This is a genomic window from Gemella sanguinis ATCC 700632, assembly GCF_000701685.1.
In the GTDB taxonomy this organism is placed as follows: domain Bacteria; phylum Bacillota; class Bacilli; order Staphylococcales; family Gemellaceae; genus Gemella; species Gemella sanguinis.
The window spans coordinates 1-92060 of sequence record NZ_KL370813.1 but is presented as its reverse complement, the minus strand read 5'-3'; the positions used below and the strand labels follow the sequence as shown (position 1 = coordinate 92060).

At 29.6% G+C, this 92060-nt stretch carries 93 protein-coding genes and 3 pseudogenes; 76 read left to right on the top strand and 20 right to left on the bottom strand.

Annotation, left to right across the window (positions count from 1 at the left end; all coding sequences use genetic code 11):
• The 3 genes from T369_RS0108255 to guaA form a co-directional block, all read right to left on the bottom strand.
• A partial coding sequence (locus tag T369_RS0108255) for a hypothetical protein (RefSeq protein WP_211247188.1) occupies positions 1-422 on the bottom strand: 422 nt, incomplete at its 3' end.
• Positions 423-622: 200 nt separating this feature from the next.
• Positions 623-1210: a recombinase family protein gene (locus T369_RS0108250; protein WP_031554156.1), complete on the bottom strand. Its 588-nt coding sequence runs from the start codon at positions 1208-1210 to the stop codon at positions 623-625.
• Between the two features lie 625 nt (positions 1211-1835).
• A complete protein-coding gene (guaA, locus tag T369_RS0108245; RefSeq protein ID WP_031554152.1) occupies positions 1836-3380 on the bottom strand; it encodes a glutamine-hydrolyzing GMP synthase in 1545 nt (514 codons plus the stop codon).
• Between the two features lie 222 nt (positions 3381-3602).
• Here guaA and T369_RS0108240 point away from each other — a divergent pair, with 222 nt between their 5' ends.
• The 5 genes and pseudogenes from T369_RS0108240 to T369_RS09525 form a co-directional block, all read left to right on the top strand.
• Positions 3603-4622 carry a lactonase family protein gene (locus tag T369_RS0108240; RefSeq protein WP_031554148.1) on the top strand — a complete coding sequence of 340 codons (1020 nt, stop codon included), beginning with the start codon at positions 3603-3605 and terminating at the stop codon, positions 4620-4622.
• Positions 4623-4746: 124 nt separating this feature from the next.
• Positions 4747-5235, top strand: coding sequence for a Cys-tRNA(Pro) deacylase (gene ybaK, locus T369_RS0108235; protein ID WP_006364034.1), 489 nt, complete (start codon positions 4747-4749; stop codon positions 5233-5235).
• 229 nt (positions 5236-5464) lie between these two features.
• Complete coding sequence (locus T369_RS0108230) at positions 5465-6250, top strand: TatD family hydrolase (protein WP_031554143.1); 786 nt, start codon at positions 5465-5467, stop codon at positions 6248-6250.
• Positions 6251-6255: 5 nt separating this feature from the next.
• Positions 6256-6906 (top strand): annotated as a pseudogene (locus T369_RS09530) (ubiquitin-like domain-containing protein); the annotation flags it as partial.
• A 153-nt stretch (positions 6907-7059) separates the two neighbouring features.
• Positions 7060-7365: pseudogene (locus T369_RS09525) on the top strand (transglycosylase SLT domain-containing protein); the annotation flags it as partial.
• Positions 7366-7470: 105 nt separating this feature from the next.
• On the opposite strand, the gene T369_RS0108220 reads toward T369_RS09525, so the two are convergent.
• On the bottom strand, positions 7471-8634 hold the full coding sequence (locus tag T369_RS0108220) for a multidrug effflux MFS transporter (protein WP_031554137.1): 1164 nt from the start codon (positions 8632-8634) through the stop codon (positions 7471-7473).
• Positions 8635-8972: 338 nt separating this feature from the next.
• Between T369_RS0108220 and T369_RS0108215 the strand changes: the two genes are divergently transcribed.
• Positions 8973-10403: a peptide MFS transporter gene (locus T369_RS0108215; RefSeq protein WP_031554133.1), complete on the top strand. Its 1431-nt coding sequence runs from the start codon at positions 8973-8975 to the stop codon at positions 10401-10403.
• 299 nt (positions 10404-10702) lie between these two features.
• Positions 10703-11095 (top strand): helix-turn-helix domain-containing protein, encoded by a 393-nt coding sequence (locus tag T369_RS0108210; protein WP_031554129.1) that lies wholly within the window; start codon positions 10703-10705, stop codon positions 11093-11095.
• An 87-nt stretch (positions 11096-11182) separates the two neighbouring features.
• On the opposite strand, the gene T369_RS0108205 is transcribed toward T369_RS0108210, so the two are convergent.
• The gene (locus T369_RS0108205; RefSeq protein ID WP_031554126.1) at positions 11183-11443 is read right to left on the bottom strand and encodes a hypothetical protein; all 261 of its coding nucleotides are present in this window, start codon (positions 11441-11443) and stop codon (positions 11183-11185) included.
• Positions 11444-11617: 174 nt separating this feature from the next.
• Between T369_RS0108205 and T369_RS0108200 the strand changes: the two genes are divergently transcribed.
• Genes T369_RS0108200 through T369_RS0108190 form a run of 3 tightly spaced genes read left to right on the top strand, consistent with a single transcriptional unit; the run spans position 11618 to position 15558 of the window.
• Positions 11618-12418 carry a DUF1444 family protein gene (locus T369_RS0108200; RefSeq protein ID WP_031554121.1) on the top strand — a complete coding sequence of 267 codons (801 nt, stop codon included), beginning with the start codon at positions 11618-11620 and terminating at the stop codon, positions 12416-12418.
• A gap of 30 nt (positions 12419-12448) precedes the next feature.
• A complete protein-coding gene (gene ytpR, locus T369_RS0108195; RefSeq protein ID WP_031554117.1) occupies positions 12449-13054 on the top strand; it encodes a YtpR family tRNA-binding protein in 606 nt (201 codons plus the stop codon).
• 26 nt (positions 13055-13080) lie between these two features.
• Positions 13081-15558: a hypothetical protein gene (locus T369_RS0108190; protein WP_031554114.1), complete on the top strand. Its 2478-nt coding sequence runs from the start codon at positions 13081-13083 to the stop codon at positions 15556-15558.
• A 57-nt stretch (positions 15559-15615) separates the two neighbouring features.
• On the opposite strand, the gene T369_RS0108185 is transcribed toward T369_RS0108190, so the two are convergent.
• Positions 15616-16371 carry a MurR/RpiR family transcriptional regulator gene (locus tag T369_RS0108185; RefSeq protein ID WP_031554111.1) on the bottom strand — a complete coding sequence of 252 codons (756 nt, stop codon included), beginning with the start codon at positions 16369-16371 and terminating at the stop codon, positions 15616-15618.
• A gap of 235 nt (positions 16372-16606) precedes the next feature.
• Between T369_RS0108185 and T369_RS0108180 the strand changes: the two genes are divergently transcribed.
• From T369_RS0108180 to T369_RS09035, 18 genes are all read left to right on the top strand, one after another.
• A complete protein-coding gene (locus tag T369_RS0108180) occupies positions 16607-18310 on the top strand; it encodes a PTS transporter subunit EIIC (protein WP_031554106.1) in 1704 nt (567 codons plus the stop codon).
• Between the two features lie 5 nt (positions 18311-18315).
• A complete protein-coding gene (locus tag T369_RS0108175; RefSeq protein WP_031554102.1) occupies positions 18316-19074 on the top strand; it encodes a Cof-type HAD-IIB family hydrolase in 759 nt (252 codons plus the stop codon).
• 127 nt (positions 19075-19201) lie between these two features.
• Positions 19202-19582: a hypothetical protein gene (locus T369_RS0108170; protein WP_031554099.1), complete on the top strand. Its 381-nt coding sequence runs from the start codon at positions 19202-19204 to the stop codon at positions 19580-19582.
• A 15-nt stretch (positions 19583-19597) separates the two neighbouring features.
• Positions 19598-19987, top strand: a complete 390-nt coding sequence (locus tag T369_RS0108165; protein ID WP_051619000.1) for a hypothetical protein — start codon at positions 19598-19600, stop codon at positions 19985-19987.
• 146 nt (positions 19988-20133) lie between these two features.
• Positions 20134-20523 carry a hypothetical protein gene (locus T369_RS0108160; RefSeq protein ID WP_051618999.1) on the top strand — a complete coding sequence of 130 codons (390 nt, stop codon included), beginning with the start codon at positions 20134-20136 and terminating at the stop codon, positions 20521-20523.
• A 20-nt stretch (positions 20524-20543) separates the two neighbouring features.
• A complete protein-coding gene (locus tag T369_RS0108155; protein WP_051618998.1) occupies positions 20544-20939 on the top strand; it encodes a hypothetical protein in 396 nt (131 codons plus the stop codon).
• 14 nt (positions 20940-20953) lie between these two features.
• The gene (locus T369_RS0108150; protein ID WP_031554082.1) at positions 20954-21349 is read left to right on the top strand and encodes a hypothetical protein; all 396 of its coding nucleotides are present in this window, start codon (positions 20954-20956) and stop codon (positions 21347-21349) included.
• 112 nt (positions 21350-21461) lie between these two features.
• Positions 21462-21860 (top strand): hypothetical protein, encoded by a 399-nt coding sequence (locus T369_RS0108145; RefSeq protein ID WP_051618997.1) that lies wholly within the window; start codon positions 21462-21464, stop codon positions 21858-21860.
• A gap of 20 nt (positions 21861-21880) precedes the next feature.
• Positions 21881-22270 (top strand): hypothetical protein, encoded by a 390-nt coding sequence (locus tag T369_RS0108140; protein WP_031554078.1) that lies wholly within the window; start codon positions 21881-21883, stop codon positions 22268-22270.
• Positions 22271-22287: 17 nt separating this feature from the next.
• The gene (locus T369_RS0108135) at positions 22288-22683 is read left to right on the top strand and encodes a hypothetical protein (RefSeq protein WP_031554076.1); all 396 of its coding nucleotides are present in this window, start codon (positions 22288-22290) and stop codon (positions 22681-22683) included.
• 146 nt (positions 22684-22829) lie between these two features.
• Positions 22830-23204: a hypothetical protein gene (locus T369_RS0108130; RefSeq protein WP_031554074.1), complete on the top strand. Its 375-nt coding sequence runs from the start codon at positions 22830-22832 to the stop codon at positions 23202-23204.
• A gap of 124 nt (positions 23205-23328) precedes the next feature.
• Positions 23329-23457: a hypothetical protein gene (locus T369_RS09565; protein WP_267878962.1), complete on the top strand. Its 129-nt coding sequence runs from the start codon at positions 23329-23331 to the stop codon at positions 23455-23457.
• Positions 23458-23529: 72 nt separating this feature from the next.
• Positions 23530-23754, top strand: a complete 225-nt coding sequence (locus T369_RS0108120; protein ID WP_031554071.1) for a hypothetical protein — start codon at positions 23530-23532, stop codon at positions 23752-23754.
• 32 nt (positions 23755-23786) lie between these two features.
• The gene (locus T369_RS09560; protein WP_267878961.1) at positions 23787-23909 is read left to right on the top strand and encodes a hypothetical protein; all 123 of its coding nucleotides are present in this window, start codon (positions 23787-23789) and stop codon (positions 23907-23909) included.
• A gap of 9 nt (positions 23910-23918) precedes the next feature.
• Positions 23919-24113: a hypothetical protein gene (locus T369_RS0108115; protein WP_031554068.1), complete on the top strand. Its 195-nt coding sequence runs from the start codon at positions 23919-23921 to the stop codon at positions 24111-24113.
• A gap of 101 nt (positions 24114-24214) precedes the next feature.
• On the top strand, positions 24215-24610 hold the full coding sequence (locus T369_RS0108110) for a hypothetical protein (RefSeq protein ID WP_031554065.1): 396 nt from the start codon (positions 24215-24217) through the stop codon (positions 24608-24610).
• A complete protein-coding gene (locus tag T369_RS08925) occupies positions 24600-24977 on the top strand; it encodes a hypothetical protein (protein ID WP_051618996.1) in 378 nt (125 codons plus the stop codon). Before T369_RS0108110 ends, T369_RS08925 begins: the two co-directional genes overlap by 11 nt.
• On the top strand, positions 24935-26860 hold the full coding sequence (locus T369_RS09035; protein ID WP_411431476.1) for an SA1320 family protein: 1926 nt from the start codon (positions 24935-24937) through the stop codon (positions 26858-26860). Before T369_RS08925 ends, T369_RS09035 begins: the two co-directional genes overlap by 43 nt.
• Before the next feature lie 117 nt (positions 26861-26977).
• On the opposite strand, the gene T369_RS0108100 is transcribed toward T369_RS09035, so the two are convergent.
• The gene (locus T369_RS0108100; protein ID WP_031554062.1) at positions 26978-28405 is read right to left on the bottom strand and encodes a bifunctional folylpolyglutamate synthase/dihydrofolate synthase; all 1428 of its coding nucleotides are present in this window, start codon (positions 28403-28405) and stop codon (positions 26978-26980) included.
• 293 nt (positions 28406-28698) lie between these two features.
• On the opposite strand from T369_RS0108100, the gene T369_RS0108090 reads away from it, so the two are divergent.
• Positions 28699-29160 carry a GNAT family N-acetyltransferase gene (locus T369_RS0108090; RefSeq protein WP_031554060.1) on the top strand — a complete coding sequence of 154 codons (462 nt, stop codon included), beginning with the start codon at positions 28699-28701 and terminating at the stop codon, positions 29158-29160.
• Between the two features lie 249 nt (positions 29161-29409).
• Positions 29410-30696, top strand: coding sequence for a hypothetical protein (locus T369_RS0108085; RefSeq protein ID WP_031554058.1), 1287 nt, complete (start codon positions 29410-29412; stop codon positions 30694-30696).
• A gap of 60 nt (positions 30697-30756) precedes the next feature.
• Here the strand turns inward: T369_RS0108085 and T369_RS0108080 are convergent, their stop codons facing one another.
• Positions 30757-31302, bottom strand: a complete 546-nt coding sequence (locus tag T369_RS0108080; protein WP_031554055.1) for a TVP38/TMEM64 family protein — start codon at positions 31300-31302, stop codon at positions 30757-30759.
• 176 nt (positions 31303-31478) lie between these two features.
• Here T369_RS0108080 and folP point away from each other — a divergent pair, with 176 nt between their 5' ends.
• Together folP and T369_RS0108070 are read left to right on the top strand one after the other, a co-directional pair.
• Positions 31479-32282, top strand: coding sequence for a dihydropteroate synthase (gene folP, locus T369_RS0108075; RefSeq protein WP_031554053.1), 804 nt, complete (start codon positions 31479-31481; stop codon positions 32280-32282).
• 21 nt (positions 32283-32303) lie between these two features.
• Entirely contained in the window at positions 32304-35120 is a 2817-nt protein-coding gene (locus tag T369_RS0108070) for a DEAD/DEAH box helicase (protein WP_031554050.1), read from the top strand.
• A gap of 75 nt (positions 35121-35195) precedes the next feature.
• On the opposite strand, the gene adhE is transcribed toward T369_RS0108070, so the two are convergent.
• Positions 35196-37841 (bottom strand): bifunctional acetaldehyde-CoA/alcohol dehydrogenase, encoded by a 2646-nt coding sequence (gene adhE / locus T369_RS0108065; RefSeq protein ID WP_371505685.1) that lies wholly within the window; start codon positions 37839-37841, stop codon positions 35196-35198.
• A 1052-nt stretch (positions 37842-38893) separates the two neighbouring features.
• Between adhE and rpsF the strand changes: the two genes are divergently transcribed.
• The 5 genes from rpsF (at position 38894) to T369_RS0108040 (ending at position 42607) form a co-directional block, all read left to right on the top strand.
• The gene (rpsF, locus tag T369_RS0108060; RefSeq protein WP_006364055.1) at positions 38894-39181 is read left to right on the top strand and encodes a 30S ribosomal protein S6; all 288 of its coding nucleotides are present in this window, start codon (positions 38894-38896) and stop codon (positions 39179-39181) included.
• A gap of 13 nt (positions 39182-39194) precedes the next feature.
• A complete protein-coding gene (locus T369_RS0108055) occupies positions 39195-39758 on the top strand; it encodes a single-stranded DNA-binding protein (protein WP_006364056.1) in 564 nt (187 codons plus the stop codon).
• Positions 39759-39781: 23 nt separating this feature from the next.
• The gene (gene rpsR, locus T369_RS0108050; RefSeq protein ID WP_006364057.1) at positions 39782-40030 is read left to right on the top strand and encodes a 30S ribosomal protein S18; all 249 of its coding nucleotides are present in this window, start codon (positions 39782-39784) and stop codon (positions 40028-40030) included.
• 105 nt (positions 40031-40135) lie between these two features.
• Positions 40136-41353, top strand: coding sequence for an HD domain-containing protein (locus T369_RS0108045; RefSeq protein WP_031554041.1), 1218 nt, complete (start codon positions 40136-40138; stop codon positions 41351-41353).
• Positions 41354-41530: 177 nt separating this feature from the next.
• Complete coding sequence (locus T369_RS0108040; protein WP_031554038.1) at positions 41531-42607, top strand: iron-containing alcohol dehydrogenase family protein; 1077 nt, start codon at positions 41531-41533, stop codon at positions 42605-42607.
• Between the two features lie 62 nt (positions 42608-42669).
• On the opposite strand, the gene T369_RS0108035 is transcribed toward T369_RS0108040, so the two are convergent.
• Positions 42670-43245 (bottom strand): DJ-1 family glyoxalase III, encoded by a 576-nt coding sequence (locus T369_RS0108035; RefSeq protein ID WP_031554037.1) that lies wholly within the window; start codon positions 43243-43245, stop codon positions 42670-42672.
• 120 nt (positions 43246-43365) lie between these two features.
• On the bottom strand, positions 43366-43911 hold the full coding sequence (hpf, locus tag T369_RS0108030) for a ribosome hibernation-promoting factor, HPF/YfiA family (protein WP_006364061.1): 546 nt from the start codon (positions 43909-43911) through the stop codon (positions 43366-43368).
• A 392-nt stretch (positions 43912-44303) separates the two neighbouring features.
• On the opposite strand from hpf, the gene T369_RS0108025 reads away from it, so the two are divergent.
• The 3 genes from T369_RS0108025 (at position 44304) to T369_RS0108015 (ending at position 47789) form a co-directional block, all read left to right on the top strand.
• Positions 44304-45842, top strand: a complete 1539-nt coding sequence (locus T369_RS0108025) for a DEAD/DEAH box helicase (protein ID WP_031554034.1) — start codon at positions 44304-44306, stop codon at positions 45840-45842.
• Between the two features lie 2 nt (positions 45843-45844).
• Entirely contained in the window at positions 45845-46438 is a 594-nt protein-coding gene (locus T369_RS0108020; protein WP_031554031.1) for a ComF family protein, read from the top strand.
• 76 nt (positions 46439-46514) lie between these two features.
• Complete coding sequence (locus T369_RS0108015; RefSeq protein WP_031554028.1) at positions 46515-47789, top strand: MFS transporter; 1275 nt, start codon at positions 46515-46517, stop codon at positions 47787-47789.
• A gap of 40 nt (positions 47790-47829) precedes the next feature.
• Here T369_RS0108015 and T369_RS0108010 read toward each other — a convergent pair whose 3' ends face one another.
• Together T369_RS0108010 and T369_RS0108005 are read right to left on the bottom strand one after the other, a co-directional pair.
• The gene (locus T369_RS0108010) at positions 47830-48876 is read right to left on the bottom strand and encodes an SH3 domain-containing protein (RefSeq protein ID WP_031554025.1); all 1047 of its coding nucleotides are present in this window, start codon (positions 48874-48876) and stop codon (positions 47830-47832) included.
• Between the two features lie 18 nt (positions 48877-48894).
• Positions 48895-49692, bottom strand: a complete 798-nt coding sequence (locus T369_RS0108005; RefSeq protein WP_031554023.1) for a M15 family metallopeptidase — start codon at positions 49690-49692, stop codon at positions 48895-48897.
• A 332-nt stretch (positions 49693-50024) separates the two neighbouring features.
• Here T369_RS0108005 and T369_RS0108000 point away from each other — a divergent pair, with 332 nt between their 5' ends.
• Genes T369_RS0108000 through T369_RS08920 form a run of 6 tightly spaced genes read left to right on the top strand, consistent with a single transcriptional unit; the run spans position 50025 to position 56669 of the window.
• Positions 50025-51020: a DUF2232 domain-containing protein gene (locus tag T369_RS0108000; RefSeq protein WP_031554021.1), complete on the top strand. Its 996-nt coding sequence runs from the start codon at positions 50025-50027 to the stop codon at positions 51018-51020.
• Positions 51021-51022: 2 nt separating this feature from the next.
• On the top strand, positions 51023-52972 hold the full coding sequence (locus T369_RS0107995; RefSeq protein WP_031554019.1) for a DHH family phosphoesterase: 1950 nt from the start codon (positions 51023-51025) through the stop codon (positions 52970-52972).
• A gap of 44 nt (positions 52973-53016) precedes the next feature.
• The gene (rplI, locus tag T369_RS0107990) at positions 53017-53460 is read left to right on the top strand and encodes a 50S ribosomal protein L9 (RefSeq protein ID WP_031554017.1); all 444 of its coding nucleotides are present in this window, start codon (positions 53017-53019) and stop codon (positions 53458-53460) included.
• 19 nt (positions 53461-53479) lie between these two features.
• Positions 53480-54841, top strand: a complete 1362-nt coding sequence (gene dnaB / locus T369_RS0107985; protein WP_031554015.1) for a replicative DNA helicase — start codon at positions 53480-53482, stop codon at positions 54839-54841.
• A 46-nt stretch (positions 54842-54887) separates the two neighbouring features.
• The gene (sppA, locus tag T369_RS0107980; protein ID WP_031554012.1) at positions 54888-55856 is read left to right on the top strand and encodes a signal peptide peptidase SppA; all 969 of its coding nucleotides are present in this window, start codon (positions 54888-54890) and stop codon (positions 55854-55856) included.
• Positions 55857-55868: 12 nt separating this feature from the next.
• Complete coding sequence (locus T369_RS08920; protein WP_035496553.1) at positions 55869-56669, top strand: RDD family protein; 801 nt, start codon at positions 55869-55871, stop codon at positions 56667-56669.
• A 42-nt stretch (positions 56670-56711) separates the two neighbouring features.
• Here the strand turns inward: T369_RS08920 and T369_RS0107970 are convergent, their stop codons facing one another.
• On the bottom strand, positions 56712-57551 hold the full coding sequence (locus T369_RS0107970; protein WP_031554006.1) for a DegV family protein: 840 nt from the start codon (positions 57549-57551) through the stop codon (positions 56712-56714).
• A 380-nt stretch (positions 57552-57931) separates the two neighbouring features.
• On the opposite strand from T369_RS0107970, the gene T369_RS0107965 reads away from it, so the two are divergent.
• The 15 genes from T369_RS0107965 (at position 57932) to T369_RS0107895 (ending at position 72424) form a co-directional block, all read left to right on the top strand.
• The gene (locus tag T369_RS0107965) at positions 57932-59689 is read left to right on the top strand and encodes a 1-deoxy-D-xylulose-5-phosphate synthase (RefSeq protein WP_031554003.1); all 1758 of its coding nucleotides are present in this window, start codon (positions 57932-57934) and stop codon (positions 59687-59689) included.
• A 206-nt stretch (positions 59690-59895) separates the two neighbouring features.
• Positions 59896-61806: a BglG family transcription antiterminator gene (locus T369_RS0107960; protein WP_031554000.1), complete on the top strand. Its 1911-nt coding sequence runs from the start codon at positions 59896-59898 to the stop codon at positions 61804-61806.
• Between the two features lie 15 nt (positions 61807-61821).
• Positions 61822-62262, top strand: coding sequence for a transcriptional regulator GutM (locus T369_RS0107955; protein ID WP_031553997.1), 441 nt, complete (start codon positions 61822-61824; stop codon positions 62260-62262).
• A 19-nt stretch (positions 62263-62281) separates the two neighbouring features.
• Positions 62282-62827 (top strand): PTS glucitol/sorbitol transporter subunit IIC, encoded by a 546-nt coding sequence (gene srlA / locus T369_RS0107950; protein ID WP_031553993.1) that lies wholly within the window; start codon positions 62282-62284, stop codon positions 62825-62827.
• A gap of 17 nt (positions 62828-62844) precedes the next feature.
• Positions 62845-63852 (top strand): PTS glucitol/sorbitol transporter subunit IIB, encoded by a 1008-nt coding sequence (gene srlE / locus T369_RS0107945; RefSeq protein ID WP_006364083.1) that lies wholly within the window; start codon positions 62845-62847, stop codon positions 63850-63852.
• A gap of 91 nt (positions 63853-63943) precedes the next feature.
• Complete coding sequence (locus tag T369_RS0107940) at positions 63944-64300, top strand: PTS glucitol/sorbitol transporter subunit IIA (RefSeq protein ID WP_031553990.1); 357 nt, start codon at positions 63944-63946, stop codon at positions 64298-64300.
• A 15-nt stretch (positions 64301-64315) separates the two neighbouring features.
• Complete coding sequence (locus tag T369_RS0107935; RefSeq protein ID WP_031553987.1) at positions 64316-65113, top strand: SDR family oxidoreductase; 798 nt, start codon at positions 64316-64318, stop codon at positions 65111-65113.
• A gap of 123 nt (positions 65114-65236) precedes the next feature.
• Positions 65237-65899 carry an HAD family hydrolase gene (locus T369_RS0107930; RefSeq protein ID WP_031553984.1) on the top strand — a complete coding sequence of 221 codons (663 nt, stop codon included), beginning with the start codon at positions 65237-65239 and terminating at the stop codon, positions 65897-65899.
• Positions 65892-66569: a transaldolase family protein gene (locus T369_RS0107925; protein WP_031553981.1), complete on the top strand. Its 678-nt coding sequence runs from the start codon at positions 65892-65894 to the stop codon at positions 66567-66569. Before T369_RS0107930 ends, T369_RS0107925 begins: the two co-directional genes overlap by 8 nt.
• Before the next feature lie 196 nt (positions 66570-66765).
• Positions 66766-67470: an HAD family hydrolase gene (locus T369_RS0107920; RefSeq protein ID WP_031553978.1), complete on the top strand. Its 705-nt coding sequence runs from the start codon at positions 66766-66768 to the stop codon at positions 67468-67470.
• 89 nt (positions 67471-67559) lie between these two features.
• A complete protein-coding gene (locus T369_RS0107915; RefSeq protein WP_031553975.1) occupies positions 67560-68555 on the top strand; it encodes a D-2-hydroxyacid dehydrogenase in 996 nt (331 codons plus the stop codon).
• Positions 68556-68708: 153 nt separating this feature from the next.
• On the top strand, positions 68709-71162 hold the full coding sequence (locus T369_RS0107910) for a heavy metal translocating P-type ATPase (protein WP_031553971.1): 2454 nt from the start codon (positions 68709-68711) through the stop codon (positions 71160-71162).
• A 19-nt stretch (positions 71163-71181) separates the two neighbouring features.
• Positions 71182-71376, top strand: a complete 195-nt coding sequence (locus T369_RS0107905) for a heavy-metal-associated domain-containing protein (RefSeq protein ID WP_031553968.1) — start codon at positions 71182-71184, stop codon at positions 71374-71376.
• Positions 71377-71533: 157 nt separating this feature from the next.
• Positions 71534-71968 (top strand): LytTR family DNA-binding domain-containing protein, encoded by a 435-nt coding sequence (locus tag T369_RS0107900; protein WP_031553966.1) that lies wholly within the window; start codon positions 71534-71536, stop codon positions 71966-71968.
• Between the two features lie 12 nt (positions 71969-71980).
• Entirely contained in the window at positions 71981-72424 is a 444-nt protein-coding gene (locus T369_RS0107895; protein WP_031553963.1) for a DUF3021 domain-containing protein, read from the top strand.
• A 48-nt stretch (positions 72425-72472) separates the two neighbouring features.
• On the opposite strand, the gene mscL is transcribed toward T369_RS0107895, so the two are convergent.
• The 3 genes from mscL to murC form a co-directional block, all read right to left on the bottom strand.
• On the bottom strand, positions 72473-72850 hold the full coding sequence (mscL, locus tag T369_RS0107890) for a large conductance mechanosensitive channel protein MscL (RefSeq protein ID WP_031553960.1): 378 nt from the start codon (positions 72848-72850) through the stop codon (positions 72473-72475).
• 254 nt (positions 72851-73104) lie between these two features.
• The gene (locus T369_RS0107885; RefSeq protein WP_006364095.1) at positions 73105-73626 is read right to left on the bottom strand and encodes a DUF948 domain-containing protein; all 522 of its coding nucleotides are present in this window, start codon (positions 73624-73626) and stop codon (positions 73105-73107) included.
• 57 nt (positions 73627-73683) lie between these two features.
• Positions 73684-74991, bottom strand: coding sequence for a UDP-N-acetylmuramate--L-alanine ligase (gene murC / locus T369_RS0107880; protein WP_031553956.1), 1308 nt, complete (start codon positions 74989-74991; stop codon positions 73684-73686).
• Positions 74992-75230: 239 nt separating this feature from the next.
• On the opposite strand from murC, the gene T369_RS0107875 reads away from it, so the two are divergent.
• The 3 genes from T369_RS0107875 to T369_RS0107865 all read left to right on the top strand — a co-directional run bounded on the left by T369_RS0107875 (position 75231) and on the right by T369_RS0107865 (position 79401).
• Positions 75231-75854, top strand: coding sequence for a ribonuclease H1 domain-containing protein (locus tag T369_RS0107875; protein WP_031553953.1), 624 nt, complete (start codon positions 75231-75233; stop codon positions 75852-75854).
• A gap of 66 nt (positions 75855-75920) precedes the next feature.
• Positions 75921-77669 (top strand): ABC transporter ATP-binding protein, encoded by a 1749-nt coding sequence (locus T369_RS0107870; protein WP_031553950.1) that lies wholly within the window; start codon positions 75921-75923, stop codon positions 77667-77669.
• 1 nt (position 77670) lies between these two features.
• Positions 77671-79401 carry an ABC transporter ATP-binding protein gene (locus T369_RS0107865; RefSeq protein WP_031553947.1) on the top strand — a complete coding sequence of 577 codons (1731 nt, stop codon included), beginning with the start codon at positions 77671-77673 and terminating at the stop codon, positions 79399-79401.
• 40 nt (positions 79402-79441) lie between these two features.
• Here T369_RS0107865 and T369_RS0107860 read toward each other — a convergent pair whose 3' ends face one another.
• Entirely contained in the window at positions 79442-79759 is a 318-nt protein-coding gene (locus T369_RS0107860) for a DUF1904 family protein (protein ID WP_006364100.1), read from the bottom strand.
• Positions 79760-80016: 257 nt separating this feature from the next.
• On the opposite strand from T369_RS0107860, the gene T369_RS09140 reads away from it, so the two are divergent.
• From T369_RS09140 to T369_RS0107845, 3 genes are all read left to right on the top strand, one after another.
• Positions 80017-80478 (top strand): VanZ family protein, encoded by a 462-nt coding sequence (locus T369_RS09140; RefSeq protein ID WP_324603274.1) that lies wholly within the window; start codon positions 80017-80019, stop codon positions 80476-80478.
• Positions 80479-80545: 67 nt separating this feature from the next.
• On the top strand, positions 80546-81220 hold the full coding sequence (locus tag T369_RS0107850) for a response regulator transcription factor (protein WP_031553944.1): 675 nt from the start codon (positions 80546-80548) through the stop codon (positions 81218-81220).
• 8 nt (positions 81221-81228) lie between these two features.
• Entirely contained in the window at positions 81229-81495 is a 267-nt protein-coding gene (locus tag T369_RS0107845; RefSeq protein ID WP_031553941.1) for a UPF0223 family protein, read from the top strand.
• A 38-nt stretch (positions 81496-81533) separates the two neighbouring features.
• Here T369_RS0107845 and T369_RS0107840 read toward each other — a convergent pair whose 3' ends face one another.
• Entirely contained in the window at positions 81534-82295 is a 762-nt protein-coding gene (locus tag T369_RS0107840) for a class I SAM-dependent methyltransferase (RefSeq protein WP_031553938.1), read from the bottom strand.
• A complete protein-coding gene (locus tag T369_RS0107835; RefSeq protein ID WP_031553934.1) occupies positions 82289-82831 on the bottom strand; it encodes a 5-formyltetrahydrofolate cyclo-ligase in 543 nt (180 codons plus the stop codon). The genes T369_RS0107840 and T369_RS0107835 overlap by 7 nt, the downstream gene beginning before the upstream one ends.
• A 610-nt stretch (positions 82832-83441) precedes the next feature.
• Here T369_RS0107835 and T369_RS0107830 point away from each other — a divergent pair.
• The 9 genes and pseudogenes from T369_RS0107830 to T369_RS08915 form a co-directional block, all read left to right on the top strand.
• The gene (locus T369_RS0107830; RefSeq protein WP_051618994.1) at positions 83442-84803 is read left to right on the top strand and encodes an ABC transporter ATP-binding protein; all 1362 of its coding nucleotides are present in this window, start codon (positions 83442-83444) and stop codon (positions 84801-84803) included.
• Positions 84803-85627, top strand: a complete 825-nt coding sequence (locus T369_RS0107825; RefSeq protein ID WP_031553928.1) for an ABC transporter permease — start codon at positions 84803-84805, stop codon at positions 85625-85627. The genes T369_RS0107830 and T369_RS0107825 overlap by 1 nt, the downstream gene beginning before the upstream one ends.
• 29 nt (positions 85628-85656) lie before the next feature.
• Positions 85657-86841, top strand: a complete 1185-nt coding sequence (locus T369_RS0107820; protein ID WP_031553925.1) for a helix-turn-helix transcriptional regulator — start codon at positions 85657-85659, stop codon at positions 86839-86841.
• 121 nt (positions 86842-86962) lie between these two features.
• On the top strand, positions 86963-87736 hold the full coding sequence (locus T369_RS0107815) for a type III pantothenate kinase (RefSeq protein ID WP_031553922.1): 774 nt from the start codon (positions 86963-86965) through the stop codon (positions 87734-87736).
• Positions 87737-87934: 198 nt separating this feature from the next.
• Positions 87935-88810, top strand: a complete 876-nt coding sequence (gene hslO, locus T369_RS0107810; RefSeq protein ID WP_031553920.1) for an Hsp33 family molecular chaperone HslO — start codon at positions 87935-87937, stop codon at positions 88808-88810.
• 108 nt (positions 88811-88918) lie between these two features.
• Entirely contained in the window at positions 88919-89509 is a 591-nt protein-coding gene (locus T369_RS0107805) for a xanthine phosphoribosyltransferase (protein WP_031553917.1), read from the top strand.
• Positions 89510-89525: 16 nt separating this feature from the next.
• Positions 89526-90989 carry an IMP dehydrogenase gene (guaB, locus tag T369_RS0107800; protein ID WP_031553914.1) on the top strand — a complete coding sequence of 488 codons (1464 nt, stop codon included), beginning with the start codon at positions 89526-89528 and terminating at the stop codon, positions 90987-90989.
• Between the two features lie 72 nt (positions 90990-91061).
• Positions 91062-91727, top strand: coding sequence for a hypothetical protein (locus T369_RS0107795; protein WP_031553911.1), 666 nt, complete (start codon positions 91062-91064; stop codon positions 91725-91727).
• Positions 91728-91867: 140 nt separating this feature from the next.
• A pseudogene (locus T369_RS08915) lies at positions 91868-92060 on the top strand (IS5/IS1182 family transposase); the annotation flags it as partial.

The following is a 92060-nucleotide window of genomic DNA, read 5'->3' as shown; positions in this document are numbered from 1 at the left end:
TCAGTTGGTTTAGCAGTGTCTTCAGCTGGTTTATCAGTATCTGCTTTAGCCTCTGCTGCGATTGCAGCGTCTGAAGCTTGAACCACTTTGTTAGCAGCGTTTTGAGCTTCAGCTTTAGAAGTTATCCCGCCGTAATCAATTGTAGCTAATACTCTGTATCCATTTGTCGGAGCTGGCGCAACGTGTGTTTTATAAGAGTAATTGTCTAAGATCTTAGGTATTTCACCAAATGCGAAGTTTTCTGCTGATTCAAATGTTTTGAATGGATTTGTTACTGCTTCGTATTTTCCAACTGATTCGTTTCCAGATGTTTGAGTTACTGATGCAGCTTCAACGTTTGAAGTAGGTAATGCTGACGCAGTTCCAAAAGCAGATAATGCTAAAGTTGTTACTGCTAAAACTTTAATTGATTTTTTAGTCATAATATAGACCCTCCAAAGATTTAATTTTATTGAAATAATGATCTTGTCCCAAAAATTAGACTTTATTGGACGAAGCTGGTATAATGTTTATTGAGAAAATAAATAGGGAAATCTTAGGTTTTTTTATTTATTTTCTTTAAAATTAATAATCTATTATTAACTTTAATTTTGTCCTAATAAGTCTACAATTCTTGACAAAATTAAAATTTTTTTGACCAATTATGAAATGTACTTTTTGAAACGCCCAAAATTTTAGCTCCTTCACGAATAGTTAACTCTTTTTTTCTATATTTCTCTAAAATTAAATGAAGATTTTTAGGCTTCTGTAGCTCAGGTCTTCCAAATTTTATACCTTTCTTTCTTGCAACACGAATTCCTTCCATTTGACGCTGCTTAGTTTGCTCTCTTTCGACTTGTGATACATAAGATAAAATTTGCAAAACTAAATCTGAAATTAATTTAGCTGTAATAGTATCCCTACTATTTTTAGTATTCAATAAAGGAAAATCTAACACTGTTATATTAACATTTTTCTTTTTTGTTAATATCCTCCATTGCTCTAATATCTCATCATAATTTCTACCCAACCTATCAATAGATTTAATTACCAACTCATCCCCTGACTTCAACACGTTCAAAAGATTTCGATATTCAACTCTATTAAAATCTTTTCCCGAAACTCTGTCGATAAAAATTCTCTCTGCAGTTATATTTTCCATAAAGAGAACTATCAACTGCCTTTCAATACTTTGCTCTTTTGTTGATACCCGTACATAACCATAACGCATAAAATTATTACCTACCTTTTATTTTTTTCTATAAAATAGAGGAATAAGTTTCCTTTTATATATAGTGTATTCTATTTTTTTGTATCAATCAATTCTGTTTGTATTGGCTAAAATATTAGTAATTTTACTATTTTTGAATTTTGGATATAATAATTAAAAATGTATTAAATATTATTTTTTGTATAAAATTTTTGATTATAATTTGTATTACTATTTTATTATGTCGCATAAATGATATTTATATAAATTAATGAACTATATTTTATATAAAGAAAACCTACAAGAAAAAAATTAAATTCTTACTTGTAGGTTTAACTCTTAATTTATTTTGGAGACACTTTGGAGACAATCCAAAGTGTTTTATGTTGTTTTAAGTCTATATATAACTTTAAAGATACTGTTAAATAAGGTTTCTTGGTTTAAGTCGCTTTTTTGGTTGCAAAATGGTTGCAACTATAAGAAAAACCCTTAAAAAAATAAGGGTTTTATATATCTTACTATGTTAGCAGTTAGAACTAATAATCTTTTTCTCGCGTTGCTCGTTAAGATTAAAGTTCTTGTTGCATACGCTGTATCTAAGAATTATGTCGTCGTTATACTCCTAATAATTCTAAGTTACACCGCATTATTCCCACTCAATCGTTGCTGGTGGTTTACTTGTAATGTCATACACTACGCGGTTAACGTGAGCTACTTCGTTTACGATACGTGCAGAGATTTCTTCTAACGCTTCGAAAGGAAGGTGAGCCCAGCTCGCAGTCATACCGTCGATACTTGTTACGGCACGAACAGCTACAGTGTAGTCGTATGTTCTAACATCTCCCATAACTCCAACTGAACGGATATCTGGAAGACATGTGAAGTATTGCCATACTTCTCCTTCTAGTCCACGTTTAGCGATAACATCACGTAAGATGAAGTCACTATCACGAACGATTTGTAATTTTTCTTCTGTTACTTCTCCAAGAACACGGATACCTAATCCTGGTCCTGGGAATGGTTGGCGCCAAACAATCTCACGAGGTAATCCAAGTGCTTCTCCTAATGCGCGTACTTCATCTTTGAATAAAGTGTTAAGTGGCTCGATTAGAGAGAAACGCATATCTTCTGGTAATCCACCTACATTGTGGTGAGATTTGATTGTTTGAGCATTTTTAGTTCCAGATTCGATAACGTCAGTATAAAGTGTACCTTGAGCTAAGAATGGTACATCGTGTAATTTAGCACATTCTTCATCAAACACATATACGAACTCATTTCCGATAATTTTACGTTTTTGTTCAGGATCGCTAACTCCTTTTAGTTTACCAAGGAATCTATCTTTAGCGTCGATTTTGATAAGATTCATATTGAATCCACCTTCGATTTCTTTACTGAATGTTTTCATAACACCTTCAGCTTCACCTTTACGAAGTAAACCGTGATCTATAAACATACAGATTAGTTGATCTCCGATAGCTTTGTCTAATAATGCAGCTACTACAGAAGAATCAACTCCTCCTGATAGGGCACATAGAACTTTTTGATCTCCAACTTCTGCACGAATTTCTTCAATTTTTTCATCAATAAAGTTTTGGATAGTCCAGTTATCAGTACATTTACATACGTTTCTAATAAAGTTTTTAAGTAAGTCGTATCCAAATTCTGAGTGACGAACTTCTGGGTGGAATTGGAAGCAGTAGAAGTCTTTTTCTACATTTTCTGCAGCAGCGATAGGACAGTTATCACTAGTTGCTACTACTTTGAATCCTTCAGCAAGTTCAACAACTTTGTCAGAGTGACTCATTAATACTTGTTGAGTAGCAGGAGTACCTTCAAATAATCTAGCTCCTGGAGTTACATCAATATTATGAGCACCGTATTCTCTACTTGTCGCAGATTCAACTTTTCCTCCTAATTTATGTTGCATAAGTTGCATTCCGTAACAGATACCTAGTACTGGAATACCTAAGTTAAAGATTTCATCATCGATTGTAAGTGAATTTTCTTCATAAACAGAGTTTGGTCCTCCTGAAAGAATAATCCCTTTTGGATTCATTTTTTTAATCTCATCAATAGAAATCTCGTTATCATGTAGTTCAGAGTAAACACCAAGCTCACGCACACGACGTGTAATAAGTTGGTTGTACTGACTACCAAAATCAAGAACTAGTATAAATTCGTGTTTCACAGTTATCCTCCTAAAATTTACTTATAAATATACTCTATTATATCAAGGAATATCCTATAAGTAAAACTATATTTTCCATGTGATAGAATATTTTCTTAATACTCTATTTTTTTCTTAAAAATTATAAATGAAAATGTATAAACTATAAAGAAAAGTATATTTTATCTAATTAATCGAAATAGATGATATAATAAAGTAGTAATTAGTTAAGGAGGTATAGTAATGAGCAGAGCTTATATAGGTACATATACAAAAAAAGATAGCCAAGGAATATACAAAGTAGAATTATCAGAAGAAGGGAAAGTTAGTAGTGTTGAGGCGGTTGCTAAAGTTGATAATCCAACATATCTAGCATTCTCAAATAATAATAAGTCTTTATATAGTGTTTCGAAAATAGAAGATAAAGGTGCGGTGTCAAGTTTTAAAGTAAAAGAAGATGGTAACTTAGAACTATTAACATCGGTCGGTAAAGAGGGTAATCCACCATGTTGTGTAGAAGTAAGTAAAGATAACAAATATCTTTTATCAGCAAATTATCACACAGGAACTGTAGATAGTTATTCTATATTACAAAATGGTGAGTTAGGTGAATTATTATCTACAGATACCCATGAAGGTAGCGGAGTTCATCCTCGTCAAGAAAAACCACATGTTCATTTTTCAGGTTTTACACCAGACGGAGAATACGTGTTTACATGTGATTTAGGTACGGACGATATTACAACTTATAAACTAAATGAGGGTATACTGACAAAAGTCGAAAACTTTAAAGCAAAAGCAGGTAGTGGGGTTCGTCATATAGTGTTTGCTAGCGATAGTAAAAAAGCTTTTGTAATGACTGAATTAACTAGTGAAGTAATTTCTTTTGATTATGATGGTAAAGGTAAATTATCTAATCCAAAATATCATCCAACATTACCAAGTGATTTTAATGGTGAAAATAAAGGTAGTGCAATAAAAATTTCTAATGACAATAAATTTATTTATGTGTCTAATAGAGGTCAAGATGCTATAGTTGTTTTTGAAGATAAGGGTGATTATTTAGAACAAATTCAAACAATAAGTACATTTGGAAAAGATCCACGCGATTTCAATCTAAATAAAGATAATACTTTAGCTATAGCTACTAATGAAACAAGTGGTACTATAACTGTTTATAAAGTAGATAAAACTACTGGGAAACTAGACTGTGTAGAAAAAGATGTTGTAGTTCCTGAAGCGGTTTGTGTACAGTTTGTTTAGAAATTGGTGATTTATGAAATTTTCAGAAAACACAAAAGAATATTTTCAAAAAGTTTTGACAGAGCAAAAAGTTTGGAGTAAAATATAGTTATATTACTGATAAGGGTAAAGAAAGAGGTATTTTATGTCTAAGAAAAAAGAAATAAAAACAAATGCTATGAGATTTCTAGATGATCATAATGTTGAGTATAATCACTTTGAGTTTGATGCTAGTAGTGATGCAGCAAAAACAGGGGTAGGAGTAGCAGACATTATAGGTAAAGATCATAATCAAGTGTTTAAAACAATTATGACTACTGATGGTAAAGGTACTTATGTAGTTGGTGTTTTAATGAGTGAAGATAGTATTAATTTCAAGAAATTAGCAAAAGCTGCGGGTGTAAAATCACTGTCTATGTTACCATTAAAAGATTTAACAAAAATCACTGGTTATGTTAAGGGTGGATGTTCTCCATTTGCAATGAAAAAATTATTCCCTACTTTTGTAGATGAGAAATGTAAAGATGTAGAAACAATTGTTGTATCAGCTGGGAAAGTTGGTCATCAAGTAGAAGTGAAACCAGAAGTATTAGAAGAACTTATTGGTGCACAAATAGTAGACATTACAGCATAATATATATGAATATAAATGAAAGGATCTAGAGAAATCTAGGTTCTTTTTATTGTTTTAAAATACTAAAAATTTTATGTAAACAGATACAATGCGATGGCTATCGCTATCGGCTTTAAAAGAGTATTTCTTTGTAAAGAAATGACAAAGGGATTGTAACGTAATTGAAATAGTTTAGATATTTTAATGAAATTTTTTTTTGTTATAATAGGAAATGTGAAGGAGGCGTACTATGTTATTTGATACACATGCGCATTTAAATGATGATGCTTATTTAGAAGATTTAGAAGATACTATAGCTCGCGCTAAAGAAGCGGGAGTAAAATTAATAAATATAGTAGGCTTTGATGATAAAAGTATAGAAAAAGCATTAGAAATTACATCTAAATATGACTTTTTATATTTAACAATTGGCTGGCATCCAGTAGAAGCGATTGATTTTACAGATGAAAAATACGAAATGATAAAACGAATTGCTCTTACTAATGATAAAGTGGTAGCTATTGGTGAAATTGGATTAGATTATCACTGGGATAAAAGTCCAAAAGATATTCAAAAAGAAGTATTTAGAAAACAGATTGCAATAGCTAAAGAAGTAGGAAAACCAGTTGTAATTCATACAAGAGATGCAATGGCAGACACTATTGAAATACTTAAAGAAGAAAAAGCTAGTGAAGTAGGTGGAATAATGCATAGTTTTTCTGGTTCGGTAGAAAGTATGAATATCATGCTTAAAGAGAACTTTCATATTTCATTAGGAGGTCCGGTAACATTTAAAAATGCTAAGACACCTAAAGAAGTAGCGAAAGCTTGTCCATTAGATAGACTTTTAATCGAAACAGATTGTCCATATTTAACGCCAACACCATATAGAGGAAAGCGAAATGAACCTGCTTATGTGCACTATGTAGCACAAGAAATAGCAGACTTAAAAGAAATGAGCTATGAACAGCTAACAGAGCAAACATTTAATAATGCTTGTAAATTGTTCAAAATAAAACAAAAGGAGAATGATTAATTTATATGAAATTCGGAAAAGTAATTACAGCAGCAGCGGCATCAGGAGTTTTATTATCAGGGGCATTTATGATAGCAGAAGAGTACACAGGTCATTCAGCATTCGCGGTAACTCTTTCTGATAATACAAAAGTAGACGTAAAAGCTAAAAAAGGAACAGTAAGAGAAATTCTTGCAGCTAACAATATCAGCTATAATGCTGATGATCGTGTTGAACCAGGATTAGACACAAAAGTAAATGGTGGAGAAGACATCCGTATTTACAAAGCTCGTGAAATCACAATCCAAGATGGTGAAACAACAACAGTTAGAAAAACAACTTACAAAAAAGTTGAAGACATTCTTAAAGAATTAAACATTACTGTAGGAGCAGAAGATAAAGTAACTCCTGGTCTTAAAACAGAAGTAGCAGAAGTTGACACTATTAAAATTGCTCGTGTTGGAAAAACAACTCAAACAGTAAAAGAAGCAATTAAATTTGAAACTAAAGAAGAAAAAGATGACACTAAATATGTAGATGAAGTAGTTACTAAAACTGAAGGTCAAGACGGTGAAAAAGAAGTTACTTACAGTGTAGTACACGAAGATGGAAAAGAAGTTTCTAAAGAAGTAGTTTCTGAAAAAGTTATTACTGAGCCAACAGCTAAAGTAGTAGTAGTTGGAACAAAACAACGTGAAGGAGCTCAACAAGCTGTTGCTTCAACATCTACTGAAACAGCAACTACAGGAGCAGGAACAATCTCTACTCCAGCAACTTCATATTCTAAAGCAGCATCAACAAATAGTTATGCAGCACAAAGTTCATACACACCGCAATATTCATACAGCCAATCTTCAGGTGGAGTAGTATTATCAAATGGTAACACTGCAGGAGCGGCAGGTACAGCGGCAGCTCAAGAAATGGCTCGTCGTACAGGTGTATCAGCTTCTACTTGGGAAAGAATCATCGCTCGTGAATCAAATGGTCAAGTATACGCAAGAAACGCATCAGGTGCAAGTGGATTATTCCAAACAATGCCTGGATGGGGATCAACTGCAACAGTTAAAGACCAAATCAACGCAGCAGTTAAAGCTTATAATGCACAAGGATTATCAGCTTGGGGTGTAAGAAGATAAGATAAATAATTAAGGTTTAAGAGTTATTCTTAAACCTTTTTTTCTATAATAATAGTGTATAAAAAGAGTTTTGTAGCAAATTAAAACTACAAAACTCTTTTATTGTTATAATTTTTTCTCTATTGCTTTATATATTACAAATGGTATAACGCAACAAATAACGATAGCTATTGAACTAGAGTAGAAGATATTTCCAATTCCTACTAATGGTGATACAATTCCACCTAAAAAGAATGGTAGAAAACCAAATAGTGCTGAGGCGCTACCTGCACGTTTACGCTCTAATCCCATGGCAAGTGCTGATCCTGCAGGAAGTATTAGTCCAAGTCCTAATAATAGTAGGAAAAATCCAACTTCAACAAGTAGAAATGGTAATGTTAAAGAAAGAACTATTGCAAGATAGATACTAACAACAAGCATTCCAGTTAGCCCAATTTTCATACTTTTCTTCTCATTAAATCTACCAGAAATTTTACTACCTAATACTATTGCGAATCCATTTAATCCAAAACATATACTATAACTAATAGCTGATAAATTATAGTATGTTTGTAAAATAAACGGAGATGCTGCTATATAGGCAAACATTGCAGCTAAAGCAAATCCTTGAATAAACACTAGAGCTGTAAAAAGTTTATTTTTTGAAACTAAAACTATAGAATGATATGTTTTAGTAATAGGTACATTTAGTCTCTTTTCTTCAGCTAGAGATTCGTGGAATTTTAGAGAGGCAATTATTATAATAATACCGATAAACGCAAGAGCTATAAATATTCCTCGCCAATCAGTAAATTCAAGAAGTAGACTACCTAGTACTGGTGAAAGAATTGGTGCAAGTCCATTTACTGCCATTAATAAGGCGAAAAATTGTGCCATTTCTTTACCTTTGTATAGGTCGGTTGACACAGCTCTTGATATTACTACAGCACCCGCAGATGAAATTCCTTGAATAAAACGTAGGATAATCATTGCGTATATATTAGGTAAAATAATTATAGCTACTGTACTAATTAAATAAACGATAAGACTGATTAATAATGGCTTTTTACGACCAAGTTTATCGCTAATAGGTCCAATAAGTAATTGTCCCAAAGCAAGTCCTACCATACTACCTGTAAGTGTAAGTTGAATAGTTGATGTACTCGCACTAAAGTAATTGCTCATTAGTGGTAGTGCGGGTAAATATAAATCTGTAACAAATGGCCCAAATGCTGATAAAGTTCCTAAAAACAGAACTAAAAATAATTTCGAGTTTCTTTTTATTGTCATGTAGTCTCCTTTCTCATTTTTATTGTATTAGTGATTATAACACAAATAAAAATTTCGTGTAAGAAAAAACGTTGTAAAATAATGAAAACTTAATTTAAAGAGAATAATAAGATGTAAAACTATTAATTAAAATATTTAGGTATGAAATTTTTAAATTAAAAAATTTATTTTTTTATTATTGATAGTCATAGAGCTGATACTGTTGCGGTTTATCTTTAAATATTTTTTTATATATTAATATTTAAAAATATAATGAATTATTTTAAATATTTATTGTTTTGGAAGCATATTCATGTTATAATATAGCTGTAAAATAAAATGAAAGGAAATATTTCAATATGAGCAAACAAAAAGACAAAACTCTTAAACACCCTGTCGGGCTGTGGCTTATCAATACAATGATGGCTATCCAAAGTTATGCATCTTATGCTACATCAGGATTTTTAATTTTATTCTATACTTATTCAGTAGAAAAAGGTGGATTAGGTTTAGATAAAACATTCGCAGGGGATGTTATGGCGTACCTAGGAACTATTGGATCGCTATTACCATTACTAGGAGCTTACCTAACAGATAAATACATCGGTATGCAACGTGCAATCCAATTTGGTATTTTATTCAACTCTATTGGTACTTTATTTACTGCATTTGCAAATGGTCGTTTTTATGTATTCTTAACAGGGGTTATTATTAACTCTATCGCAGGTGCTTTCTTCCGTGGTAACTTATCAGCAATGGTAGGTGAACTTTACGATGATAAACAAGTAACTATGAAAGACGCAGCATATAGTTTATTCTACATGTTCGTTAACATCGGTAGCTTACTTGGACCAATCATTGGTGGACTTATCTTCCAAGAATGGGGAGCTACAAAAAATGCAAATGGAGAGATTACTAGATATGGATTTACTCCAGCATTCTTAATGGTTGCTATCTGTTTATTCATCACATTCTTAATGTTTACATTTGGTAAAGATAAATTATTAGGTGATGCAGGAAGATACCCAGTAGGTAAAAACAAACACGAAACTGCTGAAGAAAATAAAGCAGACTTAAAACCATCTAAATACGATAAAGGTCGTACTTACGCTGCGGTTGTAATCTTCGCATTCTCTTGTATTTTCTGGTCAGCTTACTTCCAAACACAAACAACAGTTACTCTTATGACAGACGAACTAGTTGACTTAAACGTTTTAGGATTCCAAATGCCAATTACATGGTTAGTATCATTTAACGGATTCTTATGTATCGTTCTTGCACCATTGTTCGGATGGTACTGGATGAAACTTGCTGAGAAAAACAATGACTGGCGTGTTGCTACTAAGATGGGATGGGGTATGATTCTTACAGGTCTTGGATTCGTATGTTTCGTACTTGGTCTACGTTCATTAGGTGGAGTACTTGATGGTTCAATAAGAATGAGCATCTGGTACGTATTAGCTGGATACTTCGTATTAACTGTTGGGGAATTACTTGTTTCTCCAATCGGTATGGCATTATTCAGTAAATTACTACCTAAAAAATATGCAGCTATGTCTATGGCGATTTGGTACTTCACATATGTAGTTTCAGCTTGGATCAGTGGTAAAACTGTTGGATGGACTGAAACTTGGGGTTATGAAAAAGTATTAGGTGTAATCGCGATTATCATGGGTGTTCTTGGGGTATTAATGTTAGCAATTGGTAAACCACTTGAAAACTTAATGGCTCTAGATAAACTAGGAAAAGAGCACGAAGAAGAGGAAACTCTAGAAGCAAAAGAAGCTTAATTTTAAAAAAGAGAAAAAAAGCGCTAAACATTAGGTTTAGTGCTTTTTTAATTTTTAAATTGATAGTATCATCTGTGGTTATGATGTTATTTTAAAAATAGATTAATATCAAGATAACTCTGTTTTTTAAAACAGGTCTATGTTGGATTTATTCTATTTTGCATGATAAAATATAATAAATAATAATGTTTTGTGAAGATAAACCTCCGGTTTAGTAAACTCTACCATACTTCGGTTTACTCCTTTGGAGAATATAGCTACAATAAGTATAACAATAAAATTGTAAAGGAGAATGCCTTATGACAAACAAATCTATAGGCGATATCATTAGTACGCTTAGAAAAGAAAAAGGAATGACTCAAAAAGATTTGGCTGATATGCTTAACATAACCGATAAAGCTGTTTCAAAGTGGGAAAGAAATATTGCTTTTCCTGATACAGCAACATTACCAAAAATTGCAGAGATCTTTGGCGTATCCGTGGAAGAACTTATGAACGCTAAGTCAATTCCCGGAAATAGGCACAAAGGAGCTCCTTACTTATTTAACATTATCTTAAAGGCCATACCTACTGCAATGGGAATTGCTGTTGTTGTAAGTTCCCTATTAGGAGAACTTGACATGAAATCTGGTTTTACAATGCTTGGTATAGGACTCGCTTGTGTAGGTATTTACCAGCTTAGATCTAAGTAGTAAGTATTAAAACTGAATATAGAAAAATAGACCACTGGGAATTTTAAAAAATATCCCGTGGTCTTTGTTTAATAACAGTTATATTGCTTAATTTTTAAAATCAATACTATCGACTTTTGTGATTAGTTTATTATTTATAAACCAAATCAGAGTTTGTGTATAGACTGTATATGTGAAAAATAATAATGAGGATAAAATAGTTATTTTATTATTTTTAAAAATTATAAAATTTAATAAAAGTATAATAAGATAGATAATGCTAAAGGCAAACAATCTAATCTTATTTTTTTTTATCCAGTTCTCATATTTTAATTTTAATTCGGCTCGTTTTTGTTCTTCAGCAGACATAAATTTTCTCCTAAAAATAATAATTAAATTATAGCAAAATATCAAAAAATAAGCAATTAAATATTAAATTTGGACTTTTAATAAATAATACGTTTTATTAAGGAATTAGTGTTGATAGATGTAGAAGATATATGTTATAATTAAGTTGTCATATTATGCACTAAAGGAGGCAGTATGTCATATACTAGAGATTATATTTTTGAGAAAATTATAGAAAAACTACCAACATTAAAAATTCATGAAAAAAAAGAAGATGATAGTAGTATTTTTATATTAGAATACAAAAATAATAAAGCGAAGATAGATATTGATAGTTTTGTAAAAAAATTAGGAAACAAAAAAAATAGTCTTAGTGATAAGAAAATTGATGAGTTTGTTTATTACATAGTTTCTAATTTTGAAGCTCAGGAAAAAATTTCGACATCAAACTTAAATAAAGATGATTTGATAGAGCATGTTTTTCCTGTAGTAAGATCTACTAGCTTTAATAAAGAAAATAAGCAAAACTTAATAAAGCTTAATCATACTAATGAAACAGATATTTATTTAGTATATGATTTTAAAAATGGCTATAAATTTTTAGATAGGAAAGTTACTGAACAGCTACTTATTTCTGATGAGGAACTCTTTGGGTTCGCTAAAGGTAATTTAGAAAAATTATCATTGAAATATAATAAAGATAGTGTTCAGGGAAATGATTTTTATTTTTTAAATGCTAAAGATGGTTATGATGGAGCGCGTATTTTGGATGAGAAAGTATTAAATTACTTTTATGAAAAAATAGGTTCAGACTTTTATGTAGGGTTGCCACATCAAGACACTTTAATTATAGCGGATATAAAAAATAAAAAAGGATTAGAAATTTTACAAAAGGTAATGGTTCATTTCTTTGCGGAAGGTTTAGTTCCAATAACAACTATTACTTTTAAATATGATGGTAAAAAATTAGAAAGTTACTTCATATTTGTTGAATAATTTAAAATAGATTTTTAGGAGTAGTTAATTATGTTATTTTTTTACAACAAAAAAATGTTAGGTGAAACATTACTAATAACTATCAAAGATAGTGAAAATGTTACATATGAAGATAAAAAAAATATAACACTTATTAAAGATGAAAATGGTCATTTAGTAGGATTAAATATTTTTAATGTAGAGAATTTAAAACTTCAAGGTGAAGGAAGTATTGAATTAACAGAAGAACAAAAAGAAGTTCTAGAAAAAAGATTAGAAAAAAATGGTATTAAAATCGACTTAGAAGGAAACAACGATGACTACTTTGTAGTTGGTGAAGTATTAACATGTGAAAAACATCCTGACGCAGATAAGTTAAAAGTAACAACTGTTAAAGTTAGTGAGGATGAAGTATTACAAATTGTTTGTGGTGCACCAAATGTAGAAGCAGGACAAAAAGTTGTTGTATCACTAATAGGAGCTATGATGCCTAGTGGATTACTTATTAAAAAATCAAAACTTCGTGGCGTAGAATCAAATGGAATGCTATGTTCAAAACGTGAGCTAGGATTGCCACAAGAAGAAGCAAGAGGTATTTTAGTGTTAGATAATGATGTTGAAGTTGGAACTAAATTTAAAGATTTAAATTTAGAATAATATTTTAGTAGTAGGTGGTGTAAAGTATGGTAAATTGGAAAAAATGGTTTTTAGAAGAAGATGAAGAAGAAATCTTCCGTGAAGAAGAGGAAAAAGTAGAAAAGAACTCAAAAAAAGAAAATAAAAAAGTTGCTAAGTATACAGACTACACAGATGACGAAAAGTTCGATATTGAGTATTCTCATAAAAAAGAAGAAGTTAAAGAAGATGATATTGACTATGATTTAGAAGTTGAAGATGTATCAAGCGAGTTTGATATTGAATTCGATGATGAAGAAGAGGAATTCAGTGAAGATAAGTCTGCTAAAGAAGTTGGGGTTTTCTCTAAAATAAAAGATTTATTTAAATCTAGAAAAAAAGACAATAAGGTAGAAGATTTTGTAGAAGAGGAAGATAACTACGAAGAAGAATTTTTCGAAGAAGAAGAGGAAGACGAAGCAGAAGACTACAAAACGTATTTCGAAAGACAAAAGAGAGAGCGTCAAGAAAGAAATACTGAATTATACGATTCTAAAGAAGAGAAGCCAAAAGAAGAAAAAGGTGCTGGATTCTTTAGTAAGCTTAAAGATAAATTCTTTAGTGTAAGTGATGAGGAAATAGAGCAAGAAGAATTAGATCGTTCGCTTGATGAGTATTATGAAGATGAAGAAGAGGAAGAGCTTTTCGTAAAAGAAAATACTAACAAACATCAAGAAGAAGATGAACTAGTAATTGAATATCAAGATGACTATTTCGAAGAAGAACACAAAGGGTTTGAAGAAATAGATTTAGAAGAATTTGAAGAAAAAGATACTAAGGAAACATCAGAAGAAGTAGCGCCTGATTTAGCTACAACACTTAAAAAATTAGGTGTAGAAAATGCAGAGCTAAAAGATGTTGATATCTTTGGAGACAAATCTGGTCGTAGAACTCACCCTACATTAGCTGCCGTTAGAACAAAACGATTAAAACAAGATCATAAGATTGATGATTTAGAAAAAGAAGTTATTTTAGGAAGAGATAATACTGCACTAAAAGAAGAAGTAGCTAGTGTTTATCGTGAAAGACAAAAAGAACAAGAAGAAATAGAAGAACGTGAGTCTAAACACAAAGAAGAACGACAAAAACTTGACAGTGAATTCAATAAACTAGAAAGAAAAGAAGATAAAATAGAAAAAGATAACCCTCTTTATCAACAAAATAAAGAACTTGATGACATTTTTGAAAATATTGAACAAAAAGAAAATCAAGCTAAAATAAAAGAAGTTCCAGAGTTTGAAGTTAGAGAAGTTAAATCTGATGCAGAACGTCGTGAAAGAGTAAAATACACAAGTGTTAATGATATACTTGGTGGAAATGAAGAACTTTTCGAAGATGATATAGATAGAACTACTAGAAAAACTAGTGTGGAATCTCGCAATAAAGAAGAGGTAGAAGAAGTAGAAACTACTACTGATTATAAAGATATTACTCTAAGTGATGAGAAAGAAAATGTAACTTTAGATGAACTTATTGAATCAGAAAATATCGAGATAGAAGATGAGAAAGACGAAACAACTAAAGAAATAGAAGAGTTAAATTCTAACCTTGAAGAAATAAAACAAGAAAAAGAAAAACTTGAAAACCTTGAAGAAAAAGAAGAAGACGAGGTAGATTTAGTTGAAGAAGTTGCTAAGATAGAAGATATTGAAGTAGAAGAATACGATGAAATTAAAGAACCTAAGAAAGATAGATTAGAAGGTTATAGCGACTATCATTTAGATGAAGGAGAGATAGTTGAATTAGAAGAACAAAACTATCTAGAAGAGACTACAGATAATGTAAATATCGATAGTTTACTAAAAGATATTACAAAAAGTAAAAAACAACAACATGTAGCTAATGATGTTGATAAATTTACAGAAGAAAAAACAGTTCCTTATGAAGTTGTTGAAAAACGTCAAGAAGCAGTAAGAGAAAGAGCTAATACTACTGAAGAAGAGGTTAAGCCAGTTCAAAAAGCAGAAGAGGTTGAACCAGTAACTCAAACAGAGGAAGTAGAAGAAACTCCTGGAATTGAATATACTGAAAAACTTTATACTGAAGATGTTTATAGCTACTTTGATAGTGATAAAGGAACTGCATTAGGTGAATATAAAACTATTGACAGAGGATACAGACCAGTAAGCAAAGAGAAAATAGAGAAAAATCAAAAAATACTTGATGCTATTTTTGAAAAATACTCTACAAGTACAGTAAATGTTCCCAAAAAATCTGTAGTAAATACTATGATGGAAACAAGTACAATAACACCTAACTCAAGAAGTGTTGGTAAGTTCAAACCATCTCCTGTTTACTCATCAGTTTACGGATCAGTGTCAAAACCATCACCTAAAAAAGAAGAAAGTAAAAAAACTACTAAAAATACTAAAACAAATTCCAATATATACAAAGAAATAGCTTCACAAGAAGAAGCAGTTTGGAATATCGGTACTTCAAAAAGAGTTCCAAAAAACAAAGTAAAAAATAAAAAAACTAGAAAATAATATCTAATATATACTAAAAACCAAAAGAGCTTTGAGAAAAAAATATCTCAAAGCTCTTTATTTATTATTAAGTTTACTTACTATAATTTCAAAAAGTATAATAGCAACAACGTTTAACATTAGTCGTGAACGAATTTTCTTTCTAGCTTTTGGGGCATCATAAATATTAATAATCTGATCACTAATTTTCGCTAATGGGCTAGCGGTTAAACTAGTAACTGCTAAAACCTTAGTACCATTTTGTTTCGCAGATAAAATACTTTCATTTATTTCTTTAGAAGCACCGCCTAGGGAGAATGTGATTATTACATCTTTATCTGTAGAAATTTCAGGAATCCTTTGGATACTATACAATTCAAAGTAGTCATTTGCCCATAAGTCAACTAACTTAAGCTTTCTATTAAAATCAGCTACTACCATATAACTAGATCCACTACCAATACAAAAGATTCTTCTAGCATTAACTATTGTTTCAGCGAAACTATCAAAATCTTCTTGATTTAAAATAGACATAGTACGGTTAAATTCAATAGTAAGCTGATCTTTTAACTGGTTAAAATTAGATGACAGAGTTGCCTCTTTGCTCTTTTCTAATTCTTTACTTAGTCTAATATCATAACGTAAGTCGTTAAAAGTGTTATAACCAAGCTTTTTACATGCCCTAATAACAGTAGAAGAAGATACTAGTACCTCTTGTTTATTTTTTTTCAATGTAGTTGTTTCAACAGCAGGTTGTTTCATTAAAAAATCTATAACTTGCTGTTCAGATATAGATAACTTATCGTAGTTTTCTTTCAAATTTTCAAAAAACATGGAATACCTCTTAGAGTAAAAATTACTAAAATATTTATTTTGAATAAATAACATATTGTATAATACCACAAAACCAATAAAAAAGAAAGTGATTACATAGCTGTTTTATAAAGATAGTAAAATTTTACTTAAAAAGTAAAATTTTACAAAATAAGAAATTTTTAAGCAATATTTGAAAAAACAAGTTTAGTTCTGTTATAATATAGTCATAAAAATTAGAAAAAGGAGAAAGGTAATGGCAAAGAAAAAAAATAAATTCGTTTCTGCTTTCGAGCAATTCGGACGTTCGTTCTTATTACCAGTATCTGTACTTCCGGGTGCAGGTATTATTAAAGGTATTGGTACTGCATTTAGTAATACTAATACATTAAAAATGTTCCCTGCATTAAACAATTCAGTAGTGCAGTTTATTATGAAATTCTTTATAGCATTAGGAGATACAGCTTTTGACAATCTTCCTATAATTTTTGCGGTAGGGGTAGCGGTAGGACTAGCTAAACGTGAAAAAGGTTCAGCAGCTCTATCAGGTTTATTAGGTTTTATGGTGTTACATTACATACTAAACTTCCTATTAAAATTCAGTGGGAAATTAGTTGATACATCTAAAATGTCAGGTAATGATGCAAAATTAGCATTATCTAATGCCATGCAGACTAAAGTTTTAGGTATTCAAACTATGGACCTTAGTGTATTCGGAGGTATTATAGTAGGTATTGTTGTTTACTTCGTTCATAAGTGGGCAGTTAAAGTACAACTTCCACCAGTAGTTGGATTCTTCAGTGGACCACGTTTTGTACCGATAGCAACTATGGTAGTTATGGCGGCAGTAGCAAGTGGATTATTCTTCGTTTGGCCTCCAATCCAAAAAGGTATCAGTGTACTTTCTGTATTTATTCTTAAATCGGGTCCAATAGGAACGTTCTTATACGGTTTACTAGAGCGTGCTTTACTTCCATTTGGTCTTCACCACGGTCTAAACTGGCCAGTTCGTACTACAGAGTTAGGTGGAGCTTGGGAAATTGGTGGAAAACGTGTTGTTGGTACAATCAACGCTTACTTAGCATCTCTTGCTGATCCAAACATCAAACATGTTGATCCAAATATCACTCGTTTCAATGGTGGTAAATTCGTTTACTTCATGTTCGGTCTTTCTGGTGCAGCTTATGCAATGTACAAAACAGCTGACGAGAAAAAACGTAAAGTTGTAGGTTCATTATTATTCGCAGCAGCTGGTACTTCATTCTTAACAGGTATCACTGAACCAATCGAATTCACATTCTTATTCGTAGCACCAATCCTTTACATCGTGCACGCATTCTTAGCTGGTTCAGCATTATTCGTAATGCACATGTTAGGTGCTGGGGTTGCTACTCCAACAGGACACGGATTCATTAACTGGGTTATCTACGGTGTTCTTCAAGGACCAAAAACAAAATATTGGTTAGTACCACTTGTAGGTATAGTTTACTTCTTTATCTACTATGTTGTGTTCAGATTTATGATTGTTAAATTTGACCTTAAAACACCTGGTCGTGAAGATAGTGATGAAGTTCGTTTATCTAATAAAAATGAAGCTCGTGCTAAATACGGAGTTGAAATTGCAACTATAGGTAAAGAAACTAAAGAAGCTAAAGTTGAAGAAGCTTCAAGTGATGAAGTTATGGAGACTGTCCCTAAAACTAAGGAAGGTATTCATAAACAAGCAGTAGCTCTTGTTAAAGCACATGGTGGTCCAGATAATATTGAAGCAGTTGATGCATGTATTACTAGATTAAGAATTAATGTTAAAGATAAGAGCCTAGTTGATCAAAATACAATTACTAAGAAATTAGGAGCTATGGGATTTGCGGAAAGTGATATGCAAATGCAATCAATTTACGGAGCTCATGCTAATGTATTAAAAATGGAAATCCAAGATATGCTTGGTATGGAGGAGTAATTCTTATGAAAAATCTATTTGTTACAGACTTAGATGGTACTTTTGTTAAAAATTCTGTGTCAGTAGCAGAAGATGATTTAAAAGCGTACCATATCACAAAAAAATATGGTGATTTCTCAGTTGCAACAGGAAGATCTATAACTGAAATAAAATATGTGGAAGATCAAAACAACCTTGATGTAACACATATGATAGGTTTTAATGGAGCAATAATAACTCAAAAAGATAAAGTATTATTCGAAAAACATATACCAGAAAATGTGGTAGGAGAAATTTTTGAATACTTAAAAGATGCAAAATTGATTTTCGATGCTTTAGACGGGAATCAACGTATTGGGAATTTTCAACATGAAAAAGTAGAAAGACTTTGGAACATGGAACTTATTTGTAAAGAAGATCCATTCCCTTATCTAGAAGGAAAAACTATTTATAAAATAAATGTTCGTCCAAAAGCTGAGGAATTAGACAGATTCTACACAGATATGAAAGAGAAATTTCCAGAAGTAGAAATCTTTAAATCTGGTTCAACTCGTATGGAAATAACAGCGAAAAATATTTCTAAAGCAAGCGGAATAGAAACGATTAAGTCAGGATACGATCGTGTTATTGCTTTAGGAGATTCAGGTAATGACGTGGATATGTTTGAAAGTGCTGATATTTCATACTGTATGGATCGTGCTCCGAAGGACGTAAAAGATAAGGCTACTCATGTGGTTGAAGATTTTGCAGCAGCAATAGCCCATTTTGAAAAAAACTATAAATAAATTAAAGAACCGATATTAAGTTATCGGTTCTTTTTATGTTGTCGATAGAAGTGTAGTAACTCTATTTTTTTATGTAAATATATATTATAATAATACAAAAGTGTAATAAGTATTGAGGATTTAAAAAATGAAAAAAATAACAAGAGTATTGATGAGTATAACATGTTTAGTTTTACTAACAGTATTTACAATAGGGTGTGAAGATAAAGTAGATAAGAAGGCGATTAAGCAAGATGAAGATAGAATAGTAGAATATATAAAAGAGAAAGTAGAGTTAGAAAATAAAGAAGAAATAAGAAAAATAAAGTTTGTAGAATATGAAAAAAATACTTCAACAGGTGCTTGGCATTATGATGTTGTTATAAATGATAAAATTAATCTGATGTTTACAGTATGGAGAGAAAATAAGAAAGTAGTTTTAAGTTTTACAAAAAAGGGAGATATAAATTTAATAGAATATAAAAAGAATAAATATGAGTCTAATATAGAGGTAATATATGAAAAATAGAGGGAGTGTGTAAAAATGAAAGATATGCTAACTATAATAATTAGAACGATATTAGCGATTGTAGCTATTTTTGTGATAATAATAGTGTTTGCTGTTGGTACGAATAGTAGCGAAGACAAAAGGAAAATAAGGCAAGATCAAGAAAGAATGGTTCAATATGTATTAGAAAGAGCAGAGCTAAAAGAGAATGAAGAAATAAAGAAGATAAAAGTTATAGAATTTAAAAAAAATTTTTCAACTGGTACATGGAAGTGTGAAATAGAAATAAATGGAAAATATAATATAACCCTGAAAGAAGATGAGTTAGGAGGGGAAATAAGAACATCTTTATATAATGCGGATGAAATACGTATTAATAAAGAGAAAGTAAATAAAATAAATAATGTAGAAAGAGAGTATTTATAATTATGGGGAACTTAAAGATTGCAGAATTAGATTATAAAAATATTTTTGAGGATGAATATGAATATACAAGGTAATTCAAATAATGGAATGTAGGTGAAATAGTGGCAGAAGTAGATAGTAATGGAAATATATAGGAGTATATAAAAGTGAAAAAAATTGCAAAAGTATTGGTAAGTATAATATGTTTGGTTCTACTTGCAGTATTTACAACAGGGTGTGCAGATAAAGTAGATAGAAAAACGATTACGAAAGAACAAGAAAGAATGGTAGAATATACTGTACAAAACTATGAAGATATTAAAAAAATAGAGTTTGAAAATTTTGAACAAAATACTTCCACAAGAAGTTGGTCTTCAGGAGCAGTGATAAATAATGAAATTTATATAACATATAATTTAAATGATCTTTCTGGAAATGGTGAAATTAGTATAGTTTTTCATATATCAGCAAGTAACGGTAAAAAATTAAAAAAGAAAAATAATATTAAAAATAATAGTAGTAAAGATGCAGTAGAAGTACATTATTGGGAAGGGTAAAAATAGAGAGGGGTGTAAAAATGAAAGATATGCTATCGGTAATACTGAGAATAATAATAGGAATTGTAGCTTTTTTTGTAATAATAATAGTATTTACTTTTAACTATGAGACTGGAGAAGATAAAGGAAAAATAAGAAAAGATGAAAATAGAATAGTAGAATATATAAAAGAAAAAGTAGAGTTAGAAAATAAAGAAGAAATAAAAAAGATTAAGTTTATAGATCACAAAAAAAATACTTCGACAGGGTCTTGGAAATATGAGGTTATTATAAATGATAAAATAAAACTAACATTTACAGCATGGAGGAAAAGTGAGGAAGTATATTTAAGTTACGTTGATGAAGGAAATATAAAATTAATAGAAAATAAAAAGAATAAAAATGAGTCTAATATAGAGGTAATATATGAAAAATAGAGAGGGGTGTAAAAATGAGAGATATGCTATCGGTAATATTGAGAATAATATTAGGAATTGTAGCTTTTTTTGTAATAATAATAGTATTTGCTTTTAACTATGAGACTGGAGAAGATAAAGGGAAAATAAGACAAGATCAAGAAAGAATAGTAGAGTATACAAAAGAAAAAGTTGAATTTTTAAATCATGAAGATATAAAAAAAGTAGAATTTAAAAAATATGAAAGAAATATATCAACAGGAATATGGAATTTTGAAGTTATACTAAATGATAGGGCGGATGTAATCTTTAAAGCAGTTGGATTAGACGGAGAAATATATCTAGGTAGTCATGATGGAAAAAATATTCGCTTAGTTCAAAATAAAACTAAAAAAAATTATAATGATATTGAGGTAATATATGCAAAATAGGATAACAGATAAAATTGATTGAAAAATAAGATGAAATATATAGTAAAGTTAGGGTAGATAAATTAATAATAGATGATAAATTCAGAGTATAGGAATAGAGGGTGGTATAAAAATGAAAAAAATAACAAAAGTATTGGTAAGTATAATATGTTTAGTTTTACTAACAGTATTTACAACAGGGTGTGCAGATAAAGTAGATAAGAAGGCAATTAGGCAAGAACAAGTGCGAATAGCAGAATATACCATTCAACATTTTGAAAATATCCAAAAAATAGAGTTTAAAGATTTTGAAAAAAATCCCTCTACAGGAACATGGTCATCGCATGCTGTGATAAATAACGAAATACATATAACGTATCGTGTAAATGATTTATCTGGAAAAAGTGAAATTGGAATAGATTCACATATATCAGTAAGCAATGGGAAAGAAATAAAAAGAAAAAAAAATAATGATGAAAACGAAAGCGGTAATAGTAAAGATGCAGTAGAAGTACATTATTGGGAAGGGTAAAAATAGAGAGAGGTGTAAAAATGAGAGATATGTTATCGATAATAATAAGAATTATATTAGCATTTATAGTGTTTATAGTCATAATAATAGTATTTGCTTTTAACTATGAGACTGGAGAAGATAAAGGGAAAATAAGAAAAGACCAAGATAGAATAGTAGAATATATAAAAGAAAAAGTGGAGTTACAAAATAAAGAAGAAATAAGAGAAATTAAGTTTGTAAAACACGAAAAAAATACTTCAACAGGGGCTTGGTATTATGATGTTATTATAAATGACAAAATTGAGTTAAGTTTTACCGCTTGGAGGGCAAGTAATGAAGTAGTTTTAAGTATTTCGAACGAAGGTGATATTAATTTGATAGAGAATAATAATATAAATGACTCTAATATAGAAGTGATTTATGAATAATAGAGGGGGATATAAAAATGAAAGATATGAAATCAATAATAGGAAGAATAATTTTAGCCTTCGTAGCATTTATAGTCATAATAACAATTTATGGATTAAAAGGTAATACAGGTGAAGATAACAAGAGAATCAGACAAGATCAAGATAGAATGGTTCAATTTGTATTAGAAAATATACAACTAAAAAATTATGAAGAGATTGAAAAAATAAAATTCCTTGAATTTGATAAAGATATTTCAAGTGGGATGTGGAGAGCAAAATTAGAAATTAATTCTAAATATCGAATAGCTTTGTCAGAAAATGATTTAGGTGAAGAAATAAAGATATCTTTGTCTGATCCGAATGAAATAGAAACATCAAAAGAAAAAATTATAAGTAGAAATATAAATAATATAAAAATAGAGTATTTATAATTATGAGGAACTTAAAGATTACAGAATTAGATTATAAAAATATTTTTGAGGATCTATATGAATATACAAGGTAATTCAAATAAAGGAATGTATGTAAAATAGTGGCAGAAGTAGATAGTAATGGAAATATATAGGAGTATATAAAAATGAAAAGAATTACAAAAGTATTGGTAAGCATAACATGTTTAGTTCTACTAACAGTATTTGCAACAGGGTGTGAAGATAAAAGAGATATGAAAAAAATTAGAGAAGAACAGGATAGAATCGTAAGGTATACTGTACAAAACTATGAAGACGTGAAAAAAATAGAATTTAAGAGTGTCGAACAAAATCTTTCATCTAGAGGTTGGGCTATACATGCTGTAATAAACGATGATATTAATATTGAATATATGTTAAGTAAATTGGGGGAAAATGCGGATATTAGTATGATATACGATATGAATGAAATAAAAAGAAAAGAACAAAAAAATATAGATGAAAGCTTAAAAAAAGTAGAAGTAATTTATGTAGAAAAGTAAGAATAAAATAGCTAATGAGAGAGATTTTCAAACATTTTCTAATGGTGCATATGACATAAATAAAGAAAATACTAAAATTAAAGAAGGGAGTCTTTTAAATAGTTCATCTAGAGATTTTAAGATTTTGTCAGTAGAAAACAATAAAGATAATGGAATGCAGGCAACGGCTGTTGCTCCAGTAGATAGTAATGGGGAAGTAGATACAAAACAAATAGAAATTTTAAAACTTAATAAACAAATAAAAAGAGTATAATAACTCTATTTTTTTTACCTAAATATATGTTATAATAAATAAAAAGAGGTGTCTATAGGGGAGGCTGAAAAAATGAAAAAGATAGCAAAAGTATTGATGAGTATAATATGTTTAGTTTTACTAGCAGTTTTTACAACAGGGTGTGCAGATAAAGTAGATAAGAATGCGATTAGACAAGATCAAGAAAGAATTATTCAATATGTATTAGAAAATTATGAATTGAAGAATGGTGACGAAATAAAAAAGATTAAAATTATTGATTTTAAAAAAATAAATCAAGTGGAGCGTGGTTTGTAGAAGTACAGGTAAACTCTAATTATAAAATAATATTGACAGAAGACCGATTAGGGGTAGAGATACGAACATCTGTATCTGATCCTAATGAAGTGAAGAGAGTTAAAGATAAAGTAGTGAAGGCAAATATGTCAGAAGTAGAAATAGAATATAATTAGGAGACAAAAATGGATATAGATAAATTGAATAGAGATATTGCTTTAGATGTATATAAAATTAGGGAAGATTCTACTATAACTAAAGATAAATTAGTGGCAAATGATAAATTCAAAGTCCTAGCAGTAGAAAACAACAAAAATAATGGAATGCAGGCAATGGCAGTGGCTCCAGTAGATAGTAATGGGAAAGTAGGGATTGTATAAAAACTTAATAACCAAATAAAAAGAGTATAATAACTCTATTTTTTTTACCTAAATATATGTTATAATAAGTTAAACGGTGTAAACAAAGGAGGTTTGTAAAAATGAAAGATATGAAATCAATAATAGGAAGAATAATATTAGCATTCATAATGTTTATAGCTATAATAACAATATATGGATTGTATGGTGAGACGGGAGAAGATAAAAGGGAGATAAGAAAAGACGAAGATAGAATAGTTGAATATATAAAAGAAAAAGTTGAGTTGCAAAATAAAGAAGAAATAAGAGAAATTAAGTTTGTAAAGTACAAAAAAAATGTCTCTACGGGATCTTGGAGATATGATGTAGTTATAAATGATAAAATAGATTTGCACTTTACTTCGTGGAGGGAAAGGGAGAAAATAGTCTTAAGTGCTTCAAAAGAAGGAGATATTAATTTGGTTGAGAATAAAAAAAATATGAATGAGTCCAATATAGAGGTAATATATGCAAAATAACATAACAGATGAAAAATATCATGGTTTATCAGATGATGCTTATAATATAAGTGATGGGACAATAAAAGAAGGTGAATTTACAAGTGACCAGAAGTTCAAAGTCCTAGCCATAGAAAACGATTTAACGAATAGTATGCAGGCAATGGCTGTTGCTCCAGTAGATAGTAGTGGGAAAGTAGATACAAGTAAAGTTGTAATTGCGTATGCTGGTACAAGTGATTTAAATGATGCAATAATAGATGTTACTGAAGTTGTATTGGGATTGCATTCTCATGGAGCTCAAATAGATACTTCAGAAAAATTTGCAGATAAGATAAAAAAAGAATATCCAAATTCAATAATTGTGATTATACGGGGCATTCTTTAGGAGGGTATCTGGCTGTTCATAATGCAGCGAGAAATAAATCGAAAGCGACAGTTTTTAATGCTCCAGATGCTTCTAACAGCTTAACTAAAGAACAGATAGAAGATGTACAAAAAAATCCTGGAATGATTAAAAACTATAGAAATCCAAGGGATAAAATAGGTAATTATGGTGGGGATAAATTAGGAATTGCGATATATGTTGATAGTGATGTAAATCCATATTTGATGCCTTTAAATTCCCTAATATCTATATACCATGCAATAGACTCATGGGTGAACTTTGATAAAGATGGTAACTTGCTTGATAAAAATGGTAAGATTGCTCGAAATGTAGATTTGAAAGAACTTGATATAGATGGTGATGGGAAAATAGATTTTAGATTAGATCGAAAGAATTTAGAAGAGGAACCTTTATTTTCTCCAACATTTACAGAGAAAGTCAATGGAGGACTAGAAATAAAAATTAATTATGAAAGTCTAAAGTATCTATCGAATCAATTAATAACAGCAATTAATGATTTAGAAACAGCATTAAATATATTAAATAGTGCAGAAGCGTATAACAATGAACTATCGAATAAAAAAGAAAATAGAAAAGAAACTTTGGAACAGTATGTAATAAATCATCTTGAACAAATGAATGTTTTGAATATGATTGGGAAAATAGACAAATTATTTAATGATATTGATGATAATAAAGAAAAATACAGACGGGTAGGGAGATATAATACTAAATCTTTTTCTAGCCAATTTCACAATACAGGAAAAACTATGTGGGTAGAAGAGGATGATCATATATTTAACTATAGTTCTATAGAAGCATCATTAAATGTTGTAGTGAATTCAAGTAATGAAGTTGTCAGAGTTATAGATTTAATAAGTATGGATGGACAATTCTCCACAGAAGCAGATGGTTCAATAGTGAGTTTAGATGTTAGAAGCCAAATAGCTAAGGATGGAGAAGGCGTAATAAATAGTTTCAAGGATAAAATAAGAGATAGCTTTAAAGGTGAAAACAACAGAAGTGGTTTTGACGATGGAATTGTAGATGCCTTAAAAGAAGTAATCCGAGTTGAAAAGCAAAATGTTCAAACACTAATAAATTGTTTCCAATATATGAATTCAGCGGTACAGATAACTGCTTATAGTTTTAACGAGTCGGATACAGATTTAGGTAATAAATTAAAAGAAAATCAACAAGTAGTAGGTAACTATCAGGTGCCAACAGTACCATCAGACTATAATACATTTTTAAAACAGACTAATGTATTTAATGATGTTGAGGTGGTGAAAGCTTTTGATAAGCAGGTTGATACAAGAACTGGAGAATTATCAAGTGAAATGATAAGTAAACTAGGAAGTTATTTTGAATCTGTTGCTGGTAGAATAAAGGATGTATTAAATGCAGTTAAAGATAATAAGCTTGCTGTCGATGACGCAGTTAAGAAATACCCAATTCAGATTTATCATAAAACTATTGGAAGTAAAGATAAAACTTACTATGGATCAGTGGAAAGTTGCATAAGTGAAGCAACGGCAATAAAAGAGGTTGGTGAGATAAGTGCGGAATTAGAAGAAAGAAATACTAGATTAATGTCGGATATAGAAGGCGTTACATCAAGCTTACCAAGATTGAAAGATTTATTAGAACAATCATTAGAAGAACTAATATACGGTTATGATAATTTAAGTGGAATATTAAAAGCGCATAACTCAGTAAATGATATATTAAATAAAATTAATAGACAAGCGTCAACATTTAATAGTTTACTTAAGGAAAATAGAGGTCAAACAATAAACAAGGCAACAGTTCGCTTAGAAGAGATTATAAATACAACAAATAATGTTAATACTATGATTGAAGACTGCTTTGGAAAACATTAATAATTAATAAATTATTAGTATGTAAAAGTTATTGTAATAAGATTCGAAATCCTCAAGGTATTTATTTTTTCTTATATACGCAAAAGAACCGATATTAAGTTATCGGTTCTTTTTGTGTTAATATTTTTCAAGTATTTCTTTTCTAACTGCTGAAATTAAGTATAGTGATCCAGTAATTAGGAAAATCTCGTCATTTTCTAAGTTAGGTATTATATCGGCTAATGCAGTTTCGTAGTTTTCGTATTTTGTAACATGTGTACTACCAAAACTTGTAATTAGATTATCTAAGTTTGATTCTTTTATTTCGATAGGTACTTTTGTTGCTGAGAATTTTGCAGGGACTGTTTTTAATTTTTCTATCATATCTTTGTAATCTTTATCCTCTAGAATACCTAATAGTATAGTTAGTTTTGAGAATTGTTGTTTATTAAGATATGCGATCAAGCTATCAATACCATCGTTGTTATGAGCTCCGTCTAATAAGATGTTTTCTCTTATCCATTCTAAACGTCCAACCCAAACTGACTCAGCTAGAGCTTCTTTTATAATTGAGTTATCTATGTCTATTATTCCACGTTCACGTAAGTTAAATATTGCACTTAACGCTAAAGATGCATTGTAAACTTGATGTTCTCCTACCATTTTTGTTGTGTAAGTTTCGTTTTTAAAACTAAAGACATTTCCTCGAGCATTTACTTCTTTGATTTCAATGTCATTAGTATCTAAAATATTAAGTGTTGCATGTTTTTCTTTACAGATATCATTAATTACATTCACTACACTATCTTTTGTCGGATACATAAGGACATGGTCATTGTCTTGAATAATTCCACCTTTTTCATAGGCAATTTTCTCAAGACTATCTCCTAATATAGCAGTATGATCTAAACCAATCTTTGTAATAATTGATAATTCTTTATTTTTAAAGATATTCGTTCCATCATAACGGCCACCAAGACCTACTTCCATAATAACAAAATCTGTTTTTTGGTCTCTAAAGAACAACAGAGCTACACCTGTGATGATTTCAAAAAATGATAGTTTGTCATTTGGATCAGGATTGTTTTTATCGTAAGTTTCTTGAACTAGTTTAAATAATCTATATGCCTCTTTATAAGAAATAAACTCGTCATTAACACGAATTCTATCGTTGAAACTAAGCATTCCAGGGCTTGAATAGAAACCAACTCGGTACTTTGTTTTTAGTACGTCTTTAATATAAGAGCTAGTTGAACCTTTACCATTTGTTCCAGCTACATGGATAACTTTAAGATCTTTTTCAGGGTGGTCGAAAAGTTCAAGGATATGCTCCATTCTATGAAGACCAAGTTTCATACCAGTACGCTCGATTTTATAAGATGATGTAATAAGTAGTTCTTCGCATACACATTCAATAGCAAAGTTAACGGAGTTATCTTCATCAAAGGTAAGTAGTTTTTCAGCTAGTGTTTCTAAGTCTAATTTATCGAAAAGCTCTAAAATATTATGTTTATCTATTAAATTATTTTCTTTTAAATATTTTTCAAATTTTATTTTACAATTCATAATAAGCTCCACATTTTATAATATACATTTAATTTTATAATGAGAAAGCTTAATTGTAAAGGATATTATTTCTATCATTTTGTGTTATAATTTAACTGTATTAAGAAAAGAGAATAAGTGAGTAGAGAAAAAAATAATATAGAAGTTTATATGATATTAAAAAATGAATTTAGTGCTGCTTATTACAGAGTTAGAAGTAATGCATGAAATATTGAAAGAATAAAAGACACAGGTTAAATGATTTTGTAAGAATATGATGGAGAGTAAGTAATAGTATTTGTGAAGGTGTAGATATGGATATTAGATTAGAAAATGGAATAAATATAAATAATTCTTTGTTATTATGCGGCTGGTCAAATGAAAAAGGAGAAAGATTCCAAAAACAATGGATGGGAACTAAAATTACCTATCCATTAGATATAGATAAGATACAAAAAATGGATAATGTATTCTCAATTTTTAACAAAGAAGAGTTTATAGGTATAATACAAATTATCCGATTTGAAAATAATAATGCTCATATAGGTAGATTTATAATAAATCCTCGAAAAACAGGATTAGGCTTTGGAAAAGCAGCGCTGAAAAAGTTTTTGAAGTTTTTATTTAGTGATAAGAATATTGAGAGTGTAACTTTAACAGTTTTTGCCTCTAATAAATATGTAATGAATATGTATGAAAAGTTAGGGTTTAAGATAGATGAGGTCTTAAAAACTCCAGAATTAAAATATATTATGAAGAAAAGTAGAAAATTTTAAAAAATATATTAATAAATACTTAAATATATTTAATGGAAATAAGATGGATGTAGAGTATAGTTTAAATAAATATTTTAAAACTATAAATTTTATACAGTTTTTTCTAAAATAATGTTTACTATTTTTTGTTATATGATATAATATCCTAAGGAGAAAAGATTTGATTAATTTCTATTAGAATAAGGGTATTCTTTGGTTTTAATATGATAATTAATTATCGAAAAAATATTATTTTAGGTGGAAATAAAAATGAAAAAAATATTAATAACTATGCTTAGTGCATCTCTTATTTTAACGGGTTGCCAAAAGAAAAATAGCGCTGTAGAGGATAGTGTAGCTAATCAAACAAAAAGAATAGAACACAATCTGGAAGAAGCTGCGAAGAATATTAATTACAAAATTTATGCAAGAGGAAACGAATCTAGTCTTGCTAAACCTGCGACACTAAATTTAATTACTGCTGATAAGGCAAATAAAGATATTAAGTTAAGTAATGGTTTTGTTGTGGACTTAAAGGATGTAGTAGATGTGTTTAATGAATATCTACCAAATACATATTCGGAAGAAGAAGTGTTAGAAATACTTAGAAAAGATGAAAACTTTAAAGAAACAAACGATAAATTTGATTCAAATAATACTAAAGATGATATTGTAAAATATTACAAACAAGATAAGAAATTGGTGGTTAACTTCCAAGGAACTAGTGCAAACCGTATTGAAACAGAAGCTAAAGATAAATGGAAGGTTGAAGGGGATAAAATTAGAATAAATATACTAGATCCAGTAGAAAAAGAACGTAATAATGAGAAGAAAGTTGGAGAAATTACTTTAAGCCTTAATAATAAAAATTATAAAGGTGGTAAAGAGAGATCTTATTACTATGTTGATAGTGTTAGTTATAGTGATGGATCTAATACTAATGATTCTAAATCAAGTAAAGAGGAAACTAAGTCTCAGAACACATCAGCTAACCATAACTATGAAGCAGCTGCAGGTTTAGCTGATGCTGTGATTATAGTTGGTTATGGTGCAGGTGACTTAGGGCACCCATTTTACTTACAAACTGTTACCGAGCAAAGAAGGAAAAAAATAAGTGATAAATATAATATATATTCTATATCAGCAGCTGATTATCTTGATGTAGTAAATGCACTTAAAGAAAGAACTTATACTATGGATGAAGCTTTGGACTTACTGAAAGTTACTAGTACTTATAAAGAGTACAATGAAAAATCTACAAGCTTTAGTCCAAAAGCGACGTCAGAAGGATATATCTATTATTTTAAAGGGGATAATACGATAGTCATTAATGGAGGAGGTAACGGAGGAGTTATTGGAAACAAAGTATCTAATAAATCTTCTTGGAAAGTAGATGGAGATAGAATTATCATACCTATATTAGGAGGTACTCCAGCTAATGATGGAAAAGGAGTAGTAGGTTTTGTAACTGTTAGGCTTAATAATAAACAATATTCTGGCGGTAACAGAAAATCAATTTACTATGTAGAGAAAATCGAAAGAGGAGAGAATTTCTAGTCTGTAAATCTTAAATAAAAAATGCTAAGCAAATATAACTTGCTTAGCATTTTTTACTATTTAATCCATTCTTTTTGTGACAAAAATTCCAACACCAATAAATACCAACACTAATAAACAAGCTTGTAGAAATTCTAAACTCCAAATATTATTAAGTGTAGAACCAAAATTCAGCCAAATTAGTCGTCCAGGAATAAGTCCGATAAGATTAGCTATAAAATAATGTTTAAACGAAATTCTAGTAAGTCCGTATGAATAACTTATAACGCTATTAGGTAAAATAGGAATCAATCTAAATATTATTAAAAATACAGCTAGCTTATTTTCTTTAATACCAAAAATTCTATTGAATTCCTTTAATGATAATTTTCGTACTAAAAATTTTTCGATATAATCTCTTGCAAAGTATCTTGAGATAAGAAACATCACATTAGTATATACAATTGCTGCAGTAATAGTTAAGATAGCTCCAAGTTTAAATCCAAATAGGTAACCACCTATGATTGAAAATATACCTGGTGGAAATAAAAAAATAGGGAGAATAGATGCTAGTAATAAAAATATTAATGGTGCATAATCACCAAATTGTGCGATAAAATCTTGCATAGTTTCTCCTTAATTTTGTTTATAATTTATAATCTCTATTATTATACCATATATTTTTAGTAAGATAGTATTATTGGGGTAAAGTGCTGATTTTTATAGGTAAAATATTTCAACTGAAAACTATAGTATAAAATGATATAATAGAATAGTTAGAAAAAAATATATAAGGTGAAAACATGAATAAACTTAGAAAACTTTTAAATGAAAAAAAATATTTAATTATGGGGATACTGAACTTTACTCCTGACTCTTTTTCTGATGGTGGAGATTTTTATGATGTAGAAGCGGCAATCGAAGGTGTTCGTAAGATGGTTGAAGAAGGTGCTGATATTATTGATATCGGTGCGGAGTCAACTCGTCCAGGTTCTACTGTTGTTAGTGAGGAAGATGAACTAGCAAGACTACAAAGTGTATTTCCAACGCTGAGAAAAGAATTTCCAGATGTATGTTTTAGTATTGATACATATAAACCGACAGTTGCTGAGTATATGATAAAAGAAGGTATTGATGCTTTAAATGACGTTAACGGAGTTAAGGGAAGCAATATGGCAGAAGTTGCGGCTAAATATAATATCCCCATCTTTGTCATGCATAATGGCGGTGTTGAAGAAGGTCATGAAATTGAGCAAGTAGTTCGTGAACTTAGTGAAAGTGTAGATATCTGTTTAAAAGCAGGAGTGAAAAAAGAAAATATAATTTTGGATCCTGGTATGGGATTTGGGAAAACTGCAGAAGCTAATTTAGAAATAACTAGAAAACTAGAATTACTTAATTCATTAGGTTGTGAAATTTTATATGCGGTAAGTAGAAAAAGAACTACAGATTATGTCTTAGGAGGAAATACCAATCCAAAAGATAGGGATATAGTTAGTGCAGCTTTATCTATAGAAGCGGTAAAACGTGGAGCGAGAATGGTTAGGGTACATAATGTTAAAGTTATGAAAGAAGCTTTAATAACTTATGAAATAATTAATGGTTAATAATTCTAAAGGAGGGTGACAATGAAAAATACATTTATTTATAATAATTATTTAGAAGCCCAAAAGGTACTAAGTACTTTAGAAAAAGAATTAGAACAATGTGATGAGTTTATTTTTAGCGTAGCATTTATTTCTGAAAGTGGTCTAACTAGCTTGCTTCAATCTTTAGAAGATTTGGAAAAAAGAAATATTCCGGGTAAAATTTTAACGACAAACTATTTGTATTTTAATACCCCTAAAGCATTAGATAAATTAAATAAATTTAAAAATATTGAATTAAAGATTTATGACAGTGAAAAAAATAAGCACGGCTTCCATACTAAGGGGTACCTTTTTAGACAAGGCCATAAATGGAATATTTTAATGGGTAGTTCAAATCTAACGAGTGCAGCCCTAACAATTAATAAAGAATGGAATACTTTAGTTGAAGAAGATTTGGAACATAGCTCTAAGGTGCTAGAAGAGTTTAATTCACTATGGAATCAGTCTGTAAAGTATAGTGATATTAGAGAAAAGTATATTGCAGACTTTAGCGTTAATGATACTCGAAGTAAAAAAGAAGAAAAGATTATTTCCAAGGAAATCAATCCTAATAAGATGCAACAAAGTTTTATAAAAAATTTAGAAATGCTAAGAGAACAAGATAATAGAGGACTATTAATTTCTGCGACTGGAACAGGAAAAACATTTGCGGCAGCCTTTGGGATGAAGAGTATAGATGCTAAAAAAGTCTTGTTTATTGTGCACCGTGAACAAATAGCAAGACAAGCTCTAGAAACTTTTAAACTGATTTTTGGCAATAGTCGTTCATATGGACTGTTAACGGGACAGAATAAAAATACCGAAGCGGATTTTATTTTTGCGACGATTCAAACTATATCTAAGCAAGAAGTTTATCAAAGTTTTTCTAAAACCTATTTTGATGAAATTATTATTGATGAAGTGCATAGGGCAGGTGCTGAAAGTTACTTGAGGGTAATGGATTATTTTAAACCTACTTTTTATCTTGGTATGACAGCTAGTCCTGATAGAACAGACAGTTTTAATATTTATGAGTTATTTAATAATAATATAGTTTACGAAGTTCGTCTAAAAGAAGCTATGGAAAATGACTTATTATGTCCATTTCACTATTTTGGTATTAGTGATTTAGAAATTGATGGTCAACCTATAGATGAACTTAGTGATTTTTCTAAGTTATATTCAAATAAACGTGTTAATCATATTATCGATAGAATAAATTATTACGGCTATTCAGGTAATAGAGTAAAAGGACTTGTCTTTTGTTCTTCTAAACAAGAGGCGAAAGCACTGAGTGATGAATTCAATAAAAAAGGTTATAAAACTACTAGTCTAACAGGTGAAGATAGTCAAGAAAGACGTGAGAGAGAAGTCGAAAGATTAGTTGCCGATTCTGGAGATGTTCTTGATTATATTTTTACCGTTGATATTTTTAATGAAGGTGTAGATATTCCGGAAGTTAATCAAGTAGTAATGTTACGACCAACTCAAAGTGCTATAGTATTTATTCAACAACTTGGTCGTGGTCTTAGAAAAAGTAAGGATAAAGACTTTGTCGTTATAATAGATTTTATCGCAAACTATAAAAATAACTTTCTAATTCCTGTAGCACTATCAGGGGATAATAGTTATGATAAAGATACAGTACGAAAATTTTTATCGCAAGGAACAAGATATCTACCGGGAACTTCTACTATTCATTTTGATGAAATTTCAAAACAAAGAATATACAGTGCTATAGATAATGTTAAGCTGAACACATGGATCTTTGTCGCTACAGAGTATAGTAAATTGAAAAATAAACTAGGAAGAATTCCAACATATTATGATTTTGAAAATTATGATGCATTAGATATTAAGAAAATTTTTGAAGTAGCAGGAAGCTATTATACTTTCCTTACTAAGAAGGAGCGTCAATTTAAATATAAAGGTCAATTATCAAAAACTGCAGAAAATATGTTAATCTTTGTATCTACCAATTTAATACTTAGTAAAAAAATAGAAGAGTTACAAATTCTAAAATTCCTTCTTAAAGGTGATGCGAAAAATATTGAAGGGCAGTTTAAAGATATTATGTTGGCTGAATACAATAAGTTTATAGCTGATTATGAACTAGAAGTTAGTAAAAAAATACTGACAAATAATTTTGTAACTAGTAGTGTTACTAAAAAGAAATTCAGTGATTGTATATTTTTAGATGAGAATAGTAATACACTAAAAATATCAAAAGAATTTTATAAGGAATTACAGTCTGAAGCTTTCAGAGAATTGTTAACTGAATTAGTTGAGTATGGAATCTATAGATACAATAAGTATTATAAAGACCGTCTATATAGAGATACTAATTTTGTTTTATATGAAAAATATAGCTTTGAAGATATTTGTAAGTTATTCTCATGGGGAATAAACTACGTTCCGCTTGCGATAGGTGGTTATAAATATGATGAGAGAACGAAAACTCTGCCAGTATTTATAAATTATGATATTGATGAAAATTCATTTAATAGAGATTATACACATGGTTTTTTACCGGATAATGGTTTTACATCAATGTCTAAGCCTAGACGAAATTTAGAATCTAAAGAGTGTGAGTACTTTTATAATGATGATACAAAGATCTATTTATTTATGAGAAAGAATAAAGAAGATAAAGATGGAGCAAGGATTTTCTACTTTTTAGGTGAAATGAAAACTGTAGGTGAACCGAAGTTAGTTCATAGAGAGAGAAGTGGAGATACTGTAATCCAATTTTATTATAAAATACAAACACCTCTTAGAGAAGATATGTACGAGTATTTTACAAGAGATAGAATATAAACGAGAACCCCCATCCTTGAGTTAGGATGGGGGTTAAGAAGTAAACAGCAAATATTAATGATAAATCTTCAAATATTATTTATTTTCTTCGTATTTTTTCTTGTCAAATCCATGCCATGCAGCTTCCATGATTCCTTCTAAGTCTTTAAGAAGAGCTAGACGAGGGTTAGCTGGTGTACATTGATCTTCGTATGCATCTAATGAAAGAGTTTTTAGTGCGTCTTTGAACTTATCGTAATCTACACCGTGATCTTTGAAGCTCATTGGAGTTCCTACACGTTTACCAAGTTCGAATACTGCTTGTGCGTAAGAATCTACTGCTTCTTCAGGAGTATCAGCTTTAAGTCCTAACATACGAGCGATATCTTGGAATTTTTCTGCTCCTTTGTAGTGTTCGTATTTAGGCCAGATTGATAATTTACCTGGTTGTGTACCGTTGTATTTGATTACGTATGGAAGTAATGTAGCGTTTGTTTCACCGTGAATTGTGTGGAATTTACCACCAATTTTGTGTGCCATTGAGTGACAGATACCTAAGAATGCGTTAGAGAATGCCATACCAGCTAAGCAAGACGCGTTATGCATTTTCTCGCGAGCATCTCTATCGAATTCTTTAACAGATTTTTCTAAGTTTTCAAATACAATCTTAATTGCTTGAAGTGCGATACCATCTGTGTAGTCATTTGCTAAGATAGAAGTGTATGCTTCAGTAGCGTGAGTTAACACGTCCATACCAGTAGCAGCAGTTGGTCTAGCTGGTACTGTCATTACTAAGTTAGGATCAACGATAGCAACGTTTGGTGTTAAAGCATAGTCAGCTAGTGGATATTTTTTATCATGTTCTTTATCAGAGATAACTGCGAATGGTGTAACCTCACTACCTGTACCAGAAGTTGTAGCGACAGCGATAAATTTAGCTTTGTTTCCTAAGTGAGGGTATTTTACAGTACGTTTTCTGATATCTGAGAATTTTTGAATTAATTCTTTGAAGTCTGCATCTGGTCTTTCGTAGAATAACCACATGATTTTACCTGCGTCGATTGCTGATCCACCACCTAGAGATACGATAGCATTAGGTTTGAATGAATTCATAATTTCTAATCCACGACGAACTGTTGTGATATCTGGGTTTGGTTCTACTCCAGCGAATACTTCGTAAGCTACTTTATTTTTACGACGATTTAATTGGTCAATGATGCGTTGAGCGAATCCAAGTTTAACCATAGATTCATCAGTTACGATCATCACTCTCTCTAAACCCTCCATTTCGCTTAAGTATCTGATTGCGTTTGGTTCAAAGTATACTTTTGGGGGAATTTTGTACCATTGTAAGTTGTTGTTTCTGCGCCCAATAATTTTGTAGTTAAGTAAGTTCACAGCTCCAATGTTTCCAGATACTGAGTTTCCTCCGTAGCTACCACATCCAAGAGTTAGTGATGGGATAAGTGCGTTGTAGATATCCCCGATACCACCGAATGAAGATGGAGAGTTCCATAAGATACGGCAAGCAGGAACTACTTTACCAAATTGTTCAGCAACCTCTTCGTCTTGAGTATGTACAGCAGCACTATGTCCTAAACCATTTAATTCAACCATTTGACGAGATTTTTCAATTCCATCTTCAGTGCTAATAGATTTAATTACTGCTAATATTGGAGATAATTTTTCACGAGTAAGAGGTTCATTTTCTCCTACTTCTTTAACTTCAGCAGCTAAGATAATTGTTCCTTTAGGAACTTCGAATCCTGCTAATTCAGCAATGTGTTCTGCAGATTTACCAACTACTTGTGCATTTAATTTTGCTCCAGCACAGTTTTTAGAGTTAGCTTTTGCTCCAAATACTAATTCTTCAAGTTTAGCTTTTTCTTCTTTGTTAACGAAGTATACATGGTGTTTTTTCATTAATTCAATGAACTCTTTGTAGTGTTCAGTATCAACGATAGCTGCTTGTTCACTGGCACAAATCATACCGTTATCGAATGATTTACTTAATACGATGTCGTTAACTGCTTGTTTTAATTTAGCATCTTTGTGTACATAAGCAGGTACGTTACCAGGACCAACACCTAAAGCAGGTTTTCCGCAAGAGTAAGCTGCTTTAACCATTGCGCTACCACCAGTAGCAAGAATTGTAGCTACTCCATCATGTTTCATTAATGCGTTTGTTGCATCTAATGATGGTTGTTCGATGAATTGGATACATCCTTCAGGAGCACCAGCTTTAATAGCTGCATCACGAACTATACGAGCTGCTTGTTTAGAACATTCATTTGCAGCAGGGTGGAAGCTGAAGATAATTGGGTTACGAGTTTTTAAGCAGATTAATGATTTAAATACTGTAGTAGATGTAGGGTTAGTTGTTGGTACGATACCACAAACAACACCAACAGGTTCTGCAATTGTAGTTAAACCATCTGATTCATCTTTATCAACAATACCTACTGTTTTTAGTCCGCGTAAGTTGTTTGTAATGTATTCAGAAGCAAATAAGTTTTTAATTGCTTTATCTTCTACTAAACCACGACCTGTTTCTTCGAAAGCAGCGATTGCAAGAGGTCCATGCTGATCTAATGCTGCAACTGCAGCTGCATGAACGATTTTATCGATTTTTTCTTGACACTCAATTTCTTTAAATTTCTCTAAAGCCACTAATGCTTTACTAACAAGATTGTTTACTTCTTCAACTGGATCAACAGTTGTAACTTTTTCTTTCGCCATAATAAATTCCTCCCGAAATTTTCTTTATAATTTTATTATGTTTGTTATTTGTAAAAACTATCTAGAAAATTTAGATAATTTTTTTAAGATTAAAGTTGAAACTTTAGTTTTTATTTGGTGTCGACTACCATTTACAGATAGTGTAACATAGGAAAAAGTAATATTAAAATGAAAACCGAAGCATAGAAAATTAATGAAAATTTATAAAATTAAAAAAAGAAAAGACAACTGTATTTTTATTTGTATAGGCAATGAAGTTTTTAGATATACAGTTCAAAACCTACAAAAGTTAACACTAAAATATTTGTTAATGGTTTTCTGTCTGCTATAATACATGTAATTATATAACAGATGAAATAGGTTAATTACCTTAATTATATTTGTATAAATAATAAAACTAGGTTAGAATTAATTTTTTTTGTAAATGATAATTTCTATTAGTTATCATTTTATAATATATTTTTTTTATAGAATAATAAAAGCTTTGTATAGCTAATATCTAAGGTGAAAAACAATTTTTGAAAAATAAAGTAAGGGATTGCGAGTTCGCATAAATTCATTGTAAAAAATACTTCTTACATACAAAAAATAATATAAATGAACATTTCATTAATGGAATAATTTTTCAAAATTAATAAATCTGTATTTTTGTTGTAGATTTTTATTGTATTATATAAATTTAATCTTTATATTGAAAGAACTATATGTTAAATTCTAGAGTGGTTTAATTTGGATATAATAATTGTATAGATTATATTAAGAAAAAAATATAAAATACTGTTTTTATTATTAGTAGTATCAATATAACTTTCTCTATTATATAGTTAATTTATAGTAGGTTAAGTACTTGTTTTACGGATATAGTTTACGTTTTTCAGTATGTATGGTTAGTGATAATATTGTAAAAAAAGTATTTTGAAAAATAATCATAAAATCAGAGATATCTATTGATTTTTATCTCTATACTTGATATAATATTCGCTAGAGTAATTTTATTACTCCTTACTCTCTTGAAAAATAGAGAGTCGCAAAGACCAAAAGGAGGTAACACACACATGAGAAAATATGAAGTAATGTTTGCTGTTCAACCACGTATTGAAGAAGAAGCTAAAAAAGCTGTGGTTGAAAGATTCGTAAATATTCTTTCAGAAGGTGCAGAAGCAGTAGAAGTTAAAGATTTAGGTAAAAAACGCCTAGCTTATGAAATCGAAGACTTCAGCGATGCTTACTACTATGTAGTAGAATTAACTTCAGAAACAGATGCGTCTACAAAAGAATTCGATCGTTTAGCAAAAATTAGCGATGATATCATCCGTCACATGGTAGTTAGATTAGAAAAATAAGGGGTGGCTTACTATGATTAATAACGTAGTATTAGTAGGAAGATTAACAAAAGATCCAGAACTAAGATATTCTAGTTCGAATATACCGATGGTTTATTTTACAATTGCTGTAAATAGAACATTTGCTGACCAAAGCGGTCAAAGACAAGCTGATTTTATAAGCTGCGTTGCTTTTAGAAAACAAGCAGAAAATATGGCTCGTTTTTTAGGGCGTGGTAGTTTAATCGGTGTAGAAGGTAGAATTCAAACTAGAAATTATCAAGGTAAAGATGGTAACACTGTTTATGTTACTGAAGTAGTAGCTGACAGAATCCAATTCCTTGAATCTAAATCTAGTTCAAATAGACAAAACAACGGTTTTGACTCTATGAGTTTTAATCAACCTCAATCACAACCTTCGTTTAATAATAATCAAAATTATTATAACAATACTAATCAAAACCAAGGGCAAGCTAATTCAGCTATGCAAGATTTTATTAATGACAGTTCATCATTCTCTGATTTTGGGGAAAACTTCCCAAGTAACTTAGATGATGACTTCATGCAGGATGTAGTAAATCCGTTTAAAGAAGACTAAAATTACATAGGAGGACATGCACAATGGCAGTAAATAACAATCGTCGTAACAACATGCGTCGTCGTAAAAAAGTATGTTATTTCACTAAAAATAACATCGAAACTATCGATTACAAAGACGTAGAATTACTTAAAAAATTCATTTCAGAACGTGGAAAAATCTTACCACGTCGTGTAACTGGTACTTCAGCTAAGTATCAAAGAATGTTAACTACAGCAATTAAAAGAGCTAGACACATGGCACTTTTACCATACGTTGTAGACGAAAAATAAGATTAATAACGAAAAAGATGAGCTTAGGCTTGTCTTTTTTTTTGCCTCTGATATAATAAAAGGGAAAGAGTAAACATTTAACATATTTTATATAGAGGAAAAAAGATGGAATTTAGAAAATTAGATGAAACAAAAGTTTTAAAAGATCCTGTACATAGTTATATTCATATTAATTATGAAGTAGTATGGCAATGTATAGATAGTAAAGAATTTCAAAGATTAAGACGTATTCGACAATTAGGTGGAGATTTTCAGGTGTATCCAACAGCAGAACACTCACGTTTTTCACATTCTTTAGGAGTGTATGAAATAGTTCGAAGAATGGTTACAGAAATTAAGTCGCTTAGTAGCGAGTTAAGTGAGTATGATAAAGTATCTGTTATGCTTGCTGGATTACTGCATGATGTAGGTCATGGACCTTTTTCTCATGCATTTGAACATGTAACAAATCACAGTCACGAAGACTACACTGTAAAGATAATTTTAGGTAATACAGAACTTAATGCAGTTCTAAGTAAAGTTTCTAAAAACTTACCACAAGATATAGTTGCTATTATTCAACACACTCATAAAAATGATATATTAAATCAAATTGTTTCAGGGCAATTGGATGCGGATAGAATGGATTATTTATTGCGTGATTCGTACTTTACAGCAACAAGTTACGGTCAATTTGATCTTGAGAGAATTTTGAGAACTATGCGTGTTAGAAAAATAGATGATGATAAAAAGCAACTAGTTGTTAAGTATACAGGTATTCATAGCGTAGAAGATTATATTATGGCTCGTTACCAAATGTATTGGCAAGTGTACTATCATCCTGTAGCTAGAAGCTATGAAACGGTATTTATTCAATTATTTAAAAGGTTAAATGATATTTTTAAAGTAAATAAAGATTATTTTTCTGATATAAAAGTTTTAGTTCCGTTTTTAGAAAAATCAGAAGTGACTGTAGAAGAATACTTTAGATTAGATGAAAATTCATTATTGTACTGTTGTACTTTAATCCAAGAAAAAGACGATAAAATAGCTGCTGATTTGGCTGATAGATTACTTAATAGAAAACTTTTTGAATACGTTGATTATAATGAAGATAACCTAGAACAAATAAAAAATATGTTAAAAGAAAATAACTTTGATATGAATTATTATTTAAGAATAGAAAGTATCGAAGCAAGTTTATATAGTCCATATAAGGGAAGAAAAATACTAATAGAGAAGTTAGATGGACAAATAGTTGCTTTAGAAAAAGCTAGTACTATAGTAGAATCAATCACAAAAGGTGAAACTAAAAGAGAAGGTACTATATTTTATCCTAGATAAAGTTAATAAAATAATTGCTAGTATTACGATATTGCTATGTATAACTAGTAATTATTTTTTTAAAACATTAAATTGTCAGAAAATAAATTTATTTTAACTAACTATTGATTTTAATTGTCGGAAATGTTATAATCGTAATTAGTTAAAAAATTTTCAACAATAAAGGAGCGATGTTAAATGTTTGAATTAGCAAATGTATCAAGACCAGGAGTGAGTGAATATATTTCAGGAAGTGGTGCGTTATCGGCACTTGATAGTAGATTAGAAGGTTTTAAAACTCCTTTAATTGTTACTGGAGAAAAATCTTATGCAGCTTTCAAAAAATTCTATAAAGGTAATAGAGAATTCAGAGTAGCTAAGTATGATGGAACTGCATCATATGAAGATATGCAACGTATTGCAGATGAATATGGGCAAGATGTTGACGTAGTACTTGGAGTAGGTGGGGGTCGTGTAATCGATACTGCCAAAGGTGTAGCTAGTGTATTAAATAAAGAGTATATGACTGTACCTACAGTAATCGCAACTTGTGCACCATATGCACCGGTAGCTGCGGTTTACCATCCAGATAAAACATTTAGAGAGGTAGCATATTTCAAACGTACAGCATATGCGTGTGTTGTTGATTTAGATCTATTGTTAGAATCTCCAAAAGAATACTTTGTAGCAGGTATTGGAGATACACTTGCTAAATGGTATGAAGCAGTAGTATTAGTAGAAAGAAATAACAAATATAATGATCCATTAGTTAGAATGGGATTAGAAGCAGCAAAAATTACTCGTGACGTATTATTACGTGACGCAAATGGAGCTTTAGAAGCTTTAGATAAAAAAGAAGTTACAGAAAGCTTTAAAAATGCAGTAGATACTGTATTTGCAATCTCTGGATGTGTGGGATGCTTTGCTGTACACTATGGTCGTATGGCAGGGGCTCATGCGGTGCACAACGGTATGACATTAATTGAAGAAACTCATAGCGTATTACACGGAACAAAAGTTTCTTACGGTATCTTAGTTCAATTATTAGCAGAAGGTAAAAAAGATGAAGTGGAAAAATTAGTTCCATTCTATAAAGAAAATAACCTTGCTTATAACTTAGCATGTGTAAATGTTGTAGAAGATGTTGAGGCTAAGATGCAAAAAATTGCAGAATTTGCTGCAAGTGATAAAGAATCATTCAAACTAGCTGTTGATGTATGTACTCCAGAAGTAGTTTTAGCAGCAATGAAAGAATTAGAAGAATTAACAAAATAATATAACAAGAAACCACTAAGTAAATTTAGATTTACTTAGTGGTTTTTTAGAGCGGTCTGTAATTAAAGATTATTTTTTAATACTGGAACTAACATAGCTTTTTTAACGTCTTCTGCAGTATTGTCTTGTAATAAGTAGTTAACTATTTCATATCCAAATAATATAGCTACAGCTGGTCCCTGCGCTGTAATTACGTTTTTATCTATAACAACAGCTTTTTCAGAGTTGTAATTTTTATAATTAATTTCTTTATCAAAACCAGGGTAAGATGTTACTTCTTTGTCGTCTGTTATTCCAGCAGCGCTAAGCACTATAGGAGCGGCACAAATAGCGGCAACTAATTTTCCAGAATTATACATTGTTTGATAAAATTCAATAATTTTTTTATTATCTCGAAGTAAAGTACTTCCTGGCATACCACCTGGTATGACTATTGCATCATAGTCCAAAATATTATTTACTTCGTCTATTTTTTTGTCTGCGAGTATTTTTACATTGTGTGAACTTGTTATAAAATCTTCATTATTTGCAGAGATAAGATCAACTTCTAGATTAGCGCGACGCATAATGTCCAGCGGAGCGATAAATTCTAATTCTTCACTACCATTTTCAATAAATAAAGCAACTTTTTTTGTCATAAGAACCTCCGAAAATTTATTATATCTACTTATATTTTATAATATTTCCTAGAAAATATAAAGTTATAGAAAAAAAGCAACCACATCCGGAATGTGGTTGCAAAGTTCAAGCTTTTAAAATTATTTAGAAATTTCTAGAACTCCGTAGCCTGTGTCACGGCGTTTGTAAACTATAGAAACTTCTCCAGTTTTGTCATCTAAAAATGCAAAGAAATCGTGACCTAAAAGTTCCATTTGGAAAACAGCTTCTTCTCTTGTCATAACTTCAACTTTAAGTTGTTTAACTTTTCCAAGATTTACTGATGGTTCTTCTACATCTTCTAATTCGCTAGTAAGAAGATTTTCGTTAACAAATCCTTTTTCTCGACCTTTTCTATTGATTTTTGTTTTGTGTTTTCTCATTTGTCGTTCTAGTTTGTCAACAGCTAAATCTACTGCAGCATACAAGTCTTCGTTAGTTTCTTCTGCACGAAGTGTAACACCTTTTAAAGGCACAGTGATTTCAATTTTTTTCTTATTATTTTTGTATACTTTAGCATTAGCGTAAACGTTTGCTTCTAAACTGTCAGCAAAGTATTTTTCTAATTTAGAAACTTTGTTTTCAACATATTCTCTAATTGGTTGAGTGATTTCTAAATTTTCTCCTCGTACTTGATATCTTAACATTTTAAAGCACTCCTTTCATAAAGTAGACAATCTACTTTATAGGGTTTCCCCTTATTTTATACATTTATTATAACATTATTTGATAACGTTAGCAACTGTAAAAAGACAAATAGTGGATTTTTGAAAAATATATATTTATTTGCTTTGTAAATATATTTTTGTTAAAATGAAATTAAAGACAATATTGTAAGGAATTATAGTTTATTACAAATATTAAAAAGAAGAATTATCTGAGATGATACTCAAAGATTATTATAAAATAATGTTATGCATTATTTTATAGAATGCTTTTATTATTGCTGTATTAATAGTAGTATTGGAAATTTTATTTTTATATTAGACAGGCAATGAGCAAGAGTAATAGGGATATTGAAAGTTTTAGGGAGTAAGTTATGTTTTTTGAAAAATATTGTGAATTTATTGAGGCTTTGTATTGCGTGCATTATTGCAATATTACTGAAAATAAAAAGATAAATTATTACAAAAATATATATAATGATTATTTGAAATTTGGGAAAAGAAATAAAGATTTTGAAGAAATATACAATGATATAACGTCAGGAGTAGTCTGTACTTTAAATTATTCTGATTTAGAATTTTTAAAAAAGTATAATGGGCTACTTTTTTCTATTTCTGACTTAATAAACTTAAAAATTAAAATACATTATTTAGATTCTTGTCCTCATGTTAAAAAGCAATTAGGTGTAGAAAATAAAAAGAAACAACATTATTGTATTAGATGCGGAAATACTAGTCAAAATTTATTTTATAGTTATAAAAATGAAGATGTTAAGATAGTTTATTGCATGAGATGTATAGAATTTGGTCGTGTAGATAATTTTACACCTATGTTTCAGATTAACATTCCGGTTATAAATAAGAAGAATATAATAAAACCAAGTACTAAACTTAGCGATCTGCAGAGTGAGGCAAGTAAACAATTAGTAATTAATACTAGAAACAATAAAAATACTTTAGTTTGGGCTGTTTGTGGAGCAGGTAAGACAGAGATAGTTTATGAGATAGTTTATGACTCCGTTATGTCTAATAAACGTATCTGTATGGCTATTCCTAGAAAAGATGTAGTAAAAGAATTATACACTAGATTTTCTAAAGATTTTAGAGGTTTAGATATTAACGTCTTGCATGGTGATGAAAAAAGTTTTGTTGATTCAAATTTTTATATTATGACAACACATCAGTTAATAAAATATTATAAGTATTTTGATATTGTAATTATTGATGAGGTAGATGCCTTCCCATATTCAGGTGACGAGTGTTTAGAAGAGGGTGCTTTATCAAGCTTAGTAGAAGAAGGTGTTTTAGTATTTTTATCAGCAACACCATCAAAAAAAATTAAAAGTTATGTGGATGAAATAATAAAAATCCCGATTAGATATCATGGTTACTTATTACCTGTACCGAGAATAAGAAAAGTAAATAAAAAGGTATTAATTTTTGAGGAAAAATCAGAAATAATAAATAAATATATCTTAGATATTTTAAACAAAAAACGTAGATTACTAATATTTGTTCCAATAATAGCTATGTGCCAAAGTCTCAAGAATTATTTAGAAAAGTATATTTCAGAAAGTATTAAAATAGATTATGTCTATAGCGAAGATAAAGACAGATCCAAGAAAATCCAAAGGTTTTATAATAAAAAAATTGATATACTAATAACGACAACAATATTAGAAAGAGGTGTAACCTTTGACTATTTAGATGTTATGGTCTTCGATGCTGGGCATAAAAATTTTACAAAAGAATCGTTAATACAAATTGCAGGAAGAGTAGGGAGAAAAGAGTATGATAATACGGGAGAGATAATTTATTTTAGTGACGAAATAACTAAAAATATAAAACATGCAATAAAAGAAATAGAATATATGAATAATTTAGCTAGCTACAGAAAGCTAAATAAGGAGTAAATATGAAATGTATGTATTGTAAGAAAGAGATAGTGGAAAAACTCAGTTTTAATAATGTTTTTTCTAAAAAGGATAGTTTAGTTTTATGTGGAGAATGCAAATATAATATTGACATAAATATAACTGAACTAGCAGAATATACCTTGTATTATTTTGGTGATTATGAGTTTTTAAAGGAGATTATATATAATATTAAATACTCTGGGGCTATTCATAAAGCGGAAAGATTTAGAGAGCTTTTTAGCTTGTTTTTTAAAAAATATAAGTTTAATCTCGTTACAATAGTGCCGATAAATAATACGAGGAAATACACTAGAGGTTTTGATCATATAGCGCAGTTGTGCAATGTTTGTAATGTGAAATACACTAACACCTTGCAATGTGACTATCGAGAAAAACAATCAAAACTTCATAAAAAACGTGAAAAGCATAAGTTTAGAATTATAGATAATCTAAATTTTGAAAAATATCCTAAGAGAATCTTGATAGTAGATGATGTAATAACGAGTGGTAATACGTTAATAAGTTGTGCAGAAGTGTTAAAGGAAAGATTCCCTGATGCGGAAATTTGCTTTTTAACATTAGCTAAATCATAGAAAAAATATGATGTATTTACTATACGTATTTTTCTGTTTTGTGGTATAATTTATAAGTTAAAAAAATAGTTAGGAGATGGTTAAAACAAAAATTTTATTTTCACTAATAATGATAGTACTTATTTTGGTATTAGTTTATTACTTAACGAAAAAATTTGAATTGAAGAAGGATCAAATAATTATATTTTGGATATTAGTATTATTTTGGTCGGCAATTAGTATTATTAGGGCGTATAGAAAGCTCTATGCTATTACTCCTGTAGAAAATGGAGGATTATCATTAACACCTCTTTTAGCTTCTCAAATAGCTGCAGGATATGGTTTGATGAGTTTAATAGTAAGATTACCTATGTTTATAGCGAGTGATATATTTAGACGACGTAAAATATTCGTTCAAATATCACTGTTTTTACTAATTGTAACTTCGTTTTTAGTAGCCTTTAATGGTAGTTATACTACTTTATATTTATCATCGTTATCTTTAGGTATAAGTGCGACAATGTTAGCATTGTTTAATGTTATGTTTTCGGAGACTTTCTCTAAAGAAAAAGCTGCGTTATCAGTATCTATTTTATCAGTAGCGCCGCTTCTTGCTGAATTTATCGCAGCACCAATACAATATATCTTTACTATAAATGAATATAAACATTTTAATTATATGTGGATAGTATCAGGTATATTGGCTGTTGCAACATTTATTTTAACATTTATGATGAAAGACTATCGTCCAGTTAATAGTGGTTTTTCATTCGATAAAGTTAAAGTAGTATTAAAACATGGAAGTTTTATCTATGTTTGTATAATGGCCTTATTACTTTCATTTGTGAAGTTTGCGACAAGTGGAGCTAATATGATAGCATACGGAAAAACTTCATTAGGAATGAGTCCTCTTATGCTTGCTTATATGGATGCTGTGTTTGCTATTCCACAGCTAATAGCAGGTGTTTTAGTAGGGGTGTATTTCACAAGAAAATGGGGGCTACAAAAAACATTACTATTTATGTTTGGTTGTGCGTTAGCATTCTACATTATAGCTCTATATGTAAATAATCCATATATAATTTACTTTAGTTATATTCTAAATGGTTTAGGTTATGGTGGAGCATATAACGTGCTTATCTCTCTTGCTATGCAATATTTTGATAGAGAGTATAGAAATGTAAGTATGGGAATATATCAAGCATTCTTTGCACTAGGAATTTTCTATGGTGATTATGTATATGTTTGGATAGCTAAACATGTAGCTAATGGTTTATTCGGTTTTGACCAAAGTAAAGCAATATTCTTAATAGTTATAGGTATTACATTATTAAGTATGCTAATGGTTAAGCTTAGAGTAAAAGATAAATAAAAAAAGGATCTGACTTTTTAGTCAGTTCCTTTTTTTATTTTTAGTGTCCAATAAGATCGGTTCTCATCCAACCTTGTTTTCCTTTGTAAGTTACGTAAGACCACTCTTCTCCTTTAGAGTTTCTTTCAGTGAAATCAACATATACTGTATCACCTTTTTTAGCAGTATCTAGAACAGAGCTTGAATCATTTGAAGAACTTCTTAGGTTAACCCCAGCATCTACATATATTTTAGCAGGTCTATTACTGAAGTATGTACGATTACTACCAGAACTAGAAGAGTTAGAAGAACTAGAAGAGTTATCTTTAACTATAATAGTTTCTTTTTCTTTTTCTTTCTCTTTTTCTTTCTCATTTAGACCATTTACAGTGAATGTACGTTTGAATTCACCTTTTGTATCTAATTTTAATTTTTGTGCTGTATTATGATTTAAAGTAATAGTAACTTCTACTTTATCACCATTTTTTAAGTTTTCTTTTTTATCGTAAGAAATATCAGGTTTTGATAAGAAGTTAGAAATCTCAGTAGAAGTATTAGCTACTTCTGGGATTTTTTTAATATCTACTTCAGGTTTTCCTTCTCCATTTGTACCATAAGTTACGAAATTAATTTCATAAGCTGAAACATCTACAACATTTTCTTTTTTCATAAACTTATTATATCCGAAATATAGACCTACAACTAGAACTAAGAAAGTTACTACAGCTGTAATAATTATTGGAATAGGGCTCTTTTTCTTTTCTTTTTTAGGTTCTTCGTTATAACTATTGTTGTCATTATAATTATTATTGTCGTTATAATTGTTATAGTTAGGATTTACCGGTGGTACATTATACTGTTGGTTGTTTTGTTGATTATAATATTGTTGGTCATTAACCGTATTGTTGTATTGAGTATTTTGGTTATCATATTGTTGACCAGTGTAACCAGGATTATTATATTGACCGTTATAATCAGGGTTATTGTATTGCTCGTTATATTGATTATATTGGTCATTTGGATAGTTGTTATATTGATCGTTATTGTAATTAGGATTATTATTCTGGGAATTATAATTCCTGTTGTTATTTGGGTTTTGATTATTCATAAATTTCTCCTTTTATTATTATTCTGCGTAGTCTCCACCTGGAGCATTTAGGTACTCTTCAAGTGGAATATTTTTTTCATAAAGTATTTTTGCGACATCTTGACCAACATATCTAATATGCCAGCTTTCTTCCATGTAACCAGTTTTTTCTACGAATTCTGGTTTATATCTAACGATAAATCCATATTTATGTGCGTTATTAGCAAGCCATTGAGCAGCTTTTTTACTACGTTCGCTTGTTCCTTCAGAACCTAGCAGCTGACCATCGCTATCGATAAGGTCAAATACTAAACCTGTTTGGTGTTCACTGTATCCAGGACGAGCTGAGAATCTATCCGCTTCTGCTTTTCCGTGTGCAGATACATAGTTGTTATATAAGCCAACTTGTGTCTCATAAGATCTAAATCCTGATACTTGATTTGTAATATCCATTCCAGCGCTTTGAGCATCTTTAATTAGCTTATTAACATTTTTTCTCGCTGTTGGATCTTCACCAGGGTTATAGTTTTTAGGTAAAGGGTGTTTTTTGTTAGCTAGTACTATACCGTTTATAACAGTAGGTTCACTAACAGTTTCTGGAGTTTTACCTTTTTGTGATTCTGAGTTTTCTTTGTTGTCAGAATTTTTAGAGTTACTTTGATTATTAGAACTGTTTGAATTATTATTGTCTTTTTTTGTTTCGGATGTATTATTTGTTGATGAAGTATTTGAGTTAGAAGAACTTTCGTCATCTTTTGTTAAATAATATAGACCACCAAGAGCAAATGTAAGGACAATTATACTAACAGTAACAATAGTTATAATATGTCTTTTCATAAATTTTCTCCTTTCCTTAATAAAAACATACTTTATAAGAATACTATAATTTTATACGTATTTCTCCTATGTTATATATGATAAGTTGAAGTTTAGATTTTGTCAATATAAAATAAAAAAATATAGTAATTTAATAAAGATTTTTCAATTTTTATGTCTTTTCAAAAATTAAGGGGAAAACAATGGATAAAATTCAAAAAAATTGTTTTAAATTGAAAGATTAATAGTGAAATATTAAATTTTATTTTCCTTTAAAAAAGTAGTAAAATTTGGTATAATTAATAGGATATAGAACAGAGGTTCTCTATAAAAAACGAAAAAGGAGTGTTAAATTGAATAATAACATTTCAGAAAGTCTAAAAAAAGAATTAGAGAAATTATTAGAGAATAAATTTTTCTTTAAAAAGCCTAGTAATACTAAAATAATTGTTTATTCACTTACTTTTATTGCGTTAGTTGTTTTAAGTGCTTTACTTAATGTTGTGGAAATAGGTGCTTTTCTAGCAGTATTTCCTTTAACTTATGTATTAGGAGCTAGAGGGCTGAAATACTACTTACCACTGGTTTTATCTGGTGTTGTAATATTGATGTTTTTCTCAAGTCCATATATGCTATTTTGGTTTACTATGCATATGGTACTAGCGTTTATTGTGTATCAATCTATAGTAACAAGAAACTCTAAGGTGTTTCTAGTTACAGCAGTTTCTGCATTTTTATTTTTAGGAATTGCTATTTACACAGCATTATTAGTAAAAAATGGAATTTTAAATATTACAAATGAACAAATTAATCAATTTGTAAATGATATTCAAAAAGAAAGTACACTTTCTAATCAGACTATTGATAAAAGTGTCTTATTATCAACGATTGATTCGTTGAAAAGAACTTTCCCTGTAACATTGTTTATTACGTTATTCTTATACAGTTTACTATTAGTTCAATATACATTATCTATGTTAGGAAGAGAATATATTATTATTCCTACGTTTCCTAAGTTTAGTAGAATTACTCTAAGTCCTCGTATTGCGAACATCTATATAGTTTTAGTTATTATAGAGTTAATAGTAGGTGTGCAAGTAGGAGATAATTCTAATAATTTTTGGTATGTATTATTGCAAAATACTAATACTATATTAGGACTTGTCTTTGCACTTAATGGTTTATTTACAGCATTTTTCTTTGCTGAATTAAAAGAAAATGAAACTAGTATAAAAATAATGTTAGTTATATTGTTTATAATATTTAATCCAATTTTAGAAATGCTTGGGTTTGTAGACAGTGTATTTAAGCTGAGAGAAAATTATATTATTATGAAGAAAGGAAGATAGCGATGAATGCAAAAAGAAAGTATGAATTAATTATTTTAGCGATTGTTATTTTAGGTGCTATAGTAATAGGTCTACTAAGTTTAGAAAGCTTAGCTATATATTTCTTAGTGTTGCTTCTTGCACTAATCCCTATCTACTATTATTCTAAAAAAGTTGCTGAACAAACTGAAAAATATGTTAGCAAGCTAACTAATCGAATAAAAGATTCGTCTGAAAAAGGAATAAATAAATTTCCTATTGGTATTATAGTGATAGATGAAAATAAAAATATAGAATGGGCAAATAATTTTATTTATAAACATATAAAAGTTGAAGAAATAAAAGGTGTTAATATACTAGAACTTATGCCTGAAATTGAAGAAATCTTTGATGTAGAAACACCAGTTGATAATCAGTTCGAAATTTTTGGGAAACATTACAAAGTTAATTATCAAAAAGATAGTGGTTATATTTACTTCTTTGATATTACTGAAAGTAAAGTAGTAATGCAGAGATTTCGTGATACAAGACCTATTATTTTAAACTTAAGTCTTGATAACTATGAAGATGTTTATGACTCATTAGATGATGAAGTGGCAAGTAGCTTTGATGCCACTGTAGTTAGAATTTTAACTGATTGGGCTAAGAAAAATAGTATTTATTTAAAACGATTAGATGAAGATAGATTTATAGGTCTTTTAAATGTTAAAGATCTTAAAAAGATAGAAAAAGATAAGTTCCAAATATTAGATTCAATTAGAAACTTAAAAGAAGAATTTGATGCACCAATTACCCTTAGTATTGGTGTAGGGATGGGAACAGATTTCTTACCGGAGCTTGGTGAATTAGCAAAAAGTTCTCTAGACCTTGCATTAGGACGAGGTGGAGACCAAGTTGCTATGAAAGACGTTGATGGAACGATTAAGTTTTATGGAGGTAAAACTAATCCGCAAGAAAAACGTACAAGAATTAAGGCAAGAGTTATATCAAATGCCCTTGCTGATATTATTTCTGATAGTGATAAAGTTATAGTTATGGGGCATAAACGTCCTGACTTCGATGCTATTGGAGGTTGTGTAGGTATTTATACTTTTTCAAAAATAGTAGGAAAAGATTGTTACATAATTTTAAATGACAGTGATAAAGATGAAACTATTCAAAAAGTTATGTTAGAAATTGAAAATACTGATGAAACATTGGCGAAAGTATTCATTAATAGTGATGAAGCTTGGGAGTTAATGACACCTCAAACAACATTGATTATTGTAGATACTTCAGATGCTTCACGTGTTATAGATGCTGCGATATTATCAAAAGCAAACAAAAAAGTTATAATTGACCACCATAGACGTGGTGAAGATATAATAACAAATCCGCTATTAACGTATATAGAACCATATGCGTCATCATCATCAGAGTTAATAGCTGAATTGATTGAATATCAAACAAAAATTGAAAAAATTACACCACTAGGAGCAACAATTATGCTAGGTGGTATAGTAGTTGATACTCAAAACTTCTCAATAAGAACCGGTTCAAGAACATTTGATGCTGCTGCTTATTTAAGAAGTAATGGAGCAGACCCAACTAAAGTAAAAACTATCTTAAAAGAACCAATTGAAAACTTTATGAATAGAGTAGAAATTATTAATAATTCTATTCAGAAAACACCAGAAATAGTAATAGCTAAAGCGCCAAGTGAAAAAACATATACAAACGTTATGTTAGCTCAAAGTGCTGATTTACTACTTACTTTAAAAGGTATTGAATGTAGTTTTGCAGTTGGATACTTAGATAAAAATAGAGTAGGTATTTCTGCTAGATCATTAGGTAATATGAATGTTCAGTTAGTAATGGAAGAGCTTGGCGGAGGTGGACACCTTGCTAATGCTGCTACTCAAATAGAGGGTGTTGACATTGATACAGCAGTGTCAAGATTAAATGATGCAATAGATCACGTATTATTACAGTAGTTTAATAAATTTAAAAGTGAATTTTATTTAAAGGAGATAGGGTAATGAAAGTTATATTTTTAGAAGATGTAAAAGGTAAAGGTAAAAAAGGAGACGTTAAGGAAATTGCTGACGGATATGCAAAATTCTTAATCACAAATAAAAAAGCAGTTCAAGCAACTAATGCTAATATGGCTACATTAAAAGGACAACAAAAACGTGTTGAAAAAGATAAGCAAGAAGAATTAGTTCAAGCTAAATTATTAGCAAAACAATTAGAAGATGTTGAAGTTAAAATTGCTGTTAAAGCTGGAGAAGGTGGAAGATTATTTGGATCAGTTTCTTCAAAACAAATTGTTGAAGAACTTAAAAAACAACATGATCTTAAAGTAGATAAGAAAAAAATTGATTTACCACATGGAATCCAAGCTTTAGGATATACAAATGTAAAAATTAAATTACACAGTCAAGTAGAAGGAACTATTAAAGTTCATGTAGTGGAACAATAATAATTATGTAGGTGGAAGAATGAAATATCATATAGATTCTGTTATTTTAGCAGAGCAATCTCTGCTTGGAGCTCTTATGCAAGAGCCAGAAAAATTAGTAGAAGTTAAAGCTGCAGTAGATGCAGAAGACTTTTATGATGAAAAAAACAAGGATATTTATAATGCTATTTTACGTTTAGATGAAGCGGAAATAATACCTGATACCACTACAATATTTGAAGAAATTAATAATAGTGGGGCATTCAAATCTATGGATGCCTCATTATATATAGTGGAGCTTTATGATATTACGCCAAGTACACGTAATATAATGCATTATGCGAACTTAGTGAAACGATATTCTATATATCGTGAAATTCGTTCAGTTTTATTAAGCAGTACTGAGGAGATGAATCAAGGGAATGCTGATATCGATTCATTAACTGCTACTTTATTCGACCAAGTGGAAAGAGCTATGGAACGAGCAAAAACTTCACAGTTCAAAAATATGAAAGATATAACTGGTGAAGTATTCCAAGAAATAGTAGCACGTATGTCTGGAGAGGGTCAAAATATCGCTATACCAACAGGGTTTAGTACATTAGACCAAATTGTTGGATTAGGAAAAGGAGACCTAGTAATTTTAGCAGCTCGTCCTTCTATGGGGAAAACAGCCTTTGCATTAAACATTGCCTTAAATGTAGCAGGTAAGAACCATAGAGATGAGAGTGAGAAAAAAACAGTAGCTTTATTCTCTTTAGAGATGGGTGCAGATCAATTGGTATCTAGGATGATTTGCAGTGAAGGAATGTTAGACTCTGAAAAAATCAAAAAAGGTACTTTAGATAATGATGACATGATGAAGCTAGAAACAGCTGTTCATTTCTTAAATCAGAAAAATATTTTTATCGAGGATAGTGCATTTATAAAAGTTAATGAAGTTAAAGCGAAATGTAAACTTCTAAAAAATGAACATGGTTTAGATCTTGTTGTTATCGACTATTTACAACTTTTACAAGGAAGTAAAAGAACAGATAATAGACAACAAGAGGTTTCTGAGATTTCTCGTAGTTTAAAACAAATGGCTAGGGAATTGGACTGTCCAGTTATAGCATTATCACAGTTATCACGTAGTGTTGAATCGCGTCACGATAAACGTCCTATGATGAGTGACCTTAGAGAATCTGGAAGTATTGAGCAAGATGCCGATATTGTATCATTCTTATATCGTTCAGATTACTATAGAAGTGAAGATGCGGACGAAAATGAAGTTCAAGAACCTAGTGACGTTTCTACTGTTGAAGTTATTATAGCTAAAAACAGAAATGGTCAAACAGGTACAGCGGAATTAGCATTTATGAAACGATATAATAGATTCGTTTCAAAAAGCTATGGTGAATAAAGTATAAAATACTATAATTTAAATGAAATCTTAGGAGAGAATTAATATGAAATTTAAAAATAAAAGGTTAATTTCAGCTGCGATTGTAGTAGTGTTGGTAATTGTTTCACTAATAGGTGGAACAGTAGGATCAAAAAATCAGAAAAAAGATGCATCTGATGGATATCTAGCAGATTTTCTAATGAATCAGACAGTTCATAAATTAACATTAAAAGAAGGTAGCGGAAGCGAAGTTATTCAGAAAATTTCTGTTGAAGGTGAAATTGGTTCAGAAATGACTAATACATATTCAAGAGGATCAATAATAAATCAAATTAAAGTTGCCTCAGCAGATCCAAATGTAAAAGCAATTTTATTATCTGTAAATACTCCTGGTGGAGGAGTATATGAAACTGCAGAAATTTATAATGCTTTAAAAAATAGTGGAAAAGATGTTTATGTAGCAATGAAAAAACAAGCAACATCAGGAGGTTATTATATCTCTATGGCTGCTAAGAAAATCTATGCTAATTCAGAAACAACTACTGGATCAATTGGGGTAATAATGAGTTATGTTTCTGCCCAAAAATTCTTAAATGAACATGGAATTAAACAAGAAACTATTCGCTCAGGTGATCAAAAAGCAATAGGTGGACTTGCAGAAGATTTACCAGAATCTACTAGAAAAATTTATCAAGAACAAAACAAAGAAGCATATGATAGATTTGTTAAAGCTATTGCTGAAGGACGTAATATGAGTGAAGATGAAGTTAAAAAACTAGCAGATGGAAGAACTTATAGTGGTAAACAAGCGGTAGAAAATAAATTAGTAGATAAAATCGGGACAGAAGATGAACTTATTAACTTAATCAAAGAGGAGAAGAACCTAAGTAATCCAAGTGTTATTGAATTAAGAAAAGATAGTTCATCAGAAAGTATTTTATCTAGATTAGTAAAAGCTACAACTAGATCAATTATTTCAGAATTCAATAGTGAAGCGTCATCGACTAGTGTAGAAAGAAGTTATTTAGGTTAGGGGGTAGTTATAATGACTAATAATGAAAATACAAACCCTGATTATCTAGGTAATGAATCAAACCTTGATCAAAATAGTGAAACTTCACAAGTGAAACACCAAAATGAGGACTTAACATCAGATACTATCCAAACTAGCGAGTCAACTACTAATAATGAAAGTAATGAGACGTTGCAGTCTGACTACCAAAGTAGTGAACCGAAAGAAAATCAAAATAATGAACAATCTGTAAAAACCGAAAATTTAACTCAGCAAGTTAACCAAACAAATAATCAAAGTTATAATTACAATAATTATTACCGTAATGTAGATTTTTCATTACCAACAACATTTGAAGATTATATAAAACTATCAGAAAACTTCTATGCAGGTTTTTGGCAAAGATTTATTGCCTATATAATAGATTTAATAGTAGTTTTCTCAATAACTGGATTGTTCAATACGGTGACATTAAATTATTTAAACGTAGAGATTAAACTTTTTTTAATTAGAGAATTTACTTTAAGCTTTGTGATAGTATTATTTACTTACTTTATTCTTATGACATATTTCTTTTCTCAAACATTAGGTAAAGTAATAATGAAGATAAAAGTAGAAACAAATAAAGGTGAAAAACTATCGTGGTCTGATGTAATTTATCGTGAGACTGTAGGAAGAATACTAATGACAGTATTATTCTGTACTCCTTATCTTTTAGTAGGTATACTGCCTAAGAAAAAAGGATTACATGATTATATTGCTGATACTGTTGTTGTTAAAGAAGACTTTTCTAAGTTAAGAAAACAAATGAATGAAAAAATAAGAGCTTTATAGCCAAAAAAAGATGCAATATTTTAAAATTGCATCTTTTTTCTTCTATTTATCGTAACCAAGATACCCGATAGCAACAGCACGAGGCCCTGCATGGCATCCAATAACTGGAGAAACAACTTCAATTTCAGTTTCGATATCTCCAAACACTTTTTTAATTGTATCTTGTGCTTTAGCAAGTAAATCATCACTTGTATATAGTATGAATAGTGATTTTGGATTTTTTTCTTTAATTTCTTCACACATTTTCGTAAGAACTTTATTCATACCTCTATGCTTTCCAGAAACAGTTAATAAACCATCTTTAACTGTGATAATAGGTAGAATGCTTAATAAGTTTGATAAAAAGAACTGAGCTTTAGTTAAGCGTCCACCAGCATAAAGGAAGTCCATAGTTTCTACTGTTACTAGAACGTTTTGTTTTTCTAAAAGTTCTTTGTATTTACTTTCTATATCTTCATAAGCAAGTGTTCCTGCTGTGTAATCTTTAACAATTTTTTCAATAGCACAACCAACCATTCTAGCTACTTGTTCAGTATCTATTACTTTAATTTCAAGTCCATCGATAAGATCTTTTGCTTGTAAGAATGATGAATAAGTACCAGATAATTTTGAAGATACACTAAAAGCTACTATTCTTTCATAACCTTCACTTTTTAGTTTTTCATATACTTCTAAGATTCTTCCAACTGATGGTTGGCTAGTGCTAGGTTTCATACCAGCATTTACTTTTTCGTAAAATACCTCAGGAGTAATAGTTACATTATCTATATAAAGTTCATCGTCTAGACGAACCTCAACTGGAATTACAGTTAAGATTGGATTGTTTTTTTCGAATTCTTGATTAATTTGTAATGCTGAATCACATACAAATGCTGTTTTCATAAGTTTCACCTCAAATATAAAATATACATTTAGTTTTTTTAATAATCATAAAGTTATGTAGAAAATTCTACTTAGATAATAATAAACTAAAAAATAAATTTTTTCAAATAAAAAGTGAAACGATATGTTAACTTATATTGAAGTATTTTGTGATTAAAGTTGATTTATATATGATGTTAAAGCTTTCATCCATCTAAAATATTTTTAAAAGATACATTGTTTATCTCTAATTATATTTACATTTATTTGATGAAAAGATATAATAAGTTATAGAAAATATTTAGTTTGTTTACTAATGCTATAATAAAAATGAATGATTGAATTAGATTGATTTATGTTATAATAATATTTATACAGCGATGGAATTAGGAGGATTCAGGATGATTTTAGAAAATATTTCAGGACCAAAAGACCTTAAAGAATTAACAATTGAAGAATTACATACTCTTGTAGATGAAACAAGAACAGCGTTATTAGAAAAAATAAGTGCTCATGGTGGACATAGTGGGCCAAACTTAGGAATGGTGGAGATGACAGTTGCCTTGCACCATGTATTTGACTCTCCAGTTGATAAGTTAGTTTTTGATGTATCACATCAGACTTATATTCATAAAATGTTAACAGGGCGTCAAAAGGCATTTACAGATCCTAAACATTATGATGATGTCTCAGGATATACTAATCCAAAAGAAAGTGAGCATGATCTATTTACTATTGGTCATACATCAACTTCTTTATCTTTAGCAAGTGGTATACTACATGCAAGAGACTTGAAAAAAGAAAAAGGTAATGTTGTGGCAATTATTGGAGATGGTTCTTTATCAGGTGGTATGGCTTATGAAGGGTTAAACACAATAGCAACATTAGGAACTAATGCAATAATTATAATAAATGATAATGACCAATCTATTGCTAAAAATCCTAAAGGTGGTATATATACTGCATTAAGAGAGCTGCGTGAAAATAAAGGTCAGGTAACTAACAATATTTTTAAAGCATTAGGATATGATTATCACTACTTAGAAGATGGTAATAACTTAGAAGAACTAATTTCATTATTTAAAGAAGTAAAAGATATAGATCATCCAGTAGTATTACATATTTACACAGAAAAAGGTAAAGGATTTGAACCTGCTGAAAAAGATCACGAAAAATTCCATGCTGGTGGACCATTTAGTTTAGAAACTGGAGAATATAAAAATCAAGGTAACTCTTCTCAAACATACAATGGTATTACATCTCAGTATTTAGCTAAAAAATTAGAAGAAGATTCATTGGCTGTTGTTGTAAATGCAGGGACACCAAGAATAGTTTTCGACAGAAAATTAAGAGAGAAATTTAGAAGTCAGTTTGTAGATGTTGGTATTGCTGAACAACAAGCAGCAACTATGACAACAGGACTAGCTAAAAATGGAGCAAAGCCTATTTGGTCAGTATTTTCTACATTCTTACAAAGAGCATATGACCAACTTTCTCATGATATGGCATTAAATAATCAAGCAGGGGTAGTATTAGTCTATGGTGCTTCAATAAACTCAATGAATGATGAAAGTCATTTAGGATTTTTTGACATACCATTTATATCTCATATACCAAACTTTGTTTACCTAGCCCCGACTAATAAAGAAGAACATTTAGCAATGTTAGATTGGGCAATTAATCAAGATAAACATCCAGTAGCTATTAGAGTTCCTGTAGGAAGTGTTGTGGAAACTGGCGAAGAAGATACAACAGATTATTCTATATTAAATAAGAATAAAGTAGTTAAAGCTGGGAAACAGGTTGCAATATTTGGAGTTGGAAACTTCTATGGCTTGGCTGAAAAAGTCGTTGAACAACTGAAATCTAAACATAATATAGAAGCAACATTAGTAAATCCAAAGTTCTTAACAGGTTTGGATAAAGAATTATTAAATTCTTTAGAAGAAAATCATAAGTTAGTTGTAACGATTGAAGATGGTATAGTAGAAGGTGGATACGGTCAAACTGTAGCAAGTTTCCTAGGAAATATAGGCTTAAAAGTGCAAAACTACGGGATAAATAAAAAATTCTATGATAGATATAAAGTAGAAGAATTAATGGAAGAAAATGGTTTAACCGTAGATAATATAGTAAAAAATATTATAGAAAGTCTATAAAATAAGTAAAAGCATCCTCAATTTTTTGAGGGGGCTTTTTCTATTTAAAACTATATTATATAAATTATTTTGTTTAGAAATATATGTAGTTAAAGTCATTAGAGTAGGGTTTTATAAAAAATTAAAGCGTTTTTCTTTTTAAAAGAAAATAACTGTATTAATTTTTTGAAACGTTAACATTATAATAAATGTAGGTGGTGAAGCAAATGGAGATTTTTAATTATGATAATAGAAGTTTGAGACTACTAAATATACTAGAATCTAACTTTTTAGTTCAGGATCAATACTTACTAGATGTATTAAAGGTAAGTTCAAAAACTATTAGTAATGAAATAAAATCTTTAAATGAATTATTTGAAGACTGTGCATACATAGAAAATAAAAATTCAAATTATAGTCTTTTTATTACAAAGTTAGAAGAATATTTAAAGAGAAAAAGATCTATATATGAAGCTAGTGTTAATTTTGATTCTAGTAAGGTAAGGCTAGTATATATATTTAAGACATTAGTTTCATCGGGTGAAAGTACCCTAATAGACGATTTAGCTTTTGAAATGATAGTTAGTAGAACAACTTTAAATTCCGATATAAAAAAATTAAATGACATTATAAGTAGTTATAATCTTGTTATAAAAGGAAAACCTAATACAGGTATTAAAGTAGTTGGTCTAGAAAAAGATATTAGAATTTTTATTCTAGAAAATATTTTTAATTATATGTACAAGGAAGATATTTTTGATAAAGATGATAATATATTTTTTGATGAAACATTTGAAAAGTACAAAATTGATAAACAGGCAAAAACTGAATTTTTCAGATACTTAACAGTATCTTTAGATCGATTTGCTAATGGCTTTTATCTAGACTTTGAAGAAAAGCAATATGAAGAATTATTAAACAACTATGCACAACATTTTATTAAAGAGATAAGTGATTATATAGAGAATAAATACAAGATAAACTTATCTACTGATGAAATCAAATTTTTAGCGATTTGCTTTGCTACGATGAGAGTTCCTACAAAAATAAATAAAATAAGAGAAAATCTAAAATATACTGAAGAGTATACAAAACTTGTTCAGGAAATTTTAGAAACAGTTGTTTACGAGTATGGACTTGAATTTGATACTTCGGATATAATTGAAGAGTTTATCTATCACATATACTTCTTAATGGAACGATTAAAATACGGTGTTAGATATAACAACAATATGAAAGAGAAAATTAAAGAACAATATCCGGTATCATATAAAATTGCTAAAACTGCCAGTAAAGTAATTAACAATAAGTATAACTATATAGTTTCAGAAGATGAAATTAGTTATCTAGCAATATATTTTGAAACATTATTGAAGAAAATAAAAGTTCAATCTGAAAATCTAAGTATCTTGTTGATAACTAATTCAGGACCAGCATATAGCAAACTTATGATAAATGAAATAGAAAGTATAATAGTAAATTCACAAGTATCAGCATACACCACTTTTGAAAAAGTTGATTATAGTAAATTTAATATTATAATTTCTACTGAAGATATAAAGTTTGAAACAGAAACACCGGTTATTTATCAAAATGAAATTTTAGATAAGATGTACTTGAAAAAAGAAATTAATTTTTTACAATATGTTAATAAAATGAATAATCCTAGTATTCGAGGAATGGAATCAGTATTGCTAAGCTCGATGAGAGAAGAGACATTTTTCAAATGTGATAGTAAAAAAACATATGCTGAAAATATTGACTTTATGATAGAAGAGTTAATAAAACAGCATTTAGTAGATGATAAGTTTTTAAAGAGAATCAGAGAAAGAGAAAAAAAATCGTCTATGATTTTTGAGAAAAATGTAGCATTTCCACATACAATAAATAAACTGGGAGATGATTTAATAATTGCTCTAGGGGTAAGTGAAAAAGGATTTAAGGATAATAAAGACTTAAAACTAATATTTATGGCGTGTGTACCCGAAGGAGAAAAAAATGGGTTGATTTTAGCTAAAACCTACGATGAATTAATTTCTATTATTAAAGATGAAAAATTAATTACAGACATATCTAAAATAGATAATTATGACTTATTAGTAAATTACTTTATAAAAAATACTAATTTATATAGATAGCAATTAGGAGGACATATGAATTTAATAGTTTTAGGAATACTCTTTATTTTAGCGTTTATTTTACAGTATGCTCTAACTTATGTTCAGTTAAATAGTTTCAAACGAAGCTATAGTAAACTTAGACGAATAGGTAGAGTAGTAATAGGAAGAAAAAAAGGTGCTGCACGTGCGGGAGCAATTGTTATGCTAGCTATAGACGATAATGATAAGGTTATCACTGGAGAAGCTATGCAAGGAGTAACAGTACTTGCTAGATTTAAAAAATTTGAATATTTCAATGGTCTTAAAGTAGGGACTATAAATAGAGAAGATTGTAAAGCGATAAAACTATCAGCATCTTTAACTAGTGCAGTGCTTGACGGTGTTGTTAATTATAAAACAATTTCTGCTGGTGGACAGGTTGAAATGGAGCCAAGTCCATTTGGGAAATTAGCAAAAAAATTAAAATTAAATTAAATATTATAAGGAGGACAATATGGATTATATTGTTAAATTAGCATCAGGCTTTACAGGTTTATTTGACGAAGGTGCAAAAGTATTCGTAAGTTGGGTTGGAGGAATCGTACCGAAAGTATTATTACTACTTGTATTTATGAATGCATTAGTCGCTTTTATTGGACCACACAGAGTAGAAAAATTTGCTAAAGTGTGTTCTAAAAATGTAATTTTAGCTTACGGAATTTTGCCATTCGTTTCTGCATTTATGTTAGCAAACCCTATGGCATTATCAATGGGTAAATTTTTACCAGAACGTATGAAACCTAGTTATTATGCATCTGCATCATATCACTGTCACACGAACAGTGGGGTATTTCCACACATTAACGTTGGTGAAATCTTCATCTACTTAGGTATTGCAAATGGAATTACTCAATTAGGATTAGACGTTACACCATTAGCAATTAGATACCTTCTTGTAGGGTTAGTAATGAACTTCTTTGCTGGATGGGTTACAGATTTTACAACAAAAATGGTTATGAAACAACAAAAAATTGAATTAAGTAATGAATTAAAAGCGTAGGATTAGGAGAAATAATTATGACATACGGAACAATTAAAATAGAAAAAGGTAGTGGTGGTTTCGGTGGACCTTTAGTAGTAACTCCAAAACCAGGAAAAGATAAAATTTTATATATCACAGGTGGTGGAGCTGAACCTGAAATCGTAGAAAAAATCGTAAAATTAACAGGTGCTACTGCGGTTAATGGATTTAAAACATCAGTACCAGACGAAGAAATTTTCTTAGCAATTATTGACTGTGGTGGAACATTGCGTTGTGGTATTTACCCACAAAAAAGAATTCCAACAGTTAACATTATGCCTGTTGGACCAAGTGGACCACTTGCTAAATTTATTAAAGAAGATATTTATGTTTCAGCTGTAGGATTAGATCAAATCTCATTAGCTGAAGGTAGTGAAGAAGTAGTAGTTGAGGAAAAAACTCAAGAAGAACCAAAACGTGAATTTAAATATAGTGCAGATAAAAAAGTTTCACAAAGTTTAGCAGAAAATGCTAAATCATCTGTTATTCAAAAAATTGGTATGGGTGCTGGTAAAGTAGTTCATACATTATACCAAGCTGCAAGAGATGCAGTTCAATCAATGATTACAACAATTTTACCATTTATGGCATTTGTTGCGATGTTAATAGGGGTTATCCAAGGATCAGGATTTGGTAACTGGTTTGCTAAATTATTAACTCCGCTAGCAGGGAACATCTTTGGATTAGTAGCTTTAGGATTTGTATGTTCTATTCCATTATTATCAGCGTTACTTGGACCTGGTGCAGTAATTGCACAAATTATCGGTACATTAATTGGGGTTGAAATCGGAAAAGGAACTATTCCACCGCAATTAGCTCTACCTGCATTATTCGCAATCAACACACAATGTGCTTGTGACTTTATCCCAGTTGGTTTAGGTCTTGCAGAAGCTGAACCAGAAACAGTAGAAGTAGGGGTAGTATCAGTACTTTACTCAAGATTTATTATTGGGGTACCAAGGGTTATCGTAGCTTGGTTAGCAAGCTTTGGAATGTACTCTTAAAATTTCATAGGAAGCGGTCTTCGCTTCCTACATTAACGACGTAGTCGACCGTAAATGAAGGAAATAAAAAATAAGCAAAGGAAGAATGATTATGATAATTTATGAAAATACAGTAAAAAGTAAAGGAAGTCTTGTAGGTGAATTTGGTGATGGGATGTTTATCCTTTTTGGTGATAATGCACCAGATATGTTAAAAGATTATTGTTATGGAATTGATGTAGTACCTACTAATGCAACTATTGAAGTAGGTCAAACATTAAAAGTAGATGGAGAAGAGTTTGAAATTCTTGGTGTAGGTGATGTAGCTGAGAAGAACCTAGTTGATTTAGGTCATCTAACAGTGCATTTCTCTGGTGATTTAGATAATTTATTACCAGGGGCAATCGTAGTGGAAGAAAAAAGCTGTCCAGCAATTGGTATTAATACAAAAATTACAATAGAAAAATAATAAGGAGAAATAATTATGAGTTGGTTAAATTTAGAAGGAAAAACAGTAGTAGTAACAGGTGGAGCATCAGGTATTGGAGCAGCAGTAGTTGATGAATTCTTAAATCAAGGATGTAACGTAGTAGTAAGTGACTTAGCAGAAAAAGAGTCTGATAATGATAAATTACTATATGTTAAATGTGATGTAACTAAGAGAAGTGATGTTAAAGAAGTTGTAGCTAAAACTTTAGAAAAATTTGGAACAATCGATATCCTTGTAAATAATGCTGGAATTAATATTCCTCGTTTATTAGTAGATAAAAATGATCCTGAAGGTAAATACGAGTTTAGTGATGAAGAGTATGATAAAATTATGGATATAAACGTAAAAGGTCTATTTATCTTCTCTCAAGAAGTTGGACGTGTACTTGTAGCTAAAGGTAGTGGTGTAATAGTAAATATGTCATCAGAATCTGGGTTAGAAGGATCAGAAGGACAAAGTATTTATGCAGCAAGTAAAAATGCTGTAAATTCATTAACACGTTCTTGGGCAAAAGAATTAGGAAAACAAGGAGTAAGAGTTGTTGGAGTAGCACCTGGTATCTTAGAAGCAACTGGACTAAGAACATTAGCTTATGAAGAGGCATTAGCTTATACTCGTGGTGTAACAGTAGAACAAATTCGTGCAGGATATACAAGTACAAAAACTACTCCATTAGGACGTGATGGAAAATTATCAGAAGTAGCAGATTTAGTTGCTTATATAGCAAGTGATAGAGCTAGCTATGTCCATGGTGTTACATATAATGTAGCAGGTGGAAAAACAAGAGGATAATATGTTTAGTTGGAGTATATATTATATGCTCCAACTTTATTTAGTAGAAAAGAATAGTTTGTAAAGAAAATGTTTATAGACTATAATTAAATATGTAAAAGAATAATAATATAGGAGGCGACTATGGAAATTAAGGCGGTATTATTTGATATGGATGGCCTAATGGTCGACACAGAAAGTCTATCTACAGAAGCTTTTATAAATTCAGCAAAAGCTCAAGGTTATAATATGACTAAAGAGGAAACTTTGAAAGTTTTAGGATTTACTAAAGCAAATATTTATCAATTTTGGATTGATTATTTTCAAGGAACAAATGTAGATGGAAAAAAATTGGTAGATGATCATTATGAATATATTGAAAATGTTTTGTATACAGTTGGCCCAGGAAAGATGCCTTATGTGGAGGAATTATTAAAATATTTAAGAGAAAATAATTACAAAATTGCAGTTGCTTCTTCATCAGATACGGCAGATATTAAAAATAACTTAGAAAAAACAAAGTTAGAAAAATATATAGATGAGATAGCTAGTGGAGCAGAGGTGGAAAATGGGAAGCCTGCTCCAGATGTATTTTTATTAGCTGCTAAAAGATTAGGTGTAGATGCAAAAGATTGTTTAATTCTAGAAGATTCAAAAGCAGGGATAAAAGCTGGAAAAGCTTCAGATGCGATGGTATTTATGGTTCCGGATATGTTTACTGTAGATAAAGAATGTGAAGATACAGCAGACAGAATATTAACAAACTTGGGAGAAGTAATAGAAATATTGGAGGGTAAAAATGAGTAAAATATTTTTAGATAGTGCAGATATTAATAAAGCAAAAGAAATAGCTAAATATTACAGTATAGCAGGGATAACAACAAATCCAAGTATACTATCTAAAATAGATAAACCTTTAGAAGAAAAGTTAGCGGAAATTAAAGAGTTTGCTTATGATAAGTATGAAATTCACGTTCAAACGACTGAAAATTCTGCACAAAAAATATTAGAAGAAGCCAAAAAATTAAAAGCATACTTTGGAGAAACATTTTTCATAAAAATTCCAGTAACTAAAGAAGGTTTAGAGGCTATTAAATTATGTGATAAAGCAGGTATTAATGTAACTGCAACAGCGGTGTTATCTGCAATGCAAGCATTAGCTGCAGCAAAAAATGGAGCGAGTTATGTTGCTCCTTACGTGAATAGATTAGAAAATATTGGTCAAGATGCTGAGGAAGTTATTGTAGAAATAAAAGAATTGTTAAAAGATTATAAAACAGAAATATTAGCAGCAAGTTTCAAAAATGTTAAACAGTTTAAAAATATACTTCTTTGCGGAGCGGAAGCTGCTACAGTAGCGCCAGATGTGTTAGAAACAAGTATTTGGCATCCATATACTGATAAATCAGTAATTGACTTTGAAAAAGATTGGGAAAGAAAATTCAATAGAAGTAAAGTAGTAGATGCTTTAAAATAAATAAAACACTCCTTAGAATATTGATCTAGGGAGTTTTTATTATGTTCGGATATTTGTTGACTGTCAACTTATTTATATATATAATTATATTATTGTATGCTAAAAGGTGTTGGTAAATTAAAATCGGCCCGGATAGCATTATTGTTTCCCGAACAATTAACTAAGTTGATAAAATTTTTATTTTAAGGAGAAGTCTATGTTAGGTTTTGTTTTTGATGTTGATGATACTTTGTATGAACAAATAGTTCCATTTAGAGATGCGTATAATAAATTGTTTAAACACAAAGTTGATATCGAGAAGTTATATTGTTTAAGTAGGTACTATAGTGAGGTAAAATATGAAGATTCAAGAAACGGAAATATGACTGTAGATGAATATCACATTTACCGAGTTAAACAAGCGGCAAATGATTTAAACATTATATTAAGTGATGAAGAGGCACTGGATTTTCAAAAAGAATATAAGAAAAATCAAGGCCGTTTAGAAATGACTGAGCTAACAAAAAGTATCTTAGATTATTCCCTTGGAAATAATATTAAACTTGCAGTTATTACAAATGGACCTAGTGATCATCAATGGTCAAAGGTAAAGGTACTAGGTGTAGAAAATTGGATACATAAAGATAATATTATAGTTTCTGGCGACCTTGGTATAAATAAACCTGATAAAAGAATTTTTGAACATGCAGAGAAAAAATTAAATTTAAATAAAAACAAGTTATTCTTCATAGGTGATTCATTAGAAAATGATGTTATAGGGGCTAACAATGCTGACTGGAATATTATTTGGATAAACCGCTATAATCAAAAATTGCCAAAAGATGTTAAAGTGTATAAAGAAGTTAAAAATAATGAAGAATTATTTTTGGAACTTAAAAAGATAGTTAAGGAAAGTTTATAAAGTTTATGTAATTATAGTTTTATGATAAAATTATACTATAAATTAAAAATTTGTTATTATTATAACCAAATATAAAGGAGACCATAAGTATGAAACTAGTACTATTTAATTTAAGAGAAGATGAAAAAAGTGCATTAAATAATTGGATTGCTTCACATCCTGAAGTGGAAGTTGATGTGCATTCAGAAGAGCTAACAGCTAGTAATAAACATTTATTAGAAGGTAAAGATGGTGTAGTTCTTGCCCAAAATAAACCTTTCGAAAAAGAAGTTTATGAATACGCAAAAGAGCAAGGAATAAAAGTATTTGCTACACGTTCAGCAGGATTTGACATTTATGATTTAGAATTAATGAAAGAATTGGATATTAAAATGACTAATGTTCCTTCTTATTCTCCAAACGCAATTGCTGAGCATGTACTAACAACAGCTTTAAGAATTAGTAGAAATACTAATAAAATCCAAAGAAATGTAGAAAAACACAATTTCACATGGAATCCTGGTATCTTATCAAGAGAACTAAGAACATTAACAGTAGGTGTAATAGGAACAGGTAGAATTGGAACACAAGCAGCTAGACTATTTAAGGCTTTAGGTTCAAAAGTGCTAGGTTATGATATTTATCCTAATGATGCTGCTCGCGAAGTATTAGAATATGTTGACAACATTGATGATCTTATTACTAATTCAGATATTATAACTATCCACATGCCAGCTATAAAAGACTATAATCATATGGTAAATGATGAATTTTTATCAAAAATGAAAGATAATTCTATCTTGTTAAATGCGGCAAGAGGTATGTTAGTTGATACTAAAGCATTACTACGTGCACTTGATAGTGGTAAATTGTTAGGTGCGGGATTAGATGTTTATGAAAATGAAGGTAAATATGTGCCTAAAAACTTCGAAGATAAAGAATTTGATGATGAATTACTACAAACACTAATAGATAGAGATGATGTAATTTATACACCACATACAGCCTTCTATACAGAAACAGCTATTCAGAACCTTGTTGAAGGTGGATTAGAAGCGGCTGTAGAAGTAATTAAAACAGGTACATCTGTAAATGTAGTAAATTAATATTATTATGTGAATACCCTAGAACGTTTGTTTTAGGGTATTTTATTGTTAAAAAAAAATATAAAATTACGTTGACAAAAGTAGACGATAGTAGTATACTTATTTATGTAGAAAGATTACAGATGTAAACAAAAATCAAAGAGGTGATTATTAATGGACAAAAAAGAAGTATACTCAATAGATGGAATGAGTTGTGCATCTTGTGCAGCACATGTTGAAGAAAGTGTTAAAAGTTTAGAAGGTGTCAGTGATGTCAGTGTAAACTTGGCAACAGAAAAACTTACTTTAACAAGAGATTCCAATGTGAGCAGTGAAGATGTAATAAATGCCGTAGAGAAAGCAGGTTATGGACTTAGCTTAATTACAAGTATTGAAGAAAAAACTTTCATAATTGAAGGAATGAGCTGTGCATCATGTGCAAAAAACATTGAAGATACAGTTTCTGCTTTAGAAGGAGTAGAAGAAGCAACAGTAAATTTGACAACCGAAAAAATGTTTGTTAGATTTGATAAAAATATCTTAAGTGTGGGGCAAATTGAGCAAGAAGTGGATAAAGCTGGTTATAAAGCTAAATTAGATATTGATAAAAATATAGATAACAAAGTAGATAAAAAGAAAAAACAAATCGAAAGTGTATGGAAAAGATTTTGTTATTCTGCATTATTTGCTATACCTGTACTATATATTGCTATGGCAGATATGTTTGGCTTACCGATACCAAGTGGTCTGACACCAATGCAAAGTCCTAGATTATACTCAACAGTGCAGTTAATATTAGTATTACCAGTAATATATTTAGGAAGACAGTTTTTCATAGTAGGTATAAAGTCTTTATTTAGAAGAAGACCAAATATGGATACACTTGTAGCACTTGGTTCTGGAGCAGCATTTTTATACAGTCTACATTCTACTATCTTAGCTTATTTGGGCGATAAACATGCAGCAATGAATCTATATTATGAATCTGCTGCAGTTATACTTACTTTAATAACTTTAGGTAAATATTTTGAAGCTGTATCAAAAGGTCGTACAACTGATGCAATAAGTAAACTAATAAATCTTGCACCGAAAACAGCAAACATTATCAAAGACGGTGTTGAATCAGTAGTAAACGTAGAAGAAATAGTTGTGGGTGATGTATTATTAGTACGTCCAGGAGAAAAAATACCTTTAGATGGTGTTGTAATAGAAGGTTACTCATCAGTTGATGAATCAATGTTAACAGGTGAGAGTCTACCGGTAGAAAAAAGTGTAGATAGTAAAGTAGTAGGTGCTAGTTTAAATAAAACAGGTGTCTTTAAAATGAAAGTTACTAGAGTAGGTGAAGATACTACTTTATCTCAAATAATAAAACTAGTAGAAGATGCTCAAAACTCTAAAGCACCTATTGCAAAATTAGCTGATAAAATATCAGGTGTGTTCGTACCTATTGTTATTACTTTAGCCCTAGTAGCCGCAGGAGTATGGTATTTTGTTGGAGGAGAAACATGGGGTTTTTCTCTTAAAATAATAATTTCTGTTCTTGTTATAGCTTGTCCATGTGCTTTAGGTCTTGCTACACCAACAGCCATTATGGTAGGAACAGGTAAAGGTGCTGAAAATGGTATTTTAATAAAAAGTTCAGAAGCTCTACAAATAACTAAAGAAGTAGATACAGTGGTATTTGACAAAACTGGAACATTAACAGAAGGTAAACTTGCTGTAACTAATGTATTAACATATAATAATTATACTGAAGAAGAGATTTTACAGATGGTTGCAAGTGTTGAATATCTTTCTGAGCATCCACTAGGTTTAGCAATAGTAGAAGAAGCTAAAAATAGGAACCTAGATATACTAGAAGTGAAAGATTTTAATTCACTAGTAGGTTTAGGTGTAGTTGCAGTAGTAAATAATAAAAATATCCTAATTGGTAATAAAAAACTAATGTTAAATAATAATGTTAATATTGCAGATAATATTAATAATGCTGAAAAATATGCTTCTGAAGGTAAAACACCTTTATACATTGCAATAGATAATGTGCTTTCTGGAATTATTGCTGTAGCTGATCAAGTTAAAGATAGTAGTGCAAAAACAGTAGAGCAGTTGCATAAATTAGGTATAGAAGTAGTAATGTTAACTGGTGATAATGCAAAAACTGCACAAGCAATAGCTAAAGAATTATCAATAGATAAAGTTATAAGTGAGGTACTACCTGAAGATAAAGCAAATGAAATAAAAAAATTACAAGAATCAGGAAGAAGAGTTGCTATGGTAGGAGATGGAATTAATGATGCTCCAGCGTTAGTTCAAGCTGATGTAGGATTAGCAATTGGTACAGGTACAGATGTAGCTATAGATGCTGCAGATGTAGTACTTATTAAATCAGATTTAAATACTGTTGTTAATGTGATAAACTTAAGTAGAAAAACAATAAAGAACATAAAAGAAAATTTATTCTGGGCATTTTTCTACAATGTAATAGGTATTCCTTTCGCAATGGGTATTGTGTATCTATTTGGAGGTCCTTTATTAAATCCAATGTTAGCAGGGGCAGCAATGAGTTTTAGTTCAGTATCAGTAGTATTAAATGCTTTAAGATTAAAAAGAATAAAATTAAATTAATAAGAAAGAAGGAATAATCATGAAAAATACTTATAATATCGAAGGTGTAAAATGTGGTGGTTGTGTAGCTACTGTTAAAGATAAATTGTCTAAATTAGAAAACGTTGATAGTGTTGAAGTTAGTATCCAAGAAAAAACTTTAACTGTTGAAGGTGATGTAGCTAAAGAATCACTTCAAGCAGCTTTATCTGACACAAAATTTAAAATAAATTAGTATTAAGGAGTTCAGTTAATTTCATAATTAACTGAACTCTTTTTTTTATTTATAACCATATAGGCATGAGAATTAACCACATATACATTTGTTGTAGATTTTTATAATTTAATTATATAAAATATAAGTAACAAAAGAGAAAAGGTGGTGATAAATTATGAAAGTAGAATTAAATATTGATGAAAAGTTTAAAGAAATATTAGTAACAATATCAACGGATAAGATAAACGATGAAGTTCAAGAGTTGGTAAATTATATAGAATATAAAGAAGATTATTTAGTTGGAATAGCTGATGAGCAAGTTTGTGTATTAGATATTTCGGATATAATAAGAGTCTTTGTAGAAGATAGGAAAGTTTTTGTAGTTACAACAAAAGGAAAGTTTGTCGTAAGAAAGAAATTGTATGAAATGAATAACTTATTAACTAAAGATTTTGTAAAAATATCACAAAGTGAGATAGCTAATATTAAATTTATTAAAAATTTGGATTTAAGTATTAGAGGAACAATAGTTATCGTTTATAAAAATTCAGATATTAGTTACGTGTCTCGCAGATTGTTAAAAGATTTTAAAACTAAACTTGGCTTATAGGAGGAAAGAAAAATGAGAACATTTCAAAAATTAGTTATATATATGTTATTAGGTATTGGTGTAGGTAATCTACTTAATTTAATATTTAGTATGGCTTACGGAGAATTCTCTCCAGGAAAACCAATTTTTATTGAAAGTTTTAGTAATGTAAATACAGCTGTACTAGTTGAGACGATTGTATTTGCTATTTTAGGGTTACTACAAGGTTTAGCAAGTAATATATTCCAAAGTAAGCTTAATGATAATATTAAAATAACTTTTATTGCTCATTATTGCTTAATACTTTTACCACTGGTACTAGCAGGTTACTATTTAAAATGGTTTAGTAGCTTTACAGCATTTTTATCAATGATTCTACTTGCTAGTATAATATATGTAGTAATAGGTGTAGTAAAGTATTTTAGTATAAGAAAAAGTATAAGAGAAATAAATGAGAAATTACTAAATTATAAATAATAAAAAAGGTCTGACAATGTCAGACCTTTTAATGATTTTAATCAATTATTATTTTTTTAATAAATCACGGATTTCTTTAAGAAGTTCTTCTTTAGAATCAACTTCAACTGGTGCTTCAGCTGCTGCGTCAGCTTCTTCTTTAGACATTTTATCTTTTGCAGTGTTAATAGCTTTAACAAAGATAAAGATAGCAAATGCAGTGATTAAGAAGTCAATACTAACTTGGATGAAGTTACCGTACTTGATACCTTCCCAAGCTAAGTTAGTGAAATCTGGCTTAGATGGGAATACAAGAGCGATAATTGGCATCATAATGTCAGTTACTAATGAACTAACGATTTTACCAAACGCAGCCCCGATGATAACCCCAACTGCTAAGTCTAGAACATTTCCTTTAAATGCAAATTTTTTAAATTCGTTTAACATAAATACTTTTTTCTCCTTTTTAATTTATATTTTACTTTGAGTATAATATAGTATATTGCAAATAAAATCAAGAGGAATGCTCATATTTTTAAAAAAAATTTAAAGAAAACGTATTCCATGATAATTCTTTTTATTTAGCCATCTGATAGCGCTTTTAGTGAAGTTTTTTATACAAGTTAAATTAAGATTTTTGTAAAAAAAAGAAACAATTAAATTATTAAATTTAACTGTTTCTTTTGTGTTTTTTTTTAAAATTAAAGTTCTTCTTTTTCAACTTTATCTTTTTTTAAAAATTTGTTTAATAAGTTAGAAGCTTTTTCTTTATTTTCTTCAACTTTTTCTACGAAGTTTTCTTTTCGCTTATCATTTTTCGCTTTGAAGTTTGTAACATTAGATTTCATATTGTCTACAGAACTTTGTAATCCGTTAATTGAATTAGCTAATCCTTCAGCAGAATTAAATAATGGATCTAATTTTTCAGATTTAACTTGAAGATCTTCAGCAAGAATATTAGTGTTTTGAAGTAAAATATTAGTTTCTAACATAATAGGTTCTAAATTTCCTTCAACTTTTTTAATAGTTTCGTTTAAATCTTGAGCAAGTTTTAATGCATCTTCAGCGATATCAGTAACATCTTCTACGCATTCAGTTGCAGCAGCAAGAGATTTTCTTACAGTACCTAAAGTTCTAGCAGCACTTACACAGGCGATTAATACACCTAATCCTGCAAGAAAAATTCCAGCATAAGCCAATATTTGCCAATTAATATCCAGCATTTTTTATTTCCTCCTTAAAATTCTTCCTTTATTTTGTTTTATTTAATATTTGTATAATTATTTATTTGAGTTTTGTTCCACAAATTTATTACAAAGTTTATTGATATTTCCAGCTCCCATGAACAGTATAACACTATTATCGAAGTTTAATTTATCAAAGTTATCTTCACCATAGATAATTTCTGAACCTGGTGTAACTTTTTGTAAATCTTCAATACCAACAATTTTCTCTTTCTCACGAACTGAAGCGAAAATTGGGCATAGGAATACCTTATCTGCAGTTAGTAAGCTTTCAGCAAACTCATTTAAGAATTTAGCTGTACGTGTATATGTGTGTGGTTGGAATATTGCAATAATTTGTTTGTCGCTATATTTTCTACGTGCACTATCGATTGTTGCTTTAATTTCACTTGGGTGATGCGCATAGTCATCAACAACAACATTAGTTCCAACTTTGTGCTCAGTAAATCTTCTTTCAGCATGGTGATATGAACCAAGTGATTGTTGGATTTCATCAGTACTTAGACCACAAATATCAGCTAATGCGATTGCAGATGTAGCATTTGAAATATCATGTAGTCCAAAAACAGCCATAGTAAATGTTCCTAATAATTCAGAGTTTTTGTAAACATCAAATTCACTATTTTCTGAAGTAGTTTTTACATTTTTTATTTGATAATCATTACCTTCATTAAATCCATATGTAACAACTTTTGCTGTACTAGGTTTTAATTGAGAAGCAAGGCGGTCATCTCCACAAATAACAACAGTATCTTTAACTTGGTTAACAAAGCTTTGGAAAGCATCGAACATATCATGTTCATCGTTAAAGTAATCAGGGTGGTCAAAGTCAATATTAGTTACTATCGCATAATTTGGATGGTAAGCTAAAAAGTGACGATAATACTCACATGCTTCCGCAACAATGTAGTCAGAATTTTTTTCACCATGACCTGTACCATCACCAATAAGGTAAGATGTCACGAAGTTATGTTTGAAGATATTACTAACCATTGTTGATGTAGTAGTTTTACCATGTGCACCAGTTACTGCGATAGATGGGATTTCATCTAATAATTTCCCTAAAAATTGTGCGTAAGTATAGATTTTTAGACCTAAGTCTTTTGCTGCACGGTATTCGATATGTGTTTCATCGAAGGCATTTCCTAAAATAACCTCAAAGCCTTCTTTAATATTTTCAGCGTTATACCCATACATAGGGATATTACGTTGCTCTAATTTTTCTTGTGTAAAAAAATAGGTTTCTTCATCAGATCCTTGTACTTCATGCCCCATATCATAAGCGATTTGAGCAAGAGAACTCATTCCAGATCCTTTAATACCTATAAAATGATATTTACTCATTGTAATTCTCCTAAAATGTGTTTATTCTTAAAATTTTAAATAAAAAAATTATAAGCACTTCAATTTTACATTAAAATGCTCAAAAATTCAATCGATAAATTTTATAAACGCTGTTTTTAATGTATTTTTTTAGAAAAATTAGTATTAAATAATAAAGGAAGAATTTCTAACAAAAAATTTACTTGAAAAATTTTATATAGTATAATTAATTAAGTAAAGTAAACATTAGGAGATTTTTAATGAAAAAGTATTACGCGGTAAAAAAAGGTAGGAAAGCAGGAGTGTACCTAACTTGGCCTGAGTGCCAAAAACAAGTCATAGGATATAAAGGAGCGGTTTACAAAAGTTTTGATAATATGGAGGATGCCTATGGTTTTCTAAATAATAATAAATTTAGAAAGAAAAATATAGAAAGTGTAGATGGTGTCTATGCTTATATTGATGGTAGTTTTGATAGAGCATACAAAATATATGGATCGGGTGTAGTCATAGTTGATGGTGAAAACAAATATCAATTTAAACATGCCGGAGATAAAGAAGAATATGCGGAGTTACATAATGTTGCCGGAGAAATAGAAGCAGCTAAATTTGTTATGTGGTACGCTGTAGATAAAAAGATTCCTGAAATAACGATTTTTTATGATTATGAAGGTATAGAGTCTTGGGTGACAGGTGAATGGAAGGCTAATTTAGATTATACAAAAAATTATGTCGAGTATGCTCGTAGAGCATCAACAAAAGTAAAATTACACTTTATAAAAGTAAGAGCACATACAGGTGTTGAATTAAATGAATTAGTAGATAGTTTAGCAAAAGAGGCAATTGAGGAATTTAAGGAAAATAGATATAAAAAATATTTATAAATAAGAGGTTTAACACCTCTTTTTTATAAATAAAAGAAAAAACTAGTTAGTAAAGAAGGTGAAACAATGAATAATGAAGTCAGTAATACTGATATTATAAAAAAAATAGGAAGTATTATTTATAAAGATAAAGTAAGAATATTAATTGCTTTAGTAGCTTCAATAGCTTCGTATTACTTTACCCTATATCCTTCTGATAGATTAAGTTTTATTGTTGACGGAATAGCTAATAGGGAAATAGATTTTAATGGTGTTGTAAATGAAATCACTAAAATTATTATTGCGGGGATAGCTTTATATATAGTTTATTATTTTAAAGAATATTATACTTTTATTGGTTATGATAAGGTTATTAAAGATTTAACATATGAACTTCAAAATGATATTTATCGACATACCCCCGTGTTTTTTAGTAGATTCAGTATAGGGGAAGTTATTAGTAGATCAACTAATGATATATCAAACTATATAGCACAAGCTTTTGGTTATGGTGTCTTACTAGTTTTCGATGGTATAATTTACAATATTTTTATAAGTGTTCTTATTTTAAATAAGTCTAATCTAATATATCTTTTGTTAATACATATACCGCTAGTAATACAAACAATTTATTTAGTTAGTAGACGCGGTATACAAGAAAAATATTATAATAAAATGGCTAAAACAATGGATCAAATAACTGAAGAAACATTAGAAAATGTTAAGGGTATTCGTGTGATTAGAGCTTATAGTTTATTAGATAAGGTGCGTAATAGTTTCGTAGAAAAACTAAGAAGTTACTCAAAAAGTAATGAAAAATATATGAAGAAGACATTAATATATCAGCCTTTAAATACTATTTCAGCGGCAATCAGTTATGTCTTAGCGGTAGCATGTGGTTTTTATTTTATTAATTCAGGTATGATGACAATAGGTGAGTTAATATCTGTATGTGTAGTAATAGGTATGCTGCAATGGCCATATATAGCAATTTCAGAATTAGTAATAATCATTATTGAAATTCGCCAAGCGACAAGAAGAGTTTTAGAAATATCAGATAGAAAACCTGAAGTTAATAATGACTTAGCTGAATACGATTTTGAATTTAATGATAGTATTGAGTTTAGAAATTTTAACTTCTCATACGATGATAAAAATGTATTAGAAAATATTAATTTCAAAATTAATAAAGGTGAGACGATAGGAATAGTAGGTAAAACTGGGAGTGGTAAAACAACATTAATAAAACAATTATTGAGGCTTTATCCAGTCGAAAGAGAAACCTTATTGTTAGATAATCAAGGTATGGAAAAATACTATGACTATTCTGTTAGAGAAAAAATGGGTTATGCACCGCAAGAATATCAATTGTTCTCTAAAACTATTAAAGAAAATATCTTATTCTATCGCGAAAATCTAGAGAATACCTTAGAACAAGCCTTAATATTATCAGATATAAAAAAAGACATAGAGAGTTTCAAGGATGGAATAAATACTCTAGTAGGGGAAAATGGAATTTCACTCTCTGGTGGTCAAAAGCAAAGGTTAGGCATAGCTCGTGCAATTTTAGCTAATCCAGACATCTTAATTTTAGATGATAGTCTAAGTGCGGTTGATGCAAATACAGAGAAAACAATAATTGAAAATATTAAGAATTATAGACAAGGAAAGACAAATATTATAGTTTCTCATAGAATCTCAGCAGTAAGGCATGCGGATAAAATACTAGTACTAGAAAATGGTGAAGTCTTAAGTGAGGGAACTCATGAGGAACTCTTAGATAAATGTACGTGGTATAGAGAGTTAGATGAGTATCAAAATAAGGAGGTAGAATAATATGAAGACTAAAAATCCATTGTTACAATTTCTACCTTATATAAAAAATTCGAAAAAAGAATATATACTAGGGACAATATTTTCTGTGTTAAATGTAGCATTAGGTGTTCTTGGCGTATATGTTCTATCGAAAGTTTTTGACGGAATCGAGGGAAGTGTCACTAGACAAATAGTTCTCAAGTCTTTAACTATTGCATTAGGTTATGGCTTAATTTTACTTTGTTCAGGTATTTCGAATTATATTAGAAATATATATTTAGTAAAAGGTGCTAATGAAATATATGTTCGCATTCAGATGCAAGTGTATGATCATATCCAAAGCTTGCCGATAAGATATTTTGATAATATCCCAGCAGGTTCAGTAGTTTCAAGAATAACAAGTGATGTTAATCAGATTAGAACATTTTTTGTATCAAGTTTTATTCAAATAATGATAATAACATTAAAAATCCTATTTTCTTACGTAGTATTATTTTATGTAGACTATAGATTTGCATTATTTATGTTGTTATTATTACCTATAATGTATTTTGTATTAAAAATCTACAATAAACTTACTATTGACAGTATAAAAGGCTATAGACGAAAATTCTCAGAAAGTAACGGAATAATAAATGAAAATTATCAAAACTTAGAAGTAATAAAAGCATTCAATAGAGAAAAGGCAAGTATTGCAGATTGGAATAAGCATAATATTGAGCGTTATGTCTATTGGAAAAAACTAAATCAAGTAGATAGCTTACTACTTCATAATATCACAGGAGTTTTTAGAGTAATTTTATTTATCGGTATAGTTTATTACTACGCATATTCAAGTTTTAATAACGATATTTTTGGAGTTACATTAGGTATGGTTTATTTATTTATAAACTACACTACGGATATAATCTATAGAATAGCAGACTTCACTATGGGGATTTCAACATATGTTAGAGCAGTAGGTGCGGCGAATAACATTCAAGAAATTCTTAAACTAGAAGTCGAAAAAGATATTGATATGCAAGAAACTGAAGATTTCCGAGGAAATATAGAATTTAAGAACTTATATTTTGCATATAATGATGACGACTATGTCTTAAAAGATATAAATCTAGAAATAAAAGAAAATCAAACAGTAGCTTTTGTAGGTCATACAGGAAGCGGTAAAAGTACAATAATGAATTTGGTAGTTAAGTTCTATGAACCAAATAAAGGTTCGTTGAGAATTGGTGGGAAAGATATTTCTGAATATAGCAGGAAATATCTAAGAGAACATATAGCGATTGTACTTCAAGATTCATTCTTATTTGAAGGAACTTTGTTAGAAAATATAACAACTTCAGGTGATAAACAATTAGCCAAAGAAGCATTGACTCAAGTCGGGGGAGAGTTTATTTTAGAAAATCACTCTTTAGAATCTAAAGTTGAAATAGGTGGTAGTAACTTTTCTACTGGAGAAAAACAACTTATTTGTCTGGCAAGAGCACTAGCAAAAAATCCTAAAATACTAATACTAGATGAGTCTACAGCTAATATAGATAGTGAGACTGAACAAAGTGTAGGAAAAGCTATAACAGAGCTGAAACAAGGAAGAACAACTTTAATAATTGCTCATAGATTATCAACAATAAAAAATGCAGATAATATCTTTGTTTTAAATAAAGGTGTCGTTGTCGAAAGTGGGAATCATGAACAGTTATTACAAAAAGGTGGAGTATATAAGAAAATGTATGAGACCCAAATAAAAGGATAAAAAAATAGGATTTAAGATAATTCTTAAATCCTATTTTCTATTAGTTTTTGAAGACAAATTCGTATGCTAAATCGATACTCTTGAATGAAACCATAACAGTTTCATAGCCTAGTGGTTTGATTAGGGCACCTACTGCATTAGCTACTTTTTCGCAAACTTCTACAGGGCGTTCTACCCAACCGATTTCAATGTTAGCACGGCTAATTTCTTCTCCGTCTAGAATCGCAACACTTTCAACTAAATCAAGTGTGAAAGCTTCTCTTGGACGCTCGATGATTCCAGCGATTGTGTCGAAAAGCTCAGCACTTACTTTTTTTAAGTCTTCTTTCTTGATTCCTCTAGCAACTATTCTTGGCATAATAAACCTCCAAATTTTGAATTCGTTTTCTTTTATTATATCACAATTAGAAAAATATTTCTTTAAAAAATTAATAAAAATTACAAATAAAACTAAACAAAATAAGCAAATTTTTAATTATATCTATAAGTTCTTCCAAATATAAGATTGTTAAGGCTACAGAGGATTTTTTAATATATAAAAAGTATTTTTTTTTCTTATTTCAGATTTAAATATTATCAATTATATTAATAATGTGGTAATATAGATATAGAAAGATAAATATAAAACATATTATAAAAGGGGAAATTTTTATTAAACTTTTATACAAAAAATACTATTCACTTAGTATAGTAATTGTTATTTGTATTTTAATATTTTTATTTTCGAATCAACCAGGAGAGGATTCCTCAAAAATATCTAATAATTTATTTATAAGAAAATTAGGGCATTTTAGTGAATATGCCATACTGGGATTTTGGAGTTTTATATATTTTGCAAATTTATTAATAAAGGATATAAAAAATAATAAAACAATAAGAGTATCTATAGCTAGTTTAATATTTTCGATGTTTTATGCAATAACTGATGAAATTCATCAGTTATTTGTTCCAGGACGTGATGGGAATATTAAGGATGTGGCTTTAGATACATGTGGAGCCTTTTTTGGGATATTGGTAGTAAATATATTATTCACCTATTTTGTAACTAAAAAAAGTGAAAAAAATCATAGTTTGTAGTTGTATTTTTTTAGTAAAAGTTATAAAATAGTTACTTAGATAATAAATTAAAAAGGAGGAGTTATCAATGCTGAAAGCACTTATAATTGAAGATGATAAATTTTTAGCAGCTTCGCTAAAAGCAGCTATTTCAGAGAAATTTGATGCTGATGTTTGTTATGATGGACTAGATGGAATAAAACTTGTGGATGAGAATGTGTATGACTTTATTATTGCTGATAGCATTTTACCAGGAAAAAGTGGAATAGATGTATTAGACTATGCACGTGAAATAAGAGAACAGAAAACACCAGTTATTATTCTTACAATTGCCGAATCAAACGAAGAAAAAGCAAGAGTTATGAAACATAGAGTGACTGAATATCTTCCTAGAACAGCAGATGCTTCTCTATTGTTAACAACAATGTCGAACTTGCTACAAAGAGAGAGTAACTTAAAAGAAGAGAATGAAGTTTCTTATAAAGACCTTGTTTTAGACTTAAAAAATGAGTTAGTAAAAACTGATACAAAAACATTAGATACAATCAAAGGTAAATATTTAGAACTATTATCTTTCTTTGTAATCAATAACAATATCGTTTTAGAAAAAGAAGAAATATTTGACCGCGTGTGGGGTGTAGACTCTGAAACAACAATTAACGCGATTGAAGTATATATTTCAGGGTTACGAAAAGAACTTAGAAAAATTGGATACGATAAAAATCTAAGAACTGTTCGTGGTGTTGGATATACTTTTGAATAGGTATAGTTATGGAATTTAATTATCCTATCGATTATTCATTATATAATGTAGATGAAATTACTATCATTATAAAATTTTTAGATATGATAGAAGAATGCTATACACAAGGTGTTGACCTTGCAGATTATAAAGAGTGTTATAAAGAATTTAAATCAATTGTGCGCTCAAAATCTGAAGAAAATAATTTATATCGTGATTTTAAAGAAATTACGGGATATGATGGATATCAAACAACAAAAGAAATGAAAAACGAAAAAACAAGAATCAAGCTATAGACTTGGTTCTTGTTTTTTATTTGAAAAAATATAATTATCTAATTATTAATGTCGATAAAACCATAATGAAATTTAGTATTTTTTCTTATAATTCTTTTAAAATTATATTTTTCAAAAATATTATCTCTAAAATGGGCTTTAACTATAATTTTATTTTTGGCTACTCGTCTTGCTTCTTCTAAAAAAACTTCAGTAGGAAAATTATAATCAGCTAGGGTTTCGATACCCGATAAATTCATAGACTCTTTAATATTATGAGAGAACATTGGATCGAAATAAATAATATCAAATGAATTATCTTCACACTTTTTTAAATACTCTAAGCAATCAATATTATGAGTAGTTATAGATCGCATTGCGGATAAAATTTTATTATCGCTAGCAATATAGTTTTTTAAACCATTACTTACTATATAGTGAATAATTTTATTTTTCTCAAGGGCAGTAACTTTATTGCCGTAGTAACTCAAGAGAATACTATCGCTTGCTAGCCCCATAGTACAATCTAATACTTTAGAAGGCTGTGGTATTAATTCCGTTAGTGGTTCATTATCGTTATTTTTCAATTTTAATGCAGTAGTATCAAGATGGAAGAATAACTCGCTATTATTTTCAAAATAACTGATCTTATTTTTGTAAATTACTAAAACCCCATCAAAATGCGATAATAGTTCTTTTATTGTTTTTTTATTTCTAAAGTGAAAATCTAACTCTAAATTTAAAGCATGCTTTTTTGCTACTTCAATTAATTCATCAGATGTTTTTACACTTGTTGTTACAATAATATTCTTAGTTAGCATGTGATAGTACCTTTTTCTGTAATTATGAAGTCAACTTTTTGATCGTGTTCTTCTGTAGGAATATTATCTTGAAGGAGCTGATCATAAGAAAGACCTATACTTACTTTATAGCTATTTTGAGAAAAGTATTTATCATAATAACCTTTGCCATATCCTAAGCGATATCCCTGTTTATTAAAAACTATAGATGGAGTTATTACTAAATCAACAGAACCGTTATAGAAATCATCACTTTCTGGTTCTAGTACGTTAAAATGACCTGGTTTTAAACTATCCCAACTTGTGATATTAACTAATTTCATATCGCCATTTACTATTTTTGGGACGTAGATTTGTTTATTAGAAAGGTGTTTTTTTATAAATATTTTTGTTGTTATTTCACTGCCGAATCCTATAAAAACAAAAATACGTTCTGCTTTTTTGAATAAATCTAGTTCTTCTAATAAACTAAAGATTTTATTTGAAGCTTCTATTCTATATTCCTCTGGTAGAGTATTTCTTTCTTTTATAAATTTTTTTCTTAGTTCCTTTTTCAAAGTATCACCTCATTATTATTATATCATAGTTATCATTTTATATACGAAAAGAAAAACAATCTAGATAAACTATGAAAATTAGTCTCTAGCTTTCTATTTTTCATATAAATCTCTAAATTAATTACTTTGAAATAATAATAGTTTATATAAAAAATAAAGTTGTTTAGAAAAATTACAGATTAAATTAAGTAAGAAATATATAAGTCAACAATTGAAAATCTATAAATAATAATAATTTAATAAAGTAAAAAGAAAAATAGAAATACAAACTAATAAAGTATTCATTAGAAATTTTAATTATAATGAAATGTATTTGGATATATTCGTATGTTTAGATATTTTATGTTGTAGTATGTACAAGTATAATCAAAATTTTAAGCTAGTTAAATGTGGACATAATAAGACTATTATATAGCGAATGTGTTTTCAATAATTTTCTTGCGTTTTCAAGGGATTATTAATGAAAATCTTTTTTATATAAAGCCAGAAATAATAAAGTGCAATATAATATAAAATTAAAAAAATAATTATCTAGTATTTAATGGAAATTATTTTATAAATATGATATAATATAAAAGAAAATTTATGAGAAAGGATGCCGCTACAAATAATGACAAATTCAAAAAAAGATATAAAAGATATATTAAGTAATGATGATGCAGGAACTAAGAGTAGTAAAGCACAGAGTTATGCTAGCTTATTAGAAAAAGTAAAGCAGCAATTTGTTGCAGATAAAAAGTCTACTGCTACTAAACCAGTAGTTGAAGAAGAACAAGTACAAGTAGAAGAACAAACGCAAGTAATAGATATTAAAGAAGTGCAAGAAGCACATGAAGTTCAAGAAGTACAGGAAACTCATGAACTTCCTGTAACTCAGGAGGTTGAAACAAAAGAAGTTGATGTTGTTGAAGAACCTCAACAATTTGAAACTAATGTTATAGACCACCCTGACTATCAAGCTACAGTTGTCCTAAATCGTGAAGAGTTAGATAAAGCTCTAGAAGAGGAGGGACTTAACGAGAAAAAAGAGGAAATAATTCCTGCTGTAGAAGCTGATAAAGGAAAAGTAGTGTTTGAAGTACATGGACTAAAAAAACGTATAGGTCTAAAAACAATAGTTGAAGACATTAGTTTTGATATGCATGAAGGTGAAATCATCGGATTATTAGGGCCTAACGGAAGTGGGAAAACAACAATTATGCGTATGATGGTTGGTCTTACTAAAACAACAAAAGGAGAAGCTTATTGTTTTGAAAAACCAGTTGGTTTTGGAAAAACAGGTATGCTAAAAGAAGTTGGATCAATGATAGAAACTCCAGAATTTTATAACTATATGTCTGGTTGGTCAAACTTAAAACAATATGCTCGTGTATGTGGTAAAAAAGTTACAAAATCTCGTATAAAAGAACTTGTTGAGTTTGTTGGGCTAAGCAATGTAATTAATAATAAAGTTAAAACATATTCTTTAGGGATGCGTCAACGTCTTGGTTTAGCTCAAGCGTTACTAAATGATCCAAAAGTTTTAATTTTAGATGAACCTGTAAATGGACTGGATCCACAAGGTGTACAAGATTTCCGTAATAAATTAAAAGAAATTGCAAAATCAGGTGTATCTATTTTAATTTCATCACATTTACTAGATGAGATTGAAAAAGTATGTGATAGGGTTATAGTTATTGAAAATGGTAAGATTATCGCTGATGATAAACTAGCTAGTCTTAAAGGTGATAAAGTAGAAAGAACATTAGTAAATACTTACGATAATGAGAGAGCAAGTTTCTTAATCCCTGAATTAGGTATTAATTATACTAGACAAGATGGAGCTTTCGTATTTGAAAATCTATCTCGTGAAGATAAATCAAGATTATTAACGTATTTAGTAACAAACAATATTGAATTGGATGTTGTACGTGTACTTAATACATCATTAGAGGATCGTTTCCTTGAAATTACTGGAAAGGGGAATAAATAATGAAATTGCTAATTAATGAATTTATAAAAGATTATAAAAAAGTAACAACATGGATTTATATGTTAGTTACTATTGGATTAATTGGACTAGTTCAATATATTAATTCGATAAAAATGGCTAAAAATGGATTTAGTACAGCTGAATCGCTAGCTGATATTACAAATGGAGCGACTGGAATAGCATCTATTTTCGCTTTAATTATACTAGCTAACAATTTATCTCAAGAATATTCAAAAGGAACAATTAAGTTTCTATATACGAAACCAGTATCTCGTTCAGCTATTTTAACAGCAAAAATAGTATTAGGATTTATTAACTATATTATCTTCGTAGTTCTAGGAACAGTATTTAATTATTTATTCGTAAATATAATTCTTAATAAAGGTAGCTATGATTTAAGTTTACTAAATGAAAAATTAGCTGATGGCTATTTTGGACGTACAGTATATCAACAGTTGGCAATAGTGAACCTTACTGGTTTAGCTGTATTCATTTTTTATGTAGCTATGGTAGTTCTTGTTTGTGTTGTATTTAAAACACAAGTATTATCATTAGTGCTAGTAATGATTTCAGTATTCGGAGGTACCCTGATTCAAGGATTAACAGTATTAATTGTCGATAAATTTGAATGGGTTAAATATCACATGTTTAATATTCCATTATTCCAATTGTTCTATGCAACTGAAGACAATAGATATTTAGTAAAAAACACATTTAAGTTTGATAATGCAAATACTTTAGTTATAATGTTAATCGCTTATACAGCAATATTCTTTATAGTTTCATATGTAATTAATTCACGTCGTGATATAACAATCGACTAAAATACTTAATATGTTAGGAGGTAGGTAAAATGAGAAGTTCATTAAAAAAAATAGAGCGTGTTAAAGATATTTTAGATTTAAATGGTAGTATTTTAACTTATAAATATACAGATGAAGAAATTCGCCTTGACCTTGGTGAAGAACAGTTAAGTAGTATTTTTAGTAGATTTATAAAAAGAAATCTAGCACATGTAAAAGAGGAATTAAAAAATGGTAAGCTTGTAAAATGTCAGAGTGGTCTAGGAATTTCTTGCTTATTTATTCCAAGTGATAACGAAGAAGAATTTTACTTAATTACGCCATTTTTAGAATACTTTGTTCCAACAAAAGTTTTCCAAGAATCACTAGTAAAATATGGAGCAAGTATAAATGAGTTAGTTTGTGATATTTATTCATCACTTCCGATAACTCCAAGAAAAAAATTCAACTATTTAATAGAGCTTTTAGCTGAAGATGAAAATGTAGACTTCTTAGATGCTATAGTTTTAATTGAAGATTCTAGTGTGAAAAATGTACGAAGAAATACAGCAAGAAAAAGTAACTATTTAAATAGTATTTTAGAAAGTGAAGTTAAATTCAAACGTGAAATAATTGAAGCTGTAATAGACGGAAATATCTCTAAAGTAAATATGCTATTCGATCTTCGCCATAGAAATCATGGTGTTGAAGAAGGTCACGTAGAAGCAGGCGTTAATGTTAGACGTAGAAAATCTTATAATATGAACGACCTACTAAGATATTCTTTAGAACAACATAGTTCAGATTACTTAGGAATTGAAGAATTATGGGTAAGAATTAAAAACAAACTTGATAACTATGACTTATCAGAAGATGTAATTAGAAGTTACTGCCTACTAGTTGATAAAAATAAATATAAAGATAAACAAGCTGTTGTACGTAACTGTATCGCGTATATAAATGACCGCATTGCTGAGAAAATTAGTTTAGATAATGTAAGTGAGTATCTAGGGGTTAACAAAAGTTATCTATCATCTATTTTCAATAAAGATATGGGAATCAGTATCGTAGATTATATTCATGATAAACGCGTATCAAACGCATGTTATCTATTAGCTAATACAGACTTCTCTATTTCAGAAGTAGCTGATTATATTGGATACTTTGATACAAGTTACTTCATCAGAATATTTAAAACTATAATGAAAGTAACACCACTTAAATATAGAGAATCAGCAGCGAAATTAAAACATTAATTAAAGAATCTTCAGGACTTATAGTTCTGGAGATTTTTTCTTATTTTAAATTAAATAATAGTAAATATTATACAAAATTTATGATATAATATACTTACTTAATTATATTAGGAGATTGATTATGATATTTGCATTAGATGTAGGGAATACGAATATAGTTTTAGGTGTTTTTGGTGATGATTATAATATGATACACTCTTGGAGAATAGCTACAGATAATACTAAAACCGAAGATGAATTATATGTAATTATACGTAATTTTTTTATAGATAAAAATATAAAATTTGAGGACTTTGATGGAGTCGTTATTGCTAGTGTAGTACCAAAGATGATGTTTGCACTGGAACTACTAAGTAAAAAGTACTTTAAAAAAGAACCAATAATAGTATCAACGGATATAAATACAGGTATAAAAGTACCTGCTCCGTATAGTAGTAAATTAGGATCAGATCGTATCGTTGATATAGTAGGAGCTAAGGTTAGTTCATACCTTCCTGCAATAGTAGTAGATTTTGGGACAGCAACAACATTTGACTGTGTGGATGGTGATATGAATTATCGTGGTGGAATTATTTGTCCAGGGATGAATATAAGTGCAGAAGCACTTTATACACGTGCTGCCAAATTACCACGTGTGGAGATAGAGTCGGTATCAACATCGTTAGGTATGGATACTACAACTCAAATGCAAGCTGGATTATTTTATGGGTTTTTAGGGCAATTTGAAAATATTATTAAACATCTAAAAGAAGAATTAGATAGTGAGTATAAAGTTGTTTTAACAGGTGGACTATCAAAATTCATAGGAAAACATAGTGAGTATGTTGATATTGTGGATGAAGAATTAACATTAAAAGGTATAATTGAATTATATAAAATGAATAAAGAAAAGTAATTTTTAACTATTATATATAGAAATAAAAGGATTTATTGTTTACAAAATAGACAATAAGTCCTTTTTATTTTTTGATAAACAACCTTTCGAATAGACAATTTTAATAAGAGGATGTATAATATAACATCATAAGAAGTGTAAACAATTATTATATATATTAATTAGTTAATAATTAATGTAGAAAGGATTTTTATTTAGATGAAAGATTATTTAATTAGAGGACTAGCCTTTAATGATGAGATTAGATTTTTTGTAACGAAAACAACAGATTTAGTAGAAGAAATTAGACAAAGACACGATGCATATCCAACAGCAATAGCTGCAGTCGGGCGTACAGCGACAGTAACAACTATGATGGGGGCTATGCTTAAAAGTGGTGATAGAATAGATGTTGCAGTTCGTGGAGATGGTCCAGTTGGAACAATCTATGCATCATCAGATGAAATGGGTGAAACAACAGCTTATGCTAAAAATATGCAAGTTCATATCCCAAGTAATGCTCAAGGTAAGTTAGATGTAAAAGGAGTAGTTGGAGCGGGAAATATCACAGTAGTTAAAGATCTAGGTCTTAATGAAAAATATACAACAACATCACCAATAGTTTCTGGAGAAATAGCAGAAGACTTTACTTATTACTTTGCAGCAAGTGAACAAGTTCCATCTGCAGTATCACTAGGTGTTTTAGTAGATACAGATAACTCTGTTTTAGCAGCAGGAGGTTTTGTATTACAAGTATTACCGAATGCTACCGATGAAACAATAACAAAAATAGAAAAAGCGATAAGTAATATTAAACCAATTTCTACGCTTATTCACGAAGGAAAAACTCCTGAAGAAATAGCTAATATCTTATTTGGAGGAGAAGAAAATTATAGAATATTACGAACTAATGATGTAGTATTCAAATGTACATGTTCAAAAGAGCGTTATGCAGATGCTTTAGTAACTTTAGGAAGAGAAGAATTAGAAGATTTAGCTAAACAAGAAACAACAGAATTAGTTTGTGCATTTTGTAAAGAGAAATATCAGTTTTCTCAAGCTGAAATTACTGATTTATTAGAAAACTTAAAATAATATTTAGAATATAGAGCCTTAATGAATAACATTTCATGAGGCTCTTGAATTTTCACTGAAAGTTTGGTATTATTAATAAAATTAATCAAATTTAACCGAGGAGAAGCTATGAAACTGTTAAGAGAGATGGTCGTTACGGATGGAAAAGTATACGATAATAATGTATTAAAAGTTGATTCATTTTTAAATCATCAAATAGATGCTACATTAATGTTAGAAATGGCAAAAGTATTTTATGAATATTTTAAAGATGAAAAAATCACAAAGATTTTAACTATTGAGGCAAGTGGTATTGCACCAGCAATAATGGTAGCTAATTTATTTAAAGTACCTATGGTTTTTGCGAAAAAAAGTAAGCCATCAACATTAAAAGATAATGCAGTTTATACTGCTCAGGTACATAGTTATACTAAAAATATAACTAATACAATAGTAGTTTCAGAAAAATTTATAAATGAAGATGATAGAGTTCTTGTTATCGATGATTTCTTAGCTAATGGACAAGCAGTTTTAGGACTTATGGAAATAGTAAATCAAGCTAAAGCAACTACAGTAGGAGTAGGGATATTAGTTGAGAAAAGCTTCCAAGATGGCAGAAAGTTAATAGAAGATAAGCAGGTTAATATTTGTTCATTATGTAGAATAGCTTCACTAGAGAACAACGAGGTTAAATTTAATACAGCTGATGACGAAAAATAGAAAGGATAGAAATAAGATGTGGGAAAATAAATTTCAAAAAGAAGGTTTAACATTTGATGATGTACTTTTAGTACCAGCTAAAAGTGATATATTACCAAAAAAAGTAGATTTAAAAGTTAGTTTAACAGAAAAACTTAACTTATCAATACCAGTTATTTCTGCTGCGATGGATACAGTAACTGAATACAAAATGGCGATAGCTATGGCAAGAGAAGGTGGATTAGGAGTAATTCACAAAAACATGACTATCGAAGAGCAAGCAGAACAAGTAATAAAAGTTAAACGTTCAGAAAGTGGAGTTATAACAGATCCTTTCTTCTTAACTCCAGATAGTAAAGTATATGAAGCAGAAGAATTAATGCAACAATATAGAATATCAGGTGTGCCTATCGTAAATAATCGTGAAGATATGAAAGTAGTAGGTATTATTACTAACCGTGATATGAGATTCTTAACAGATTTTGATATTGCAATCAATGATGTTATGACAAAAGAACATTTAGTTACTGCTCCAGCAAATACTACATTAGAAGAAGCTAGCGTAATTTTACGTGGCCACAAAATTGAAAAATTAATTTTAACTGATGAAGCAGGAAAATTAACTGGATTAATTACTATTAAAGATATCGAAAAATTAGCTAAATATCCTAACTCAGCAAAAGACAGTAAAGGTAGATTATTAGTTGCAGCTTCTGTAGGTGTTACTAATGATATCGTAGATAGAGTAGATGCATTAGTAGAAGCAGGAGTAGATGCGGTTGTAGTAGATACTGCTCATGGTCACTCTAAAGGAGTATTAGATGCAGTTAAATCATTAAGAACAAATTATCCAGAACTTGATATTATCGCTGGTAACGTAGCTACAGCTGCAGCAGCACGTGATTTATTCGAAGCCGGAGCAGATGTAGTTAAAGTTGGTATTGGACCAGGATCAATCTGTACTACACGTGTTGTAGCAGGGGTAGGGGTTCCTCAAGTAACAGCTATTTATGATTGTGCAACAGTAGCACGTGAATTAGGAAAAACTATAATTGCTGACGGTGGAATTAAATATACTGGTGATGTAGTAAAAGCTATTGCAGCAGGAGGTCATGCAGTAATGTTAGGATCAATGCTTGCAGGTTGTGAAGAATCTCCAGGTGAATTAGAAATCTTCCAAGGTAGAACATTTAAAACTTATAGAGGTATGGGATCATTATCAGCAATGGAAAAAGGTTCAAAAGACCGTTACTTCCAAGAAGATGGTAAGAAACTAGTTCCAGAAGGTATCGAAGGACGTACACCATATAAAGGTGCAGCATCTGAAACTATTTACCAAATCATTGGTGGATTACGTGCTGGAATGGGTTATACAGGATCTCATAACTTAGAAGAATTACGTGAAGAAGCTCAGTTTGTTCGTATGACTGGAGCAGGACTTATTGAATCTCACCCACATGATGTTCAAATCACAAAAGAAAGTCCAAACTATTCTAGATAATAAAATTATATAAGTAAAGTGAGATAATGTATATATTATATATCATTATCTCATTTTTTATAGGAGGAGAAAATGGAACTTTTTTTACCATATATTATTATGTATTTACTGTTTTCATTTTTATTAATGATTGTTTTTCAAATAATAGGGAAGAATGGTGCTTTAGCATTTATACCGATATATAGTATGTACATATCGCTAAAATTTTTAAAAGGAAGAATATATTATAGAAATTGGGGAATTTTTTATGTAGTTGGAACTATTCTAGTAATACCTGTAATGTATATAATAGTTGGTATTATTACTGAATATCATAAGTCTCAAAGTGCTCAATATAGTTCAAGCCCATGGGCAGGATTTGGTGAATTTATGACTGGTATATTTTTTATGTTTTTCTTTATTAATCTTATTTTGATAATTGGAAATATGCTAGTATATTTACCAATAATTAAAGACAGACTTTGGGTATGTGTGCTATTTGTTATTTGGAATATATATTATCTATTTAAATTTGTTATTTATATGGTAATTGGTTCAGGTAATTTTTTAGTGTTTTATATAATATATGGTATAAGCTGTGTTATAAATATATATTTTATATTTTATATCGCAAATTTATATAAGAAATTACAGTTAGAAAATAAAACAATAGTTTCTGAAATAGATTATGATAAATATCCTAGACCTGAAATTAAAAGAATAATAAGAAGTAGAAAGTATAATTTATTTGAGAACTAGTTTTCAAGCAAAACATAAATATAGAGTAGAGATTATCTCTACTCTATATCAGGCTGTTGACAAATAGGTCAACAGCCTTTTTTTAACTGAAATAAAACCTTTAAAATGGTATAATATAAGTATACAAAGGAGGTTTTAGTATGTTTAATAAAGTAGAAAATATAAAAGATGAAATAATACTAATGACACTATCAGAAATAGTACCTAAAGACCATTTTTTAAGAAAAGTAGATAAAGCTATCGATTTTAAATTTATTTATGATTTAACAGAAAAATACTATAGCCATACGACAGGGAGAAATAGTCTAGATCCTGTTGTATTATTTAAACTGG

Coding starts and splice junctions, on each gene's coding strand:
- T369_RS0107850 (WP_031553944.1), top strand. CDS start 80,546: ATGCTGAAAGCACTTATAATTGAAGATGATAAATTTTTAGCAGCTTCG.
- T369_RS0108150 (WP_031554082.1), top strand. CDS start 20,954: ATGAGAGATATGCTATCGGTAATATTGAGAATAATATTAGGAATTGTA.
- T369_RS0107930 (WP_031553984.1), top strand. CDS start 65,237: ATGGAAATTAAGGCGGTATTATTTGATATGGATGGCCTAATGGTCGAC.
- T369_RS0108220 (WP_031554137.1), bottom strand. CDS start 8,634: ATGACAATAAAAAGAAACTCGAAATTATTTTTAGTTCTGTTTTTAGGA.
- T369_RS0108010 (WP_031554025.1), bottom strand. CDS start 48,876: ATGAATAATCAAAACCCAAATAACAACAGGAATTATAATTCCCAGAAT.
- dnaB (WP_031554015.1), top strand. CDS start 53,480: ATGAAATATCATATAGATTCTGTTATTTTAGCAGAGCAATCTCTGCTT.
- murC (WP_031553956.1), bottom strand. CDS start 74,991: ATGAGTAAATATCATTTTATAGGTATTAAAGGATCTGGAATGAGTTCT.
- T369_RS0107825 (WP_031553928.1), top strand. CDS start 84,803: ATGAAATTGCTAATTAATGAATTTATAAAAGATTATAAAAAAGTAACA.
- T369_RS0108170 (WP_031554099.1), top strand. CDS start 19,202: ATGAAAAAAATAACAAGAGTATTGATGAGTATAACATGTTTAGTTTTA.
- T369_RS0108155 (WP_051618998.1), top strand. CDS start 20,544: ATGAAAGATATGCTATCGGTAATACTGAGAATAATAATAGGAATTGTA.
- T369_RS0108165 (WP_051619000.1), top strand. CDS start 19,598: ATGAAAGATATGCTAACTATAATAATTAGAACGATATTAGCGATTGTA.
- rpsR (WP_006364057.1), top strand. CDS start 39,782: ATGGCAGTAAATAACAATCGTCGTAACAACATGCGTCGTCGTAAAAAA.
- T369_RS0108175 (WP_031554102.1), top strand. CDS start 18,316: ATGAAAAATCTATTTGTTACAGACTTAGATGGTACTTTTGTTAAAAAT.
- T369_RS0108240 (WP_031554148.1), top strand. CDS start 3,603: ATGAGCAGAGCTTATATAGGTACATATACAAAAAAAGATAGCCAAGGA.
- T369_RS0108135 (WP_031554076.1), top strand. CDS start 22,288: ATGAAAGATATGAAATCAATAATAGGAAGAATAATTTTAGCCTTCGTA.
- T369_RS0108250 (WP_031554156.1), bottom strand. CDS start 1,210: ATGCGTTATGGTTATGTACGGGTATCAACAAAAGAGCAAAGTATTGAA.
- T369_RS0107795 (WP_031553911.1), top strand. CDS start 91,062: ATGGAACTTTTTTTACCATATATTATTATGTATTTACTGTTTTCATTT.
- T369_RS0107870 (WP_031553950.1), top strand. CDS start 75,921: ATGAATAATGAAGTCAGTAATACTGATATTATAAAAAAAATAGGAAGT.
- T369_RS0107905 (WP_031553968.1), top strand. CDS start 71,182: ATGAAAAATACTTATAATATCGAAGGTGTAAAATGTGGTGGTTGTGTA.
- T369_RS08920 (WP_035496553.1), top strand. CDS start 55,869: ATGACTAATAATGAAAATACAAACCCTGATTATCTAGGTAATGAATCA.
- mscL (WP_031553960.1), bottom strand. CDS start 72,850: ATGTTAAACGAATTTAAAAAATTTGCATTTAAAGGAAATGTTCTAGAC.
- T369_RS0107860 (WP_006364100.1), bottom strand. CDS start 79,759: ATGCCAAGAATAGTTGCTAGAGGAATCAAGAAAGAAGACTTAAAAAAA.
- T369_RS0107885 (WP_006364095.1), bottom strand. CDS start 73,626: ATGCTGGATATTAATTGGCAAATATTGGCTTATGCTGGAATTTTTCTT.
- T369_RS0107915 (WP_031553975.1), top strand. CDS start 67,560: ATGAAACTAGTACTATTTAATTTAAGAGAAGATGAAAAAAGTGCATTA.
- T369_RS0107940 (WP_031553990.1), top strand. CDS start 63,944: ATGATAATTTATGAAAATACAGTAAAAAGTAAAGGAAGTCTTGTAGGT.
- T369_RS0107960 (WP_031554000.1), top strand. CDS start 59,896: ATGGAGATTTTTAATTATGATAATAGAAGTTTGAGACTACTAAATATA.
- T369_RS0108090 (WP_031554060.1), top strand. CDS start 28,699: ATGGATATTAGATTAGAAAATGGAATAAATATAAATAATTCTTTGTTA.
- T369_RS0107995 (WP_031554019.1), top strand. CDS start 51,023: ATGAATGCAAAAAGAAAGTATGAATTAATTATTTTAGCGATTGTTATT.
- T369_RS0107970 (WP_031554006.1), bottom strand. CDS start 57,551: ATGAAAACAGCATTTGTATGTGATTCAGCATTACAAATTAATCAAGAA.
- T369_RS0107845 (WP_031553941.1), top strand. CDS start 81,229: ATGGAATTTAATTATCCTATCGATTATTCATTATATAATGTAGATGAA.
- T369_RS0108145 (WP_051618997.1), top strand. CDS start 21,462: ATGAAAAAAATAACAAAAGTATTGGTAAGTATAATATGTTTAGTTTTA.
- T369_RS0107815 (WP_031553922.1), top strand. CDS start 86,963: ATGATATTTGCATTAGATGTAGGGAATACGAATATAGTTTTAGGTGTT.
- T369_RS0108230 (WP_031554143.1), top strand. CDS start 5,465: ATGTTATTTGATACACATGCGCATTTAAATGATGATGCTTATTTAGAA.
- T369_RS0107925 (WP_031553981.1), top strand. CDS start 65,892: ATGAGTAAAATATTTTTAGATAGTGCAGATATTAATAAAGCAAAAGAA.
- T369_RS0108130 (WP_031554074.1), top strand. CDS start 22,830: ATGAAAAGAATTACAAAAGTATTGGTAAGCATAACATGTTTAGTTCTA.
- ybaK (WP_006364034.1), top strand. CDS start 4,747: ATGTCTAAGAAAAAAGAAATAAAAACAAATGCTATGAGATTTCTAGAT.
- T369_RS0108215 (WP_031554133.1), top strand. CDS start 8,973: ATGAGCAAACAAAAAGACAAAACTCTTAAACACCCTGTCGGGCTGTGG.
- T369_RS0108070 (WP_031554050.1), top strand. CDS start 32,304: ATGAAAAATACATTTATTTATAATAATTATTTAGAAGCCCAAAAGGTA.
- T369_RS0107935 (WP_031553987.1), top strand. CDS start 64,316: ATGAGTTGGTTAAATTTAGAAGGAAAAACAGTAGTAGTAACAGGTGGA.
- T369_RS0107910 (WP_031553971.1), top strand. CDS start 68,709: ATGGACAAAAAAGAAGTATACTCAATAGATGGAATGAGTTGTGCATCT.
- T369_RS0107875 (WP_031553953.1), top strand. CDS start 75,231: ATGAAAAAGTATTACGCGGTAAAAAAAGGTAGGAAAGCAGGAGTGTAC.
- T369_RS0107900 (WP_031553966.1), top strand. CDS start 71,534: ATGAAAGTAGAATTAAATATTGATGAAAAGTTTAAAGAAATATTAGTA.
- T369_RS0108020 (WP_031554031.1), top strand. CDS start 45,845: ATGAAATGTATGTATTGTAAGAAAGAGATAGTGGAAAAACTCAGTTTT.
- guaB (WP_031553914.1), top strand. CDS start 89,526: ATGTGGGAAAATAAATTTCAAAAAGAAGGTTTAACATTTGATGATGTA.
- T369_RS08925 (WP_051618996.1), top strand. CDS start 24,600: ATGCAAAATAACATAACAGATGAAAAATATCATGGTTTATCAGATGAT.
- ytpR (WP_031554117.1), top strand. CDS start 12,449: ATGTTATTTTTTTACAACAAAAAAATGTTAGGTGAAACATTACTAATA.
- T369_RS0108110 (WP_031554065.1), top strand. CDS start 24,215: ATGAAAGATATGAAATCAATAATAGGAAGAATAATATTAGCATTCATA.
- T369_RS0107840 (WP_031553938.1), bottom strand. CDS start 82,295: ATGCTAACTAAGAATATTATTGTAACAACAAGTGTAAAAACATCTGAT.
- T369_RS0108205 (WP_031554126.1), bottom strand. CDS start 11,443: ATGTCTGCTGAAGAACAAAAACGAGCCGAATTAAAATTAAAATATGAG.
- hslO (WP_031553920.1), top strand. CDS start 87,935: ATGAAAGATTATTTAATTAGAGGACTAGCCTTTAATGATGAGATTAGA.
- T369_RS0108045 (WP_031554041.1), top strand. CDS start 40,136: ATGGAATTTAGAAAATTAGATGAAACAAAAGTTTTAAAAGATCCTGTA.
- T369_RS0108040 (WP_031554038.1), top strand. CDS start 41,531: ATGTTTGAATTAGCAAATGTATCAAGACCAGGAGTGAGTGAATATATT.
- T369_RS0107895 (WP_031553963.1), top strand. CDS start 71,981: ATGAGAACATTTCAAAAATTAGTTATATATATGTTATTAGGTATTGGT.
- rpsF (WP_006364055.1), top strand. CDS start 38,894: ATGAGAAAATATGAAGTAATGTTTGCTGTTCAACCACGTATTGAAGAA.
- T369_RS0108115 (WP_031554068.1), top strand. CDS start 23,919: ATGGATATAGATAAATTGAATAGAGATATTGCTTTAGATGTATATAAA.
- T369_RS0107805 (WP_031553917.1), top strand. CDS start 88,919: ATGAAACTGTTAAGAGAGATGGTCGTTACGGATGGAAAAGTATACGAT.
- srlE (WP_006364083.1), top strand. CDS start 62,845: ATGACATACGGAACAATTAAAATAGAAAAAGGTAGTGGTGGTTTCGGT.
- T369_RS0108100 (WP_031554062.1), bottom strand. CDS start 28,405: ATGAATTGTAAAATAAAATTTGAAAAATATTTAAAAGAAAATAATTTA.
- T369_RS0107965 (WP_031554003.1), top strand. CDS start 57,932: ATGATTTTAGAAAATATTTCAGGACCAAAAGACCTTAAAGAATTAACA.
- T369_RS0108120 (WP_031554071.1), top strand. CDS start 23,530: ATGAAAAAGATAGCAAAAGTATTGATGAGTATAATATGTTTAGTTTTA.
- T369_RS0107865 (WP_031553947.1), top strand. CDS start 77,671: ATGAAGACTAAAAATCCATTGTTACAATTTCTACCTTATATAAAAAAT.
- T369_RS0108140 (WP_031554078.1), top strand. CDS start 21,881: ATGAGAGATATGTTATCGATAATAATAAGAATTATATTAGCATTTATA.
- T369_RS0107820 (WP_031553925.1), top strand. CDS start 85,657: ATGAGAAGTTCATTAAAAAAAATAGAGCGTGTTAAAGATATTTTAGAT.
- T369_RS0108190 (WP_031554114.1), top strand. CDS start 13,081: ATGGTAAATTGGAAAAAATGGTTTTTAGAAGAAGATGAAGAAGAAATC.
- T369_RS0108080 (WP_031554055.1), bottom strand. CDS start 31,302: ATGCAAGATTTTATCGCACAATTTGGTGATTATGCACCATTAATATTT.
- T369_RS0108200 (WP_031554121.1), top strand. CDS start 11,618: ATGTCATATACTAGAGATTATATTTTTGAGAAAATTATAGAAAAACTA.
- T369_RS0107955 (WP_031553997.1), top strand. CDS start 61,822: ATGAATTTAATAGTTTTAGGAATACTCTTTATTTTAGCGTTTATTTTA.
- T369_RS0108055 (WP_006364056.1), top strand. CDS start 39,195: ATGATTAATAACGTAGTATTAGTAGGAAGATTAACAAAAGATCCAGAA.
- T369_RS0108210 (WP_031554129.1), top strand. CDS start 10,703: ATGACAAACAAATCTATAGGCGATATCATTAGTACGCTTAGAAAAGAA.
- T369_RS0108015 (WP_031554028.1), top strand. CDS start 46,515: ATGGTTAAAACAAAAATTTTATTTTCACTAATAATGATAGTACTTATT.
- T369_RS0108025 (WP_031554034.1), top strand. CDS start 44,304: ATGTTTTTTGAAAAATATTGTGAATTTATTGAGGCTTTGTATTGCGTG.
- T369_RS0107830 (WP_051618994.1), top strand. CDS start 83,442: ATGACAAATTCAAAAAAAGATATAAAAGATATATTAAGTAATGATGAT.
- T369_RS0108085 (WP_031554058.1), top strand. CDS start 29,410: ATGAAAAAAATATTAATAACTATGCTTAGTGCATCTCTTATTTTAACG.
- sppA (WP_031554012.1), top strand. CDS start 54,888: ATGAAATTTAAAAATAAAAGGTTAATTTCAGCTGCGATTGTAGTAGTG.
- T369_RS0108180 (WP_031554106.1), top strand. CDS start 16,607: ATGGCAAAGAAAAAAAATAAATTCGTTTCTGCTTTCGAGCAATTCGGA.
- T369_RS0108035 (WP_031554037.1), bottom strand. CDS start 43,245: ATGACAAAAAAAGTTGCTTTATTTATTGAAAATGGTAGTGAAGAATTA.
- folP (WP_031554053.1), top strand. CDS start 31,479: ATGAATAAACTTAGAAAACTTTTAAATGAAAAAAAATATTTAATTATG.
- T369_RS0108185 (WP_031554111.1), bottom strand. CDS start 16,371: ATGTTTTTTGAAAATTTGAAAGAAAACTACGATAAGTTATCTATATCT.
- rplI (WP_031554017.1), top strand. CDS start 53,017: ATGAAAGTTATATTTTTAGAAGATGTAAAAGGTAAAGGTAAAAAAGGA.
- T369_RS0108005 (WP_031554023.1), bottom strand. CDS start 49,692: ATGAAAAGACATATTATAACTATTGTTACTGTTAGTATAATTGTCCTT.
- srlA (WP_031553993.1), top strand. CDS start 62,282: ATGGATTATATTGTTAAATTAGCATCAGGCTTTACAGGTTTATTTGAC.
- T369_RS0107920 (WP_031553978.1), top strand. CDS start 66,766: ATGTTAGGTTTTGTTTTTGATGTTGATGATACTTTGTATGAACAAATA.
- hpf (WP_006364061.1), bottom strand. CDS start 43,911: ATGTTAAGATATCAAGTACGAGGAGAAAATTTAGAAATCACTCAACCA.